Here is a 114258-nt window from a genome sequence, read left to right as displayed (position 1 = left end):
AACATCAGGAGTTCGAGCTGTTTGCGCGTGAGCATTGTTTGGTCCCCGCTGGTCGGCCGGCGCGCCGGTTGCGCCATTGCGCGATTCGGTACAAATCACGAACAGAGTTAACATGTTCCGTGTGTGTTCCGCAATGGGGGATTGCCGGATGCGGTTTTGGAGCATGTATTGAATGGCGCCAATAGATCTACCCGGCAGTAACCGCGCTGGACGACCAAGCCCTGGCCGAATAGTCTGGTCTCGAAAGCCTTCGATATGTCGAGCGGTCCGGACTGCCGAGAACCGGCGATTGCAGGTCCGCTCCGTGCACCTTGCGGGAAAGAGGTGACCAACTGCGCATTCTTCTGGTGGAAGACGACCATATCCTGGGGCCGTCACTCAAACGGGCGCTTGAGAAGCATGCCTATGGCGTCGATTGGTTCAGCGACGGAGAGTCCGGCCTATCGGCATGCGAGGATAATGACTACGCGGTGGCCGTCCTGGATGTGAACCTTCCGAAGATGAGCGGCTTCGACATCGTGCGTGCGCTCCGCAGCAAGGCCAATCATACGCCGGTCCTGTTCCTGACGGCGCTCGACAGCGTCAGACACCGCGTCGAAGGACTTGACGGTGGCGGGGACGATTACCTGGTCAAGCCGTTCGATCTCGAGGAACTCCTGGCGCGCATTCGCGCTCTGACGCGACGGCGTGAGGGACGCGCGGCGACACTATTGGTCTCCGGCGAAGTTGAACTTGATCCGGCGGCACTGGTTGCCCGCCGCGCCGGAGAGCCGCTGCATTTGCCGGCCAAGGAGTTTCATCTCCTGCGGCTCCTGATGGAGCGCGCGGGCCGTTATGTCACCAAGACCGATATCGAATACGCGCTCTACGACGCGGAATCGACGACCGAAAGCAACACGATCGAGGTTGCCGTCTACAACCTCAGACGCAAGCTCGGCTCGACCTTTATCAAGTCGATCCGTGGCGTGGGCTATATGGTCGAACGGTGATGTCATGACGCTCAGCCAGCGCCTGCTCTGGCGCATCCTCCCAACATTGATGGCTACCATCCTCATCGTCGGCGCGCTCGCCTATCGCAGTGCCACGCGGGAGATCGAGAACATCTACGACGCTGAGCTGATCAACGACGCCAACACTCTCTGGATCTTGCTGAAAGGCCATCTGCAACGCAATGACTTCACGGCGCCGGTGGAGGTTCCGGACATCGATTTTTCCATGGGCAACCAGTTGGCGCTCAATGAGGACGCGGACGATTACGCTGACGCGCACGCTTTCCGGTCCTGGAAAGGACACGCGCTGGCAATGGTCAGCAGCAATGCCTTCCCTGCCAGCGTGCCGCAGTTCAGAAGCGGATTTGCCGACTACACTTCCGCAAACGAAAAGTGGCGGGTTTATTCGCTGGCGGTTGCCAAGACGGACCTTGTTATCGAAGTGGCTGAGAAAGTAGCGCTGCGGCGAGGTCTGGTCGGCAAGATCCTTCTCGACATCGCTTTGCCGTTGTTGGTTCTGGTACCGGCGATCGCCTTCCTTACTTGGCTCGTGATCTACAATGGTCTCAGTCATATTCGCGCGTTGGTAAGGCAGATTCGGTCGCGAACCCCTGACGACCTGTCGATGCTGGCCACAAATGATTTGCCGAGCGATCTGATGCCGCTCGTTCGCTCTCTCAATCAATTCATGCAGAAGCTGGATACATCGCTGACGCTGGAGCGCCGGTTCGCTGATCTCGCCGCCCATCAGCTACGGACGCCTCAGGCCGGCATCAAGCTCTTGTTGCAGATGCTGGACAAGGCGACCGACGAGGATGAGCGGCGGCAACTGATGGCGGATCTGGTGGCTAGCAACGAGCGTGCAATGCACCTGATTGCCCAGCTCCTGCATCTGGCCCGGGTCAGTCATCAGCCGCTGCGTCTGGAGACGATCAATCTCTACGAGGTCGCTGCCGCGTCGCTGGCTGACGTCGGAGTTATTCTCGGCGACCGTGGCTTCGATGCGGAGCTTATCGGCAATCAGGTCGCCTATGTGAAAGCCGACCGGCTTCTTTTGCGCCTGCTGATCGACAACCTCGTCGACAATGCCGTCAAGTATTCTCCTGATCGGGGAAAGATCCGCATGGAGATCGCGCCGGTCGATGCCGCCTGGCGGCTGACGATCGAAGATCACGGCCCGGGCATTCCTGAAGATCAACGGGAAACAGTGTTCCTCAAATTCCACCAGGCATCGGCCACAGACCAAGGTGGTGCCGGACTTGGGTTGGCCATCGTTGCCGAAATCGCCAAGCGTCTCGGCATTCAGATTAGCCTCTCCACGCCGGCTTGGGGACATGGTCTCCAAGTGGAACTGACCATGCCGGCGGTTGCCGCATAGCGGCGGCGGCGTTCAGTTTGGCTTCATCTTCCCCTCAGGCAGGCCTCATCGAGGGGGCGTAGACGGGGTCCCAGATAAGTCTGGGACCACGATATGCTAGCCTACTGTGACTTTGACGGCACCATTGCGACCGACGACGTTACCGATCTGGTTCTCGATCGCTTTGCCCTGCCGGAGTGGCGGGATATCGAGGCGCGCTGGGAAGCGGGCCTGATCAATTCAGCAGAATGCATGCAGGCGCAGATCCGCCTGATCCACGCCGGACAAGGCGAAATCGACGAGCTTCTTGAGCAGGTTGAAATCGATCCGGGCTTTGCCGATTTCAAAAGGTTCTGCGACCGCAACGACATCGAAATCGTGATCGTCAGTGATGGTGTCGATCACTTTATCCGCCGCGTGCTCGCCTGCAGTGGCATTTCCGGCATCAGGATCGTCGCCAACCGTCTCATCGTGACGAAGGCTGGGTTCGATCTCGGTTTCCCGCATGCTCGTTCGGACTGTCGCTCTGCTGCCGGCGTATGCAAATGCGCGGCTCTCAAAGGGAACGGTTCGCACATCTACATCGGGGATGGGCGCTCGGATTTCTGTGCGGCCCGCAGCGCAGCCATGGTGTTCGCCAAGGATAAGCTCGCCGCGTACTGTCGGCGGGAAGCAATTCCGCATGTCGTTTATGGCGACTTCTTCGATGTGCTCGACGTAACCGTCTCCATGACCGGTTCGTCGCATCCATCGTTCCACCCGTCTTGTCTTTCCCAACAGCTTTGATTGGAAAAACCGTGCTGAACTCACTCCAGACGAACGAATCCGAAGCCGCTCCAAACGAAGACGACCTGCGAGCCCTCGAAAACCTTTATTGCTCCTATGGCGACACGGTCCACTACACCGAATATCCGAAATTCTTCGAATCCTGCGAAGGATCTTTCCTGTTCGACCGGGATGAGGTGCCTTATCTCGATTTGCAGATGTGGTACTCAGCGGTCAATTTCGGTTACCGGAACGAGCGTCTCAATGCCGCCGCCCATCGGCAGCTCGACAGGTTGCCGCAGGTCGCCTCGCAATATCTTCATCGGGAAAAGGTCGAGCTGGCCGCTCTCATCGCCCAGGATGCGGAGCGCAAGTTCGGTCATAAGGGACGCGTTCACTTCAACGTCGGTGGTTCGCAGGCGATCGAAGATTCACTGAAGCTCGTGCGCAACCACTGCCGCGGCAAGAGCCTGATGTTCGCCTTCGAGGGCGGCTACCACGGGCGTACGCTGGGCGCTTCGGCGATCACCTCAAGCTATCGCTATCGCCGCCGCTACGGCCACTTCGGCGACAGGGCGCAGTTCATCGAGTTCCCCTATCATTTCCGCGGCCCTCGCGGCATGTCCAAGGAAGAATACGGTCACCTCTGCGTCCAGAAGTTCGCTCGCCTGTTCGAAAGCGAATACAATGGCGTCTGGGATCCCAAGACCAACCAGTCCGAGTATGCAGCCTTCTATGTCGAACCGATCCAGGGCACGGGCGGTTACGTGATCCCGCCGCTGAACTTCTTCAGCGAACTCAAGAAGGTGCTCGACGATCACGGCATCCTCATGGTGGTCGACGAAATCCAGATGGGCGTCTACCGCACCGGCAAGCTGTGGTCGATCGAGCATTTCGGGGTTTCGCCCGACGTTCTGGTGTTCGGCAAGGCGATTACCAACGGCCTCAATCCGCTATCGGGCATCTGGGCGCGCGAGGAGATGATCAACCCGACTGTGTTCCCGCCTGGATCGACGCATTCCACCTTCGCCTCCAATCCGATGGGGACGGCGGTGGCGCTCGAGACCTTCCGCATGATCGGTGAGGAAGATTTCGGTGCCGCCGTTACCGCTCGCGGTAAGCGCTTCCTGGATGGTCTCGAAGTGCTGAAGAGCCGCCACGCGATCGTCGGCGATGTCGACGGGTTAGGTCTGGCGTTGCGTATGGAGATCTGTGGACCGGATGGCTTTACGCCTGACAAGGCGACGCTCGACTGGATGGTCGACGAGGGCATGAAGGGCGACATGATGGTCGACGGTCGGAGTTATGGCCTCGTCCTCGATGTGGGTGGCTACCATAAAAACGTCATTACGCTGGCTCCGAACCTCTTGATATCGGACAGCGAAATCGACCTGTCGCTCGACTTACTCGACCAGCTGCTGGATCGCGCCGAGCGGAGGTGAGCCGATGCAGCTCTACCTTCTTCACCTCGATGAAGCGCTGGAGGCGCAGTCTGAGTTCGTCCGAACCTGCCTGATGGCCGGCTGCAGGGAGATTGATGTGCGCGATCCGGGGCGGAAGTTCCGCCTCTGGGCACGGCAGGCGGTGGTGGATGATCTCCACCGCTCCCTTCGCGTCGGCCTCGGAAAGGCAAATGGCGAGCCGAGGCTTTGTTTCCTCGGCTCGGGAGACTTTCACCACGTTTCCAGTCTGCTGATCGATTTGGCACTCGATGAGGCACCCGAGCCAGTCACCGTCATCCATATCGATAATCACCCCGACTGGGTGCATTTTTCGGGCGGCTTGCACTGCGGATCGTGGATAAACCGTGTCGCCGATCATCCCTCGGTCGATCGGGTGATCACCGTCGGGGTCTGCAGCGACGACCTGGCATCACCAGAGCGAAAGGGCGCCAACCTTGGGCTTTTGGCGAGCGGGCGTCTGGAACTCTATCCCTTTCACCACTCGCCGAGCCGGGTGAAAATGCGGCTCGGAGGCGGCACCAGCTTCGAACAAAGGTCGGGTTACCTGCATTGGCGAACCATCGGTGATCTCGGCTTCGAGCGGTTTCTTGAACTCTTGATGGAACGCATCGAGACCGAGGCAGTCTACGTCAGCCTCGACAAGGATGTTCTGTGCTCTTGCGATGCCGTCACCAATTGGGACCAAGGGCAAATGAAGCTTGCCGAGGTTCTTCGTCTCTTGAACGAGATTGGCAACTCCCACCGCATCATCGGTGCTGATGTCACTGGCGATTACTCGCGGCCTCGCTACGGCGGTGGTGCCTGGACCCGGCTGATGAAGCTTGGCGAGGGGCTCATCGATCAGCCGCGCAATGCGCAGCCCGACGCGGAAATCATCAACATCAACAGCGCCGCCAATTACGCGCTTCTCGATGTCTTCGGAGCGATGATGCCATGATTGGCGGACTGACGACTGCGCAAATCGGTGTCATCGGCTTCTGCATTCTGACCGAGACTGGCCGCGAGGTCTGTTTCAAGCTCGCCGCCCGGAAATACGCATTTGGTTTCAAGGTATTTCTCAACCCAATCACAGCGTTGGGCGTCATCTTCTGGTTCGTTGAACTTGTCGCCTGGTGCTGGGTGCTCGGTCAGGCACCCCTCTCGATCGCTTTTCCTTTGATGTCAGTAAGTTACGCGGCCATCGCGCTGGCAGGTGCGGCTCTCTTTGGGGAGCGCATCAACCGTCGCCACGCACTTGGCGTCGCCATGGTGATCCTTGGTGTCGCCACCGTCGGTTCGGCGGGTATTTAGAAAATCCGGATGTGAGCCATGAAGACAAAAGCTGGAGATTCCCTTTCCTATTTCATGCCGGGCAGCAGCGGCAACGGCGTTGTTCTCGTGCATGGGCTCACGGGCGCCCCGTCGGAAATGCGGCTCGTCGCCCGCCAACTCCAGCGTCGCGGCTACAGCGTCTATGCGCCGCTTCTGGCCGGGCACGGCAAGGATGCGGCAACGCTGCGTCGAACGAACTGGCGCGACTGGCTCGATAGTCTTGGTGAGGCCATCGCCGATTTTGTGCCGGAAGTCGACGGGCTCTACGCCGCCGGTATATGTGTTGGCGGCCAGTTGGCTCTGATGGCCTCTGGCGAACAGCCCAATTCCGTTCGCGCCGTTGGCCTCTACTCGCCGTGTTTCAATTACGACGGCTGGGCCATTCCCAGGCTCAACGCCTTTATTTCTCGTCAGGCGTCCTGGGTCTCCAGGGTACCATTTGTTGGATTGCTCGAGTTTGGCGAGCCTCCCTCGCTCGGGATCAAGGACGAACGTGCTAGGCGGCTGGTCGCCGGAGCCGCTGGGGAAGGGATTCTTGAGCGTTTCCCGGCCAGTAGTCTCGCGGAAATGCACCGTCTCGGCCAGGAGATGCGGCGACGCCTCCCGTTCATTCGCACGCCGACGCTGATCGTCCATTCGCGTGAGGATGATCTCGCCAGCACCGATCATGCGCGGTACATCCATGCGCATCTCGGTGGTCCGAGTGAGCTGCATCTTATCGACGACAGCTATCACATGATCCACGTCGACCGTCAGTATCGCGACGTTGCCGACCAAACTGCCAACTTCTTCGAGACCTGCCATGCCGCCTGATGCGCTATTGCGCCCTGTTACCTGGGCGGAAGAAGCCGAGTTCGACGTCTGCTCTGATCTTGGCAGCATCGATCGGCAACAGTGGAACGCCTGCTTTCCGGGCGAGGTTGAGGGGTATGACTATCTGCTCGCCGTCGAACGCGCAGGTATTCCCGGCTTTGAGTTTCGCTACGTTATTGGGCGGGCAGGGGGGAAGATCGTTGCCGCCATGCCGGCCTTCCTGACCCGTTACGGGCTTGAGACGACGCTGGACAGCCGTCACCTTCGTGACGTGGTGATGCGCTTGCGTGGTGTATGGTCCAACTTCCTCATGCTTCCACTTGCCTGCCTCGGCTCGCCCTGTACCGAGATCGGATATCCCGGCTTTGATCCCGATATCCCGGCTGTGTGCCGGGCCGATCTGTTTCAGGGGCTGGTCGAGACGTTCGAATCCCATGCTCGCACTGCTGGCTGTGTGCTCCTGGCGCTCAAGGATATTCCGAAGCCGCTTCCCGACAGGCTGATGGATGTCATTGCCGGGCGAGGCTACGCGGAACTGGCTGGCCTGCCGACCGCTGTGCTCGACATCGATTTCCCCGATCTCGACGGCTATTTTGCTCGTCTGTCCGCGGCAACGCGCAAGGATTTGCGCCGGAAGCTCAAGGCGCGGCAGAACGTTCGGATCGAACGCCGATCCGATCTCGGTCCCTATCGAGATCGAGCGATGGAACTCTATCGCCAGACACGCGAGCGTAGCGACTGGCAGTTCGAGGATCTTACGCTCGCCTACTTTGAAGGAATGCTGGCGAGAATGCCGGGGCAATCGTTCGTGACGATGTATTTCGTCGGCGACGAGCTGCTGGCTACCAATTTTCTGATCCGGAACGAGCGGACACTGATCGACAAGTTCTTCTGCATGGATGCCGAGAAAGGGCGGTTGTTCAACCTCTATTATCTGAGCTGGATCGATAACGTCGAATACTGCCTCAAGGAGGGACTGTCGCGCTATCAGAGCGGTCAAGCCTACTATGAGAACAAGGTCCGTCTCGGCAGTCGGCTCGGCGCCAACAGCATGTTCTTCAGACATACCAATGCGTTGACCCAGCGAGCGTTACGTTTTGCGGCGCCTTATCTCGCCATTGCCACGCCCGGCGAAGAGCGCTCGGAGGCAGGCTGAATGCGCAGATGGCTTTGGATGACCTGGCTCGCCATTCCCGCTTTGAACACACTGCAGCAGTTGTTCCTCAAGCTTGGCGCATCTGATGCCGGATCATCCGTTGCGGGTTCCGATTGGCTGGGCAATCTTCTTGTTTCGCCCTGGTTTGCTGCCGCGGTCGCCGCAGAGATCGTCTGCTTCGTCATATGGATGACAGTTCTGGCGGAACTGGATCTTAGCCTGGCGTTCCCGCTTTCGGCGGCGAGCTATGTCTTCATCATGTTGATGGCGTGGCTCGCCTTTGGCGAGCGCCTGGACAGACGAGAGCTTGTCGGCAGCCTCTTCATTCTCGCTGGGATATGGTGCCTGGTGACCGCAAAGTCGGCCAGCAAAGACTAGTCTCGTCTTGCCCGCCGCCGAGCTCAGGCGAGGACCTTTTTGACAGCTTCGAGGACTTCGGTCGCGTAGAGCTTGCATATGCCGCGCTTGCCGACCGGCTCAATCTTCAGTGCCTCGATGGCTTTCTTCACCTTGGTGTCGGATACGCCGATTTCCTTGGCGATGACGCCAACGGTGACGGTTGTCTGCTCGGTCAAGATGGGTTCTCCAGCTGCAAATGCTTGCTTGGTAAAGGCTAGGCAGTCGCTTTCGTCGGGTCAACGTTGGTGAGCGCGAGAACCTTCCGGACAAATGCTTAGGTTGGCGCTGTGGCCGTCGCTGCTTCCCTCTATCCGACGCCGCCGTCTGCTCGTTTGCGAGGCCTATCCGCCAAAGGTAGAAACGTCGGTCGCCTTAAGAGTTTCGTCCATGGAATTCATGGATGCAGCCATTCCCGCGAGGACATCCGCCACCTAGGCTGTTTTTCGTTGCACACGATCGTCCCTGCCTGCAGGGCGAGCGGTGTGGCGCGACCGGTCCGGCCGGCGGTGGGATGGCCGCTGGAGGGATGCGTAGCAGCTGAAAAGACGACAGGGCGGGAGTAGGGCGGTATCTGGAGGAGGCTTTGGGCTGGTTCGTCCGGGATCGTCGGGCGCATCCGGCCTGGATCTTTGCCCAGTCCATCTTCGTTCCCAAAGGCGCATCATCGCCACACGCCCTGCCGGCATGGAGAAGCCCAGCTATCCTGCGAAGGCAGGGGCACGGAATCGTCCATGGCGGATGTCGGCCGTTCCGCCGGAGGGGTCGCCCGGATAGCGAAAGGCGCGCCGTGTTGGCGAGCGATCGTTGAAGAGAAAATGGAGGAAACGCCATGCTTCGTATTCTGAAAAGCTTCGCTGCCGTCGGCATTGCCGTCGGTGCGCTGACAGCGGCGGCCCATGCGGCCGATATCAAGATCGGCTTCGTCGTCAAGCAGCCGGAGGAACCCTGGTTCCAGGACGAGTGGAAGTTCGCCGACATCGCCGCCAAGGAAAAGGGCTTTACGCTGGTGAAGATCGGCGCCGAGGACGGCGAAAAGGTTCAGTCGGCCATCGATAACCTCGGCGCCCAGGGTGCACAGGGCTTCATCGTCTGCACACCGGACGTCAAGCTCGGCCCCGGCATCGTCGCCAAGGCGGAAGCCAACGGCCTCAAGCTGATGACCGTCGACGATCGCCTCGTCAATGCCGACGGCACCCCGATCGAGAGCGTGCCGCACATGGGCATCTCGGCGCTGAAAATCGGCGAGGCGGTGGGCACAGCCATTGCCGACGAGATCAAGAAGCGCGGCTGGGACATGGCGAGCGTTGGCGCCATCCGCGTTTCCTATGACCAGCTTCCGACTGCTGTCGATCGCGTCCAGGGCGCCATCACCTCGCTGAAGGCGGCCGGCTTCCCTGAAGCTAACATCTTCGACGCGCCGCAGGCCAAGACCGACACCGAGGCCGCCCTCAACGCCGCCACCGTCGTGCTCAACAAGCATGCCGACGTGAAGCACTGGGTGGCCTTCGGCCTCAACGACGAGGCGGTGCTTGGCGCCGTCCGCGCCTCCGAGACCGTCGGCATTGCGCCGGAGAACTTCATCGGCGTCGGCATCGGCGGTGCGGACTCGGCGATCAATGAGTTCAAGAAACCCGCTGCCACCGGCTTCTTCGGCACTGTGATCATCTCCCCGAAGCGCCATGGCTACGAGACTGCGCTCAACATGTACGACTGGGTCGCCAACGGCAAAGAGCCGCCGGCCCTGACGCTGACGTCAGGCGAGCTGGCGCTGCGCGACACCTATGTTCAGGTTCGCAAGAGCCTCGGCATCGAATGAGACCGCTTGGCTGCTAGTATGACATGGAGCTGGCGACCTTGGTTGCCGGCTCCCCAGCAAGGCGCGAGGACATGGCCGATTTTCTGAGCTTCTCCCACATTTCCAAGACCTATCCGGGTGTCAAGGCGCTGTCGGACGTCTCATTCGGAGTGGCGAAAGGCTCCGTTCATGGACTGATCGGCGAAAATGGCGCCGGCAAATCGACGCTGATCCGTATTCTTTCCGGCGACACCGCTGCCGATAGCGGCGAGATCGCCATCGACGGCGGCGCCCAGAATTTCTCTTCGACCCGCGATGCCTTTGCCGCCGGTGTGGTGGTGGTTCATCAGGAGCTGCAGCTGGTTCCGGAACTCACCGTGGCGGAAAACCTCCGCCTCGGCCGCTTTCCCAACCGCGCCGGTATCATCGATTTCCGGTCGTTGAAGGAAGAGGTGAACCGCCGCCTCAGGGATATCGGCCTGACCGTCGATGCCGACACCAAGGTGGCGAAGCTGTCGCTCGGCGAGCGGCAGATGATCGAGATCGCCAAGGCGATCATGCTGGACGCCCGCGTGATCGCCCTGGACGAGCCGACCTCGTCGTTGTCCTCGCAGGAAAGCGAGGTTCTGTTCCGCATCATCGGCGAGCTGCGTGCCGCCGGCAAAGTCATCATCTACATTTCGCACCGCCTCGATGAGATCTTCCGCCTTTGCGACGGCTGCACCGTGCTGCGCGATGGCAAGCTCGCCGCGCACCATCCGTCGATGGCCGAGGTGACGCGCGACAGCCTGGTCGCCGAGATGGTCGGCCGCGAGATTTCCGACATCTGGGGTTGGCGTGGCCGCTCGGTCGGCGAGGTCCGGCTGAAGGTCGAGGGCATAACAGGGTCGAAGCTGCCGCGGCCGATCGAATTCGAAGCGCGGGCCGGCGAGATCGTCGGCTTCTTCGGACTGGTCGGCTCGGGCCGATCCGAGCTGATGCGCCTCGTCTACGGTGCCGATGCGCGCCATTCGGGAAAGGTTATGATCGACGGCGCCGACAGTTCGGGCTCGAGCCCGCGCCGTTCCATCCGGGAAGGCCTGGTGCTCTGTTCCGAAGACCGCAAGTTCGACGGCATCATCCAGGGCCTCTCCGTGGGCGAGAACATTGTTGTCTCCGCGCGCCGCCATTTTTCGCCTTTCGGCGTTTTGAGCCCGAAGCGTGAGGCGGATACCGCCGCCGAGTTCATCAAGCAGCTCAGAATCCGCACGCCGTCGGCCAAGCAGGAGATCGTCAATCTCTCCGGCGGCAACCAGCAGAAAGTGCTGCTCGCCCGCTGGCTGGCCGAGACCGACGTCAAGGTGCTGATCGTCGACGAGCCGACGCGTGGCATCGACGTCGGCGCCAAGGCGGAGATCTACGAGCTGCTTTACAGCCTGGCCGAGAAGGGGCTGGCCATTGTGGTCGTCTCCAGCGAACTGCCGGAGGTCATGGGTATTTCCGACCGCGTCGTCGTCATGTGCGAGGGGCGGATCGCCGCCCGCTACAACCGCGCCGAATTCAATGAACACGCCATTCTCGCCTCGGCCCTGCCGGACCGGACGGCTGGCGAGCCGAATAAGAAAGCATCGTGATGGCCTTCCTGAAACGTCTCCTGCTCGGCGAGCAGGGTCTCCTCGTCATTTTCGTCATCGCCTTCGCGGCCGTTTCGATCTTCGTGCCGAGCTTCATTACCGAGCGCAACATGCTCGGCCTGTTCCAGTCGGTGGTGACCATTGGCATTGTCGCCTGCACGATGATGTTCTGCCTGGCGTCACGCGATTTCGACCTGTCGGTCGGCTCCATCGTCGCCTTCACCGGCATGGTCGCGGTGATGGCGTCCAACGCCTCGGGTTCGATCATCGTCGGTCTGATCGCCGCGCTCGCCTGCGGAACCTTCGTCGGCTTCGTCAATGGCGTGATCATCGCCAAGCTGAAGATCAACGCGCTGATCACCACGCTTGCCACCATGCAGATCGTGCGCGGCCTGGCTCTGATTTCGTCGGACGGCCGTGCGGTGGGCATCAACGATCCCGGCTTCTACCAGCTGGCGCTGTCGCGCTTCCTCGGTATTCCGACACCGATCTGGATCATGGTCATCCTGTTCTGCGTTTTCGGCTTCGTGCTGAACCGTTCGGTGTTTGGCCGCAACACGCTGGCCATCGGCGGCAATCCCGAGGCGTCGCGTCTCGCCGGCGTCAACGTCGACGGTATGCGCATCTGGATCTTCACCATCCAGGGTCTCGTCTGTGCGGTGGCCGGCATTCTCCTGGCGTCTCGCATCACCTCCGGTCAGCCCAATGCGGCGACGGGCCTTGAACTCTCGGCCATCTCGGCCTGCGTGCTCGGCGGCGTATCCTTGGCTGGCGGACGGGCGGCGATGGTTGGTGTCATCGTCGGCGTGCTGATCCTCGGCATCGCCGAGAACGCCATGAATCTCCTCAACATCCAGGCCTTCTACCAGTATCTGGTGCGCGGCCTGATCCTGCTGCTCGCCGTGTTGCTCGACAATGTCCGCAGCACCGGCCTCGGCCGGAAGTAAGCCACATCGGTCATTCAATGCCTGTTTACGAGCAATCGACGCCCAGACGGTTCACCTTTTGGACGTCGATATTTTGAGTGTCGGGATTTGTTCTCCGCGACGCCGGCCGATCTCAGGGGTACCAGGACAAGTAAACGCATCTGCAGCCAGGGTTTACTTTTCGAGCTTTTTGAGACTAGATGCGGCCATGAGCTCGCTGCCCGCACATATGGTCAACAATAACGGCCCCTCCGGGGTCGTGGATGCTGTGCGCGCTTAACAGAGCTAGCTCATGGATCACCACAGCCCCGCCGGTTTCGGACGGGCTTGGTGTCTTGGCTTCTCCGATCCGGTTTCCGTTTCAGGAGAGAGTCATGTCATTTCAAGCAGAATTGCCGCGAGCCTTTGTTTCCGAGTTGCCCTCCCTTATCGGGCGGCGGGTGAAGCTTTGCGGCTTCATGGAGTCCATTCGCGACCAGAAGCGAATGCGCTTTCTCATCCTTCGCGACCCGAGCGGCACGGTCCAGCTCGTTCAGAGCAAGGATGATGGCAGTCTGGGCCGGAGCCTCGACATCCTCACGCTCGAAAGCGCGGTGCGAGTGATCGGGGTGGTGGTCGCCGCCCCGAGCGTCAAGCTCGGCGGTCTGGAAATCAGCCTCGACGGCGTGGAGATTTGTGGTCTCGCCCAGTCTCCTTTGCCGATCACCGAGGAATCCGGGCTTGAGAAGTGGATCGATCATCGGCAGGTCAGCCTACGCTATCCGGCGCAACAACTCGTATTCGCAGTCCAAACCACGCTAGAGCAAGCGATGCGTTCGTTCTGGCGGGATCATGGGTTCTGCGAAATCCATTCGCCCAAGCTGATGGGGACCTTCAGCGAATCCGGTGCCGAAGTCTTTGCCGTGAAGTACTTCGGAGCCACCGCCTTTCTCGCCCAGTCTCCCCAATTCTACAAACAGATGGCCATCGCCGGGGGATTGGACAGGGTGTTTGAAGTCGGCCCTGCCTTCCGCGCCGAACCGTCCTTTACGGCGCGGCACGAGACGGAGTTCACCTCCCTCGATATGGAGGTCGGCTGGATCGAGGATCATTACGAACTCATGGCGATCGAGGAGAGATGGCTTGCTCACGCCATCTCGGCCGTCGTTGAGGCCCATGGCGAAGACATTCAACGGCTCTTTGGCGTCGAGGTCCTGCCGCCGATCCTGCCTTTCCCCAAGGTCACCTTCGACGAAGCACGTGAGCGTTTGCGAAAGCTCGGTCATGTTTTTCCCAAGGACGACGATCTCGACAGCGACGGCGAGCGGCTCCTCGCCGGACACATGGCGAGCGAGACGGGGCACGAATTCCTGTTCATCACAGATTATCCTGCCAGCAGCCGCGCTTTTTATCATATGCGCCGGGAAGACCAGCCTCACCTTACCAAGGGATTCGATCTCTTGTGGCGCGGCCTGGAAGTGACGACAGGAGCTCAGAGAGAGCATCGATACGAGCGGCTGTTGGCGCAGGCGACTGAACGAGGGTATCAGCTGGACGCACTCTCCGATTACCTCGATTTCTTCCGCTTCGGCTGCCCTCCACATGGAGGAATGGGCGTCGGTCTCGCACGCCTGCTCATGCGTCTGCTCGGGGCAACCAGTATTCGTGAAGTGACCCTTCTCAGTCGAACACCCAAACGCTTGCGTCCCTAGATCAGGCGAGGTGACGCATGAAGAACGGCCGTGGTGTCGATCGTTGACACCACGGCCGCCGCGTTAGTCCGATTTGGAGTCGATGCTACTTCATGAACTTGGCGACGTTTTCCTTGGTGATCAGGGCGTGCGGCACGGTGATCACCGGCTCAATCTTCTCGCCGTTGGCGAGCTTGACCAGAGCTTCCATGCCCATGAGACCCTGCTCGATGGTGTTCTGAGACACCGTGGCGTCCATGGTCCCGTTCTTGACGGCGGCGAGAGCGTTCGGAGCGGCATCGAGGCCGGCAATCTTGATCTTGCCGATCAGTTGGGCGTCCTTGGCGGCCTTGACGGCACCAAGCGCCATATCGTCATTGTTGGAGACGACGGCGGCGAGTTCGGTCCCGGTCTGCAGCCAGTTTTCCGTCAGCTTGAGAGCTTGGTCGGTGCGCCAGTTGGCGGTCTGCTTGTAGACGACCTTGATGTCCGGATAGTTCTTCAGGACGTTCTCATAGCCCTGCGTGCGACCGATCTGCGCATCCGAGCCGAGCGGCCCAAGCAGGAAGGCGACATTGCCCTTGCCGCCGATCGCCTTGGCGATGAACTCCATCTCGATCTGGCCGCCCTCGACGGGGTTGGCGCCGACATAGGAGTCGATCACCGAGGTGTCGGAGACCTTCTGATTGAGGTTGATGACGCCGATGCCGGCCTTCTTGGCGGCGCCGAGAGCCGGCCCAAGCCCGTCCACGGCGACCGGCTCGATCAGGATGCCGGTGTAACCCTGGGTGACGGCCGTCTCAACCTGGCTGATCTGCTTGGCGATTTCGTTGCGCGCATCGAATACCGTCAGCTTGGCGTCGAGCTCCTTGGCCTTGTCCTTGACGGCGCCGGACAGCTGGATGGTGAACTCGTTGTCCATATGGCTCATCAGCAGGGCATATTTCTGCTCCGGCTTGGCCTTGAGTTCGGCTGACAATACGGACGGCGCCCAGGACAGGGTGGCACCGAGCGTCATGGCGGCTAGGCAGACAAGCGTTTTCTTCATTGTTTCCTCCTTGTGACCTTCGTTCGGTCCATGCGCTGTCCCGACGTTCCTCCCCGGGACACGCCTTCTCAACGCCCGGCTTTGCCTTTGATGTCGGCAAGCACGGCGAAGTAGATGATCAAGCCCTGAATGACGAGCTGGTAGTAGGATGACACGTTGAGGATATCGAGCCCGTTGCCGATCACGGCAATCAGCAGCGCACCGATGACCGGACCGTACCAACGGCCGACACCACCGGTCATGCTGACGCCACCGATGATCACGGCAGCGATGGCGTTGAGCTCATAGCCCTCGCCGGCGGTGGGGCTGCCCGAAACGGTACGCGAGGCGAGGAGCAGGCCGGCAAGACCGGCCAAGGCGCCGGAGATCATGTAGACGCCGGTCAGCGTTGCCTTGACATTGATGCCCGACACGGCGGCGGCCGTTGCATTGCCGCCGATGGCATAGACCCGGCGACCGAATACGGTTGCCTTCAGCACGAAAGCGCTGAGGCCGGCCACGACGATGAAATAGATCGGCAGGTAGGGCAGGTAACCGGCCACGAAACCGCCGGCGATCTCCTCGAAGGCGTCGGAAACGCCGAACACCGGCGAACCATCGGAGGTAATCAGCGCGGCGCCGCGGAAAACGATCATCGATGCCAGCGTGACGATGAACGACGGGATGCCGCCATAGGCGACCGAGGCGCCGTTGACGGCGCCGATCAAGGCGCCCAGTAGCATCGGCGCGACAATCGCCAGAGCGAGGGGGTACTCGTCGGGATGAGCGAAGCTGGCGGCAACGACGCCTGTGAAAGCAACGATGGAGCCGACGGACAAATCGATGCCGCCGGAGATGATGACAAACGTCATGCCCATGGCCAGCACGCCGTTGATCGAGGCCTGCTTGATGATGCCGATCAGATTGGCAGGGCGCGCGAAGGCATCCGGCGACAGCACCACCAATACGCCCACGACGGCAAGAAAGATCAGGATCAGTCCGAAATCCTGGAAAAACTGACCGCGACCGTATGTTCCCCGGCGCCGCTCAGACATGACGAACCTCGTTGGTGGGCGTAGCAAATTCCATGATCCGTTCCTGGGTAAAGGTGTCGCGGCCGAGCTCGCCGGTTATCTGTCCTTCGGCCATGACCAGGATGCGATCGGCCAATCCCATGATCTCGATGAGCTCCGATGAAATGACGATCACCGCCTTGCCCTGGCTAGCCAGTTCACCGATCAGCAGATAGATGTCGCGCTTGGCACCGACGTCGATGCCGCGCGTCGGCTCATCGAGAATGATGACGTCGGGTTGCGTGACCAGCCATTTGGCCAGCACCACCTTCTGCTGGTTGCCACCGGAAAGAGACGAGACCAGAGCGTCGCGCGACCAGGTTTTGATGCGTAGCCGGGCGATGTTGTCCTCGGCTAGCGCGTGTTCCTGCCCCTTCCGGATCACGCCGTAACGGGCAAGCCGACCGATCGCGGCGAGTGAGATGTTTTCCTCGACCGTGCCGAGCAGGTTGAGCCCGGTCATCTTGCGGTCTTCGGTGACCAATGCCAGCCCGTGCGCGATGGCGGCGCCTGGACTGTGAATGGGCTGGGGTCGGCCGCGGATGAGGATCTCACCGGAGGTCGCGGGCCGGATGCCGAAGAGCGTCTCCACCGTTTCGCTACGTCCTGCGCCAACCAGTCCGGCAATGCCGAGGATCTCACCGGCGCGAACCGAAAACGAGACATCGCGCACGCGCTGGCCCCAGGAAAGATGACGCACCTCGAGCACCACGTCGCCGATCGGCACCGTTTCCTTCGGGATGTAATTGGTGATCTCGCGACCGACCATGTGGCGAATGACGGTCTTGCGATCGAAGGCCGAGGTGGCGTCGGAGGCCACAAGCACGCCGTCGCGCATTACGGAGATGCGGTCGGCGATCTGGAAGATCTCATCGAGTTTATGGGAGATATAGATGATCGACACGCCGTGGGCGCGCAGGGCATCGATCTGCCGGAAAAGGATCGCCACTTCGCGTTCGGTGATGGCCGAGGTCGGCTCGTCCATGATGACGACCTTCGACGACAGCGAGATGGCCTTGACGATCTCGACCAACTGCATCTGGGCTACCGACAGATCGCGCATGCGGGCCGATGGACTCAAGGGTATGGCGAAACGGTCGAACAGCTCCTGGCAGCCCTGGCGCATGGCGCCGAGGTTGACCACACCAAAAGGGCCACGTCCGAAACGGCGGATCTCGCGGCCGAGGAAGACATTCTCGGCCACTTCCATATCGAGTACCGGGTTCAGCTCCTGATGAATCATGGCAAGGCCATGGTTCATCGCATCGCGCGGATTGTGCGGACTGAATAGTTGCCCTTCGAGCCGGATCTCACCGGCATCTGCCGGGAGCATGCCCATGAGGATCTTCATCAGCGTCGATTTGCCGGCACCGTTCTCGCCCATCAGAGCATGCACTTCGCCGCGGCCGACCGTCAGGTTCACATTGTCCAGCACGGGATTCCGGTTGAAGCTTTTGGCGATGCCTCGCATCTCGAGCAGGGGAGGCATCATGGCCTGTCTCCTTTGGCGCTATCTGGACCAATGACGGCTGACTGCCACCAGGGTCTAGGCGCAGGAAGCGCGCCCCGATACCTGCCGCCTTTCGCTATACCAATGTCGAATACTACGCTCATGACGCGCCGCTGCGCTTTCAACTGAAGATCTAGGTGTCAGTAGGAAAAATTACTTTGTTTGGCTCGTCTCAATTGCGTTGTAATCGCAAAACCTGCTTCAGGAAGTCAGTCGATTTGCGCTCGAACCACATGGAGGATACCCTCTGTGAATCGTTTTTTACAACTTCAGCATATAGACTATGTATTCCAAAAATTTGTGTCAACGATCCATATATTGCTTCATATGAGCCAATCGTAGTATTGAAATATGGGAAATCCGGGCGTCACGCGGATTGCTATACGTGTATGAATATCTACGGTTTGGATTAATTGTTCCGAAATTGTAGGTAGTGGGCCAGATCGACAATGGTCCCCCGTTTGAGGGTAAATCGTCTACCGTCCGAAGTCGAAATGATGCTCAGGTTGCGAGCTTTGCGCCGCGCCGCCCGAAGATAGCCAGGAAGAGCGCCCCGAGCACGCCAGATATGAGTGAGCCGATGAGGATGCCGATCTTGACGTGATCTTGGACGGCTGGATCGTTGAAAGCGAGCAATCCGATGAACAGCGACATTGTAAAGCCGATGCCACACAACAATGCCGTTCCGATCATCTGGCCCCAACTGGCCTTTGCCGGAAGGTGGGCCAGGCCAAGCTTGACCATGAGGGCGACGGTTCCGACGACGCCGACCAGTTTCCCCAGCATCAGACCCGTCGCGATGCCCATGGTTAGCGGCTCGGTAAACAGGTCCATTGAAACGCCGGCAAGCGAAACGCCCGCGTTAGCGAAACCGAATATCGGAACGATCACGAAGGCGACCGGCTTGTGGAGGGCGTTCTCAAGCCGATGAAGCGGCGACTCCGCATGCTGCGCTTCCGGCGCACCGGGCGTTGGTTTCAGCGGAATCGTCAGGGCAAGCATGACGCCAGCCAGTGTGGCATGGATGCCGGAAGCAAACACCAGCACCCAGAGCACCAGCCCCAACGCCAGATATGGCCATAGCGCCGTTATCTTGGCGCGGTTCAGCCCGTAAAGCGCAGCAAGAACGACAGCGGCACCACCGAGCGCCATCAAGTTGAGCCCGCCGGTGTAAAACAGCGCGATGACGATGACGGCGCCAAGGTCGTCGATGATGGCTAGCGCCGCGAGAAAGATCTTGAGCGAGCTCGGAACGCGGGAGCCGAACAGCGAGATCACGCCGAGAGCGAAGGCAATGTCGGTTGCCGTCGGTATCGCCCAACCTCTCAGTGCTTCCGGATGGTTCAGGTTCAGCCCGACGTAGATCAGGGCGGGAAACAACATTCCGCCCGCCGCGGCAGCGCCGGGCAGAATGCGCCGGCTCCAGCTCGAAAGCTGGCCGTCCAGCATCTCCCGCTTGATCTCCAAACCGACAAGCAGAAAGAACAGGGCCATCAGGGCGTCATTGACCCAGTGTTGGACGCTGAGGGGGCCAATGTAGACATGAAGGCCGTGGAAGTAGGCTTCTGCCAAGGGCGAGTTGGCCGTCAATATGGCCAGCGCGGCGACAGCCATCAAAACCAGGCCGCCTGACGCCTCGTTATCGAGGAAACGGCGAAGCGTCGACTGGATGCGCCCTGGGTTGATCGGCAAAGACATGGATTCCCGCTCCCATAGTTGGAAGGTTGATCGAAGTCTCCGTCGATTTCGGGCTCCCCGTAGCGCACGCAGCACACGCTATTTTCAAGTGAAGCTAATGCATCGCTCGAGATTTTTCCAGATTAGGCAGAGAGATTCTCGGTGGACGCTTTGATGTTTATGCCGCCCGAGAGGCCCTGATCACGCTAGGGCAAGTGTGGCGGCTCCGAACTCTGCCTGGCCCTCGGCTGTGTCGTCGCTAAAACTGGCCACGGTAATCGGCTGCGCGCGGTCCGGAAAATGATAGACGGCATTGGTGCTGAACGGGCCACCTCCCGAGTGGCCGATGGCTCGTCCGGAAGCACCCATGCTGCCAATCATGAGGCCAAGGCCGTAGCCGCAATCCGTCCACGGGCGTCCTTCCAAGGCTCCGCCGAGAGGAATGCGTTGCAGCATGTCCTCCAACGATTTGGCATCCAGCAGTTTGCCGCTGAGGAGGCCGTGCAGAATCCGAGCAGCATCCTCGGCAGTTCCTACCAAACAGCCGTGATAAACCCATCCGGGATGATAGCTCCGGGCGCCGCGCCAGTGAACGTGTTGGAATTGCTCGCGAGTTACTGCAAGCTCAACGCTCTTCAGCCCGAGGGGACGGCAGACGATGTCCTGAACTAGCTCGGCAAGGCCCTGTCCCGAGGCGGTCTCGATCCATTCTCGCGCCAGCAGGTAGCCGACATTGGAGTAGGACCAGCCTTCCCCGGGAGCGAACAACTCGCCCTGCGCCAATGCCTCGCTGAGCAATTTACCGGGTGACCAAGGCTCTTCATCGGCCGCGACAGCCTTGGAGTAGCTCGCAAGGGCGGAATAGTCCGGCAAACCGGCCGTATGGTTCAGGAGCTGTCGAAGCGTGTAGCGCTCGCCATCGAGATGGGCGTCGAGTTCGACCTTGCCGCGCTCATAGAGTTTCAGCGCGCAGATTGCGATGATGGCCTTGGTGAAGCTCCAATAGGGGAACAGCAGCGAAGCGTCGCCACGTGCGCCCTCATCTCCGCCGGTCGAGACCCAGAAGGAATGTATGCTCGTCGCCTGCATGCCGATTTTCTACCGTTCGTCCAAGGCAGGATAACACAGCGCAGCTGACCAGCCCGACGGCTAACGGACCACGGCTTCAAGCTGGATACGGCCCGTGAGGCACTCGCCGGGAGCAAGGGGCACCAAGCCACCCATGCCCGCCATCCTGAAGCCGTCGACCGTGTGTGTCATCGGCTCGAAGCAGAACCAATCGTCGGCGTAGGTTGTATCGCGGGCGGTATCAGGCCGATAGACGACGTAGCGGGAAAAGATCGGATCGGCGTCGATGGTTAGCGTCAGGCCACGCTCCGGCCAATCGATGCGGGCGCAACCGTTCCAGCCCTCGAAGCCGTTGTTGACCCACCCGTCGGGTAGTGGCGCGACCTTTCGGAAATCGAGGTCGGCGGTGACAGGCACTTCCTCGGTGGGAAGATAATTGGCCCCTTCAAGCCAGATGGAAGAGGCGGGCGCCGTCAACCGCGTGCGCGGGGTCATCGGGAAATAAGGGTGCCAGCCGAGACCGAAGGGCAGGGCAATCGCGCCCGTGTTCTCGACCGACAGGGTCAGCGCCAAGCTGCGTCCGTGGAGCGCGATCGTCTGTCGGGCGACATAATCCCACGGAGCGACCGCTTCGGCTTTGTGACGCAGGACGAGGGTCGCGCTGCTTTCGGTTCCCGCTTCAATGCTCCAATCGGACAGCCAGCCGTCACCATGCAGGCGGTATCGATCACCAGCGTTGGGTGTCAGTTGATAGACACGGCCTTCAAAGTTGAAGGCATTGCCGCCGACGCGGTTGCCGAAGGGCACCAACGGAAAAGCCGAGGTCTCATCGGGAGCGCCGTCACCGCCATGACGCGCCGGACGCAAGAGAGGCCGGCGACCGACGCTCATGTCGATCTCCCAGCCAAGGACGGCTGCGCCTCGTGTCGAGAGTTTCAGCTCGGCAACATCCGTTCTGAGGCGCAGCACGTCCATGTCAGTCCTCCTCAGCCATTGGGAAGATCGCTGAGGAGGTCGGCAGCGAGCGCGTGGTTGGGGTCCAGCTTCAGAACTTCCTGAAGGTGCTCGCGGCCGGTTGATGTGTCGCCGAGGCCAATGGCCGCTTCGGCGAGCATGACATGAGCGGAGACGCGCCGACGGAGCTGAAGGTCGTCGTCAAACAGCAGCATGGTCGGCAGTGAGGTGGCGAAATAATCGATCTTCGCCGGGCTCGCCATCGTCTCTTCGGCATAGGTACGGAGTTCGCCAAGCAGCTTCTCGGCCTCCGCTTTGCGGCCAAGTGCGAGAAGCGACAGGGCCGAGAAGAAGGTCTTCTCCGAGTAGGCGCGCACTTCCATCCCGAGGAAGTCGCCGGCGAACTCGGCAGCGAGCGTCAGCCAGCGGTGTGCCTCCTCGGTGCGGCCGGCGGCGGCAAGTGCCTTGCCGAGCCAGTAATGCACATCGCTCTGGTTGGCGAGGAGATGGCGCGCCTCGCCTAGCGAGTGCGGCGGGTTGAGTGCCGCCTCGAATTCGGTCACCGCCAGCCCGGCATTGCCGGCGGCGAGCGCCTTGCGGCCGAGGCCGAGGTGCCCACGCACCCACTGATCGAGCGCGAGGCCTTCGCCCCCTTCCCAGGGCTGGAACAGACGGCCGGCGATCAAGGGGGCCGATTTTTCGGGGTGGCCGAGCTGGTTGTAGAGAGCCGACAGCTCGACGCTGAGGTCGTCGCGGCTTGCGACGAGATCGAGCCGGCTCTCCAGTTCGGCCAGACGCTCGGCTGGCGAGCGACCGATGCGCTTCCAGAGCTGATCGCGCTCGTAGACGAGGCGGGCATCGTGTGGAGCGGCGGCAAGCGCCTTGTCATAGGCGGCAATGGCCTTTTCTTCGGAGCCTTCGATGTTGAAATAGCCGATGCCAAGGTTGCGCCAGGGGATCGACCATGAAGGGTCGATCGCCACGGATTTCTCCCAGAGGGCGATCGCGTCGGCGTGACGACGGCGGTCGTAAAGAAGGTTGCCGAGGTAGTAGGGCGCGCGGTTGTCGGCCGGGTTGGCGGCCGTCGCCGCCTGCAGCACGGCGATGTCTTCGAGCCGCGCCGGGAAGCAGTAATTGGACGACGCCTTGGCGGCAGCGGCGAGGTGAGGTTGCGAGGATTTGCCGAGACGACGACAAAAATCGGCCGCGTGATAGTGCAGAAGCGGTGATGCGGCACTGCCGACAGCGGCGATGCGGTCTTCGAGCAGCCTCAAGGCATCGGCTATGAAGCCTCCACGTGCCGCCTCGATGGCTATGTCGAGGTAGAGCTGATCGTCACCGTTGATCGTCAGGCCCTTCAAGGCGCGCGCACGGGCGTCGAGCGGGTCACGAGCCAAGGTCTCGGTGAGGAGCGCGTCGGCGTCCGCCGCTCGGTCGAGCTTGAGGAGCAAGGCTGCTCTGACATTGCGCGCCACAGAGTTTTCGACGTCGTGGCGAAGGGCTTCCTCGACATGGGCAAGAGCGTCGCCAAGGGCGCCGCGCGTGCCGTCGATCTCGGCTAGCGCCAGATGCGCCGGGCCGCGCCAGGCGGCGTTCCAGGTTGCCTTATAGAGCGCGTCATAGGCCGCTTCAGGCTTGTCCATGTAGCGAAGCGCGAGGCCGAGGTGATAATGCGCCTCGCCGGTCGGCGGGTTGGGGTTGCGGCGCGTCAGCCGCTCGATCGCCTTGCGGAAACAGGCTTCGGCGGCGGTGAACTCGCCGCGCCGAAGGTGCCAGATGCCGAGGGCCGTGTTGCACCGGCTATCTCCCGGATCGCGGCGGAGCGCCTCGCGCCAGTAGATGTCGGCCGGCCGCGTCGCATGGCGGTATTGGTCGAGATGAACGCCGGTCATCCAGAGCTCGTCGGCGCTCTCGATCTCCTCAGGTGGCGGCGGCTCGGTGGCCGGTGGCGGGATGGTCACCTCGCTCCGGTCGACGGGGCGACGCTCGACCAGCAAGGCACCATCCTTCTCGATGACAACACGCACGTCGTCGCGATCCGTGCCCTCGGGGAGGTCGACGGTGAGAAGAAGCGGCTTGATCGGATCGAGATTCGTCACCCTGCTGGCCAAAACGCCATTGGCCGCTGAGATGGTGATCCGGGCATCCGCCATGGTCTCGGTCGACTGAACACCGACCGCCAGCTTGGTTCCATCGAGCTTCAGTCCGATGGCGGCCTTGAGGGTCGCTGCGGCGGCGGCGCCGATCTCACGGATCGGGTACCAGTACTGCGAGAAGGTCTTGGTCTCGCCAGGGGCCAGGAAGGAGAAGTCCGGCTGGTTGTCGGTATAGACGCCGGCCATGATTTCGATATACGGCCAGGAGACGCCATTCTCGTCCGGCTCGGTCAGGTTCCTGTCCCAGGCGTAGCCGAAATCGTGGTTGCCCCAAGTCCACTGCTTCTTGCCGGGGGAAATGTGGTGGTTGGCGACATGGACGATTCCCGCATCGACGGCGTGATCATAGCCGCCGAAGAAATCGTCGCGCGATCCGAGGCACATGTAGCTGGTGGGGACAGGGATATTGGCATACCAGCGGAGATCATTGGGCGCGTAGCCGCGCTTCGGTACGAACTGCGCCGGTGTTTCCTCCGGGGGGACGCCATGCTTGGCGCGACCGGCGTAATCGACACCGTAATAGCGCCCCTCACAACCAGGAAAGGCGGACGTGGCGCGCTTGGCGTGGTCGGCGATGAAATGAACGTCCTCCGGAAAGAAGCTCTGGTAGTCCTCATGCACCTCGGTAGCGACGTTCGCCCACCACAGGAAACTCTGCGTCAGCTCCGTGCGATTGTGCAGACGCACGGCGAGTTCCAGGCAGGCTTTGCCAGGGCTGAGGCGTACGCCATGCATGCCCTTCATGCGGTTCATCGGCTCATGTTCGCTGAGCCATATGACACGCGAGCCGTCGGCTTCCTCGACGATTTCCCAAGAAGCCGGCATGTAGGTGCTGGGACGATGATGTTGCGGCCAGTTGAACTCGATGCCGCCGGACAGCCACGGGCCAGCGAGGCCGACCAGAGCCGGCTTGATGACGCGGTTGCGGTAGACGAGGTCGTAGCCGTTGATCTTGTCGACGACGGCGTAGATGCGGCCACCGAGCTCCGGCAGCACGGTGACGCGCAGATACTCATTCTCGATATGCAGCGCGGTCCAGCTTTTCTCACGCAGCTCGGATCCGATACGGTCAAAGAATGGGAGCGGGTAGACGCGACCGCTCGACCCCTGGAAGACACGCTTTTCGAGGAACATCGGATTGCGGTCGGCCGGGGCTGGCTCGTAGGTGGGAATGACAAGCGGTGCGGACCACGCCTTGACCGGCCCGGTAAGCGCTGTGGGCGCTACGGGGAGTTCGACTTGTTTCATGGCGCGTTCCTTCCCATCCCGAAAGCGGGGGATTTGTCGTTGTCGAAACGCTAGGCGCCGGCCTCCTTGCCGTGAATAGCGGGAACGATGGACATCATGGAGGATCCTCTGATAGCCTGAGCGTATGACTGGGGATGGCGAACAGCGGATCAAGGAAGGCTTTCCGGGGCAGCGATCGGTCGTGCTGCCGCGTCCGGTGGTGTCCGGCTGGCTGGAAGGGCAGCCGCTGATCGAACTCTTGCCGAGCGACGTTGGCCATTACCCACACGCCCAATGGCACTTCGTTGAGCGGCCTGACGGCATTTCGCAGTCCGTGCTGATCTATTGTACCGACGGCAGTGGCTGGGCGCGGCTAGGCGATGTGGCCCTACGGATCCGCCCTGGCCAAGCCTTGGTGGCGCCGGCCGGCGCGCCGCATGCCTATGGCGCGGATTCCGATGATCCATGGACGATCTACTGGGTGCACCTTGATGGTGCCAAGGTTGCCCTGTTGCCCGAATTGCTCGAGCTCGATCCGGAGGAGCCGCTGCTGCACCCTGGACGCGACCCAGCCATCCCGACGCTGTTCGAAAAGATGCTGTCCATCCTCGGCCGCGGCTACACGCCGGACAACCTCCTATCGGCGTCGATGGCACTTGGGCAGCTCGTTACACATCTGGTGGTGCTCCGCCATCGCTCGCCCAACCGCGACGACAACCTCGACCAGCGCATCCGCCGGGTGATCGACGTCATGCAGGGCAACCTCAGTCGATCGCTGAAGGTCGATGACTTGGCACGCGAGGCCAATCTCTCATCGTCGCATCTGGCGGCCGTGTTCAAGAAGCGCACCGGCTTTACGGTGCTCGACTTCTTCATTCGCCTGAAGATCCAGCGTGCCTGTTTCCTGCTCGACACCACCGACCAGTCGGTGAAGGCGATCGCCGCCGATCTCGGTTTCGACGATCCCCTGTATTTCTCGCGCTGCTTTCGGCGGGTGCACGACAGTTCGCCAACGCAGTATCGGGCCCTGCGCAAGGGCTGATGGCGAAGGACGTGGCGCCGTTATGCCGGGAAACGCTGCCTCAGATAGTCGGATAGCTCACCGACGAACAGCGACAGCAGGCGGGATTGGGATCGGCTGACGGGATGGATGGCATAGAAGGATGCCGGGTCCGGCTCGAAGGCGTCGAGCACGGTGACGAGGCGGCCGTCCTCAAGGTGATCTTGAACCTCCCAAAGAGACTTCTGCGTCAGGCCCATGCCGGCCGCTGCCCAGACCACCGGCAGTTCTGAACTGGAGGTGGCCAGCCGTGCCGACACCCGTACTATCCTTGCAGCCTCACCACGGCCGAACCGCCAGTCGGCATGGAAGTGCCCGCCGCCATTGAATACCAGACAGGCGTGCGCAGAGAGATCCTCGGGACGCATTGGCGTTCCGTGCTGGGCGAGGTAGGCCGGGCTTGCGACCACCACCCGCCGGGTGGAGACCAGAAAGCGGCCGGAGAATTCCGATTCCACGGCGGGACCGCCACGGATGGCGAGGTCAAATCCTTCGCCGACGATATCGACATAGCGGTCCTCCAGCAGAAGCTGCAGGCGAACATCCGGGTAACGCGCGGCGAACTCGGCCACGAACGGCGCGATCCAGCGGCGGCCGATCGGCAGCGGCGCGGAAATTCGCAGCGTGCCTTGTGGCACGGATGATAGGTCGCGGACACGCGTTTCCACGGCCTCAATGGCTGCGAGTATCGGCTCCATTTCGCTAAGGTAGAGCTTGCCGGCTTCGGTCAGTGATTGGCGGCGGGTCGTGCGCGCGATCAGTCGGACACCGAGCCGCCGCTCGAGCCCAGCCAGGCGATCGGCCACCACCGAGACCGACAGGCCAAGCTGCCGGGCGGCGGCCGACAGGCTGCCGTGCCGCACGATGGCCGAGATGATCGCCGCTTCCTGATCGGTTCGCATATATCTTCCGTTCATTCCGAAAGGTCCTTCCGAAACCATATGTTTTTCGAGGGCGGAATCAAATCTAGGCTGCGACCGATTTTCAAAGACACGCTATTGCGTGGATATGATCGGAGCGCCATGACCGACGCCGTAAAGTCCTTTCCTTTCAGTGCTGCCACCATTGCCGAGTTTGCGCTGGCCATCGGCAGCTTTGCGATCGGTACAGGCGAATTCGCCGCCATGGGCTTTCTGCCCGACGTAGCCAATTCATGGCAGGTCACCATGCCAGAGGCAGGCCGGATCATCAGCGCCTACGCTCTCGGCGTCGTGGTCGGTGCGCCGTTGATCGCCGTTGTCGGCGCGCGGTTGTCGCGGCGCTGGCTATTGCTGGTTCTGATGGGGCTTTTTGCGGCGGGAAATCTTGCCAGTGCGTTGGCGCCGAGCTTTGCCGGTCTGGTGATCCTGCGGTTCATCACCGCTCTACCGCACGGCGCGTACTTCGGTGTCGCGGCGTTGGTCGCCGCCGGCATGGCGCCGCCGGACGGGCGCGCGCGCGCCATCGGTCGGGTCATGTTGGGTCTGACCGTGGCAACGCTGGTCGGGACGCCGGTCGCCACGTGGGCGGGGCAAGCGCTCGGCTGGCGGACCGCCTTCGGCGTGGTCGGCGCGCTGGGCTTGTTGACCGTGGCGCTCGTTATGCTCTGCGTTCCCCGCGACCAGCCGAAACCCGGTGCCAGCCCACTCAGGGAACTGGGCGCCTTGCGCCAGCCGCAGGTCTGGCTGACGCTGGCTATTGGAGCCACCGGCTTCGGCGGCATGTTTGCCGTGTTCAGCTATATTACGCCGACTTTGATCGAGGTGTCGGGTATTCCGGAAAGCGGAGTTCCCTTCGTTCTCTGCGTCTTCGGCGCTGGCATGATCGCGGGCAATATCGTCGGTCCTAAGCTGGCCGACCGGGCTCTGCTGCCGACAATCGCCGGCTTGCTCGCCTGGAACATCCTGGTGCTGGCGCTCTTTACCGTGGCCGTGAAACATCCGGTGACGGCGGTCGCTGCCATCTTCCTCATCGGCACCGGTTTTGCGGTGGTGCCGGCCCTGCAAACGCGCTTGATGGATGTCGGCAAGGAGGCACAGACGCTGGCCGCCGCCCTCAATCATTCTGCTTTCAACATCGCCAATGCGCTTGGCGCTTGGCTGGGCGGCGTGGCGATCGCTGCTGGCTTTGGCTGGGCATCCACCGGCTGGGTTGGCGTGCTGCTCGGGCTTGTCGGCTCAGCCGTGTTCGTGCTGTCGATGCTGATCGAACGGAAAACAGGTGATGCCGGGGTACGGCTTGGCCACTGAAGCTGCCTCAACCGGCCCGTTCATTCGCCAGCGGCTTGAGCATTCCAGCGTAAACGCTGCCATCCGAGCCAGGGATAGGAATGGCGCCGACGGCCCGGGCGTAGAAGTCGACAGGCCCAGCCCAGCCAATGGCAGCGTAGCCGTAGCCACGTTCGCGCATGGCAAGAAGCGTCTTCAACAGCAAGGCTCGGCCAATGCCGAGGCCACGCGCTGCTTCGTCAACGCCGGTGGGGCCGAAGAAGCCGAGGGCGATCGCGTCATAGCAGGCAAAGCCCAGGAGCTTGCCGTCCTGGACGGCGATCAGACAGGCGTTGGGATCGCGTGAAAAGGCGACCTGCGCCTCGCTCACCCAGCCGGCACTGAAGCGGGGCGCGATCCAGGCACGGATAGTGTCGAGTTCAGGCGCCAGTGCCCGACGGATGACGATGCCGTTTTCGGCAAGCTTTCGCTCGAGGCCGAGATCGGCGACGACATCGTAGAGCTTCACCAGGAGATCCATGGTTGCATCCTTGCCACGGGAAGGTTTTGCCGGCTGGGCATCAGGTTGTCCGGTCACGGGATGTACCAGCGTGGGTCGCGGGACGTCCAGCGCTATCGCGCACAAAGATACTGATCTTGCCGCGAGCTGCGGCTGCTACCTTGCTCAGCCGCGCAGGAAGGTGCGCGGCGGCTCGCCGAATTCCTCGCGGAAACTCGCCGTGAAAGCGCTCGGTGACGAGTAGCCGAGCGACATGGCCACCGCGGTGGTGCTGTCGCCCCGTTCCAGCCGCTCGATGGCGGCGAGGAGGCGCAGCCGGGCCCGCCAGCGGCGGTAGGTGAGGCCGGTTTCCTCGGCGAATAAGCGCTCCAGCGTCCGTATGCTGGCCCCGACAAAACTGGCAAGCTCGGCGAGCGGCCGGCGGTCATCGGGATGTTCGCCAAGGTGGCGGGTGAGACGGACGAGTCGCGGGTCGCGGCCGCCGGGTAGGTGCAGCGGCGCTTCTTCGAGCCGGTCGAGCTCGTCGATCATCACGTCGCAGAAGCGCAGGCGGCGCGTTTCGTCGGGTTCCTCGGCGAGGATCGCTTCCAGCCGAAGCGTGAGCTCGCGCATCAAGGCCGTCACGGCGAGGACGGCGCAACGGTCGAGGCGCGGAGCTCCGGCTCGCACGGTACGTGACGGATCGACGAAGACGTGCCGCACCTCGGCCCGTGTCTCGCTCGCCACCTGATGGCGAGTACCGCCGGGAATCCATACGGCATGCGTCGGAGGGACGATCCAGACGCTGTGGTCGCTGATGATGCGCAGCACGCCTTTTCTTGCCCAGGCATACTGGCCACGAGGATGGGTGTGCGGCCGTACGATGCGGTTGGCGACCAGCGTTTGGCTGCGGATCAGCAGCGGTCGGTCCGGATCGATGATGTAGGACACCGGCGATGGTTCGAAGAATGGCGTGTCGGCGACATTTTTTGGCATGATGGCAATCTAACGCCACCACCGGCTTTCCGGTAGTGTGCCGGCTCGAATTCATGTTTCACGGTTCCAGGGACTCGATCATGGTCACGCTCAGCCAATTGACGCTCCGCCATTTCATTTTGGCTGCGGTACTCCTGATCGCGGCGGCCGTTGCCATCGTCTCGCCGGCGGCCCTTGGTCCATCGGGTGGCGTGACGCTCGCCATCGTCCTTGTCACGCTCGGGCTTTGGGCGACGGCGCTGGTGCCGGGCTATTTCGCCAGCCTTCTGCTCTTCGTGTCGGTGTTGATTGCCGGCTTGCAGCCAGCGCCGCTGGTGTTCTCGGGTTTTGCCTCGGCGGCGGTATGGCTGATCATATCCGGCTTCGTGATCGGAGCGGCCATCAACGCCACCGGCCTTGACGGTCGCCTTGCCGCCGTCATCGCGCCGCTCCTGACGCAAAGCTATCCGCGTCTGATCGGCGGGCTGATGCTCGCCTCGATGATCCTCGGCTTCCTGATGCCGTCATCGGTGGGGCGTGCCGTGGTGATGGTGCCGATCGGCATGGCGATCGCCGATCGCTGTGGTTTCGCCAAAGGCTCCAACGGACGCATCGGCATTGCCGCTATTCTCGCCATTGGTTGCAACATGCCAAGCTTCGCGATCTTGCCGGCGAATATTCCGAACATGGTTCTTGCGGGTTCGGCAGAAACCATCCTCGGTATCCATTTCTCTTACACAGCCTATCTTCTGCTTCACTACCCCGTGCTGGGAATCGTGAAATCGATCGTCACCGTGGGCGTGGTGCTTGCGCTCTTTCCGGCCAAGGTCGGTGAGCCGCTCGGCACGACCGCGACAGCCGCTCAGAACGGCAAGGCGGGGCAGGGCAAGGTGATCGTCATCCTGCTCGTTACCTTGCTGTTCTGGATGACCGACAGCTTGCATGGCATCAACTCCGCCTGGGTCGGCCTTGCCGCTGCGGTGCTGTTGCTGGCGCCGCGTGTCGGTGTGGTAAGCCCGCCGGCTTTCCGGCAGTCGATTGATTTCGGCCTCTTGTTGTTCGTCGCTGGAGCACTGGCGCTTGGCGCCGTGGTCAATGCCTCCGGTCTTGGCAGCAAGCTCGGTGCCTTTCTGACCTCCATGTTGCCGCTGGCACCAGGGCATGACGCAGCCAACTTTTTCTCGCTGACCTTCCTGTCCTTCGTCACCGGCATGTTCACGACGGTGCCGAGCGCACCGGCGGTGTTGACGCCAATGACCGGTGATCTCGCGACCCTCACCGGCTACAGCGCCATGACGGTGCTGATGACACAGGTGGTCGGTTTCTCGACGGTGCTGTTTCCCTATCAGGTCGGCCCGCTCGTTGTGGCGATGCAGCTGTCCGGCGAAAAGCTCGACCATCTCGTCAAGGTGACGGTGCCGCTTGCGCTGATCACGCTCGTGGCGCTGGTGCCGATCGACTTCCTGTGGTGGAAGGCGCTCGGCTGGTTGTGACCGTGCGCCTCTTGAGAATGGGGTGCGGCTTCCCAAATCTCCCTGAGATGTCGGCTCCGCCGGCACAGCCAGGGAGACGCCGACATGCCTGCCGCTCTTCGAGGGATTCTGCTCGCTACAGCGACCATCGTCAGCCTGACGGCCATACCGGCGAGTGCCGCGCCGGATAACGCCGGCCCCAATAAAGTGACGACCAAGGTACCGTTCCAGACCCAAACAGTGGCGCGCTTCGATCTGCCGTGGGCAATCGCCATGATCGACGCCGACCGACTGATCGTCACCACCAAGCCGGGCAAGATGTTCCTGGTCGATCACCGAGGCGGCGACCCGGTCGAGGTTGCGGGCGTGCCGAAGGTTGAGCATGCCGGACAGAACGGTTTGCTCGACGTGGCACTCGCCCCGGATTTTGCCCAGAGCCACCGCATCTATTTCACCTATGTCGAGCCGGGCGATGGTGGAAGTTCGCTGGCGCTCGCCCGTGCGGAGCTGAAGGAACAGAAGGGTTCTGCGCGGCTCGACGGCATGGAGGTCATCTGGCGGCAGATGCCGAAGGGCAAGGGTGGTCAGCCAGGCGGCATCATCGCCTTTGCGCCCGACGGCAAATCGCTATTCCTAACCTCCGGCGATCGTATGCGCCCGGAAACGGCGCAGAACCCCGATCTGGCGCTCGGCAAGGTATTGCACCTGACGCTCGACGGCAAACCGGCGCCGGGCAATCCGGACGCAAAGGCGGGCGGTGTCCGCGCCGAGACGTGGACCACCGGCCATCGCAATCCCTATGGTTTGGCCTTTGCCCCCGATGGTCGTCTCTGGCTGGATGAGATGGGGCCGAAGGGCGGCGACGAACTCAATCTGATCGAGCCAGGCGTCAACTACGGCTGGCCGGAGGTGTCCTACGGCGACAACTACAACGGAACGCCGATCCCCAAGCCGCCGACCCGACCGGAGTTCCGCGAACCGGCGCTTTATTGGAATCCGGTGATCGCGCCGGCTGGTCTTGCCTTCTACGAGGGTGATCTTTTCCCTGCCTGGAAGGGCTCGGCTTTGATCGGTGGGCTCAAGACGCAATCGCTGTCGAGGGTGACCATCAAGGGCGATACCGCCCATGAAGATGAACGCTTTGCCATGGAAGGGCGCATCCGCGATGTGGCGGTGGCCCCCGATGGTGCGGTCTGGGTGATTGAGGATGCTAATCCCGGGCGTCTTCTCCGGCTCAGTCCCCGTTAAAGCACTCCGGCTTTAAAGGTGTCGCTCGATCCAATCGGCGGCGAGCGTCGGCCAGCTCGCTTCGCTGCCGGTGGTTGACCGCAAGGCGAAGCCGTGAGGTGCCAGACCGAAGATGTGCGCGTCGACGTCAAGTTTCTGCGCGGCCGCCGTCTCGATGAAGCTTAGCGCGTGCTGGATCGGTACCGATGCGTCGGCCAGGGCATAGGCAAGAAACACTGGCATTTTCGGGATGGCGTGCGGGTGACCCGAAAGGCCGATCGGCCAGTCGTCGTAGAAGTCCTGCTTTTCGACCGGCGGATAGTCCGGCTTGCCTTCGGGATACTTGTGCCGCCGATGGTTGGCGTTGAGAGGGGCATAGGCAATGATGGCGCCGCGCACATCGGTGCCGGTCGTCTGGCAGGCCATGACGCCGGCCATATGTCCGCCTGAAGAGAGACCGACGTGGAACAGTGGCAGGGTCGTAGGCAGATGGCGGAGCGCAGCGAGGCTATCCACCAGCGCGATGTCCTTGGGCTGAACGCCGCCCTTGCCATCCGGCTGGCCAGGCAGGCGGTGAACCAGTACATGGGCATCGATGCCGAGACTGTTCAGCCAGAGCGCCACCTCGACACCCTCCTTGTCGATGAACAGGGAGGTGTAGCCGCCGCCGGCATAGATCAGCGCCTGGGCGCGTGGAGCAGTTGCCGTGTAACTCCACAATTCGGCACGCGACACTAAGGTAAGGCGCCGGTCCGGCCACTCACCTTCAATGATGTTCGTGGCACCACTGGACAGAGCGGTGCTGACGGGCATGTTGGCCATGGTGACGGACGTTTCGATTTGGGTTGTCCATATATATGTCGGATCGAGATGTCAGTTGATCCGCTTGCCAGTCTCTCCGTCGAAAATATGCAGCGCTTCGACGTCGAGCGACAGCGTTACATCGCTGCCGACGGGCGCGCGGGTCCGCGGCGGCAGGGTAGCAACGAGACGCTGGCTGCCAACGCTGCCTGAGAGGATCAGCTCGGGACCGGTGAGCTCGGTCACGTCGCAGCGAAGCGTCAGCGGTAGGCCGCCGGCCTCGGCCCGGAAAGACTCTGGCCGGATACCAAGTTTGAGGCTGCCGCCGGTCGGCAGGCCGGCCAGGAGCGAGGGGGGAACGGGGATCACCGTGTCGCTGCCGGCAACCAGCAGGCCGTTATTTGTGGCAACCACGTCAAGAATATTCATCGGCGGTGCGCCGACGAAGGTGGCGACGTAGAGCGTGGCCGGCCGGTTATAGATCTCCTCAGGCGTACCGAGCTGTTCGATCTGGCCGTTACGCATCACGGCGATGCGGGTCGCCAGCGTCATCGCCTCGATCTGGTCGTGGGTGACGTAGACGACGGTGGTCTTCATCATCTGATGCAGGCGCTTGAGTTCGGTGCGCATCTCCATGCGGAGCTTGGCATCGAGGTTCGAAAGCGGCTCGTCGAACAGGAAGAGCTTGGGATTGCGGACCAGCGCACGGCCGATGGCGACGCGCTGGCGCTGGCCACCGGAAAGCTGGCTCGGCCGGCGGTCGAGCAGTGGCTCGATCTGCAGAAGGCGCGCCGCCTCAGCGACCGCCTTCTCACGTTCGGCAACCGGAACCTTCCGCATTTCCAGGCCGAAGCCGATGTTCCGGCGTACCGAGAGGTTGGGATAGAGTGCGTAGGACTGAAACACCATGGCGATGTCGCGGTCCTTGGGATGCACGCCGATCAGCGAACGGTCGTTGAGGCGGATGTCGCCGCCCGTCGGCTCGGCGAGCCCGGCAATGATATTCAGCAGGGTCGACTTGCCGCAGCCAGAGGCCCCGAGCAGCACGAGGAACTCGCCGCTTTCCAGGGAGATATCGATGCCTTTCAGTGTCTCAACCTCACCGAAGGACTTGCGGATGTTATCGACGACAAGGGCGCTCATGAACGGGACTCCGGCGGGGCGTAACGGCGCGGATAGGTGGAGACAGCAAGCGAGGCGGTCGCGGCACCCGCTTTGAGGCTTTCTTCGAGCGACTTGCCAGCGGCCAATGCCGCCAGGAAGCCGGCATTGAACACGTCGCCGGCTCCGATGGTGTCGATCACTTTCACCTTCGGCGCAGGCACTTCAACAATGCCGGCACTGGAGGCTGCCAAGGCACCGTGAGGGCCGCGCTTGACGACGGCGACGGCGTTCTCCGGCATCAGGTCCAGCATGGCACGAGCGGCGTCACGCACGTCGTCCTGGCCGGTGATCGAGGTCGTCTCGACCTCGTTGAAGAGGGCGATGGCCGAACGGGCGAGCCAGCCCTTGGCTGCCGCTATGATTTCTGGCGTCCAGCCGGCCGGAGGCCAGCCGGTGTCGAGGGCAACGCGGATGCCGAACTTGTCGGCCCAGTCGTAGAGCTGGCCATATTCCTGCGACAGCTTGGGCATCAGGAACGGACCGGCGAACAGAGCCAGGCCACCGCGATGAGCTTCGCCATCGAGAACCGCGAGCACGTCGGCGGCCCCATAATGCGGCAGGTGGCCCAGCGTGGTGAAGAAGGTACGCTCACCATCGGGATGGGTGATGCCGACGGAGATGGTGGTGTTCTCTTCGTGAACGCGCCAATGCTTCGACTGTTCGCCAAACTCGCTCGCCAGCCATGTGCCGAATCGATCGTTGCCGATGCTGGCCGCCAGCGCGAAAGGTATGCCGAGCGCTTTCAGGACCAGCGCCGAGTTGCCGGCGCAGCCACCGACCCTGAGTTCGTCATGATCGACGATGATCTCGGTGCCTGGCTGCGGCCAGGGCGCGGCGGGACCGAGGATCAGATCGACGTTGACGTTTCCAATGACAGCGATCGGCTTCACTTATTCGCTCCGGGTAATCTTGTTCGAGCGGACGGGCGTACCAGCATTCTCGACACGCTCGGCAGCGAAGGCGACCATCAGCGTCTGCGCAGCCGGCAGCAGGGCGAAGACGGCGGCTATTCCGCTGGCAGGCTTGACGGCAACAGTCACCGCGCCGGCGACTGGCGGCTCACCGGAAGCATCGAAAATCACCACCGGAGCGCCTGCGGCCAGGATTTCGCCAGCCATGCCGGCGATGAGCGGCGACGTCGGGTCCTTGGCCCGGAACAGCACCGCGCCAATTTCCGGCGACAGCATCTCCATCGGTCCGTGCCGGAGCTGGCCTCCCTCATGCGAGAAGCAGGGCCGCCGCGACAGTTCGGTGAACCCAAGGGCAATGGCTTCGGCAACGCCCTGCAGGCTGCGGCCGGAGGTGACGATGTTGCGCACCTTCTTCAAGGCGGCCAGCGCGGCCGACAGGTCGGGCGCCTCTGGCGCCTTCAACACGGCGAGTGCCGGTTGGGCGTCGGCGCCGAGCGCAGCGAGAATGGCAAGATGGAGCGCGAACGTCAGGGTCAGGCTGCGTGTCGCGGCGAAGGCCAGTTCCGAACCACCGGCGGCGACCAGGGCCGGGGCGGCCTTGCCGAGGAAGGAGCCGCCCTCGAGCGTCAGGGCGAAGGTGTCGGCGGTACCGCCGGTTTCCTTGAACCAGCGAACCACCTCGACGCTTTCGCCGGACTGCGAGGTGACGAAGATCGTGCGCCCCGCCAGCGGCAGCGGCGCGGCGAGCTGCTCGGATACCGGCAACGACACGGCATCGATGCCGAGAGCGCGATAGTAGGGCTCCACGGCGCGGGCGACGGCGTGCGAGCCGCCCATGCCGAGCATCAACAGGCGACCGGTCTTCTTGAGCGAGGCGGCGGCGCGGGCGGCCACCTCGCGGTTGGTCTCGAAGGAGGCGAGGGCGTCGGCGTGCTGGCGTGCCATTTCGCGGTCGATGGCGAGAAGGCTTTCGGGACGGGAGGCAGTCATGATGTTGTCCTTAAGGTTCAGCCTTTGACGCCGCCGGAGGTAAGGCCGGAAATCAGCGCCCGCTGCATGACGAGGCCGACGACCACTGGCGGCAGCGCGGCGAGCACGCCGGCCGTGGCGATCAGGCCGTAGTCGGAGACGCGCCCGCCGGCGAGGTCGGCGATGGCGACGGTGAGCGTCTTGGCCCGCTGGTCGGAGGTGAACAGCAGGGCATAGAAGAACTCGTCCCAACCCAGCAGGAAAGCGAACAGCGCTGAAGTGGCCACCACCGGCATGGCGAGCGGCAAGGTAATGATGCGGAGCGTCTGCCACAGGCTCGCGCCATCGATGACCGCGGCCTGCTCGATTTCACGCGGAATACCGTCGAAGCCCGACTTCATCAGCCAGGTGGTGAAGGGGGCGAGAATGGTGAGATAGACGAGTGCCAGGCCGAACACGCTGTTGAGCAGGCCGAAATTGGAAAGCGCCATGTAAAGCGGCACGGCGAGCGCTACCGGCGGCAGCATGTAGGTGGCGATCACCACCGAGAGCGACCAGCCGACCGAGGGAGTGCGCGAAACGGCCCAACCGGCCGGAACGGCAAGCGCTATGGCGGCCAGGGTGGCCATGCCGGCCACTATCAGGGAATTCCTAAGGCTGGCCATGAAGGCGGCGCCGGCGCTGTTCTCGGTGGTGGATAGGAGGGTGGCGTAGCGCGAGAAATCCATGGCGGCGGGCCACCACTTGAGCGGCTTGGCGGCGAGATCGGCGGCCGGCGAAATGCTCATCACGAACAGCCAGACGAGCGGCGTCAGGATAACCGCCGCCAACAGCAACGCCGCCACGTGCAGAAACAAGCGGAAGAGGGGGCTCTGGCGTTCCATCAGGTGGCGCTCCCGGCAACTTTCTTCACAGCGGTGCCATAGGCAATGGCCAGCACGGTGATGATCAGCGTAACGATCAGGGCCAGCGAGGCGCCCGAGCCTGCCCGTTGAAAGGAAAAGGCTTCCTGATAGACGAGGATCGACATGGTGCGCGTCGAGTTGGCAGGCCCGCCGCGCGTCATCACCCAGACGATGTCGAATACTTTGAAGGCTTCGATGGTGCGCAGCACCAACGCTACCATCAGCGGGCCCGCAAGATAGGGCAGCGTGACGAAGCGAAAGCGGGAAAAGGCGCTGGCGCCATCGACATAGGAAGCGGCGATGACATCGCGCGGCACGGCCTGCAGCGCCGCCAGCGCGATCATGGCAACAAGGGGAAAGTTCTTCCAGCAGTCGGCGACGATCAGTGCCGTCAGGGCAGTGCCGGGCTCGCCAAGCCAGGAGCGATAGCTGTCGAGGATGCCGAGCTGGGTCAGTGCCGCGTTGAGGGCACCGTATTCGGGATTGTAGATCAGCCGCCACAGGGTGGCGTTGACGACGGTCGGCAACGCCCAGGGAAGGATCAGCAGGGCGCGAAGCAGCGTGCGGCCATAAAATTGCTGGTTCAGCAACAGGGCGGCGAGCACGCCGAACACCATTTCCGTCGTCACCACCACCACGGCAAAGAAGGTGGTCGTGAAGAGGGTGCGACCAAATGCGTTGCCGGAAACGAGGCGGACGTAGTTATCGAAGCCGACATAGCTGCCGGACGTGCCCACCAGCTTGGCGTCGGTGAAGGAAAGCTGCACGGTGTCGGCCAACGGCCAGCCGATGACGGCCACCATGACGATGAGGAGCGGCAGCATAAGTAGCCACGCCCGGGTGGTGATCCAGGTGCCGGACATCCGGTGTCCTCGTCGAAAAATCACAATCGGGGAACCGGGCGCCAGGGGCGCCCGGTATGATCAGATGCTCAGAGGCCGCTGTTGTCGGCGGCGGTCTTCAGCGCGTCTTCGGGGCTCGACTGACCAAGCAGGGCTTCCTGGATCGCCTGCTGCAAGGCAACCGAGATCTCCTGATACTTCGGCGTGGTCGGCCGCGGATACATGGCGGCAAGACCGACCTTGGCGGCGGCAATCAGCTCTTCCTGGCCCTTGGTGACGGCCGGATCCGCATAGGACGACGCCCAGATCGGCAGGCTCAGCTTGGCATAGGCGTTCTGAGTCTGCTGCGAGGTCATGTACACGATGTACTTCCACGCCTCGTCCTGATGCTTGCTGGCCGTGGTGACGCCCAGACCCATCGAACCGTTGACCGCCGAGGCCTCGCTCTTGCCGGCAACACCCGGCGCCGGTACGACCCCGACCTTGCCCGCGACCTTGGAGTCCTTCGGGTCGTTGGCCATGTTGTACATGTAGGTCCAGTTGAGGGCGAAGGCGGCATCGCCGTTCTCGAACACCTTGCGGACGTCCTCTTCCAGGAATTCCTTGGAGTTCGGGTTGGTGACGCCGGACTTATAGGTGTTGACCATGTACTTCAGCGCATCGAGACCGCCGCCCTGTTGGAAGGCCGGCTTGCCGTCCTTCAGGAAGTCGCCGCCGAAGGCGCTCACCAGCGTGGTGTAGTCGCAGATGGCGGCTTCCGCCTGTGCCCAGCTCCAGGCGATCGGTGTGGCGAGGATACCCTTATCCTTGATGATCTTGGCATCGGCGGCCAGTTCGTCCCACGTCTTGGGAGGGTTGGCAATGCCGGCCTTGGAGAGGATTTCCTTGTTATAATAGAGATACTTGGTGTCGAGGATCCACGGCATGCCGTAGAACTTATCGTTGTATTTGACGGTCGTCCAGGCACCGGGCAGCACGCCCTTCTTCATCTCGTCGGTGATTTTCGAGGAGACGTCGACCAGCACATTGTTGGCCGCGAATTCGGCCGGCCAGATCACGTCGAACAGCACGACGTCATAGGCATTGCCGGCGCCCTGGGCGAGCACGGTCTTGTCGTGCAGGCCTTCGTAGGGAACGAATTCGAGATTGACCTTGATGTCGGGATTGGCCTTGGTGAAGGCCTCGGTCATGGCGCGAACATCGGCCTCGCTATAGGCGGCCTGGGCCATGAACAGCGCGTTGATCTGCGTTTCGGCGAAAGCCGGAACGGAAAGCGGTGCCGTCAGCAGCGTCGCTGAGAGAAGTGTCCTGCCGAAAAACCTGTTCATTGTGGGCTCCCTTTGGTCGGTGACTACGCGGAAGGGATCGCGGCGGCAATCTACCGCCACGATCGGTCATTTGATGGCCCGAGAAGGGCCGCTGGATGGAGCGTCGTCACACCTTTGGGGCGGACTAGCGTTCCCCGGAACTCTGTGGTTCCTTATTAAGTCAAATCGCTTGACTTATTCGTGGGCGAAATATCAACTGCTGTCAAGATGGATTTGGGCATGAACGAACAGCGGTCGATCCGCGCCAAGAGTGGCGCCAATCAGGAGGGCACCGGTGCCCACAACCGGCGCGTTATCATCGACGCGCTCCGGGTAAACGGGGCGTTGTCGCGCGCCGATCTCGCCCGCGCCACCGGCCTCACCAAGCAGGCCGTTTCCAACCTCGTCGAAACGCTGGAGAACGAGGGCCTCGTCGCCTCCGAGGAACTGGTCCGCAAGGGCAGGGGGCAGCCATCCACGCCCTATCGGCTCGTGGCGGAGGGCGCCTATTCCATCGGTCTGCAAATCGACCGTCACGTCAGCCGCGTCATCGTCGTCGATCTCGTCGGCAACATCCTGGCGCGTGCCACCGCCAAGGTGCCGCCGCGGTCGCCTGAGGAAGGCGCCGAGGTCGTGCTCGATCTTCTCGCCGGCGTGAGGACGGAATTCGCGGCCGGACGTCCGGATGCCGAGGCACGCATTGCCGGCATCGGTGTCGCCATGCCCGGCCCCTTCGGAGTCGAGATCGCCGATGACAGTCTGTGGCTGATGCAGGCTTGGCAAAGTTTTCCACTGCTGGATCGGCTCGCCGCCGGCACCGGCCTTGCCGTCAGCCTGCAGAACGATGCTGCCGCCTGTGCCACCGCCGAGCGCATGTTGGGGGCCGCCCACGGCCTCGATCACGCCGTCTGCATCTATATCGGTTACGGCATTGGCGCCGGGCTTATTCTGGGAGGCGAGCTCTACAGCGGCGCCCATGGGAACGCCGGCGAAATCGGCATGGTCCTGTTCGGCGGGCCTGACAGGCTGACCCCGCTGGAACACCGCGCGTCCATCGCCTCGCTCTATGGTGTGCTCGGTATCGACCCGGCCGACCCAGGACAATTCGACAAGCTCGACGCGCTCGTTCTGGGTGGTGATCGGCGCGTCGGCGAATGGATCGCGCGTGCGGCTCATGACCTGAGGCTCGCGGTTCACACTGCGGAGACGCTGTTCGACCCGCAGACGGTGATCTTGTCGAGCGGCGTACCGGGCTCGCTGATGCCCAGGCTGATCGCGGCTATCGAGCCGCTACGCCCTTCGCTGTCTCCGACGGCCAGCCGCACCATTCCCCGCCTCCGGCTTGGCATGACCGACCCCTGGGCGGTGGCGATCGGCGCTGCTGCCGATCCCATCCGTCGCGCTTTCGACCCGAGCTTTTCGGCGATCCTGAAGCGCCAGGGAGAATGATGGGGCGCCAATCCAACAAATTTCCTGACAGAGAATTGTCATCTCCTGCTGTTTGCCGTTAATCTTTCAACGTCACGGGCAAATAAAAAACAGCCTATCGCGCTTCCAGGGGAACAAGCACCATGACCAACCGCATTATCCGCGGCTTCGCCGCCGCTGCGTTCTTTGCTGCTTCGATCGTCACCCTTCACGCCGAGGAGACGTTGAAGATCGGCACTGAGGGCGCCTATCCGCCCTTCAACTATGTGGATACCGACGGTTCCATCAAAGGCTTCGATGTCGAGATCGGCTTGGCCCTCTGCGCCAAGATGAAGGCAAAGTGCGAGGTGGTGGCCCAGGATTGGGACGGCATCATCCCGGCGCTGCTCGCCAAGAAATACGACATGATCATCGCTTCGATGTTCATCACCGAGGAGCGCAAGAAGGTCGTCGACTTCACCAAGCCCTACTACAAGGCGGCGATGACCCACGTGGTGCCGAAAGACAGCGGCCTCACCGAGTTCTCCGATGCGGCGCTTTCCGGCAAGATCATCGGCGCGCAGGCCGGCACGACGCAGGCCGAGTACATCGAGAAGACCTACCCCAGCGCCACGCTGAAGACCTACCCGACGCAGGACGAGGCCAACCTCGACCTCGCTGCCGGCCGCCTCGATCTGCAGGTTGGTGACTTCCTGCCGATGTTCGACTGGGTGGGGAAAGAAGCTGGTGCCTGCTGCAAGCTGGCCGGTGAGCCGATTACCGATCCCGCCTTCGTGGGCGAGGGCGTCGGCATCGCCGTCCGCAAGGAGGACGGTGCGCTCAAGGAAGCCATCAACAAGGCGATCGACGAGGTGGTGGCCGATGGAACCTACAAGACGATCAACGACAAGTACTTCAAGATCAACCTCTACTCGCTGAAGTGACCCAGGGCAGGGGCTCCGCCCTTGCCGACCGATCCCGGCGGGCCGGAAGTGTTTTCCGGCCTGCATCCGTCTTCTCACGAAGGACAATGCCCCTTCCGGTTGTTGCACCTTGACGGACGGTTCGTCTATGACAGCGCTTTCCATCAAGGTGTCCGAATGGCCAGCTCTCTTCCCGTCTATCGCTTCGATTCCTTTATTGTCCGCACGCCGTCGTCCTCGGTGGTCAACGGTCTTCGCGCCGATGATCGTGGCAATCCCACCCACGCGGGCGTTCTCGCCGAGCATGCCGCCTATATCCACGCGGTAAGCCAAGCCGGGGTAGAAGTGACGGTGCTGCCGCCGCTCGAAGCTTTTCCCGATTCCATTTTCGTCGAGGACCCGGCGCTGGTGTTCCCGGAAGGCGCCATCCTGCTGCGTCCGGGTGCGGCGACCCGCGCCGGTGAGACGGCCGAGATTGCGCCGGTGCTGAAGCGTCTGTTCAAGACCGTGCTCGACCTGCCGCGCGGCTTTGCTGACGGCGGCGACGTGCTGACGACGCAAAAGAGCGTGATGATTGGCCTGTCCGCCCGCACCAACCGCGAGGGTGCCGAAGCGCTGATCGAGTGCCTCGCCAAACTCGGCCGCAAGGGCGAGATCGTCGAGACGCCTAAAGATGTCCTGCACTTCAAGACCGACTGCTCGCTTCTTGACGAGGAAACCGTGCTGACCACCGAGCGTCTTGAGCGGTCGGGCGTGTTCAAGGGCTTCAAGACGCTGCTGGTGCCGGCTGGCGAAGAGGCGGCCGCCAACGCGCTGCGCGTCAATGATGTGGTTTTCGTCGGTTCCGATTATCCGCGCACGGCCGAGCTTCTGCGGACCAATGGCTACACCGTCGTGCCGCTCAAGACGACGGAGATCGGCAAGATCGACGCAGGCCTCTCCTGCATGTCGCTGCGCTGGCGTCGCGGCTGAGTTCTTTGTTTGTGCATCGGGTTCTCCGAAAACCGGGGTTCCACTTTTCGGTCCGATGCTCCAGCACTTGATGTCAAGGAAAAGGGGAACGTCCCAAATGTCGAATATCGTTGTGAAAGCGGCGTTGGCGGTTGCCATCGCCTCGTCGGTTGCCTTGCCGGCACTGGCGGAAGATGTGATCCGGATCGGCATGACGCCGGAGCCCTATCTGCCCTACGGCCAGGTCAATGCCGCCGGCCAGTGGGAAGGTATCGAGGCCGACATCACCCATGCGCTCTGCGAGCGCATGAAGGTGAAGTGCGAGATCTCGGCCATGGCCTTCGACGGCTTGCTGCCGGCACTGAAGGAAAACAAGCTCGACGTGGCGGTCGGCGCCTTCTCGATCACCGACGAGCGTCGTCAGACGGTGGACTTCAGCGCCTCCTACTATACCGAGGGAACGTCGCTGGTCGGTCCGAAGTCGGAGCAGGTGACGATCGGAACGGTCGACGCACCCGACGGCGCCAAGATCCTCGACCCCAAAGCCTTTGATGGCAAGGTTGTTGGCGTGCAGGCGTCGACCGTCCAGCACCAGTACATGACCAAGTACTATCCGAACGTCGAGGTGAAGGCTTACGACACCGCGGACAACTCGATGGCGGACCTCGCTGCCGGCCGTATCGACTTCGTGCTGTCGCCGGATCTCTATCTCCACACCTTCCTCGCGACCCCGCAGGGTGCAGACTTCGACATCAAGGCCGCTGCGCCCACCAACAAAGCGCTGGGCGAGGGCGTTGGCTATGTGGTCAAGAAAGGCGATGCAGCGACCCTGAAGAAGGTCGACGATGCGCTCGCCTCGATCAAGGCCGATGGCACACTCGACAAGAGCATCGCCCATTGGATCGACGGCAAGTAAGCCGTGACTTCCAACCGCCGCCGATCCCCGATGGAGCCGGCGGCGGTTTGCTTTTTCGGATAGCGCGATGGATGGCACTCTCTCATTGCTCGCTTGGGGCGATACGGGCTGGAGCGACGACCTCTTCTGGGGCATCGTCACCACACTCAAGGTGTCGGTGTCGGCCTATCTGATCGCTCTGGTCTTCGGCGCGATCTGTGCCGCCGGCAAGCAATCGTCCTGGCGCGCCGTTCGGTTCATTGCCGGCGTCTACACCACGGTGGTGCGGGCGCTGCCCGAGCTTCTCGTTATCCTGCTGCTCTATTTCTCCATCGCCTCGGGCATCGAGCGGCTGGTCAAGGGCCTTGGCCTTGCCGGCGATAACTTCCAGGTCAGTCCGTTCTGGGCGGCCGTGGTGGCTCTTGCCTTTGTTTCCGGCGCCTTCTTGGCCGAGGTTCTGCGCGCGGCCTATCTTGCCGTGCCGCTTGGCCAGATCGAGGCGGGATTGGCGCTCGGCATGCATCGATGGCTCATTCTCGCCCGCATCGTCGCGCCGCAGATGATCCGTCATGCCATTCCCGGCATGGGCAACCTCTGGCTGGAAATGACCAAGGAGAGCGCCATCATCTCGGTGCTCGGTGCGTTCAACGATCTGCTCTACGTCGGTTACCGGGCGGCGGCCGGCACGCGGCAATATATTTTCTTCTATGGCCTCACTGCCGTTCTGTTTCTGATGATCACGGCGGTGTCCGTCTGGGCGATCTCCCGCATCGAACGGCGCTTCTCGCGGGGCTTCCGCTGATGGAAGCGCTCACTCACGTCTTAACTTTCCTGCCGTCGCTTGTGGCGGCCATGCCGCTGACCCTGTTCCTGACGGTGACGGGTGTTGTCTTCGGCCTGTTGATGGGTACGGCCACGGCCGTCGCCATGGTCTACGGCACGCGGATCTCGGCTTGGCCGGCCAAGGCCTTCACCTTCGCCTTCCGCGGCACGCCGCTCCTGGTTCAGCTCTACCTGATCTATTACGGGCTCGGGCAAGTCCTGCCCGGCACGTTCATCCGCCATTCCTTCCTGTGGCCTTATCTGCGAGACGGTCTCTGGTATGCCGTCTTCGCGCTGTCGCTCAATCAAGCCGCCTACAATGCCGAGGTGATCCGTGGTGCCATCCTTGCGGTGCCCAAGGGCCAGACCGAGGCGGCAATGGCAGTGGGCATGCGGCCTTTCACCATTCTGAGGCGCATCACGCTGCCGCAGGCACTGAGGCTCTGCCTGCCGGTGCTGACCTCCGACGTCATCATTCTCCTGAAGTCGACTTCGCTGGCTTCCATGATCACCATCATGGAAATGATGGGCACAGCGCGCATGCTGCAGCGCCAGTCGCTGTTGATCTTCGAGCCGCTGATCGCTGCCGGTCTTCTCTATTTTGCCGTGGTCGTGGTGCTGACGCGCGTCATGACCGAGGTCGAGCGTCGCCTGACGCTCTATCGCCAGCCGGCGCGGCCGCAGCAGGGATAGATCATGAGTGAGATCGCCTTTCGGTCCTTCCTGCCGGAGCTGGTCGCCATTCGTCGTCGTCTGCATCAGATGCCGGAGACCGGCTATGAGGAGCGGCAGACGTCGGCCTTCGTTGCCGATCTGTTGTCCGGCTGGGGCCTTGAGGTGACGCGCGACATCGCTGCCACCGGCCTTGTGGCGACGCTCGACCGGGGCGGTGACGGAAGAGCCCTCGGCCTTCGGGCGGACATGGACGGCTTGCCGGTCACCGAGGAGACCGGTGCGGTTTACGCCAGTCGCACGCCGGGCATGATGCACGCCTGCGGCCATGACGGCCACACGACCATGCTGATCGGTGCCGCCTTTCGTCTCCTCCAGGACGATGACTTTCGCGGCAAGGTGCATTTCATCTTTCAGCCAGCCGAGGAGACTGCCGGCGGTGCCGCCCGGATGATCGAGGAGGGGCTGTTCGAACGCTTTCCTTGCGATGCCGTTTTTGCGCTGCACAACTATCCGGGCCTGACCTCTGGTCGTTTTTCGGCCAAGCCCGGAGCGATGATGGCGGCCATCGACGCAGCGACGCTGACGGTGCGCGGTGCGGGCGGCCATGGCGCCCGGCCTGAGGATACGGTCGATCCGGTGGTGGCGGCATCGAGCGTCGTCATGGCCTTGCAGACGGCCGTGTCGCGCAACGTGCCGCCGCAGGAAGCCGGCGTGATCACCATCGGCGCCTTCCATGCTGGTTCGGCCTGCAACGTCATTCCCGACGAGGCGGTGCTGGAGGTCAGTCTGCGCGCCACCGATCCGGCTGTTCGCACCCGATTGTGCCGACGGTTCGAAGAGATCGCCCAGGCGCAAGCGACAAGCTTCGGCGCCGAAGCGCGCATCGACTGGCAAGTCGGCTATCCGGTTACCATGAACGATGCGGCCTCGGTGGATCTGGCGGCGGCGGCGGTGCGTGACGCCTTCGGCGAAGACGCCTTCGAGCCGCTCGACCGGCCGATGATGGGCAGTGAGGATTTCGCCTTCATGCTGGAAAAGGTGAAAGGGGCCTATCTCTTCCTCGGTAACGGGGACAGTGCGGGGCTGCATAGCAGCCGCTACGACTTCAACGATGCGCTCCTCGAACGTGGTCCCATCTTCTTCCACGCGCTGGCGAAGCGTTTTTTTGCCTGACCTTACTTGAGGAGGGCGATCAGCTCGTCGGTGGTGCCGGTCTCGGCGATCCACGGAAAGATTAGCTCGATGCTGCGCCGATGCGCCTCCAGGTTGGAATCGGCCATGGCGTCGACGGGTAGGGCGACATTGTAGCCGAGCTCGTGGGCGAAACGGGCTGTCGATTCAACGCCTCGGCTGGTGGAAATGCCGCAGACAACCACTCCGGTGACACCAAGATCGTGCAGGCGCTTGTCGAGATCGGTGCCGGTAAAGGCGCCCCAGGTTTTCTTGCTGATACGGACATCATCGGGCGCGTGACCAAGCTCGGGAAGCAGCTCGGCCCAGTCGGCCGGACGTTCACCGCCAGCTGGCTTCTTATCGGTACGGCCCGGTGCGCCACCAAGCACATTGACCAGCACGACCGGCCGCCTATTGGCCCGGAAGCTCTCGATGAGTTTGACGGCATTGGCTATTGCCGGTCGCGCCACTTCCTGTGGTGGCAAGGCGGCAATGCCTTTCTGAAGATCAATGACAATGAGGGCGGTGCGGTCGTCTATTGTCGTAAATGGCATGGTTGGAAATCCCTTCGTAATCGATTGAGGACGAAAAACGTAGTGTATCAGCAATTACGGCGTGTCGATGACGGCGTTTCCAGCGGAAGATGATGCTGGCTTAAGACGAAAAGCGTAGACCGGGCGCCGGGGCTGCTATCGTTTCTCTACGGACTAGAAACTTTTCGCGAATATTCTAGTTATGCTGCACTGAGTCGCATCTCGAGCATTCGCCATCGGATCATTATGGGTAAAGCTACTGCAAACGGGAAGGTCCAGCATCAGGTCGCCGCGCTGCCGTTTCGGCGGAGCGCGAACGGCGAGGTGTCGGTGCTGCTCGTTTCCTCGCGCGAGACCCATCGGCCACTGATCCCCAAGGGATGGCGCATGAAGGGCAAGAGCGACCGCAAGGCTGCCGCCATCGAGGCGATGGAAGAGGCGGGCGTGCTCGGCACGCCGTCAAAGACTCCGATCGGTCGCTATCGCTATTGGAAGCGCCTTGAAGATTGTTTCACGCTGGTCGACGTCGATGTCTACAGCCTTGAGGTCAAGGAAAATCTCTCCGATTGGCCGGAACGAACCCAACGGCAGCGGCAATGGATGAGCTGCAAAGACGCCGCCGTGGTGGTGGACGAACCGGGACTTGCTTCCATCCTGCAGTCGTTTCGGATCCCAGCATAACGAACCGACGCCGCTAGCCCTTTTCAGCCACGACCACGACGAATTGACTGTCTTCGCGCAGGGCGGTCAGCTCCATCGCCGATTCCGGAAGAAGTCCGTCTATGCGGCGATTTTTCAAGCGGTAGACGATCTGACCTCTCGTTGAGACGATGCGGCGGTTCAGCGGTCTGAGCAGGTCTTCAATCTGACCAAGTGTAAAATGCCGGACGTGATACCGGAAAAGATCGGCGTTCGCGCTGAAGTTCAGTGTGTCCTCCAGCGGGAAGGAAACAATCAAGGGGCCGTTTGTCGCTTGGTCGATCGTCCGGATGAAACGCTCGTAGTCCTCGACATGCTCAATGGACTCAAAGCAGACGGCGAAGTCCACGCTGCCTGGAGCGATATCGAAAGGAAAGTAGGCTTGCCGGAAGACCGTACGCGCCCCGGCGAAGGCTTGTTCTGCCAAGGCCACGGCCTCGTCTGAACCATCGATGCCAACCATTCGGCACCCGGCAATTTCCGAGAGCATGCGCGAGCCGTAGCCGTTTCCGCAAAACAGATCGATGCCCGTGGAGTTGCAGGCGGCGGCGATATTGCTGCTGATCCACCGAGCTGCAAATTCATATCGGCTGCGGTGATCCTCTCTGATTTTGGCGACATCCGAGGCTGTTTGCCGCTCGCCGCTTGCCAGGCTGAAGTTCCTGATGACAGGCGGCGGTTGCTGTCCGCTCACGAACATGTCGGCAAGCGCCAGACGCGTTCCCGGCGAGGCCGGATTGATGGCCAGCGCTTTCCATAGGTCATGTACGGCGCGTTTCGGCGATCCCGACGACGCGTAAGCGATAGCCCGCAGAAGCCGACCGTCGACGTTGAGCGGCTGTTCGGAAAGACCTGCGTCGAGCAGCTCGATGGCCGCCACGAAATCACTTCTTTCCAAACAGTCGAGAACAGGCTGCCAGTTTCTCATGCCACGACCTTATCAATTGCAGAAAAGCCCCAGTCGGCATTCAGCGACCGCCGCAATCGGTTGGGAACAAGGGGAATCCGGCAGTCTGCGGATAGTTCGGCATCGAGGCGGATAGCCTCCCAGAATGCCGGGCTGCACCACGCTCCATCCTGCGGCACGGCACCGCCATATTCGTTCCCATCGGGACTATCGGTACCGAAGCGATAGCACGGCGGGGCGAGCCAGATGGCTTCCTTGCCAAACAGCTCGGCCTCCACAAGCCCACTGGAATTGAGGGCGCAAACCGTCTCCAACTCGTTTTGGGCGAGAAGCAGATAATAGTTGGCGTCCGTCAAGCGGACCGACTGCAGCTGCTTGATGAAGGACAGCGATTTGGAGTGGGAGAGTTGATAGGGATGGGGGCGGAACAGCGTGCTTGAGGACCGGACGATGAGGTCAAGAAGCAGCTCGGCATGATCGGCAAGGCTTCTCAGCGTGCCGGTGGCCGTATCGACGGCGGCCCTGTCAGTGTCGACCTGCCCAAGCACCAACGATGTGCCCGGCGACAGGGAAAGAGGCGGCCTCATCCAGGCGGCCTTGGCTTTGATGAAGCCGGCCTGTTGCACCATCTCACCTCTCGGGATCTCGTGGCGCAACAGGCGGGCGTGGATCTCTGGTCGGTTCGTTCGAAGCGCGAACAGAATGTCCTCCATGAACCGCAAGGGATGGAGAACCACATCGATGACAGGAATGCCAGCCTCGGCAAGCAACCGGAGCAGATGCTCGGGCATCTCATAGCCAACCACCAGATCGGCATTCAGCAGCGACAACAGGTAGCTTTCGATCGTCGCCGGCAGAGCCGGCTGGCTGATCAGCCGACACCATCCCTCGATGGTCAAGGGGAGTTTCATCGCGTCATAAATGGCTCTGACGTCAACGTCCTGATGATCTCGCGTCAAGGCCGGGTCCCAGGAGACCGTTGAGACTTCCCACCCTCCCAGGCTTGCTGCAGTCCCTACAATTCCATTGAGCCAACGGACATTCTTCCAGGTCGCACTTTCCCATCGGTTGTTGACGGGGAATGGCCTGAAGATGTCGCCCGTCAGGATGAGCTTCGACTTGGGCACAGAAGGATCCCTTTATCTGCGAGTGCCGAGTGATGGCAGCGCGACGGGTGCATGATCGGGGTTGTCTTCGGCGAGCGACATTGGCCGCCCGACGGCAAGGGGGGTGATCAGTACGGAAATGATTGCGTATGCCGCATCGAGCGGCGGCGGCATGATGATGAGCTTGCCATCGGGTTCTGCGACGAACAGGTCGTCCTCAAACCTGATGCCGACGGCGTGCAGACGCTCCGCGGCAACACGCTCGACCTCCGCCGCGTTATGGTGATGCAGGAGTTTGTCGTGCTGCTGGAGCGTGATCCCACGCAATAACCCGCGCGAAGCGATCTGTCCCAGAGGAATGGCCACCGCCTCAATGCCCTGCTGGCGAGATAGCGGAATATGAAGGCGTAGATCGTTGTTGCCCGTCCTCCGGCACCTGATCTTGGCGAGTCTTGCGACGGTTTTGTCCACCAGCGTCACGTCAATCTGACCGCAGGGGATGTCATCGTGGATTTCGCGGGGCAACAGTCCGCATCCGCTCAGGATGTAGGAAAATCCGTCAATGGGAGAGACCGCGCTGAAGCTGCCGGCCGGCCACATGGGCGGCGCCGGCATGCTGACGGCTTCCGAAAAAGTCCATGCGGTCATCCAGTCGGTCGCCTTGGTCTGGTCTGCGAGGGGCACCGTGGCCTTGGTGCCGAGGTTGATGTCATGACGGGCGCTGCCCAGCAGCAATAGCTCGTCGTCGGTCGGCATCAGTAACAGGCGGACCAGAAGGGTGGCGGCCCATGCTGCCCTCGTTTCCCTGTTGGCGAAGGGATAGAGACCTCCCGCGGTAAAAGCATCAAGCTGCTCGGCGAAGTGGATGGCGCCGGCTTGCACTTGTCGGCTGAGTTCGAGCTGCTCGGCGTTCCGGACGTCCGGCTCACGAACTGGTTCGCCGTTTCGATAGCTGCGTACGCTGCCGACTGGGGCCGAGCAGAGCTGTTCGAGCACGGCGATGTTGGTGAGCATGGCCAGCTTGGTCTGTGGCGATACGGTGAGATCGTCGATAAACCCGCGGGCTGTGTCACCATCGTCGGCTTCGAGGCTGTCATCCTTGGTCAGGAGATAAAGTCCGTGCAGCCGTGTCTGAAGCCCCGCCGCCTTCATGGCCTGCCGCAATCCCTTCTGCACGGAACCGCGATAACCCAGATCGACCAGTACCAGGTCGGTTGCAGTCTCGAAGCCGGGAATGGTCAGCCGCATGTGCTCGAGAAGGCCGGCTCGCATTGAACGCGCCAGCTTTCCGACCGCCTCCTTGCCGAGCAACGTCGGTAGCTTCAGGCAAAGCGCTTCGCCATCGGTGAAACCGCCCGGTTGACGGGCAAAGAACGCGCGAAGACCCGGACTGTCGGTACCCAAGATCTCGATCGTTGCCGCGTGGTCGATCTGTTGAATACCGGCGAAAAGCGACGTGAAGCCTGCTGGGGCGTCCGCGGCGGCCAACGCGGCGGCGCGTCTGTTGATTTCGGTATAGCCTACGGGCTGATGGTCGTGGGCCATCCAGATGCGATGAGATAAAAAGCCATCGCGGGCGAGAAAGGCAACTGCCACCTGCCGGCCATCATTGGACAGCTTGGCAACCTCCTCGGAAACGAAGCGATCGAAGGCAGCCATCATTGGCCCTATGACGGTGGCCCCCAGCGCAAAGGCATCAGCTTCCGCCGGCAGGCGGTTGGCGACGCAGCGGCGCAGGGATCTGAGCCCATCATCGAGCCGCTGACCATAGGCGACGGCGGGGGAAATAAGGGGGAAGATCGATCCTTCTCGCTGCAACAGGCCGGCAAAATAGGTGGATGCCTGACGGCAATGATGAGTTTCGATCCCAAGTCGCGTGGGGGCCTCGATGTCGGCACCGGGATTGTCTCCGACATGAAGCATGCGCCGGCCGCGCGGATTCTCGCGCGCGAGCACTTTGCGGAACAGGCTTTCGCTTTTGGAAGAGCCGTGGTCGCAGGAGGCGTATAGAAAGTCCCAGGCGAGGTCCGACACTGCCGCCGTCAGCAACCGAGCCAGTCGTTCACCATTCCAGTAAGTGTCCGATATGAAGCCGACATGCAGTCCGGCTCCCCGCGCCGAGCGATAAAAGGGGAGAATGTCGGGGTTGGCGACACAGAGGGCGAGCTCGGCTTGGAATTCAGCTTCCGCCAAATCCTCCGGTGAAAGCCGGTCTAGTCCGAACAGGTAGCGAGGAAAGCGAGCGTAGATATCTTCAATGGTCACTTCGCCGCTACCCGTGGCCAAGAGAGCAGCCTTTCTCGCCTTGGCTTCGGCAAGGCTGCGATGCTGCGTGAAGCTTTCGACCAAGCCGGGCCGGTTTGCGTCACAGCCGGCAAACCGGCACGCCATCTCGAATGCCCCTGAAGGTGTCGTGCATCGGCGTAGCAGCATGGTATCGAATACGTCGAAGCTGACAATTTCGAGCGGTGTGTGATCGGCCGTCACATGGGCCATTCGGTCGGTTTCGATGAACATGTCGGCTCCCTGCCAGTCTCAAAAGTAAAACGGCCGAGGCGCTGCATTCAGGCGCGGCTTTGATGTGTTGGCCGAGAATTCCTGGCGTTGTCAGAGGCCGGCTCCAGTAATCCTCCCCTGTATGTTTCTGCCGGATACATTTCGCCGTCGACGTGCGTATCGCCGGGCGATGCTGAGAAGGGCGCGCCCAGGGAAACCGGCACTTTTTTCGTAACGGCCGACGGCATTTTTTTCCGCCTGTTTCGGCGATTTGCAACTGCCATCTACGGTTTTGTTTCTGCTGTGAAAACAGAAAAATAGCATGCCATTTGCAGCTCCTAGACCGTGAACACTGGGATCAATTTTGCCCAGGGACCGTTGTGGGGCTGAAATTATGGAAAAAGGGCGGAATTCCGGGGTATTGGCTTGGCTGGGGTGGGCAATACACGTTAGGCAGATTTTGCCGACAGGTAAAACTTTCCACCTGTCCCAGGAATTATTTGCCTATACTTATATTATTCTTATTGGCGGTCGATTTTCTGCGCCTGGTTTGTCGAGTTGCTTCGTTTCAGTGTCGTAAGGGGCGTTCTGGTCGGTTGACGACGACGCATTGAGGTGTGTGATGATGGTTGCTGCTGCGAGCTCGTTCCGTGTCGATGCATCTGCCTCCCTCGTTTCGTCTGCGGACGGGGGTGTGGCGATCGGGCATGCGAGAGACGAGGACGACAAGCTTCTCGAGCGGATTGCCAACGATGATCGGGAGGCCTTCGCTCGGCTCGTCGAACGGCATGCCGACAGGGGCTTTGCCTTGGCGCTTCGTATTTTGAAGAACGCTGACGATGCCGACGATGTCGTTCAGGACAGCTTCCTGAAGCTCTGGACCCATCGCAAGCGTATGGAGATCGGGCGGGCAAAGTTCTCGACCTGGCTTTATCGTGTCATCACCAATCGCTGCATCGATCTTCGTCGCAAACCGATCATGGATGATCTCGATGTGGCGCCTGAGGTGGCGGATGGTCGTGAAGACGCTCCGACGCAGATGCACCGTGCCTCGATGAATAGCCTGCTGGAAGCAGCGATGGCCAAGCTGCCCGACCAGCAGCGGATCGCGGTGATCCTCAGCTACCACGAAGCCATGTCGAACGCCGAAATTGCCGAAGTCATGGAGACCACGGTAATGGCCGTGGAGTCGCTGCTCAAGCGCGGGCGGCAGCATTTGCGCCGGCATTTGGCGCAGGCAGAAGACGATATCCGTCAGTCGTTTACCCAGGATTAACCAAAAAAACGTGGTGCGGCGAACGAAATTCGCCCGGTTGGCTGTTGCTCATCCGTTGAAGGGGTGAAGCGAGGGGCGATGACGCCTCGAGCTGACGTCTTCCCGGTAGACGGGTGACGTTGTTCATCGATTGGGAGTGTTCCAGAATGCCCGTCATCGCAACCAACACCGCCGCCAACTCCGCTGTCCGCTACCTCAACAAGAATGCTGACTCGCAGTCCTCGTCGCTTTCCAAGCTGGCATCGGGCTCCCGCATCAGCCAGGCGTCGGACGACGCCGCCGGCCTTGCCATCTCGACCCGCCTGTCGTCGGACGTGGCTACGCTCAACCAGGCGTCCACCAACTCCACGAACGCCATTGCCGTGCTACAGACGGCCGACGGTGGTGCATCCAATATTTCCGACATCCTCCAGCGCATGAAGGTGCTGGCCACCGAGTCGGCCTCCGGTACTGTGACCGATACCGAACGCAGCTATATCGATGAGGAATTCCAGGCTCTGACCAGCCAGATCGATACGATCGCTTCCGGCACTCGCTTCAACTCGCAGAGCCTCTTGACCAGCAACAACATGTTCTCGGGCGGCGTCAGCGTGATGGTCGGTTCGTCGAGCTCCGACACCATCAAGATTACGCTGTCTGCCCTCGATTCAACGACCCTTGGCGTCGGCAGCCTCGACGTCACGAGCCAAACCGACGCCAACACCGCGCTGACGAAACTCGATACCGCGATCGACAAGGTTTCCAATGCGCGTGCCAGCATTGGCGCCCAGGAAAGCCAGTTCCAGTTCAGCTCGGACTCGATCTCCACGCAGGTTGAAAACCTTGAATCCGCCAAGTCGTCCATCTCCGATGTCGACGTCGCATCTGAAGAGGCGAAGCTCGCCTCGTCTCAGGTGATGGTGCAGGCCGCCGTGGCGGCGGCATCGTCGGCAAATAGTCTGACGCAGAACCTCCTGAAGTTGATGCAGTAATTCCGAACGGCGCCGGCGGGGAGAGCCCCGCCGGCGTGCCTCCGCCGGCAGAGTTGAGGGTAGGGATATGACAACCACTTCAAGTACGTCCTCAACCAGCAGCTCCTCGACGACGTCGAGTTCCACCTCTGCGTCGGACTATGCATCGTCCGACGTCACAAACATTGATTGGGACGGGCTTATCGAAGAGCTCTACCAGGCCAAGCTCAAAACCGCGGATAGCTACGAGACCAAGATCTCTACCAACGAGTCCAAAATCTCTGCCTACAACGATGCATCGGATTTGCTCACAACCTTGCAGACCGCGTCGAATAAGCTCAGATCGGGTACCGATTCCTCCTCGAGCGACGTTGATGTTTTTGATGAACGCAAAGCTTATTTGACCGGGTCGGGCGGAGTTACTGCGAGCGAGGTTCTTACCGTTTCGGCCGCGTCCGGTACCGATACTGGTACCCATACCGTCACGATTAGTCAGCTTGCCGCAGAGCAAAAGGTGGCGAGCAGCACTTACGATTCTTCATCGTCGGAACTGTCGTTATCGGGAAGCTTTACAATTGGAACCGAGGGGGGGAGCAGCGTTTCAATCGATGTGACATCGGACATGTCATTGTCGGATATTGCGAGCTCCATCAATGACCAGAGCTCCACCAGCGGCGTCAAGGCGACCGTGCTGAAAGTGTCGGATTCGTCATACGAGCTTATTCTGACGACTGTGGATACCGGCCAGACCATCTCGGTGAGCGATACCGACGGCATTCTCAAGAGTATGGGCATTATCAACGATAACGGCGCCTTTGCCGATGAGTTGCAAGCTTCCCAGAAAGCGAAATTTACCGTTGATGGTGTTAGCGTTACTCGCTCATCTAACGAAATAGACGACGTAATCGACGGTTTGACTTTCTACCTTACCGGGACGACTGGCGATGGGGAGTCCGTTACCGTCGAGGTAGATCAGAATCTTTCCGACATCAAAAGCGCAGTAAGTGACTTTGTTGACGCTTATAATGCCTATCGAGAATGGGCTTTATCCCAGCAAGAAACCTCGTCGAGCGGTGGCGCTTCCAGCGACTCGATTTTGTTCGGCGATAGCACCATTCGGAGCATCAATCAGCAGGTTGCTTCAGCACTGACTTTCTCTCTCGACGATGTGTCCATGTCGACGATTGGGCTCAGCCTCGATGAAAATAACGAGCTGGTATTGGACGAAGATACGCTGAACGATGTCCTGAACAGCGATCCCAGTACCATCCAGAAGTTATTCTCATATACTTACGAAAGCTCTTCGAGTGAGCTCGGTATCCTCTATCGTGGTACGAATGCACCGTCGACTTTCACGCTGGACATCACCGTGGATGATAGTGGCAACCTTACCGGGGCCACCGTCAATGGCCAAAGTGGGCTGTTTACGGTCACGAGTACCGGCCACGGCCTCAAGGGTGTCGAGGGAACTGCCTACGAAGGCTATACCTTCGTCTACAACGGCACTACTAGCCAGTCGATCACCGTTACGCAAGCGTCTGGTATGGCTGAGCAGCTGTATAACATTACTGAGGCGGCCATCGACGAAAGTGACGGTTCGATCACGACGGTGGTTACGAGCCTTCAAGACAAGGACGATGACTACCAGGATCAGATCGATACGATCACGGATCGAGCAGACACTTACAAGCAGAACCTAAAGACACGCTATGCCAATATTCAGGCTAAGATCAGCTCGGCTCAGTCGACGCTCGATTATCTAACGGCTTTGCTCGATTCCCAGAACAGCAGCAGTTCCTAAAAGTAGAGGAGGGACCCGCCTATGAACTCCCCCATGGGCCACGCGGCTGCCGCCTATCGTCAGGCCGCCGCGTCCGTGCACCCGACCGTGGCCGTTGTGAAGCTCTATGACGCCATATTGCTGGCTATCCTTCAGGCGATCAGGGCTCGCGAACAAAAACAGGTGGAAGAATGCTTCACGAAGGTGATGCGAGCAGCCACCATTTTGCGCGGGCTCGATCAGGCGCTTGATTACGACAAGGGTGGGGCAGTGGCCGAGCAACTGCACCGAGTTTATAGGAGCTACACCATTTCGCTTCACCTGAGCTTCGGCAAGCCGGACGTGGTGAGGCGGTATCGCAAGCTCTACGATAGCCTGATTGGCCTCCGTAACGCCTGGGCAAAAATCGCCGGAATGGACGTTTACCAGGACTCCTCGAAAGACACCCAGGCCGCGCCTGTCGTCGACGCGCAGCCCCCGGCCCCCCTCGTAACGTCGTCCGCCGTTGGCTTTGATAGCAGCATGTTTCTGGGCCTTATGTCCGAGCAGTCGGTAACCACCGCATCCGGGCGGGCCCGGGCTACGCCACCTGTCCGCAAAGTCCGGCGTTTGGTGCATCAACAGCCAACAGTCGGCTAGAGCTTTTCCGGTGAACTCAGGTTCACCCAAAAGCTCTATCTCCTTGTTAAGGCGCAGTTCCGGACGCAAAACCGGTTCCCACTTTTGCTGGAACTGCTCTAAATCGCCTCTCCTTTCTGTCCTGCTATCCCGCCCCGAAGGCTTCCCGCCTTCGGGGCGTTCTATCGAGTTCAACCCTACATGCCATAATGTTAGCTTTTTTATCTGTTGCTTGTATTTGCGTGTCGGGGGATACCTTAAGATACATAGTCGGTAGAGCGGATTGCCCAGAATGGACGAAGCGCAGTTTCAGGATCTCGTCGATCGCCAAGGCGAGGACTTGACGCGTTGGCCGGAAGCGCTTCGTGTCGAAGCGGAGCTGTTGCTCGCGGTCTCGGAACCGGCTCGACGTATTCTTGGTAACGCGGTGACTCTCAGGGCTGCATTTGCCTCGGCTCGCCCGATCCGCGCTCCTCGCGATTTGGCTGCGCGCATCCTTGCGCTCACTCCGGACGACGATAGCGCCTCCTCTTCATAAACCATTTTTGCTCCCTGCTCTCGCAAAATGCAAAAGCTGCCGTTTCGGCGGCTTTTGTCGTTGATGGTCGCCAGGAAGAGGAAAGCGTCGGATAGGCGGCACTCTCCCAGCTCCTTCGCTGCGATGACTATCTCCATTTCGGGCGCGGATCTTATTGTATTTCCAAATATTAACAGGCGTTAACAAATAGAATCCGACGTTTTTGTTAAGTTTTTGCGCCTGATTTCCCTCGCCCGCCCGTTTCAATATCGAAGCCAAAAAGACGGCAGTCAAAGTTCATTCAGTCCAGCTCTTGGAGACAAGGGCTGGGGGCGCGTGAGGTTTATCATGACCACAACGACTTCCGTGTCGTCTTCGTCAAGTACTGCGACGACAAGTACATCGTCTTCTTCCTCTTCTTCTTCATCGACAATTGATACGTCGCAGTTTCTCCAACTGCTTGTCGAGGAAATCCAGAACCAGAACCCGCTCGACCCGACCGATACCACCGATTTCATGAACCAGATGATGTCCTACGCGAGCTACTCGCAGCTTAGCGACATGAACTCGACGCTGCTGTCGCTTCAGGAGTCGGTCGACACGATCACCTCCTCCCTGTCCACCACGTCTGCCTGAAGGGTGCTGCCATGTCTCTGACGGGTGCGATGAATTCTGCCGTGTCGGCCATGCAGGCCCAGTCGTCGGCATTATCGATCATCTCCAATAACCTCGCCAATGTCTCGACCACTGGCTATAAGGCGAGCACGACAAGCTTTGCTTCGTTGCTCACATCCAGTTCGACGACCAGCTCTAGCGGTGGTGTGAAGGCGACCAAGTCGCAGAACATTCTCGATAGGGGAACACTCGTTTCATCCTCGGTCAGCACAAACATTGCTATCGACGGAGATGGCTTTTTTGCCGTGACAAGCGGCGATGGTACTGAAATAGATTATACCAGAAACGGCCAATTTACTGTAGACGACGATACAGGCTACCTTACCAATGACGGTTATTCTTTGCTGGGCTGGCCCACCGACTCCGACGGTAACGTCGTCGGGGGTACCACCGACAGCAATCTGGAGCCGGTCGATACCGATAAACTGACCGGCTATGCCGTCGCGACCTCAAGCGTGGATCTCAAGGGCATTCTGCCTGCCGATGCGACAACCAATTATACGAGCCAGATCTCGCTCTATGACAGTCTTGGGACTGCCTATACGGTTGATGTGACATGGGCCAAAAGCACTACACCGGCCAATACATGGACGATGTCGTTTAGCAATCTGGAGAACAGCAGCGGAACAGCTGTTACCGGGACGATAACCGGCTCCGAGACCATCACATTCAACTCGGATGGTACGCTGCAATCCCCGACGACGACCACGCTCAAGATTTCAGGTCTTACCGATGGTGCCGACGATATAACGGCCACCCTCAATCTTGGCACGGCTGGGAGTTCCGACGGTTTGAGACAGGGTACGACTGCGAGTGGTACCAACTCTACTGCGGTCGACATCTCAAGCGATGGTAATGGCTGTGCCTACGGAACGCTCACGGGCATTACAATTGACGAAGATGGTACGGTCTACGGTGACTATAGTAACGACAAGTCGATCGCCATCTACAAAATACCTCTCGCTACTTTCTCTAATGCCAACGGTCTGACCGAAAAGGGCAACTCGGTGTATTCGACCTCCAGCACGTCATCCGGCGCCACCTATCACTTTGCCGATTCCGACGGTGTCGGTTCGATCAAGTCTTCCGAACTCGAGGAGTCGACGACCGATACCAACACCGAATTCTCGAGCATGATTGCCGCTCAGCAGGCGTATTCGTCGGCCTCGCAGGTCATCTCTACGGCCAAAGCTATGTTCGAGACTCTTCTGCAAGCGGTGCGCTGAAATGAAGAAGAGAACCGAAAGGGACGAGATTCAGGAAGCTATCGAGCTTCTGACCAGGCGCCTCGAACGCATCCGTCGCGACATAGAACAACGAGAAGAAGGAAGCGATCCCCGTATCATCGGCCTGTTGAAGGGCGAAGTATCCGAGGTGATCGCGGATTTCGAGCGTTATCGCGCCGCGACGGCGGCGGCACTTGCGAGCGCCAATACCGGCTACGCGGCCAGTAGAGCCTATCTCGTGGTTGGCAAGTTGGGCGCGTCGGCTGAATCCGCCGAAATCCTCCCCTTTGACAAGAACAGGAATGAAAATCATGCGCGCCGAAGCAATCATTGAGCGCCTGCCATCGGATAATCCGAAGATCGTCGAGCTCGACGCGCTCATCGAAGAGTTGATTGCCGTCATGGATAATGAGAATGCGTTGCTCGCCAGCGGGATGCCCGCCTCGCTCGCCGCCACGACCGGCAGAAAGAGTAATCTAGCCTCCAGTATCGAGATTTCGCTCAAAGCGATCGGTGCGGCGGGGCCGGTTACCGACGCTGAACGCGCTTATCTCGACCAACGGGTCGGGTTTGTTCAGCGCTTGGCCCAGGAGAACCTCTCGCGGCTCGCCGGTGCCATTGGGGCGTCCCGGCGGCGCATTGCTGCGGTGGTTGCCGCCGTTCGCGAAGAGGGGGCGTCGACCGCTCCGGTTTATGGGCGGACAGGCTCCCGCACGTCGGGTGGCTCAACATCCCACGCATCCCTTCTCCCCGACCGCCTCGCTTGAGGCTCGTTTCGGTAGCGCTTCACAAGGAGGCGGCTCATGTCTGTGTCGGTCGCCAGTTCCATCGCGTTGTCGGCGTTGAGGGCGGCGCAAGTCGGCATCAACGTCACCTCGTCCAATATCGCGAACGCAGACGTCGACGGCTATACCGTCAAAACGGCCAATCAGGTATCGACGGTGTCCGGCTCGAAGGGGTCAGGCACGGCTATCTCTTCGATTACCGGCGGTGTGGACAAGTATGTTTTCGCGTCGTTGATTTCGGCCAATGCAGACCTTGGGGCAGCCTCAATCACGACGTCCTACACCGATCAGCTTCAGTCGCTCATGGGGTCGACCACCGGCAGTGATGACGGCGGTACGTCAATTACCACGCAGATGTCGTCCCTAGAGACGGCGGTAACCCAACTGGCTTCTTCGCCAGACGATAACTCGACGCAGAGCAGTCTGATATCCGCTGCCGATACGCTTGCGAGCCAGCTCAGAGATATTTCGACGTCGATATCGACGCTCGAGAGCAATGCGAACCAGCAGATTTCCGACGACGTCGATACCGTCAATGCGAACCTGCAGAAGATTGCCGACTACAACGACCAGATCACCGTGGCCAAACAAAAAGGGGAGTCGACGGCCGATCTAGAGGATAAGCGCAACTCGGCGGTCGAGGCGATTTCCAGCCTGCTGGATATTTCCACGACGACGACGTCGTCCGGCGCTCTCTACGTCAGAACCACCGGCGGCACCTCACTTGTTTCCAACACCGTTCATGAGCTTTCAGTCGACGCCAACGGGTCGATTTTGGTCAACGGTAACAAGGATATTACAAATTCGATCACCAACGGCGAAATCGGCGGCCTCCTGACCCTGCGCGACGAGACTTTGCCTGCCGCGCAGTCGGAACTGGACACGCTGGCAAGCAAGCTGATCTCTACCGTCAATTCGGCTGTTGCCGATGGATCGTCGGTGCCGGCACCCGACAGCCTCACCGGAACGACGGATGTTTCCGGCGTTTCCAGCCTTTCGACGTCGGGGACTGTTCGTATCGCTCTCGTCGACTCGGATGGCAAACTGACCTCGTACGAGGATCTGGATCTCTCCGGCTACAGTACGGTCAACGATCTTGTATCCGCGCTTGATGCAACTGACGGGATCAGCGCTTCGATCGATTCGAGCGGCAAGTTGACCATCAGTTCCGACACCGACGGTTCCGGCGTGGCGATTGGCGCTCAGGACAGCTCGATCAACGGTCAGAGCTTCTCTAGCTTCTTTGGACTGAATTCCATTTTTACCGGCAGTTCCGCGTCCGATATCCAGGTTTCGTCAGGTCTCCTCAAGGATAGCGGAACCCTCGCCGTCGGTATGCTGTCAACCGACGTGACCACGACTGGAAAGACCGTTCTGACCGGCGGATCCACGACAGTCGCCGATGCTTTGAACTCGGCGTTGACGACCTCCTATAGCTATAGCGCGGTCGGCGATATCGGCTCGATGAGTGGGACACTCACCGATTATGCCTCTCGGGTGGTGTCCGCTTTCGCGAGCCGCGCATCGACGGCTGAGGACGCCGAAACGACTGCCGAGACGTTGCAGTCGTCGCTCTCGGATACCATCACTTCGCAATCGGGCGTCAATGTCGATGAGGAGACATCCAAGCTCGAAGATTATCAGACGCTGTATTCCGCTGCGGCGCAGGTGATTCAGATCGCCAAGCAAATGTTTGAGTCGTTGCTTTCGGCCGTGAGCTGATCGTATCGAGTGGGGGTATGAAGCATGGCCATGCGCGTCGCCACCTTTGCATCGTCGCAGAGCTTGCTCCAGGCAGCGATGAGGATTCAGGTCAAGGAGGCGGAAGCCACGACGCAGCAGGCGTCTGGTCAAGTGTCCGACGATTACGGTGGGCTCGGCTCCAAGGCCGGAGCCGTTGTGTCGTTGCAGGCGTCGGTGACGCGCTCCAAGGCTTACGAGGAGGCGGCCAATACAGCGAGCAATCGCGTCGAGACGATGTACAATGCCGTCGGATCGATCCTGGACGACCTCAGCGATTTGAAGGCAACGCTTGCCTCGTCCACAGCAAGCTCCAATACGTTGCAGGAGAGCGCCAAGTCCACGCTGGAAAGCGTCGTCTCGCTATTGAACACCCAACTTGACGGCCGCTATCTCTTTGGCGGGAGTGCAGTCGACGCCAAGCCCGTCGACATTGACAGCATTGAAGGATCGACCGCAACATCGCAGGACCAACTTGATTATTATCAAGGCGACGACCAATCGACTTCGGTGCGAGTTTCATCCAGCCGCGTCATATCCTATGGCGTGACAGCCAACGATGACAGTTTCCGGCAAGCGCTCTGGGCCATCTCAACGGTCGCCAACGGCTCGACAGATAGCGCTTCGGTGACCAATGCCATTGACCTTTTAACAAGCTCGATCAGTGATATAGCAGGCGTTCAGACCAAGCTGTCGCTTGACGCTTCGGATCTTAATTCCGCCGTCAGTTCCCAGGAAGATTACCAGAGCGATGCCGCTGATATGATCTCCAACCTCAGTGAGGTCGACATCACAACGGTGGCGGCCAACATGTCTAACTACCAAGCGCAGTTGGAAGCAGCCTACGCCGCTATCGGCAAGATCGCTAAACTGTCGCTGGCGAGCTATTTGTCCTGATAGGTTTACCGGCCATTCATGCCGTTTTGCCGCAACCAGAGATTTTTTGTCATACTTTTCTCCGCTGCCTTGCCTTTGCCCCAAAATCGTTTCATTCAAAGGTCGGCGACCAAGCCAACCTGAGCCGGCCTCGCCAACCTGCTGGCTCTCTTTTCGGGCAGATCAAGGTGACTTCCCAGACCATGTCTCCGGCGGGTGACGTCGCGCTGCCGCGCGTCGACGAGCGGGTTCTACTCGCTATTGCCCTGATCTTTGCATCGACTTTCCTATTTGCGGCTTGCGACGTCGGAGCCAAGTTCATCCAGCACGAGGCAAGTGCCGAGAAGATCGCTTGGTGGCGCAACCTCACCTATGTGCTTGTGGCCGTGCCATTTGCCCTGCGTCGTGAGGGCAGGGCGGTGTTCCGCCCTCTACATCCCTGGCTGAACATCTTGCGAGGGCTGACGGCGATCTGCGGAACCATTCTGTTTTTGCTCGGGCTGCAACATCAGGACATTCCCGATGCGACGGCGATCGCCTTCGTGGCGCCGGTGTTCGTCATGGCTTTGTCGATCGTCTTTCTTGGCGAGGTTGTTGGCGCTCGTCGCTGGCTTGCCGCTCTGGTCGGGTTCAGCGGTGTGCTGATCATTGTCCAGCCGGGTACGTCGAGCTTCCACTATGCCTCGATCTTCACGCTGCTTGCTGCTTTCGTTGGGGCGTTTTCAACGATCCTGACCCGCAAGGCCGTGCGCGACACGGCCGAGACCATGATGGTGTGGACCTCGCTCGTTGGTCTCACCGTATCGACATTTCTGGTCTGGCGGGAAATCGGTCAGACGTCATGGCACGAGGCCGTCTTTGGTTTGGCCGGAGGTGTTTTCTTCGCAGTTGGGCAGATCTGTTGCGTATTTGCCTATCGCATGGCACCGGCGTCGCTCCTCGCGCCCTTCAGCTACGTCCAGATGATTTCGGCTACCGTCGTCTCCTTCCTGATCTGGGGTATCGTACCCGGACTGGCGACGACGGTCGGTGCTTCGCTGATCGTGGCGAGCGGACTTTATTCGTTGCATCGCGAGCGCCTGCGTGCCCGGCAGCGTTTGACGAAGCCCGAAGTGTGAATAAGGAACAGGCATTTGCTGGTTGCTTGCGGCACGCTCCCCGGCCAAAATGGTCGCCGCCGACCGGTCGCCTCGACGGCCGTCAACGGGAGACGCCAGGATGGACATGTCGACGCCCGCCGCTCGGCCGGTTGCTCCCCAAGGGGAGCATGTGCCGGCGGAATTCGGTGCTGTCTGGCACGATGGTCTCGTCAGATTCCGCCTATGGGCGCCCGAGCAATCGACCATCCTTCTAGCTATCGACGGCCGTGAGCCGCTTCCAATGACGAGCGAGCCGGGGGGCTGGTTTTCGCTGACGACAGCCGCTCCGGCGGGTATCCGCTATCGTTTTCTGTTGTCGGATGGGAGTGCTGTGCCCGACCCGGCCAGCCGCTTCCAGCCGGAGGACGTGCATGGGCCGAGCGAGGTCATTGCATCAGGCGCTTTCCGCTGGACCGATGCCGCCTGGCGTGGGCTGCCCTGGCACCAAGCGGTGATCTACGAGCTACATATCGGAACATTCACCCCCGAGGGTACATTCTCCGCCGCGGCTGCGCGGCTTCCCTATCTGAAATCGCTTGGCATCACGGTGGTCGAGGTGATGCCGGTCGGTGATTTTCCCGGCCGCTGGAGTTGGGGTTACGACGGTGTGCTGTTATTTGCGCCGGACAGTCGATATGGCCGGCCGGACGACTTTCGAGCCTTCATCGACGGCGCGCACGCGCTGGGCATCGCCGTACTTCTGGATGTCGTCTACAACCACTTCGGTCCGGAAGGGAACTACCTGCCGCTCCTGGCCCCGGCCCACACCGATCTTTATACGACGCCTTGGGGCGAAGCCGTCGACTACGGCCGTCGCGACGTTACCTCGATGCGCGACCTCGTGATCGCCAACGTCCGCATGTGGATCGGCGAATATCATCTCGATGGCCTGCGCATTGACGCCGCCCATGAAATTCGCGACTTGGAACCGGATCACGTTCTCGCGGCGATTGCCGAGGCGGCACGAGCCGCAAGCAATGGCCGGACAATCCATCTCGTCCTTGAGAGCGCCCGGCTGGAAGCCGATCGGGTATCGACGGCCGGTGGATTTGACGGCCAATGGAACGACGATCTCCACCATACTCTGCACGCCGCCATCACCGGCGAGAGTGACAAGGATTATGCCGAGTGTGCCGGACGGCCGGAAGTCCTGGCGCGGGCGCTGGCCGAAGGTTTCCAAGCCGACGCCGGCGAGGGCGGGGCGGTAGCGATGCTGCCGCCAACCGCCTTAGTTTCTTTCCTGCAAAACCACGACCAGATTGGCAACCGAGCGCGTGGTGAGCGCATCGGCATGCTCGCCTCGCCGGCAGCCTGTCGGGCGGCGGCGGCCGTCTATTTGCTGGCGCCACAAATTCCCATGCTTTTTCAAGGTGAGGAATGGGCGGCAAGGTCACCCTTTCCGTTTTTTACCGACCTTGGACCAGCCTTCGTTTCAGCCGTGCGGGACGGGCGGATCGCTACCTTCGCGGTTGACCCGGACAATCTACTGGACCCGTTCGATCTTGCCACCTTTGCCGCCGCCCGGCTCGATTGGGATGAACGTCACCTGCCGCACCATGCCAGCATGCTCGACTGGTATCGCGCCATCCTGCGCGTCCGCCGGCAGGCCGTCGCGCCGCTTTGCTCCGGCATCCGGAAGAGCGGCACCTGGAGCGTTGATGACGGCGTGATCCGCATCACGTGGGAGGGGGAAGCCAAGGATCTGATGCTGACGCTCAACCTTGCCCCGCGTCCTGCACCGCTGCCGGCGCCGCTGCGTGGCAAGTTGATTTGGCAGCAGGGGCGGATCGTCGATGGCCGCTGTCCGCCCTGGTTTGTTGCCTGGTCGGTGCGGCGACGGGAGAGGTGACAACTCCCGCCGCCTGAATGTCACCGCGCGAGACGCAGGATGTCGGCGACGGCGCGGCTGTCGAGCTTGACGAAGTTGCCAAGCGTACGGTCGTCGTTGTTCGTGCCTTTGCGTGCCATCTCGTCGATGCGATCGTCATGGATGCCGAGCGAGGCGAGCGTCGTGCCGAGGCCGATCTTGTGGAAGAAGGCCTCAAGTCGGGCGATGCCCTCGCGGGCCGTCGCTTCCTTGTCAAACACATCGAGTTCGACATTCCAGACGCGTACCGCCCACTGCACGAAGCGGTCGACGTCGTGGTGAAGCACATATTTCATCCAAGCCGGGAAGACGACGGCGAGGCCGGCGCCGTGGGCGACGTCATAGATGCCCGACACTTCATGCTCGATGTCGTGGGAGGCCCAATCGCCGATCCGGCCGGTGTTGAGGAGATTGTTGTGGGCGATGGTGCCGGCCCACATCAGCTCCGACCACGCGTCGTAATCGTCCTGGTTGGCCAGCACCTTGGGCGCCTGCGCGGCGACGGTTTTCATGGTCGCCTCGATCAATCGATCGGTGAAGGCGACGTGCGTCACGTTGGTAAAGTAACGCTCCATCAGGTGCGCCATGATGTCGGCCGCGCCACAGGCCACCTGGAAGGGTGGCAAGGTGGAGCAGAGGGCGGGGTTCAAAATCGAAAAGCGCGGGTAGAGGAACGGGCCGCCGACTGCTCGCTTCAGCCAGCCCTCTTCGTTGGTGATCACCGTACCGTCGCTCGATTCCGATCCGGCTGCGGGGATGGTGAGCACGGTACCGATGGGCAGCGCGTCCGTAGGAGTGCCCCGGCCGATGTAGAAGTCCCAGACATCGCCCTCGATGACGGCCCCCATGGCGATGGCCTTGGCTGAATCGATGGCGCTGCCACCGCCGACCGCCAGAATGAAGCCGAGGCTGTGCTCTTTGCACAGGCGGACGCCTTCGTGAACGAGAGAAAGGCGTGGATTGGGTTTGACACCGCTGAGCTCGACCCACTCAACGCCAGCCGCCTTGAGCGAGGCGCAGACCCGGTCATAAAGGCCGGATGCCTTGATGGAACCGCCACCGTAGTGGAGCAGGATCTTGCGGCTGAAGCGTGCGGTCTCCGTTCCAACCGACGTTTCGGTATCCCGGCCGAAGATGATCTTCGTCGGGTTGAGGAAGGTGAAGTTCTCCATTGCGTCTCTCCCGGCTCTACCAGCGGTCCTTATTGATGGACGGCACGGCCCTGGGCGCAAACTATGCGCCCGCGATGCGTGACACAACGGGAGAGAGAGGGTCCCCACAGCTTGGGGCCGCCAGCTTCAGAAGACGGCGCGATCCCGAACGTTCAGCTCGTGCGAACCGAGTCCAGACTATCGACGATCCGATTGTAGACCTGGATCGGCGCCGGACGGCCGATGATGTAGCCTTGGATTTCCGGACAATGCTCCTGTGCGAGGAAGCTTCGCTGCTCCTCGGTCTCGACGCCTTCTGCGATGACCGGAATACCCAGGCCCCGGCAGAGGCCGATGACGGCGCGGATGATGGTCGTTGCCTGTTCGGTTCGGCCGATCGCCTGCACGAAGCTCTTGTCGATCTTGATTTTGTCGAAGGGGAAGGCCTGCAAATAGGACAACGACGAATAGCCGGTGCCGAAGTCATCCATGGCAATGCGAACGCCCATCGCCTTGATCCGCCTCAGCATGCTGACGATATGCGCGAAATCGCCCAGCAGAATACCTTCAGTGATCTCCAGCTCAAGACGAGATGGCGGAAGGCCAGTATCGATGAGCGTCTGCTGGATGAGCCGCGGCAGCTCACCCTGCTGAAACTGGATGGGTGACAGATTGACGGCAACGGTGAGCGGATGTGTCCAGCTGGCGGCGGTGCGACAAGCCTCGGCCAAAACCCAGGCCGACATGTCCAGAATGAGGTTGGATTCTTCTGCCAGAGGGATGAAGTCGTCCGGCGCGATGGGGCCGCGTGTGGGGTGTGTCCAACGCATCAGGGCCTCAAAACCAAAGATACGGCCATTTATTTCGGCCTGAGGCTGGTAGTGCAGCGAGAATTCCCCGTTGCGTAACGCATGGCCGAGGTCGGCCTGCAATGCCCAGCGGTCTCGGATGAGATGGTCGGTCTTTGACTCGTAGACCCGGACGTAACCACGCGCTTCGGATTTGACGTGGTAGAGCGCCGCGCCCGCATTGGCGAGCAACAAGGACCCGGTTTCGCCGTCGACCGGATAGGTGGCGACACCAATGCTGATCCCGACCCGAATGGCTTTACCGTCGATGACGATGTCGTCTGAGAAAACGCTCTGAGCCAGCGCTGCCAGCCGCCTCGAGGCGTTGGGCTGGTCGGGATCGTTGGAAATGGCAACAAACTCGTCGCCGCTCGGCCGGAAGACCAAGCCTTCGCCGGCAATATCGACGAGGCGTCTTGCCGCTTCCTTCAGCACCCGGTCAGCAACCGCGTGACCATAGAGATCGTTGAGCGTCTTGAACCGGTCGATGTCGATGCTGAGAAGGCCGAAGCGGGCCTGAGTCGCGGCGGCGGCAAAGATACCGTCGGCAAGGCGGACCATCATCGCTTCCCGGTTGGGAAGGCCGGTCAAAGCATCATGCTGCGACAGATAGGCGATCTGTTCTTCGGCGCGCCTCTTTTCTGTAACGTCCATGGTTACGCCGACGATGAAACGTGGCGTGCCGTCGGCATTGCGGACCACCATGCGGGTCACCGTAACAAGCCGGATGCCGTTAGGGGTCGAAATCGTTTCCGAGTTGGTCAGCTGCGGCACGACGCCCGACAGAAGTTCGTCCTCGTCTATCTCGGCGGCGGCAGCCACACGCTCGCCAAACATCTCTCGGGCATTCTTGCCGACGAACGTGGCGCGCGAACAACCGAAGAGCAGCTCACCTGCCTGGTTCAGCAGGATGTATTTCCGGCTGATCGGATCCTTTGCGAATATCGCCGCCGGTACGTTCTCGACGATGGTGTCGAGGAATTCCCGCGTCGCTTCCAGTTCATCGGCGGCGCGTTTGCTTTCGGTAACGTCGATGGCCGTCACTAGAACGGCCTGCCGGCCGTTGTGGATCTGTTGCCGGGTGAACACCTCGACGTCGATCTCCGTGCCGTCGGCCTTAAGGTGCTTGAACAGTCGGTTGCCGCTTTGCGTATCGACCCAGTTCCGAATGGAGTCCAGCGCCTCTGCCCGATAGCGCTCCGGACGCATGTCCAGGACACTCATGTTCATGAACTGATGAAGCGTATAGCCGTAACGGGCAACAGCGGCCCGATTGACAGCGAGAAACCGAAGGGTCTCAAAGTCAAAAAGGTACATGGGAACTGGGCTGTCCTCGAACAGCAGCCTGGAGGCAGCCTCTCGGCGCTTGAACTCGCTGATATCGACGCGAATTCCAACCCAGCCGCCTGCTATCCGGTTCTCCTCGACCCGGATCCAGCGTCCATCGGCACGATGCTGTTCTTCGGTGCTATTGGATAGAGCGTGCCGTTCGAGGCGAGCTTTAAGCCACTCCTCCTCCCGGCCAAGGGCGTCGATATAGGCGCCTCGTTCGAGCCCCCGGCGCAATAACGCGTCAAAGCTACAGCCTTCAGCCAGAAAATCCTCAAGTTCAGGATAGAGCTCCAGGTAACGATGGTTCCAGAGAACGACCTTGTCGTCCTCGTCAAACACGACGATACCTTCTGACGCTGCATTGAGCGCAGCGCTCAGATGGGGGCTTCCGGTGGCCAAGCCAGCGCGCATCGCACCGGTTGCGTCGGGCGCTGCCTGGAGGGCAGTCTCCAACCTTTCGTAGGTCGATGCGACTGCTTTCAGCAGCGCTTTCAAATCGATCCCGCCGTCGGGACGCGTCGCCTCGGCAAGCTGACGGGCTAGCAACTTATTTGTCTGGTCGGTTCCACCCAATGAGTTGAGTTCGGCATCGGAGCCACGGGGGGCATTGGTCTCCCACTCAGGTGTCAAGATTGAGCGCTCCATCAGGAACAATAGATTTACCAGGCGAGCCTCTCGACTTCGGCAGTAAACAGGTGCTGGCAGGTGGGGCCCGAATCCAGCATCTCCCAAATCACGAGGTCATTGAGCGAGTGTGCCGAGGCTGCTGCTTTTCGTCGAGCGAAACAACGTCAACCAAGACGATTTACTGTCCGTTGGGGGTGAACCTGCGACGATGGTGTTGCAGCCATAATTCGTAAGCAAGAACTTCAAGTCGGTCTAGTATAATAGATCCAACATTTTTTACGCTTATGCAAGCTGGTAAGTGGATGATGTGATGTAAATTTTAGAAAGCATTTCGCGTGGCGCATATATTAACGCTTGAAAGATTTTCTACGTCCAATTTCTACAGCAATATTTTTCAAGATAAACCAACAAAACTTAAGCCTGACCAAACTACTCCTATCGGCCGCCGGCGGTTGTCGTCGGGCCACCTCCAGGACCGGCGCATGCAATCCATAGGGGAGGGCCGAGCGCCGTGTTTCAGCCTTCGTTTGCAACACGCCCGATCCCCAGTGGCTTTGGAAAGACACTCCCGCAATCGGCCTGTCCTGAGATAGAAATTGCCCTTCTTGGCGACGCAAAGAAATTCCAGAACTGTCATCTCTGCTCCTCGCATGGTGAAATGTGTTTCGGCAGCAGGGCAGGAGGCGGAAAAATCGTTCTCTGAGCTGTCCAAGGGCGCCCGAGGCGAGCGCCGGAATCGAGCTGGGAGACATTTCATGAGCAGATCGCTACATCCCGAGACGCTGGCGCTGCACGGCGGCAGTTTCCGCGCCGATCCGAGCACGGGTTCCGTTGCCGTGCCAATCCATCAGACGACGTCCTATCAATTTCAGGACGCCGGCCATGCGGCGCGTCTGTTTGGGCTTCAGGAGCTCGGCTACATCTACACCCGTCTCGGCAATCCGACACAGGATGCTTTGGAGACGCGTATTGCCGAAATCGAGGGCGGCTCCGCGGCCGTAGCCGTCGCTTCAGGGCAGGCTGCCACCACGTTTGCCATCCTCAACCTTGCCTCCGCCGGCGACAACATCGTCTCCTCGACTGATCTTTACGGTGGGACCTGGGCGCTGCTCGCCGATACGCTGAGCCAGTTCGGCATCGAGGTTCGCTTTGTTGATCCAACCGATCCCGAGAATTTCCGCAAGGCAACCGACGACCGCACCCGTGCCTATTACGCCGAGCTCCTGCCCAACCCGAAACTCAACGTTTTCCCTGTGAAGGAAGTCGCCGACATCGGTCGGCCGCTCGGTATTCCGCTAATCATTGACAATACGGCGGCGCCGCTTCTGTCCAAGCCGTTCAAGCATGGCGCGGCAGTGGTGGTCTATTCGGCCACCAAGTACATCGGCGGCCACGGCACCTCGATCGGTGGCTTGATCATCGATGGCGGCAACTTCGACTGGGAAGCCTTCCCCGAACGCCAGCCGCTGTTCAACACGCCCGACCCGGCCTACCACGGCGCCGTCTGGTCGCAGGCGGTCAAGCCGCTCGGTCCGATCGCCTTCGCCATTCGGGCGCGCGTCAAGCTGCTGCGCGACATTGGTGCGGCGCTGTCGCCTTTCAATGCCTTCCAATTAATCCAAGGGCTTGAGACGCTGCCGCTCCGCATCCGCCAGCACGTGGCCAACGCTGAGAAGGTGGCCGACTATCTGACGAAACATCCGAACGTGACGCGCGTCATTTATCCCAAGCTGCAGTCGGGCGAGTCCCGCCGCCGGGCGGATACCTATCTCGAAGGTGGCTACGGTGCGCTGCTGGGCTTCGAACTGAAGGGCGGCGTCGAAGCCGGCAAGAAGTTCATCGACGCGCTCAAGCTGCTTTATCACGTCGCCAACATCGGCGATGCACGGTCGCTGGCGATCCACCCGGCCTCGACAACGCACTCGCAACTCACGGCCGAAGAGCAGCTGAAGACTGGCGTCACGCCGGGCTACGTTCGCCTCTCGATTGGTATCGAACATCCAGACGATATCATCGCCGATCTTGATCAGGCGCTCGCTGCCGCGTCGGCGCCGGTTGCCGCCGCCGCCGAATGACGCGGATATTGTGATAGAAAAGGCCGGCGCTGGCGATCAGTGTCGGCCTTCCTTTATTGCTACACGAAATAGTGGCTTTTCATTCCAGCCGTCTCATTCGACAATGCCTCCCAATTGCAGCGCAAACGCGTCGCTGGGAGGGTCGTCCATGACCGTTTATCGTCCGCCCGTCATTCCTGCGTCGGAAATTACACCGCGTTCGGTCTACCTCCGCCGCCGCGAGTTCATGGGGATCATGGCTGGGGCAGGGCTGGCGCTTGGCGTCGGTGAAGCCCGTGCCGAGGCGCCGGCGACGGTACCGCTCAAGACTGTCCCAAGCCGCTACAAAGTGGACGAGCCCGTTACATCGCGGGAGGACATCACCACCTACAACAACTTCTATGAGTTTGGCACTGACAAGCCCGACCCATCGCGCCATTCCGGGGACTTCAAGCCGCGGCCATGGACGATCACCGTCGACGGCTTGGTCGGCAAGCCTCAGACTTTCGATGTCGATAAGCTCATCGCAGAGCTGCCGATCGAAGAGCGCATCTATCGCATGCGCTGCGTCGAGGCGTGGTCGATGGTAATCCCTTGGGACGGTTTCCCGCTGAAAGCGCTGCTCGATAAGGTGGAGCCGCTTGGGTCGGCCAAGTATGTCGCTTTCGAAACGGTGGTCCGTCCCAAGGAAATGCCGGGCCAATCGGGCTATTTCCAGCCGATGCCCTGGCCCTATGTGGAGGGCCTGCGTCTCGATGAGGCGATGCATCCGCTCGCCATTCTCGCCGTCGGTCTTTATGGCCAGACGCTGCCCAACCAGAACGGCGCCCCTCTTCGCCTTGTCGTGCCCTGGAAATACGGCTTCAAGGGCATCAAGTCGATCGTCCGTATCTCGCTCGTGGAAAAGCAGCCGCCCAACTCGTGGAATTCTCTGCAAGCCAATGAGTATGGCTTCTATGCCAACGTCAATCCCGAGGTCGACCATCCGCGATGGAGCCAGGCAACCGAACGGCGCATCGGCGAGAGTGGTTTCTTCGGCTCGGGGCGGCGACCGACGCTGATGTTCAATGGCTACGCCGATGAGGTGGCGAGCCTTTACGCCGGTATGGACTTGAGGGCCAATTACTGATGGCGTCGACCCGCTCGGCTCTGGTAGACGGTTTGATTGGCTGGGGTACCTACGTCGTCGGCCTCGTTCCGGCGGCGGTGTATTTCTGGCTGGGTGCGACGGGTGGTCTCGGCGCCGATCCGGTGCGCAGCTTCGAGCAGACGCTTGGCCTTTGGGCACTGCGCTTTCTCATTCTGACACTTGCCATTACTCCGCTCCGTCAGCTGGTCCGCATCAATCTTCTACGCTATCGCCGTGCACTCGGTCTCCTCGCCTTTTGGTACGCGGTGATGCATTTCACCGTCTACCTGACGCTTGATCGCGGTCTCATCTGGAGCACGATCATTCCAGATATCGCGCGCCGCCCGTTCATCACGCTCGGCTTTGCCGCCTTGGTGCTGCTCGTGCCACTGGCGATCACGTCCAATCGATGGTCGATCCGGCGGCTGGGGAAGAATTGGCGAATGCTGCATCGATTGGTTTATGTGGCCATATCGCTGGCAGCCATTCACTATCTCCTGGCGACCAAGGTTCTCGACCCGACGCAAGCCCTTCATTTTGCCTTGGTGGTTATGCTTCTTGGATACAGGCTTGCGCGCGGCGTCTTCGTCCGGCGACCCGAGCGGCGGATCGCCTGAACGGGCTCGATACAAGAAGGGCGTCCGGATACAGGATCCGAACGCCCTTATCTCCTCCCGGCCGGCCGCCTAATGGGAGAGTGGCGGCCACGCCCTTTCAGCAGACCGAATGGCCGGCTTCAAGCTCGGAAATCATGTTGACACGGCGGGCATGTCGGCCGCCTTCGAACTCAGCATTGAGGAACTCGTCGACGATCATCAGCGCCAGGTCCTGTCCGACGACGCGGGCGCCGAAGGCCAGCATGTTGGCGTTATTGTGCTGGCGCGACAGCTTGGCGGTGTAAGGCTCGGAGCAGACGACGCAGCGAATGCCCCGGAGCTTGTTGGCGGCCAGCGAGATACCGAAGCCGGTGCCGCAGATGGCAATGCCGAGATCTGCGTTGCCGGCCAGCACAACCCGTGCGGCCTTCTCGCCCCACTTGGGGTAGTCGGTGCTTTCAGGAGACGTCGGACCAACATCCTCGACAGGATAGCCGCGCGCCTCGAGATGGGCGATGACAGCCTTCCTGAGGTCGATGCCGGTGTGGTCGGAGGTGATGACGATCTTGGTCTTGTCGCTCATGGCTGGCGCCCATGCTGTTATCAAACTGCCCGGCGCCGCAACGCCGTAGAAAGCGAGCTTCCCCTAGCACTCGTGTATGATTAATTCCAGCTTTCATGCCGCCGGTAACGCCTTCGTGCCAATACGCACGACGACGATCATGGCATCGGCACGGACATGTCGATCCGGCGGAGACGGACGGCGATAACGGTTTTCGGCTCGTCGGTCTCGATGCCTACCGCATTCTCCTGTCGACACTCGATCAGCTCACCGGTTTCGGCGCGGACTCGAACATCGCCGGTTTTGACGGTAACGCCACCACGCGCCGCAAAGACATAAGTAAGGTCTGCGGAGGGAAGATTTTCTTTCGCCAGTTCGACCTCGGCTGCGATTTTCCCGCGCGCCGTCATGACGTTGAAATCACGAGACGGTCCGTACACGGTGGTGGCCTTGGTCGACCAGTCGCCCGAGAAGGAGAGTGGTTCGAACGGCCGCAGGGACACTGCGAGGTGGGCGCTACCAAAATCGAGGTCGAAGCCTTCGCCCTCGATCAGGGCGATTATCCGATCGATCCCCGGCAAAGGCGAAAACGGACCGGGCTCGACAACATCTGCGACCGACAGGCGCCAGAGCAGGGCGCCGGCCGCATCGTCACGCCGGACAAGTTCCAGCGTTGTGCCGCGACCGTTTGCCCAGGCCAAGCGTCTGAAATCAGCCGCCGTCAGAAGCCGGACGCTCATTTTCCCAGCATCGGCAGGTCGAGTTCCTTTTCCCGGGCACATTCGATCGCGATATCGTAGCCGGCATCGGCGTGGCGCATGACACCGGTCGCCGGATCATTGTGAAGAACACGGGCAATACGGCGATCGGCGTCCTCGCTGCCGTCACAGACGATGACCATGCCGGCGTGCTGGGAGAAGCCCATGCCGACGCCGCCACCGTGGTGAAGCGACACCCAGGTGGCTCCGGAGGCGGTGTTGAGCAGTGCGTTGAGCAGCGGCCAGTCGGAGACGGCGTCCGAACCGTCGCGCATTGCCTCGGTCTCCCGATTGGGTGAGGCGACCGAACCGCTGTCGAGGTGGTCGCGACCGATGACGATGGGCGCCTTGACGATGCCCTGCCGAACCAATTCGTTGAAGGCAAGGCCGAGACGGGCGCGGGCGCCGAGACCCACCCAGCAAATGCGCGCCGGCAGACCCTGGAAGGCGATGCGCTCGGCGGCCATGTCCAGCCAGTTATGGAGATGGGGGTTGTCCGGCAGCAATTCCTTCACCTTGGCGTCGGTCGCTGCGATGTCGGCTGGATCGCCCGACAGCGCCGCCCAGCGGAACGGGCCGATGCCGCGGCAGAACAGCGGGCGAATGTAGGCTGGAACGAAGCCGGGGAAGGCGAAAGCGTTCTGCTCGCCGGCGTCGAAGGCGCGCTGGCGGATATTGTTGCCGTAGTCGAACACCGGAATGCCCAGCTTTTTGAAGTCGAGCATGGCGCGGACATGCTGCCGCATGGATGCCGTGGCGGCGGCGATTACCACCTCCGGCTCCGTCTTAGCGCGTTCGCGATATTCATCCCAGGTCCAGCCGGACGGCAGGTAGCCATTGAGGGGATCGTGAGCAGAAGTCTGGTCGGTGACCAGATCCGGCCGGACGCCGCGCCGCACCAGTTCCGGCAATATGTCGGAGGCATTGCCGAGAAGCGCGATGGAGACGGCCTCGCCATTACCAGTATGCTCGGCGATCAGCCGCAGCGCGTCATCGAGGTCCTTGGCCTGCTTGTCGACATAGCGGGTGCGCAGACGAAAATCGATGCGCGACTGCTGGCACTCGATGTTGAGCGAGGAGGCGCCGGCCATGGCGGCGGCAAGCGGCTGGGCGCCCCCCATGCCGCCGAGGCCGGCCGTCAAGACCCATCGCCCCTTGAGATTGCCGTCATAATGCTGGCGGCCGGCTTCCACGAAGGTTTCGTAGGTGCCTTGCACGATGCCCTGAGCGCCGATGTAGATCCACGAGCCGGCCGTCATCTGGCCGTACATCATCAGCCCCTCGGCATCGAGCTTGTTGAAGTGCTCCCAGTTTGCCCAATGGGGCACCAGGTTGGAATTGGCGATCAGCACACGCGGGGCATCCTTGTGCGTGCGGAATACGCCCACCGGCTTGCCCGACTGGACGAGCAGGGTCTCGTCGTCTTCGAGGCGTTCGAGAGTCCGGACGATCGTGTCGAAGCATTCCCAATCGCGAGCGGCGCGACCGATACCACCATAGACAACCAGTTCCTTGGGGTTCTCGGCGACGTCAGGATCGAGGTTGTTCATCAGCATGCGGAGCGGCGCTTCCGTCTGCCAGCTCTTGGCCCGAAGCGTCGTGCCCCGGGGCGCACGGATTTCAACGTCACGATATCGCGTGTTGCTCGGCATGATGATCCTCTACCTTGTCTATACAAGACAGAAAGCACTGGACGAACGGGGAGTCAACGAAAAAGGACGTTTCTTGGTCCAGTTACGGGGCGCCAACTCTTCTACGTTGCCACAGGATAAGCATGGCGTTCTTTCCGGGACGCTCGATGCGATAGTAGCTAAATGTTGCAATCAGAAGCGATAGAGTCAGTGCCGCAAGGAGCGGAAGGCCACCCTTGTGAGCGTACATAAACAACTGTTGCCATATATAGAGTGAATAGGAGATCGTGCCGAGGAATACCAGAGGTCCGAACTTCAAGAGGCGGACAGTGGGGGAGGTTGAGCGCTCCACGGTGGCGCCGACAAAGGCCAATAGTACGCCATTCAGCGTCATGCTGACCCAAGGTTCCGTCGTGAGGAGCATTAGGAGATTGGCGGCGCTAAAAGCAGTTGGTATCGTCCAGGCTGGTACGTGAACATCTTTCAATAGCAGACGCAGAAAGGCCGCAGCGAAGACGACCGCGGCCCCGACGTCTGGCCGCCAGTAGATCGCGAACGGATTCTGGTGAATGACGTAGGTCCTCACTAAGCCATTGATGAAGCAAAAGGTTGCGCCGGCGACCAAAGCGACAAGACGCCTCCGTCCGGATAGCCCTACGGCAAATAGCACCAACATAACGTAGGTTTGGACTTCCAGGCTGACCGACCACAGGTGATCAAAGGGTGGAAAACGTCCCGTCAAGACAACAACCAGATTCACGGCGAAGACGGGATAACTCCACCAGTCGGCCAGCAGGTCGGCGCGCCCTAGGATCAATGACAATACCAATAGGAAAAAAGAGAAAAAAATCAGGGCAGGATATAGTCTCGCTAGGCGTCGGACGGCAAACTCTCGCCAGCCCATATTGCCGATGAACAGGACGTCGGCCATTAGCCTGCCCGAAAGCGCGAAAAATACTATGACTCCAAACGTTCCGGCGGAATGAAGCCAGTTGGGGCCAAAGTGACCGAGCATCACGTAAGTGATAGCCGCGCCCCTCAAACCGTCCAACGCGGCAATTCGTTGATCTGTCACAATACCAGCTCACCACCACGCTTTTTAAAGAACCCGCTCAACGCAGGTTGCTGATCTAGGCAATGATCGCAATCACTGGTTTAATTTTCGTGCAACAAATGAGAAATAAATGTTGCAGCTCTCATCTGCGGCGTGCGCGCGAAGCGGTTGTGTCGGCAATTGAAGCAGCTCGGTTTGGTTTATGAACTAGCTTCTTGCTGGAGATTTCGACGAATGGCTGCGTGACTCCGCAAATAAATCAGAAGCTTGCGCCCTCGCGGCTCTCGATGCGGCTACGTCCGCCGGGCATCAGGAGGCGGACGGAGGTGACGACGCGTTCGCCAGAGAAGGTGCGGCGCCGGATCAGCAGGCAGGGATCGCTACGGGCAATGGCGAGCAACTTGGCTTCCCAGGAGGCCGGCAGAACGGCTTCGACGGTGTGTTCAACGGTCGTCCACGGCGCAACGGCGCTCAGGTAGCTGTTGGGCGTGCGGGTCGAAAAATCCTGGCTGAGATAGTCTGGCGCCAGGGCCGGATTGACGTAGCGGTCTTCCAACTGAACGGGGATGTCGTTTTCGAGATGGATCACCAGCGAATGGAAGACCGCGGCGCCGAGTTCGATGCCCAGTTCGTCGGCAAGTTCCGGCGTTGCCTTCAGCTCGTCCTTCATCACCGTTTGCGCCGCATGCGCATGACCACGCTCGCGGATCTCGTCGGCGATGTTGCGCACCTTGAAGACCGACGTCTGGCTTTTGCCTTCGGCGACAAAGGTGCCCAGCCCCTGGATACGCAGCAGGACGCCATCTGCCGCCAGTTCGCGCAATGCCCTGTTGATGGTCATGCGGCTGAGACCGAGCGTCGCGACGAGCTCGTTTTCGGAGGGAATGCGGTGACGCGCCGGCCACTCGCCACTGCCGATGCGAGCAAGGATCATCTGCTTGACCATCGCGTAATGCGGGGGAGTCCCGCTGGGACGCTCGGTGACGTCGCTCATTTTCTAGGCACTCCCCAAAATTGGTCAGAGACGAATGAATTCGGCTTGCGAGCTAAGAAATTTCCTCTACAGTGCTTGTATGTACAAGCGTGAGGTTTCGCGAACAAGATGGTAACAGATAACCATCAATTGCTTTTCGCCGAAAGAGCCTTGCTGGCGGATGGTTGGGCCGACGATGTCGTGTTCGCCATTGGCGCCGATGGCCGAATCGCCGCGATTGAGCAGGGGGCGCCGGCGACTGGCGCCAAGCGTCTCGGCGGCCCCGCCGTGCCGGCGATTGCCAACCTCCATTCCCACGCCTTCCAGCGCGCCATGGCGGGCCTGACGGAAGTGGCTGGGCAGGGCGAAGATAGTTTTTGGACCTGGCGTGAGGAGATGTATCGGCTGGTGTCGCTGCTGACCCCCGATGACGTCGTGGCGATTGCCGCCAAGCTGCAGGTCGAGCTGCTGAAGGGCGGTTTCGGACGTGTCGCCGAGTTTCATTATCTGCATCACGGCACGGATGGTCGTTCCTATGAAGAGCCGGCCGAGATGTCGCTGGCCATCCTGCGAGCGGCGGAGATGTCCGGCATCGGTCTGACGTTGCTGCCGGTCTTTTATGCCCACTCGGACTTCGGAGGGGTGGCGCCAACGTCCGGTCAGCGTCGGTTCATCCACGATGTCGATGGCTTCCTGATACTGCTGCACGGCCTTGTCGCGCCTTGCCGTTCAGCGGGGGCACGGCTTGGCCAGGCCTTTCACTCTCTGAGGGCTGTGACCGGCGACGAAATCGCCGCTGTCATGCGGGCGGTGCCGGAGCATGCGCCGATCCACATTCACGTGGCAGAGCAGGAGCGCGAGGTGGCCGCCTCGATCGCTCATTCGGGCCGGCGGCCGGTCGAGCGGCTTTATGACATTGCAGATATCGATGAACGCTGGTGTCTTATCCATGCCACCCACGTCACCGAGGCGGAAGTTGCGATGATCGCACACTCAGGCGCGGTTGCCGGCCTGTGCCCGACGACTGAGGCTGATCTCGGAGATGGCATTTTCCCGGCTTCCGATTTTCTTGCAGCCGAGGGGCGCTTTGGCATTGGAACCGACAGCCACGTCGCCAACTCGGTAGCCGACGAATTGCGACTGCTTGAGTATGGTCAGCGGCTACGCGATCGTCGACGCAACCGAATGGCCGGCCGACCGGGGGCTTCGGTCGGTCGCACGCTGTTCGACCGTGCTCTCGCCGGCGGCGCTCGGGCTGCGGGCCTGAGCGGATCGGGATTTTCCGTGGGCGCGCCGGCGGATATCGTGGTGCTGGACGGCCGCTCGCCCTATCTCGCCTCCCTTGAGGGGGACGCGATTCTCGATCGCTGGATATTCGGCGGCATCGGATCGGCAGTTCGTGACGTGATGGTCGGGGGGCGCTGGCTGATCGAGGATGGTCGTCACGCCAAAGACGAAGAGATCGATCGGGCTTTTGCGGCGACCCTTCAGCGCCTCAAGGCATGATATGTTTTTTTATGAGGCCGCTTGCCACGGCGGGAAGAAGTTAAGAAGAAGCCGGAGCGCTTCGAAAAACCAGAGGAGAACATCATGAATATTCGGAGTCTCGTTGCAGCGTCCGCCTTGTTCGCCGCGCTGGCGGTGCCGGCGTCGGCCAAGGAATGGAAGGAAGTGACCATCGCGCTGGAAGGCGCTTACGCACCATGGAACCTTACGGATGCCAGCGGCAAGATCGTCGGCTTCGAACCGGATCTCACCGAGTACCTTTGTGCCCATGCCAAGCTGAAATGCACGCTGATCTCTCAGGACTGGGACGGAATGATCACCGCCCTCAACGCTGGCAAGTTCGACGTGATCATGGACGCACTGTCGATCACGCCGGAGCGCAAGGAAGTGATCGACTTCACGGTTCCCTACGCGGCAACGCCGGCCGTGTTCGCTGCACCGAAGGATGGCGAGCTTGCCAAGCTCGCCGGCACCGGTTCGGTGATCAAGCTGGCCACGACCAAGGATGGCGCCGATGCCATCGCGCCGCTCAAGAAGGCGCTGACCGGCAAGACCATCGGCATTCAGGCGTCGACCGTCTACGCCGGCTTCATCTACGACAACTTCAAGGATGTCGCCGAGATCAAGGAATACAAGACCTCGGCCGAGCGCGATCTCGATCTGTCGGCCGGCCGTATCGACGCTGGCTTTGATGATGCCACCTATTTTCTCGGCGCGTTTGCCAGTGCCGACAATGCCAATCTCGCCTTTACCGGCCCGGAGATTACCGGTCAGGTCTGGGGCGAGGGCGAAGGCCTCGGCATCCGCAAGTCCGATCCGGAGCTGAAGGCGCTGTTCGATGAGGCGATCAAGGCCGCCGTCGCCGACGGCACCGTGAAGAAGCTCTCGGAGAAGTGGCTCAAGGTCGATGTCACTCCCTGACGCGTGACAGGAAGCTCCCGGACTGGTGATGGCGGAGACGATCCGCTAAACGGTCCGGGAGCGCCGACGGAGAGCCTTGATGTCCTGGATTGACCTGATCGGCTTCGGTGAGCAAGGCCGGGGCGGTATACTCCTGTGGGCGACGTGCATGACGCTGGCCGTCACGGCCGCGTCTCTTGCTGTCGGCGCGGTGCTTGGGGCTGTCATCGCGGCGGCCAAACTGTCGGCTTCGCGACCGGCGCGCTGGCTTGGCGATGCTTACACGACCATATTCCGTGGTGCGCCCGAGCTTCTGGTCATCTACCTCGTTTACTTCGGCGGTTCGCAGGCCGTCACTGCGGTCGGCAAGCTGCTCAACTACGAGGGCTTCCTCGGCTTGCCATCCTTTCTTGCAGGTGCCGTTGCCGTTGGTCTGATCTCCGGGGCCTACCAGGCAGAGGTCTATCGCGGTGCTTATCAGGCCGTCGCCCGCGGCGAGATCGATGCCGCCCGTTCGATCGGCATGGGAACGCTGCTGCGCTTTCGCCGTATCCTTGCGCCGCAGATCTTGCGTTTTTCGCTGCCGGGCCTCGGCAACGTCTGGCAGCTCAGTCTCAAGGACTCGACCTTGATATCGGTGACCGGGCTTGCCGAGTTGATGCGGACATCGCAGATCGCCGCCGGGTCCACGAAGCAGTATTTCCTGTTCTTCGTGGTTGGCGGGGCGCTGTATCTCGTGCTGACGACATTGTCTGATCGCATCTTCAATTTCGCCGAGCGACGGGTGGCGCGAAGCTTCCGCAACAGTCTCGGCCGGCGCTAGGAGGGAGGGCACCATGGGTTTCGATGTCGCCTTCCTTTGGTCGACCTTTGTCAAGCTGGGCAGCGCCGTGCCGATGACGCTGGGCCTGTTTGCCGCTTCGGTCAGCCTCGGCGCGCTGTTCGCGCTCGGCATCACCTATTGCCGGGTATCCGGCGGTCTGCTGCTGTCGGCCTTCGGCCGCGCCTACATCTTCGTGTTCCGCGGTTCGCCGCTGTTGATCCAGATGTTTCTCATCTACTACGGCCTCGGTCAGTTCCCGGCCGTCCGCCATAGCCTGTTCTGGCCTGTGCTGCGCGACCCCTTCTCGTGTGCCGTGCTGGCGCTCGCCTTCTGTACCGCCGGCTATCAGGCGGAGATCATGCGCGGCGGTTTGCAGGCTGTTCCGGCTCGCGAGATCGAGGCGGGCAGGGCGGCCGGCATGTCGGGCTTGCTGCTGTTCCGGCGGATCATTGCGCCGATCGCCATTCGGCAGGCGCTGCCGGCCTATTCGACCGAGATCATCTTGATGGTGAAATCGACGGCACTTGCCAGCCTCGTCACCGTCTGGGAGGTGACCGGCACGGCGCAGCGGCTGATTTCGCAGACCTATCGCACCATGGAGGTGTTCCTGGTCGCGACGCTCATCTATCTTCTCATCAATTTCATCATTGTCCGTCTGATGTCGCTCGTCGAATACCGACTGTCGCCGCACCTCCGGGAGCGGCCGGTTACGGCAAGCAATGGCGGACGCCAGGGAGAGGTTCATGGCTGACGCCCCGGTACCGGCAATTTCGGTCCGCAACATCCACAAGTCCTTCGGCCAGCACGAAGTTCTGCGCGGCATCTCGCTCGATGCCAACGATGGTGACGTGATCTCCATCCTCGGTGCCTCCGGCTCCGGCAAGAGCACCTTCCTGCGCTGCATCAATCTTCTGGAGACGCCGGACGAGGGCGAGATCACCGTTGCCGGTGAAACGATCGCCATGAAGCGCAATCGGGCCGGATCGCTGATGCCGGCCGATCGCAAGCAGGTCGACCGCATCCGCTCCGAGCTCGCCATGGTATTCCAGAGCTTCAATCTCTGGTCCCACATGACGGTGTTGCAGAACCTGATCGAGGGGCCGGTGCACGTCCTGAAGCGTCCGAAGGCCGAGTGCATCGCCGAAGCGGAGGCACTGCTCGAAAAGGTCGGCCTTGCCGAGCGACGCAACTATTATCCCGCCCACCTCTCCGGCGGCCAGCAGCAGCGTGCGGCTATCGCCCGGGCGCTGGCCATGCAGCCGAAGGCGCTGCTATTTGACGAGCCAACTTCGGCGCTCGATCCGGAATTGGTCGGAGAAGTGCTGAAGGTGATGCGGGCGCTTGCCGAGGAAGGGCGGACCATGCTGGTGGTCACCCATGAAATGGCTTTCGCCCGCAATGTGTCTGACAGGGTGATGTTCCTGCACGAAGGCGTCGTCGAGGCCGATGGCGCGCCGGAGGACATCTTCACCAACTCCGACTCCGAGCGCTTCCGCCAGTTCATCGGTAACTTCCAGGCCTGAGGGCGTCATGACTGAGATCGTCGTGGATACCCATCTCGGCTGGCGCGATGTCGCCGCCGTTGCCGACGGGGCGCGTCTTGAGCTTTCTGGCGCAGCCAAGCGGCGCATTACCAACGCCCGCGCCGTTGTCGAAGCGATCGTCGACAAGGGCATTCGCGCCTATGGTGTCAATACCGGTGTCGGTGCGCTGTGCGACGTGGTGGTGGACCGGCCGTTGCAACGACAGCTGTCGCATAACATCCTGATGAGCCACGCCACCGGGATCGGCGCGCCGCTTGGCATCGTCGAGACGCGGGCGATCATGGCAACGGCCGTCAGCAACTACGCGCTTGGCTATTCCGGCGTCAGGTTGGAGGTGGTCGAGGCGTTGGTGAGGTTGCTCAACGCTGGCGTAACGCCGTTGGTGCCGGCCAAGGGGTCGGTTGGCTACCTCAGCCATATGGCGCATATCGCCCTGGTGCTGATCGGCGCCGGTCGGGCGCTGGTTGGCGGCAAAACGGTCACCGGCGCGGAAGCGCTGGCGGCTGCCGGTCTCGCTCCGCTGGAACTGGTGGCCAAGGAGGGGCTGTCGCTGGTCAACGGCATTCCCTGCGCGACCGGGTTGGCGTCACTGGCACTGAAGCGGGCCGAGCGGGTGCTTGATTGGGCCGACGCCATCGCCGCGCTGACCATCGAGGCGCTGATGGGCAATCCGGCGGCCTTCGATCCGGTTGCCTTGTCGCTTAGGGCTCCGTCCTCCCTGCAGGTCGTCGGCGCGACGTTGCGAGATCGACTTGCCGGCAGCGGCATCATTGCAGCCGGTGCGGGGCGAAAGACGCAGGACGCGCTGTCGATGCGCGCCGTGCCGCATGTGCATGGGGCGGCGCGCGATGTCTTCACAGCCGTTGCCGATGTTGTGTCACGCGAGCTCGCGTCTGTGTCGGATAATCCCGCCATCGTCGGCACACCGGACGAGCCGGGCGTTCATTCGGAAGCCCACGCGGTCGGTGCCGCCATGGGCCACGCGCTCGACCAACTGGCCATCGCCGTCGCCGAGGTGGCTGCCATGGCCGAGCGCCGCCTCGACAGGCTGGTCAATCCGCTGGTCAGTGGGCTGCCGGCCTTTCTCGCAGCGGACAGCGGCGTCAGCTCCGGCTTCATGATCGCCCAGTATGCGGCGGTATCGCTGGTCAATGAGAACCGCCGCCTGTCGCTCCCCGCCGGTCTTGACGGTGGGATCACATCGGCGCTGCAGGAGGACCACCTCAGCCATGCAACGCCGGCGTCGCTGAAGGCACTTTCAGTGATCGAAAATGCCGAGGCTATCCTCGGCATTGAGTTGTTGGCTGCGGGCCAAGCGCACGAGTTCCGGCATGAGGGCCGGGCGGCTGGTACGGAATGTCTTTATCGGCAGCTGCGTAGTGTCGTTGCGCCCTATGCTGATGATCGCCCGTTGGCGGATGACATGGCCTCGGCGGCTGATCTTATCCGAACAGCATCACCAGCCTGAACCGTTGACTCTGCGAGGTCGGATAAGGTCACTCTGGAAATTGAAGCGCTACATGAGATCTATGCATTAATATATTGAAATATACAATTATATTGTCTTTGTTAATGTAGTGAATCCGCTATGGGGCGATTGCTAGCTCGCGCAGTGATTCAAGGCTCCTCACAGATCGATTCAAGCTACTTCATGTTGTGAATCATATTGGGTCTATGGCCGTGGTGACGAGTATATTTGCGAGTGACTCGCAAAAACATCGGCGTCGCTATTGACAGGTCGGGCTTAAATGTTGAAAGCAATAGTCAGCTTATTGATCGGCAGGAGACCGGAGTGCTGGCGCCATTTCTCATCATGCTGCGTGAAGGTATCGAAGCCGCGCTGGTGACCGGGATCATTGCAAGCTATCTCAAGCAGACGGGTCGAAGCGCCTTTCTGCCGGTCATCTGGGTGGGCGTGTTGCTTGCCGTGGCGTTGTCGCTATTTGCCGGCGCGGTGCTCCAACTGATGGCTGCCGAATTTCCCCAGAAGGCGCAAGAGCTGTTCGAAGCGATCATCGGCTTTGTCGCGGTGATCGTTCTGGTCAGCATGGTGTTCTGGATGCGTCGGGCCGCCCGCTCGATCAAGGGCGAGCTGCACGGAGCCATCGACGCGGCCATGCGGGCGCCGAAGGGCGCTACCTGGGCTCTGATCGGCATGACCTTCTTCGCCGTGGGCCGCGAGGGGCTCGAATCCGTGTTCTTCCTGCTTGCGGTATTCCAGCAGAGCCCGGGCGCTGCGGCGCCGGTCGGTGCTCTCCTTGGTTTGCTGGTCGCGGTCGCTCTGGGGTATGCGCTTTATTGCGGCGGCATCCGCCTCGATCTCAGGCGCTTCTTCCGTTGGACGGGCATCTTCATTCTTGTTGTCGCGGCGGGGCTCGCCGCTGCCAGTCTGCGCAGCCTGCATGAGGCAGGTCTCTGGAACCTCCTCCAGGCGCGCGTCTACGATCTGTCCGACACGCTGCCGGTGTCGAGCGTCCTCGGCACGGTTCTGTCCGGCGTGTTCAACTATCAGGAAGCGCCGACCGTCGGCGAGGCGGGGCTTTATGTCGCCTTCCTCGTCGTCACACTGACGCTGTTTTTGAAACCCGTGCGGCCGACCTTTATGAGGCCGGCGATCAGCGGGACCGAAAAGAGGTAACAATGTCTTCGCCCGATCCGCAACGCGCCGGCGTCCCGTCGTCGCGATTGACGACTATTGCCCTCGCCGGGGCGGCCGTGCTGGTACTTGCCGGTGGCGGCGCCTTCTATCTCGCGTCGCAGAAAGCAGCCAAGCCGGTTGAAGCTGGCTCCATAGCCGTTCGCGTCGGGGAAAAGACATGCGAGCCGATGGACCTGACGGTGCCGGCTGGCCGCAGCGTCTTCGACATCGAGAATGCCTCGAACCGGCCGATCGAGTGGGAAATTCTCGACGGTGTCATGGTGATCGAGGAGCGCGAGAATATCGCCCCCGGTTTCCGGTCGCAGCTCACGGCGCGCCTCAAGCCCGGCGTCTACGACATCACCTGCGGCCTATTGTCTAATCCGCGCGGCAAACTGACGGTGACGGCCTCCGCTCACTCGGACGCGGAGAAGGCGAAACCGCCGCTCAAGGCCTTCATTGGCCCGCTGTCGGAATACAAGGTCTACCTCGCCCTGCAGTCGGGCCAGATGGTCCAGGCAACAACTGCGCTTGCGACGGCAGTGGACGCAGGCGATCTTGCCGCGGCGCGTACCGCCTATGCTGCCGGCCGGACCGCCTACCGGCACGTCGAAGCGGTGAGTGGCCGCATTGCCGATCTCGAGAATGCCATCGATCCGGTGGCTGCCTATCTTGCGGGGCGCGAGCAAGACCCCGCCTTCACGGGCTTCCACCGCGTGGAGTTCGGCTTGTGGCGGCAGAACGCAACAGCCGATCTCAAGCCCGTTGTCGACAAACTGGCTTCCGATACGACCGTTCTGCGCGACCGCCTCAAGGTCATGAAGTTCGAGCCGGCCGATCTCGCCGGCAACGCGGCGCGCGAAGCACGTCGGCTTGCCGAGGGACCGGTGATCTCCGGCGACAGCCTCTATGCGGGAGACGATCTCACTGAGTTTGCCGCTGCCGTCGATGGACTTGAGAAGCCGGTGTCGTTGCTGTTGCCGCTCGTTGCCGAAGCTTCTCCTGATATGGCCAAAGCCGTGACCGATGCGTTTGTGGCGACGAGAGGCGATATCGGCAAGCTTGCGGGAGCGACTGCCGTTCCCCCTGCGTACGCCGCCGTATCGCCAGAGGCGCGCAAGGCGCTGGCCACCAGCTTTGCAACACTTGCAGACGCCATCGACCGGATTAATCCGGCCCTGGGCCTGGAGTAACCATCATGCTCGATCCGAAGGACCTTCGCCGCTCCTCCCATGCCCTCGATCGTCGTCGATTGTTGAAGGGCCTCGGCGCCACAGCGCTTGGCGGCTCGCTGGCTGGCGTCGCACATGCCGAAACCGTACATCACTCGGTCGCCGATGCGCCGGTTGCCAACGCAGCAAGCCAGCTCGACCACGTTTCCTATCTCGGCGTCCATCAGGCCGGCATTGTCAACGCGCGCCCGGCCAATGGCATGGTGGCGAGCTTCGACGTATTGGCCAAGGACACAGGTGAGCTCGAGACGCTGTTCCGCACGCTGACGGCGCGTATCGCCTTTCTCACCGTTGGCGGTCCGGTGCCTGTGCTCGATGCCAAACTGCCGCCGCCCGACTCCGGTCTGCTGGGACCGACGGTGCGGCCCGACAACCTGACGATCACCGTTTCCGTTGGCGCATCGCTGTTCGATGGACGGCCGTGGCTCGCCCCCCTGAAGCCAAAACACCTCACGCGGATGACTCGTTTCCCCAATGATGCGCTCGATGCCGAACTCTGCCATGGCGACCTGACGGTTCAGATCTGCGCCAATACGCAGGACACGACGATCCACGCGCTCCGGGACATCATCAAGGCGTCGAGCCGCCAGATGATCCTGAAATGGAAGCAGGAGGGCAACGTGCCGGTGATCACGCCCGGGCCGGGCGGTCGGGTCGAGAGCGCCCGCAATTTTCTCGGCTTCCGCGACGGTACCGCCAATCCGAACTCTTCGGACTCCACCGAGATGGATCGCGTGGTCTGGGTCGGACCGGAGGATGGTGAGCCCGCCTGGGCGATGGGTGGCAGCTATCAGGTGGTCCGCATCATCCGCAATTTCGTCGAGCGCTGGGATCGCACGCCATTCGGCGAGCAGGAGCGCATCATCGGCCGTACCAAGATGAGTGGAGCGCCACTCGATCGTCGGGATGGCCATGAGTTCGACCTGCCCAATTTCACCGCCGATCCCGAGGGCAAGGCAACGCCCCTCGATGCCCACATCCGCCTCGCCAACGCCCGTGATGAGGCGTCCAAGGCGCATACCATTCTTCGCCGGCCGTTCAATTACTCCAACGGCGTCACCCGTTCCGGTCAGCTCGATCAAGGACTGCTGTTCATCTGCTATCAGGCGAACCTTGAGCGGGGCTTCATCACCGTCCAGCGTAAGCTCAACGGCGAGCCGCTCGAGGAATACATCAAACCCGTCGGCGGCGGCTTCTTCTATACGCTTCCCGGAATTCGCGACGCTGCTGACTATCTCGGCAGTTCGCTGATCGCTGCTGCGCGCGGCGTCTGATCGCAAATCCATTTTTACGAAGGGAGACCGAAACATGCGTATTTCCGGCCTCGTCGGTGCCTCGGCGCTGGCGCTCATTGTCTCGTCCGGCGCCTTTGCCCAGCAAGCCAGCCTCGATCTTGTCGAGCCGATCGCCGAGTACAAGATCTACGTGACCGAGAAGGTGGCCAAGCTCGTCGAGGATACGACAGCCTTCACCGCTGCGGTAAAGGCCGGTGAGGTCGACAAGGCCAAGGCACTGTTTGCACCGACGCGTGTCTCCTATGAGGCGATCGAGCCGATCGCTGAACTGTTCTCCGACCTCGACGTTTCCATCGACTCGCGCGCCGACGATTACGAGAAGGCCGAGGCGGATCCTGAATTCCCGGGCTTCCATCGCATCGAATATGGCCTGTGGGAGAAGAACTCGACCGATGGCCTGGCACCGGTGGCCGACAAGCTGCTGGTCGACGTCAAGGCGCTCGAAGGCCGCATCGCCTCGCTGACCTTCCCGCCCGAGAAGGTGGTGGGTGGCGCGGCCGTGTTGATGGAAGAAGTGGCGGCCACCAAGATTTCCGGCGAGGAAGACCGCTACAGCCACACCGACCTCTGGGATTTCCGTGGCAACTTCGACGGGGCGCGCAAGATCGTCGAGCTGGTACGGCCACTGATTGCCGCCAAGGAAGCCGATTTCCTGAAGACGGTGGATGCCAACTTCGACACCGTCGACAAGACGCTTTCCAAATACAAGGACGGCGATGGCTACGTCACATATGACAAGCTCACCGAAGATGATCGCAAGGTGCTGGCGGCATCCGTCAATACGCTGGCCGAGGATCTTTCGACCTTGCGCGGTAAGCTCGGTCTCGATTGAAAGCCTGCTGAACGAAACGATGAAGGCGGCGGTCCGGAAGGGCCGCCGTCTTCATTATGGACATCAGGCCGCCTTGATCTTCTCCAGCGTCGCCAGCGCTTCGACGCAGGCGGCGGCTGCTTCGCGGCCCTTGTTGGCAGCGTCATCGCGGCTGCGGACCAAGGCTTGCTCGTCGGTATAGGTGGTCAGGATGCCGAAGGTGATCGGCACGCCGGTGGCGAGCGTCGCCTGCATCAGTCCGGTGGCGGCACCGAGGCTGATGAACTCGAAATGCGCCGTATCGCCCTTGATAACGCAGCCGAGACAGATGACGCCGGCGTAGCGGCCGCTTTGGGCCAGGGTCTGCGCCAGAAGCGGGATCTCGAAAGCGCCGGGCGCCGAGAAGACATCGGCATCGTGCAGCGGCACACCGCGTTCTTTAAGTTCGTGGCGCGTGCCGGCGAGCAGGCCGCCGGTCACCTCCGGATTGAACTGACTGACGACGACGGCAAGGCGTGGTGGGGTGGGGGAAGCTGTCATTGGTTCCTCAGGAGTCATGCTGGCAGAGGCTGTGGCCGAAGCGCTGGCCCTTGGTGGCGAGGTAGCGGCGGTTGAACGGATTGGGCGGGATGATGAGCGGCACTTGCCCGACAACATCGATGCCATAACCGGTGAGCGCGTCGGCCTTGGCCGGGTTGTTGGAGAGCAGGCGCAGTCGATCGATGCCGAGCGATTTCAGGATCTGCGCTGCGATCCCATAATGGCGGGCATCGGCCGGCAGCCCGAGGGCCGTGTTGGCGTCGAGCGTGTCGAGGCCGCCGTCCTGTAGCGCGTAGGCGCGGATCTTGTTGGCAAGGCCGATGCCGCGTCCTTCCTGGCCGCGCAGGTAGACCACCACGCCACCCTCCGGGTCCTCGGAAATCAGTCGCTGCGCCTCGTGCAGTTGCGGACCGCAGTCGCAGCGGAGCGAACCGAGCGCATCGCCAGTCAGGCATTCGGAGTGAACGCGGACGAGCGGTGTCTTGCCCAGGGGACGACGCACGATGGCAAGGTGTTCAACGCCGTCGACAAGGCTGCGGAAGGCATGGACCCGCAGCACCCCATCGGCATAAGCCGTCGGAAGGTCGGCGCTCGCCACTTCCTCGACCAGAGGCTCGGTTGCCCAGCGGTATTCCACCAGCTCGGCGATGGTGAGCACGGGGATGTCGTGCTCCCTAGCGAACTGGTCGAGTTCAGGCCGTTGGGCCATGTGGCCGCTTTCGCCCATCACCTCGCAGATGACGGCGGCGGGCGACAGTCCAGCCAGGCGGACGAGATCGATCGCGCCCTCGGTATGGCCGTTACGAGCAAGTACACCGCCCTCGGCCGCCCGAAGCGGGAAGACGTGGCCCGGAGAGACGATGGCGCCAGGCGCCACGGCCGGATCGGCGGCGACGCGGATGGTATGCGCCCGGTCAAAGGCCGATATGCCGGTGGTAATGCCTTCGCGTGCCTCGATGGAGACGGTGAAGGCGGTGGAGCGGCGGGCACGGTTCATCGCCACCATGGGATTGAGGCCGAGCCGGTCGATCTGTTCACCGGTGAGCGCCAGGCAGATCAGGCCGCAGGCCTTCTTGGCCATGAAGGCAATGGCCTCGGGGGTGGCAAACTCGGCGGCGACTACGAGGTCGCCCTCGTTCTCCCGGTCCTCGTCATCGACGAGCAGGACCATGCCACCGCTCTTCAGACGGTTCAGTGCGCGAGATAGGGCTTGCATAGGGCCTCCACATATTTGGCGATGACGTCGACCTCGACGTTGATCTCGTCGCCGAGGGTCAGCGCCGACAGGTTGGTGTTGTCCCAGGTGTGCGGGATGATGGTAATGCCGATGCGGGCGCCATCCGGACCTGGTTCGATGGTGTTGATGGTGAGGCTGATGCCGTTGAGCGAGATCGATCCCTTCTCGACGCAGTAACGGGCAAGCGCGGTGGGTAGATCAAACTCGAGGCGACGGGCATCGCTGTCGGGCGTCACCGCGACGAGCGTTGCCTTGCCGTCGACGTGGCCCTGCACCATGTGGCCGGACAGACGATCGGCGAGCGCTACCGAGCGCTCGAGGTTGACGACCGAACCGGTAGCGAGGCGGCCGAGGTTGGAGCGGGCCAGCGTTTCCGGCGACAGGAAGAAGCGCGCCGTGCCGGCCTCATCCATCTCTGTCACGGTGAGGCAGACGCCGTTGACGGCAATGCTCTCGCCGAGTTCGAGATCGGACCAGCTGGTGGGAATGATGGCGATCAGCGAGCCACCGGTGGCTTCGGCCGTCCGGACAGCGACGGTTCGGGCAATGATGCCGGAAAACATGGGAATTTCAGCCTTTCTTGATGTGGTTTCGGGAAATGGTGATGTGGTCGGGACCGCCGTCGCCGGCCTTCTTGATGGCAACGTGCTCGTCCCAGATGTCGGTGGAGAGGATGGCGGCGGTCAGCGTCGGACCGGCCTCGACCAGCACCTCATGGACGCCTTCGCTGCCGAGACGGGTGAGCGCATCGTCGATGTCGGCAAACAGCATCGGTCGCAAGCCCCGTTGGGCTGCCGCGGTGAGGTAGTCCGCCGGCACTCGCCCTGTACGGTCGAGAATGGCGAGGATGCGGCTCTTGCCCGGGTGGTCCGGGATGCGGCGGACGGTGAACTCCGGATTGTCGGCCAGGATGGTGCCGTTACCGGTGAGGATGGCATCGGCGCGCCGACGCATGCGGTGGGCAAGCGTCAGGGAGGTCTCCGACGTAAAGGTGCGCTGGCCAGCCGGCGGGATCATCGATCCCGTCTCGTCGAGAGCCTGCTTGATGGTGACGAAGGGGAGGCCGGTGGTTACCCATTTTGCGAAGGGTGCAATGACGCGCTCGGCCTCGGAGGCGAGGCGTGCTCTATCCGGATGGTCAAGTTCCGAGAGGAAACGGACAGAGAGACCGGCCGCTGCGAGACGCACAGCACCACCGCCCTCCACACGCGGATTGGGATCAGTCTCGGCGATCCACACTTCGCGGGCCGGTGTTGACAGGATCGCTTCGGCACAGGGCGGCGTGCGGCCGTGGTGGTTGCAGGGCTCCAGTGTGACGACCACGGTGTGAATGCGGTCGATGGTCCCGGCCGCCCGGCAGGCGGCGATGGCGCGCGCCTCGGCGTGGAGATCGCCGGCCTTGCGATGCGCTTCGACGGCGAGACTGTTGCCGGCCGCATCGAGCAGTACGCAGCCAACAGGCGGATTGGGAGACGTGGCGCCGGCATAATCGGTCGCAACGGCAATGGCGCGTGCAAAAGCATCGGCAATGACGCCGTCGGGTAGGGAAGAACTGGTCAGGTCGTTCAAAGCGCCCATGCGGTCCTCGATCCATCGATCGAACGCACTGGGGGCGCAAGCAAACGCGTAAGCACGCGCGCCTCCGCACAGGAGGACACACGTGTGGCGTCAGCCGTTCTCTACCATCCGGACTGTACCGTCGGCCCCGGAATTACACCGGATCTGCTGACCCCACTCCCAAAGGGAACGGGCGCTCGCGGGCTGACGCGCTTTCGCGCGATTACCGCCGGTGGGGAATTTCACCCCGCCCCGAGAACGTTCACCGCCATGAAAGGCGGCACTTGAAAGCATAGGCAGGACGATCCCGTCCTGCAAGATAGGATTGTTTACGAAGCGCGCCGTGCACGCGATCGTGTTCGGCGCGTTTCGTTGTGTTACTTCGCCGAGAAGGCGATCGGCGAAACGAGGTCCTTGCGGATGTCGATCGTCCGATCCTTCGGCAGCATACCGTTATCAACCATGAAGGTCTGGTCGGCTTGAAGATTGGTGACGTCGGCATCGGTCAGCGTCGGCGTGAAGTCGTAGAGCGGCAGTTGCGCCTTGGCGTCTTCGACCGAGATCTTTTGCTCCTCGGCTGCGATCTTCAGGGCATCGTCGGGCTTGGTGGCGAGGAAGTCGAGCGACTTGCGATGGGCAGCGAGATAGGCCTCGACGAGGTCGGGATGGGCGTCGATGAACTTGCCGGATGCGGCGATCACCGTGGTCGGATGGATCAGTCCCTCGCCGGTGGCCAGCGTCTTGCCGCCAGCCTTCTCGACGGCGATGGCATTGTTTCCGGCCAACGTTGCGACGTCGATCTCACCGGAGAGTAAAGCGGCACGGGCCGTCGGCAGATCCATGTTGATGTAATCGACATCGTTGATGGTCAGACCGGTGGAGGCAAGCGCAGCAGCGAGGAGCTGGTGCAGCGTCGTTCCCTTGGGCCCGGCAATCTTCTTGCCCTTGAGATCGGCGAGCGTCGCCGGACCATCGGCACGGGTCATCAGAGCGAAAGCCTTGGGCGAGCGCGAATAGACGGCGATGATCCTGATATCGACACCGTTGGCCTTGGCGAGGATGGCTGAGGCGCCTCCCAACACCGAGGCGACGTCGATGGCACCGGCTGCGATGGCCTCGGTCTGCTTGGCACCGGAGGTGATTTCGGGACGTTCGATCTTGATGCCCTTGGCACCGAAGTCGGTGTCCAGAATGCCCTCGTGCTTCTCGACGATCGACGGCACGTTGAACGGTGCCGTGACATAGGTGACGCGCAGTGTTTGGGGATCGGCAGCGAACGCGGGCGACAAAGTACTGGCGACGCAGGCGGTCGCGAGGGCGAGGCGGATGAACGACTTCATTATTTCCTCCCGGAATGGATTGCTTGAGTGACTGGATCGGTGCCGCCGACGAGGCGGGCAAGAATGCTGCGGCGATGGTCGACCACCGCCGGATCGGTCGCCTCGCGGGGAAACGGCAGGTCGATGGTGACGCGACCGACGACGTGGCCGGCTTCCATCTCGACCACGCTTTCGCCAAGCAACACGGCCTCTTCGACGTCGTGGGTGACGAGGACCACGGTGGGGCGACGGGCGCGCCAGATGTCGATCAGGACGCGTTGCAGGCTGCGGCGGGTGAAGGCATCGAGGGCGGAGAAAGGCTCGTCGAGAAGCAGGATGTCGGGTTGCTGTGCCAGGGCACGGGCGATGGCAACGCGCTGCGCCATGCCGCCGGAAAGCTGGACGGGCAGGGCGCGCCGTACCTCCGTAAGGCTGACCAGTGCCAGCGCCTCATCGACATGGGCGGCCATGTCGGCGTCGCTGAGCCGGCCCTTCAGCGGAAAGGCGACGTTGGCGGCAACGTCAAGCCAGGGCATCAGCCGCGCTTCCTGAAAGACGACGCCGACGCTGTGGGATGGCGCGCGCCGGACCTCGCCCGAACTGGGCTCGGTGAGGCCGGCGAGGAGGCGGAGGAGGGTGGTCTTGCCGCAGCCGGAGCGGCCGACGACGGCGGTGATCGAGCCGGCAGGGAAGAGCTCTCTGACGCCGTCTAGGGCGCGGACGGCACGGCCGGCGACGTCGTAGTGGCGGCTTGCGTCGATCAGTTCAAGCATGGGCAGCCTCCAGGTCGGCGGAAAGCCAGGGGAAGGCGCGGCCGATGGTGAAGCGGAGCACGACGTCCGAAAGAAGGCCGATGGCACCGATGACGAGAATGCCGGCCAGCACGATGTCGGTACGGGCGAGGTTTTCGGCGTCGATGATCATGTATCCGAGGCCGGCCGACGAGGCGATCAGTTCGGCGCCGACCAGCGCCCGCCAGCTGTAACCGAGGCTGATGCGCAGCCCGACGACAAGTTCCGGCAGTGCCGACGGCAGGATGATGCGCGTCAGGATTTCGCGACGGGTGAGGCCAGCAACATGGCCAACCTCGATCAGCTTGGGGTCGACACCAGCGATGCCGCCGCGAAAGCCGAGGAACACTGGGAAAAAGGAGGCGAGGACGATGATGCCAAGCTTCTGTGCCTCACCGATGCCGAGCCAGAGGATCAACAGCGGGATGAGGGCGAGCGGCGGGATCTGGCGGATGAACTCGAGGAGCGGGTCGAGGACACTACGAGCCAGCCGGCTCGCCGATAGTAACACGGCCAGTGGCAGCGCGAGCGCCACCGACAGTGCAAACCCGAGAAGCACACGCTGAAGGCTGATCAGCGTGTGTTTCAGAAGAGCGCCTGAAGCGGCGAGATCGGACAGCGCAGCGATCACGGCCGAGGGGGCGGGCAACAGATAGGCGTTGGTCCATCCGGCTCGACCGGCCAGCCACCAGATCATGGCGACGGAAGCAAAGACGGCGGTGGAAGCGAGGAAGCGACGAGCTGGCATGGCGGCTGTTATACGTCCAAAGTCTAGACTGTCGAGCGTTATGAGGAAATGTTGAGAATGCAAATCATAAATGGTTTCAGATGCTTGTAATAAGCGTTATACCGTACCGACGCTTTATCTTGGGGCACGGATGCTAGATGATCGTCACCGCTTTCGACTGTTCCGATCCGATGGCCGTAGCGGCGCGGTTTCGCCCGCTGAAGGGTTTTGCCTTTCTCGATAGCGCGCTCGCCGGCTCGGCTTTCAGTCGCCACGCCTTCCTCGCCGCCGACCCTTTCGGGACATTCCGCGTTATCGGCGGACGGATGTTCTGGAATGGCGAAGAAATTGTGCCGCAACCTACTGATCCCCGATCGCCGGGCCGTCAGGCGCTGGTCGAGCTTGCGCGCCGTCTGGCGCTTTATCGACAGCAGCCAGTCGCTGGATTGCCGCCGTTTCAGGGCGGCGCCATCGGCCATGTCGCCTACGAGTTCGGTCGCCTGCTCGAACGCCTGCCGTTAACGCCGGCGCCGACGGATGGCATTGCCGAACTGGAGATGCATTTCTACGACGTGGTCGTCGCCTGCGATCTCTTCGATAACAGGGCTCACCTCATCTCCACCGGCTGGCCGGAATCCGAGCCGGACAAGCGGGAGAGGAGGGCACAGCAACGGGCCGAGCGGTTCATCGCGCTGATCGAAGGACCGGTGCCCCCCGAGGTGCCGTTTGCCGGCCTCACTGCTCCTGCGTTCGGGGCCAATCTCGATCGTGCCGATTACGAGGCGGCCGTGGCACGGACCCGAGACTACATTCTCGCCGGCGACATCTTCCAGGCCAACATTACCCGTCGGATCGAAGTTGATCTGCCAGCCGGCTTTGATGCGTGGGGCTTTTATCGGGCGTTGCGGGCTGCCAACCCGGCTCCCTTTGCTGCCTTTCTCGATCATGGAGACATGCAGATCGCCTCCTCCTCGCCGGAGCGGCTGATCGAGGTGCGTGGCCGGCATGTCGAAGCGCGACCGATCAAGGGCACGGCGCCGCGTGCCGCCGATCCGGCCGAGGACGCCGCTCGCGCGGCGGCGCTCGCCGCTTCGGAGAAGGACCGGGCGGAGAACGTGATGATCGTCGATCTTCTGCGCTCCGATCTTTCGGCGGTCTGCAAACCGCATACGGTGAAGGTGCCCAGCCTCTGCGCGGTCGAAACCTATGCTTCCCTGCATCATCTTGTATCGACCGTGACGGGTGAACTCGCTGATGGCAGGACGGCGATGGACGCGCTTGGCGCCGTCTTCCCCGGTGGCTCGATCACCGGCGCGCCAAAGATCCGGGCCATGGAGATCATTGCCGAACTGGAGAAGGTGCCGCGCGACATCTACTGCGGGGCGATCGGCTATCTCGGGTTTGACGGCTCGGCCGATTTCAACATCGCCATTCGCACGGCAACACTTAACGGTAACAGGGCAACGCTCGGCGCCGGAGGCGGCATTACACTGTTGTCCGACCCGGCGGCTGAATTCAACGAGGCCGAGCTGAAGGCGCAGCGATTGCTCGACGCGTTCGGGAGGCCGGCATGATCGTCGTGCTGGACAACTACGACAGCTTCGTCGGCAACGTCGCCCGCTATCTCCTGGAACTTGGCGAGGAGGTGAAGGTGTTGCGCAACGACGCAATCGAGGTGTCAGGCCTTGCAACACTTGGGGCCGAAGCCATGGTCATCAGCCCCGGCCCTTGCGGGCCCGGTGAGGCGGGTGTTTCCACCGAAGCGGTGCGCACGCTGTCAGGCCGCCTGCCGATCCTCGGCATCTGCCTCGGCCACCAATGCATCGGTGCCGCTTTGGGTGCGCGTATCGTTCAGGCGCGGGAACCGATGCATGGGCGATCGTCCAGGATTGTTCATGATGTAGGCGGCCTGTTTGCTGGGCTGCCAAATCCGCTACAGGTTGGCCGCTATCATTCGCTAGCCGTTGAGGTACCGAAAGGTGGGCTGCTCCGTGTCACGGCACGCACCGAGGGCGGCGACATCATGGCCATCGAGCATGTGGCGCATCCGACGTTCGGTGTGCAGTTTCATCCCGAAAGCGTGCTGACTGAAGGCGGCTATCGGCTGTTCGCCAACTTTCTCGCCCGACTGCCGGGCAGGGAAGGGCGGCTCGCGGCCGCCCCGCTCAGTCCATTCTGATACCAACTCGCGAAGATGCTGACGCATCCGCTCGTTGAGGCCATTGCCGATTTCTCATGTGCATCAAGGGTATGAGAAATCAGCAAGCGGAATACCAAGGGGCATTTTCAATGCCCCTTGGTATGATCATTCCATGGTCGGCATGATGAAGTCAGCGCCGGCGCGGATGCCGGTTGGCCAGCGACTCGTCACCGTCTTGAGGCGGGTGTAGAAGCGCACGCCCTCCGAGCCATGCATGTGGTGGTCACCGAACAGCGACGCCTTCCAGCCGCCGAAGGAATGGAAGGCCATCGGCACCGGGATCGGCACATTGACGCCTACCATGCCGGCCAGGATGCGGGTGGTGAACTCGCGCGCGCTATGACCGTCGCGGGTGAAGATGGCGGCGCCGTTGCCGAACTCATGCTCGTTGACGAGGCGGATGGCGGTATCGAAATCATCGACCCGGACGATGCCAAGCACCGGCCCGAAGATCTCTTCGCGATAGATCTTCATCTCGGTGGTCACGTTGTCGAAAAGCGTGGCGCCCATGAAGTAGCCACTCTCGCCGCCGGGGCTGACGAAGCCGCGGCCGTCGAGCACCAGCGTCGCCCCTTCGTCGACACCGGCGTCAACATAGCCGCGCACCTTTTCGAGATGCGGCTTCGACACCAGCGGGCCCATTTCCGACGCCTTGTCGGTGCCTGCACCGATGACGAGCTTCTGCGCCCGCTCCGTCAGCTTTTGCACCAGGGCGTCAGCGGTGGCCTTGCCGATCGGCAGGGCGATGGAGATGGCCATGCAGCGCTCGCCGGCCGAGCCATAGGCGGCACCCATCAGGGCATCGGCCGCCAAGTCGAGGTCGGCGTCGGGCATGATGACCATGTGGTTCTTGGCACCACCCAGTGCCTGGCAGCGCTTGCCGTTCTTCGTCGCCGTCTCGTAGATGTAGCGGGCGACCGGCGTCGAGCCGACAAAGCTGATGGCGGCGACGTCGCGATCGTGAAGCAGAGCGTCGACGGCGACCTTGTCGCCCTGCACCACCTGGAAAACGCCCTTGGGCAGCCCCGCCTCGGTCAGCCAATCGGCGATCAGTAGCGACGCGCTGGGGCAACGCTCCGACGGCTTCAGGATGAAGGCATTGCCGCAGGCGAGCGCCACAGGGAACATCCACATCGGCACCATGGCGGGAAAATTGAACGGCGTGATGCCGGCGACGACACCGAGCGGCTGGCGTAGCGAGTGGCTGTCGACACCCGTGCCGACATTCTCGGAAAAGTCCCCCTTCAGCAGCTCCGGCGCAGCGATGGCAAATTCCACCACCTCGATGCCGCGCTGGATTTCACCACGCGCGTCGCTCAGCACCTTGCCATGTTCGGCGGTGATCACGGCGGCGAGTTCGCCGGCCCGCTGTTCAAGAATGCCGAGGAAACGGTTGAGAACGCGGGCACGGCGCAATGGCGTGGTTGCTCCCCAGCGCGGCTGAGCCGCCTTGGCGGCTTCAACAGCCTTGCGGACTTCCGCCTCGCTGGCCAGCGCCACCCGTGCCGTTTCAGCACCTGTCGCCGGATTGAAAACCGGAGCCGTGCGATCCGAGCTGGGAGATACGCGTTGCCCGTCGATGAAGTGTCGGATGGTTGTCGTCATTTCACTTATTTCCCTCTGGTTGCTGCGGCGCTCGATACGCGCTTGAGATGATGAAACACCAACGCTTGTTGCGCGGCAATATGCTGGCACGGGAAACCATTGTGCATTAATGTGAAGACATGGACTGGGATCACTTCCGCGTATTTCTGGCCGTGGCCCGCGGTGGCCAGCTTTCGGCTGCCGCCCGTCGGCTGGGCGTCAACCACACGACGGTTGCGCGCCGTCTTGATGCATTGGAAGCCGAACTCGGCGCGGCGTTGTTCGAGCGACGGCCATCCGGCTGCGTCCTGACGGAAGCCGGTGAGCGCTTGATTCCATTGGCTGAACGCATCGAGATCGAGACGCGCGCCGCCCTGGCGGCGGTTTCTTCGAAGGACACGGAGATCTCCGGCACCGTTCGCGTTGGCGCGCCCGATGGTCTCGGCAACAGTTTTCTCGCGCGCGAACTGGGGTTGTTCGCAGAACAGCATCCGGGCATCACCGTGGAACTGGTGCCGCTGCCGGTTAAATTCTCGGTGTCGCGACGGGAAGCCGATCTGGTCATCGAGCTGTCGCGCCCGACAACTGGACGCCTCGTTGCCACCCGGCTGGTCGACTATACGCTCGGCGTCTACGCGGCGGAGGGTTACGTCGCCAACCACGGGCAGCCGGCCGGCCTGGACGACCTTGCTGGCCACCGCCTCGTCGCCGGCATCGACGACTACACCTACTCGTCGGCGCTCGATTATTCTGCGACGCTGCAGGCCTATTCCAAACGGCTATACCGCTGCGCCGGTGCGACGAGCCAATTCGAAGCGATTTGCGCCGGAGCCGGTATCGGCGTGCTGCATGACTTCATGGCGCTCGACGCGGCGGGGCTCGTTCGCGTTCTTCCCGAGGTGACGTTTTCTCGCACCTATTGGCTCGTCGGCCACCCCGGCGCGACATCGATCGCGGCCATTGCCGCCTGCCGCCGTTTCCTGATCGAGACGTTCCGCCGGCAACGGCGGCACTTCCAGCCGCTTGGCGCGACCAAGGCATCATCGTCTCCTGAAGTCGCCTAACTTGGGATGGATTTCCAATAAATTCGGAAATTATGGAACGAACTTCCACCGCCTCCCGTCAGCTCACAAGCCTGTGCTTTGGCGATGCTGCGCCTTTCGTATAAAATTCCGCCAGCCGATCAAGTTATCTGTGTGTGGGTGACGGTCATGGACAGGGCGCCGAGACTGCGGGTAGGCGAAGTTGCAAAGGGTCGCTCGGCGGCCATCGATCTTTATTGGCATCGCCTCAGGAGCGAAGCGGAAGCCGCCATGATCCGCGAGCCGGCGCTCACCTCGCTTCTCGCGTCGACCATTCTCGAGCAGCCCGATCTGGCGACGGCGCTCGCCAGTCGCATCGGCCAGCGCTTGGCTGGGGATGAACTGTCCTCCGAAATGATCGCCCGAATAGTCCTGAAGGTGATCGATGCCGAGCCAACCATTCTCGATGCCGTGCATGCCGATCTCAAGGCCGTAGTCGAGCGCGACCCGGCATCGGGCCGGCTGATCGAGCCTTTCCTGTTCTTCAAGGGCTTCTCGTCCATCCAGACGCATCGTGTCGCCCATCACCTTTGGAGGGCCGGCCGGCGTGACATGGCACTCGTCTTGCAAAGTCGCTCTTCGTCGGTGTTCCAGACAGACATTCATCCAGGCGCCACGATCGGGCAGGGCATATTCATCGACCATGCCACTGGCGTTGTGATCGGCGAGACTGCCGAGATCGAGGATGAGGTATCCATTCTGCAGGATGTGACGCTCGGCGGCACCGGCACCCATACCGGCAAGCGCCATCCGACCATCCGCACCGGTGTGATGATCGGCGCCGGTGCGCAAATCTTTGGGCCGGTCGAAATCGGCGCCTATTCCAAGATAGCAGCCGGCTCGTTGGTGACGACGACGGTGCCCGCCCATTCGACGGCAGTTGGTACGCCGGCCCGCATCATCCTCGGCGATGCACCCGACAATCCGGCCCGCAACATGGACCAGATGCTGACTGAGCGCGACTATTCAGCCTTCACCTGGGTAATCTGAGATCTTCCTTCGCTGGAATTGAAAAAGGGCGGCCCGAATTGACGGACCGCCCTTTTTCAATTGTGCCTCTGCTCAGCGGAACAGGTGTGGCAGCCACAGGGACGCGGCGGGCACATAAGTGACGATCATCAGCACCACGAAGGCGGCAAAATAGAACGGCCAGATGGTGCGGACGGCCTGCAGGATCGGGATCTTGGCGATGGCGCAGGTGACGAACAGTACCGACCCCACCGGCGGCGTGCACAGGCCGATGCCGAGGTTGAGGATCAGGATGGCGCCGAACTGAACCGGATCCATGCCGAAGGCGGTGACCACCGGCAGGAAGATCGGGGTGGTGATGATGATCAGCGGCGCCATGTCCATGAAGCAGCCGAGCACCAGCAGGATCAGGTTGAGCAGCAGGAAGATGACGATCGGGTTGTCGGACACGGCGTGCATCGCCGCGACCATGGCCGTCGGCACCTGCATGAGCGCCAGCAGCCAGGCAAACGAGGCGGCCGAACCGATCACCATCAACACCATGGCGGTTGTGCGAACGGCGCCCAGCGTTGCCTCGCGGAAATCCTCCCAGCTCATCGAGCGGTAGACCAGCAGGGTGACGAGCAGCGCGTAGATCAGCGCGATGCAGGAGCTTTCCGTCGCCGTGAAGATGCCCGAACGGACGCCGCCGAAGATGATGGCGATCAGCAGGATGCCGGGAATTGCGTTCAAGACGATGGGGCCGATGTTGCGCCAGCCGGGGAAAACTTCCGCCGGATAGCCGCGGCGTCGAGCCACCCAGTAGGCAGCGACCATCAGCGAAGCGGCCAGCATCAGGCCGGGAATAACGCCGGCGGTGAACAGGTCGGCAATGGAAATGGTGCCGCCGGCCGAGATCGAATAGATGATCATGTTGTGCGACGGCGGGATCAGCAGCGCGATGATGGCGCCGACCGAGGTGATGTTCACCGCATAGTCGACGTCATAGCCGCGCTTTCTCATCTGCGGGATCATCAGGCCGCCGACCGCCGATGCGTCGGCGACCGCCGAGCCGGAAACACCGCCGAACATGGTCGAGGCGACGATGTTGACCTGCCCGAGACCGCCGCGCATGTGGCCGACCATCGAGGCGGCCAGCCGCACCAGCTTCTCCGCGATACCGCCGCGCACCATGACGTCGCCGGCATAGATGAAGAAGGGGATGGCCAGGAGCGCGAAGGCGCTGATGCCGGAGTTGAGACGCTGCACGACGATGACAGGCGGCATGCCCATGTAAAGAATGGTGAATAGCGACGAGATCGCCAGGCAGAAGGCGATCGGTGTGCCAAGCACCAGCAGGCCCACGAAGGAGCCGAACAGGATCCAGAGTTCCATCAGGCAGTATCCTTCGGCAGCGAGGCTTCGATGACGTCGGCCGCGGGCGCGCCGGGCCCGGAGTGCATGTTGACGATCCGCTCGATGGCGAACAGCGTGAACAGCAGCCCCGAACAGGTCAGTGGCAGGAAGTCGGTGGCGCCGGTGATGCCAAGGCCGGGGATCAGCGTGTCCCATGTCCGGACCGCCAACTCGAACCCGTACCAGGAAATGAACAGGCCAAAGATGGCGATCAGCGTCAGCGAGATGGTGTCGAGCAGACGATTGACCGACGGAGGCGCCACGTAGCGCAGCAGATCGAGACCGAGGTGGAAGTTCTCACGAACACCGACGGCGGCACCCAGGAAGATGAACCAGCCCATCAACTGGATGGCCATGGGCTCGGCAAATGTCAGCGAGAAATTGAGAACGTAGCGACTGAACACTTGGGCGCCGACGACCGCCGTCATGAGCACCAGGGCGGTACCGGCCGCCGCCAGAGCCAGTCCGGCCAGCCTGTCGACCAAGCGGGAAAGGAAAGTATGTCGAGTTTTCATGGCACCACCGAGATCTTGACGAGCCGGGCACCGCCCGGCGATGACCGGGCGGCGACTGGGGTGTCGAGCCGGACACTCCGGCCCAGGGTACCGGTTATTCGGTCGCCTGGATGCGGGCGACCAGATCCTTGAGCTTCGGATCGGTGATGAACTTGTCGTAGACGGGCTTCATCGCCTCGATGAATGGCGCCTTGTCGATCTGGGCGACGATCGCGCCGCCTTCCCGTACCTTGGCCTTCGAACTCTTCTCGCGAGCTGCCCACAGCTCGCGCATCTTGGGAACGCTGTCCTTGGCAGCCTGACGGATGACAGCCTGATCTTCGGGCGTCAGCTTGTCGAAGCTCGTCTTGGCCATGACCAGTACTTCCGGCTGCAGCGAATGCTCGGTCAGGGTGTAATACTTGGCGACTTCGAAGTGGCGCGTGGATTCATAGGAAGGCCAGTTATTCTCGGCGCCGTCGATGACGCCGGTCTGCAGGCCCGAGTAGACCTCGCCGAACGGCATCGGCGTCGGGTTGGTGCCCATGGCCTGAGCGGTGGCGACCCACATGTCGGACTGCTGCACGCGCAGTTTCAAGCCCTTGAGATCGGCGATCGAGTTGATGGGTTTCTTGGTGTAGATCGAGCGGGCGCCGGAGTCGTAATAGCAAAGAGCGATCAAGCCCTTGGCTTCGAACGCCTTTAGAATCTCCTCGCCGATCGGGCCGTCGACGACATGGTGCATGTGATCGACCGACTTGAAGACGAAGGGCAGGCCGAGCACTGAGGTCTCGGGCACGACATTGTTAAATTGGGCGGTCGAGACACGGTTGAAATCGATGACGCCGAACTGCGTCTGCTCGATGGTGTCCTTCTCGGAGCCGAGCACGCCGTTGTTGAATTCCTGGACCTTGATGCGCCCGCCGGTCCTCTCCTCCACCAGCTTGCCCATGTAGATCACCGCCTCGACGGTGGGGTAGCCGTCTGGGTGAATGTCGGCGGCCCGGAATGTAACCGTGTCGGCGGCCAGGGCGTTGCCCACGAGCCCGAAGGCTCCGACCACGCCGAGTACATAGCTGAACTCTCGCTTCATGCCTTCCTCCCTTGGCGGCTAGATAGCCACTTTGCCCGCGGTTTCAGCTGGCGGGCCCAGCCCCTCGCACTTGCCTGCCTTGGCTCCTCAACCAGACGGCAGGTTCAGTTCCCAAATGTTGGCGGCCGGTCAGTGACCGGCCGGACTCGCGGCGACAACCTCGATGTCGCAGGCGGCAACGGCGGAAAATTCGATGCGTCCCCGGTCGCCGGGCGACACCCGATGGATTCCGGTGGTCATGCCGGTCAGCACCACGTCGCCGGCCCGCAGATACCGCCCGCGGGTCAATAAATGCTCGGCCAGGAACTGCAGGGCGCCGATGGGGCCGCCCATGACATTGGCGGCCGTGCCTTCGCCGGCAACGTTACCGTTGATCAGCATGCGTGATGTGAGCGCCGCCGGAACAGCCGTGCTCCAGCCAGGAATTTCCGGTCCAACGACGGCTCCGGCATTATTGCCATGGTCGGAGATAACGGCGGTGGGCCCGAGGTCGTTCAAGGTTGCTAGTGGACTTGAGGCTATTTCCGAGCCGGCGTGCAGGCCGGACAGCGCCGCACCGATCATCTCGGCCGTAAACGTACTTTCGACGGGCAAAAGATCGCGAGCGAAGACGGCGACAAACTCGGCTTCCAGCGCTGCAAAACCACCGGCAAATACGGCTGCTCGCGCGGTGCCACCATTTGGCAACCGATGGATGCTGCCAGCCATGATTGGCCCGGCGAGACGATTGGCGCCGAGACGTTCACGCAGATCGGGGCGAATGCCGGCGACCTTCCAGCCGGCGATGGCGCGACCGCCGAGGGTAATGGCTCGCTCCTGCACACGGTAGGCGTCGGCCAGCGTCTCGGGCAGGATGCGCGGAAAGGCATCAAGCACCATGGCGGCCCGGCGTGCCTCGACGAAACGCAAGGCAATGTGTTCGGCGTCGTCTTCGTGCAATTGCATGCCTGCCACTCCCCCTGGCTGCCGGCACACCAGCTTTCCGTAAGACCTGGGCATCCCCCACCCGGGGCCTGACGAAGGATGGCATTTCCACTACCATACTGATGTGGTATGGCAGCTGTCGAGTGAGAAAAGCGGCATGCAGACCTTTTGCTTGCCGCCGCATTGGCGGGTGTCAGCAAATGACGGTCGTTCTCCCGGACAGTTCCGAGGACTCGGCGGCGCGGCGCGTCGAGCGCGAGTTGCGCAAGGCAATCATAACCCTCGAGATTCAGCCGGGAGCCTCGCTGTCGGAGAAGGAACTTGCGGATCGCTACGGCGTGTCGCGGCAGCCGGTGCGCGAAGCACTGATCAATCTGGGCAAGGCCGGTCTGGTGGGGATTCAGCCGCGGCGTGGCACCTTCGTGGTCAAGATCTCGCTCGATCTGATGCGGCAAGCCCGCTTCGTTCGTGAGTCCGTCGAGGTGGCGGTGGTGCGCCGCGCCTGCATTTCATTCCTTCCGGAGGTACGCGAACGAATGGAGGGCATTCTGGCTCGGCAGGTCGATCTTGCCGCCAGCCAATCTCACTACGCGTTCCAGCGGGAGGACGAAGCCTTTCATGCGGCTCTTGCGGAGGGAGCTGGCGTGCCGGCGGCTTGGGCTACGCTCGAGACCATCAAGGCTCACATGGATCGGGTGTGCCATCTGACCCTGCCGCTCCCGGAAACCTTGCCGAAGGTGGTCGACGAACACCGCCGAATTGTCGATGCCATCGACAACCACGACGCGGACAGGGCGGAAGTGGCGCTCAAGGTTCATCTCGACGGAATTCTCAAGGCATTACCCAGAGTTCAGGAGCAATTTGGCTTTCTGTTCGTGTGAAGCCGCTTCTCCGAATGACGCTTCCGTGCGACCGATGATCCGTTCTGCAACAAAATGATACTTTCTGCTTAAAGACGATAGCTTTCGTTGACGGCTGGGCCGTCACGAAACTAGGTTGGCCGCAACGGGTGAGGAGTGCGGTTATGTTGGGCGAGAGCGGGCGGACGCATGTTGCCGCGGTCGATGTCGGTGCCGGTAGCGGTCGCGTCATGCTGGCAACCTTCGGCGGCGATCGCATCGAACTTGCCGAAGCGCACCGCTTCGAAACCCCGCTCGGCGTGGACGTGCCGACCGGACATGACTGCTGGGATAGCGAGGCGATCGTTCGGGAAATCCGCGTCGGCATCGACAAGGCCGAGGCTATGGCGCCGATCGATAGCGTCGGCTGCGACACATGGGGCGTCGATTATGTTTTGCTCGACGAGACATTGCGTCAGGTCGGTCTTTCGGTGGCCTACCGCGACGATCGAACAGCCGGATTGATCGACGAAGTGACGTCCATCATGCCGGCTGCCGAAATCTACCGGCGTACCGGCATTCATTTCCAGCCTTACAATACGCTCTATCAGTTGCGCGCCACGGCAAAGCAGCATCCCGACTGGCTGTCGGCCGCGCGGCATCTGCTGTTCACGCCTGATTATCTGCATTTCCGCCTGTCCGGTGTGATCGCCAACGAGTATTCCATTTCCACGACGTCACAGCTCCTGTCGCTCGAGACGCGCGATTGGGATCCGGATCTTCTGGCGTTGGCCGGCGTTCGGCCGGGGCTGATGAGAAAACCGGTGGAACCGGGCACGGTGCTCGGACCGATGACCGGTCGCGATGGACGACGGCCGGTTCTGGTGATCGCACCGGGTGGCCACGATACCGCGTCAGCCGTGGCAGCGGCGCCTCTCGGTGGACCCGATGAAGCCTTCCTGTCGTCGGGAACCTGGTCGCTGATGGGGCTCGAAAGCGCCGTTCCCTACGTGGGCGATTTGGCGCGCGGGTTCAACATCGGCAACGAGGGTGGGGTCTGCGGCCGCTACCGCGTTTTGAAGAACCTGATGGGGCTCTGGCTGATCCAACGGGTGCGCAAGGAATTTGGCGAACCGGCGTTCAGCGATCTCGTGGCCGCCGCTGCGGCGGCGCCCGCCTGGACGAGCCTCATCAACCCAGACGACCCGCGCTTTCTCAATCCCTCCTCCATGACCGACACCATCCGGACATTGGCCGCCGAGCATGGTGAGTCGGTGCCCGACGGTCTCGGAGCAGTTGCCCGGACGGTGTTCGACAGCCTTGCCCTCGATTACGCACGGGTGAAGGACGAACTGGAAGCGCTGACGGGCCGGCCACTCACCCATGTCCGCATCATCGGCGGTGGATCTCAGAACGGACTGCTCAACCAGTTGACAGCCGATGCCTGCGGCATCCCGGTCAGCGCCGGACCGGTTGAGACCTCCGCACTCGGCAATGCCGCTCTCCAGATGATGGGGCTCGGCGTGATCGGCTCCCTGGAGGAGGCGAGACGCATTGTGCGCCGGTCGTTCGCGGTGAAGGAAGTTGCTCCGGCAGCCACCGTTCCGTCCGGCGTTCGCGACCGCTTTCGGTCGATCGTCAAGGCTACCACCGCGATTCACTGAGGCGATCCGCCGCTGTCGGGCCTTGCCAAAAATGTCGGAAAAGAGCGGGTTCCTTATCCTATTTGCTAAGGGAAACCCCTCGCGTTAACCGTTTCCTTACCTTGTCGCGGCGGGTGGGATACAATAATCCAGTTCTGTTCGCATCGTTACAGTGAAGCGGAAGGCTGCCTTGGGATGAGGCGCTGCCTTGTTCGTTCGATCCGGACTCCTGGGGAGGAGGAGGGACAAGCGAAAAGGCGGCGAACCTGATGGGACCCGGAGCAAAATCGAGCCTTTTGGCGCCCGGCATATCGTGCCGGGACGGTGGTTTTGTTTGCCTGTCGTACCACGTCCCCGGTCATGCTTCCGTCGGGAGGACAAGATGTCAACAGTCGCCAAGATGCCCCGTTCGCCGGGCGAGTGGCTCGTCTGGATACTGATCGCTGCCGTCGGCGCCATCGCCCTCGGCGTTGTGGCTCTCAGCCGTGGCGAGACGATCAACGCACTATGGCTGGTGGTTGCGGCCGTTGCCACCTATCTCGTCGCGTATCGCTTCTATGCGCTTTATATCGTCAGCTGGGTTGTCGGTGCGGATCCCGCGCGGCGGACGCCGGCCGTGCGGCGTAACGACGGCCTCGATTATGTTCCGACCGACAAATACGTGCTGTTCGGTCATCACTTCGCGGCCATCGCTGGCGCAGGTCCGTTGGTCGGGCCGGTGCTTGCCGCGCAGATGGGCTATCTGCCTGGCACCATGTGGCTGATCGCCGGCGTGATCTTCGCCGGTGCGGTTCAGGACCTGCTGATCCTGTTCGCTTCGACCCGCCGCGACGGGCGGTCGCTCGGCGACATGATCAAGACTGAGCTCGGTCCGGTGCCTGGAATCGTCGCCTCGATCGGCATCCTGATGATCATGATCATCCTGCTGGCGGTGCTCGCCCTGATCGTCGTCAAGGCGCTGGCCGGCAGTCCGTGGGGCACCTTCACGGTGTTTGCCACCATTCCGATCGCCGTCCTGATGGGCCTCTACAGCCGCTTCTTCCGGCCCGGCCGCATCGGCGAAATGAGCGCCATCGGCGTGGTGTTGCTGCTGCTCGCCATCATCTTCGGTCGCACGGTGGCCGAGAGCGAAACGCTGGCACCGCTGTTCACCTACAAGGGTGAGGCTCTGGCCCTCATCCTGATCGGCTATGGCTTCGTTGCCTCGGTTCTGCCGGTGTGGTTGCTGCTTGCTCCACGCGATTATCTTTCGACCTTCCTGAAGATCGGCACCATCCTGGCGCTGGCCGTCGGCATCGTCTTCGTGATGCCGGAGATGAAGATGCCGGCGGTGACCAAGTTCATCGACGGTACGGGACCGGTGTTCTCCGGTAACCTGTTCCCGTTCCTGTTCATCACCATCGCCTGCGGCGCCATCTCGGGCTTCCACTCACTGATCGCTTCGGGCACCACGCCCAAGATGATCGAGAACGAGAGCCAGTTCCGCTTCATCGGCTATGGCGCGATGCTGATGGAAAGCTTCGTCGGTATCATGGCGCTGATTGCCGCCTCGGTGATCGAGCCGGGCGTCTATTTCGCCATGAACACGGCGCCGGGCGTCATCGGCACCACCGCCGACCAGGCGGCGCAGGTGATCTCGGCCTGGGACCCGCTGTTCACCGTCACGCCGGACATGCTGACGGAGATGGCTAGGAACGTCGGCGAGGCGACCATCCTGTCGCGCGCTGGCGGTGCCCCGACACTGGCTGTCGGTATGGCGCACATCCTGTCAGGCGCGGTCGGCGGCGTGGCGCTGATGCCTTTCTGGTATCACTTTGCCATCCTGTTCGAGGCGCTGTTCATCCTGACGACGGTTGATGCCGGTACGCGTGTCGCCCGCTTCATGATCCAGGATCTGCTCGGCACGGCTGTCCCGGCCTTCCGCCAGACCCACAGCTGGCCGGCCAACCTCGTGGCAACGGCGATCGCCGTCGCGGCCTGGGGGTACTTCCTCTACCAAGGCGTGGTCGATCCACTCGGCGGCATCAATACGCTGTGGCCCCTGTTCGGTATCGCCAACCAGATGCTGGCAGCCATAGCGCTGGCCTTTGCCACGGTGATGCTGTTCAAGATGAAGCGGCAGGCTTATGCTTGGGTGGCGCTGGTTCCGCTCGCCTGGCTGTCCGTCTGCACGCTGACAGCCGGCTGGCAGAAGCTGTTTGACGGTCGCCCGGCAGTGGGGTTCATCGCCCAGGCCAACCGCTTCTCCAAGGCAATCGCCGACGGCACCGTCCTGGCGCCGGCCAAGACTATCGAGGACATGCAGCGTGTCGTCTTCAACCAGTGGGTCGATGCGGCGCTGACCGCCGTGTTCATGATCATTGTCGTCGGCATGCTGGTGTTCGGTGTGCAGGCGATGCTGCGGGCGCTGCGCGAGCAGAAACCAACCGCGAGCGAGGTGGGCGATGACATGTCAGGTGTGCGGCCTCAGGCTACCTGATCCGCGTGAGCTGGGTCAGAAGTTCGTCCAGACGGCACGCCTGATGGTGGGCGTTCCCGATTACGACACCTACGTCGCTCATCGGACCACCAACCATCCGGACCAGCCGGTGATGACCAAGGAAGAGTTCTTCCGCAACAGCCAGGAGCGCCGCTACGGCGGTGGTTCCAACGGCGGCGTGTTCCGCTGCTGCTAAATGACGATCTACCCAGACAGCGCCGGCTTCTTCTTCACGGAGGGGCCGGTGCCGTTATTTCGCCGACTAGTTTTGCGACGATTCCTACGCCCAAGTTTGCGAAGGGCAGGATAGTGGGGTGAAAGATGCGGTTTGCGGCTCTGGCGTTTCTCGGCAGTCTCGCAACGGCCCTTGTCGGACCTGCTCTGGCGGGCGACGCCTTCAGCTTCGATCAGGTGCGGGCAGGGCTGAATTCCAACCGCATCCATCTCGTCGATGTTCGCGAGGCCGATGAATACGCGGCTGGCCATGTGCCGGGCGCCACCAACCTGCCGCTTTCCGCATTCAAAGCCGAACAGCTGCCGCCGCCCTCGGAAATCCCGGTGGTGCTGATGTGTCGGTCCGGCCGCCGGGCTGGCGAAGCGCTGGCGATCGCTGAAGCGGCCGGCCGCGCCGATGTCGGCATCTACCCCGGCAGCATGACCGAATGGACGGAGAAGAACGGCCCGGTCGTCACCGGGCCGTAAACAGTCGTCGACTCAGTCTCGGTGGCAGCGATGGACGCGCGCCTCCCAACCGGCAAGACGTGAGGTTTCCGATGGTGTGGACAGGTTGCCAAGCAGCAGCTCGCCAACCCTGAGGTTGGGTGGCAGTTCGACCTCGATCGTTTCGCGCGAGAAGTTGAGCAGGATAAGCAAGGTCTCGTCGCCGAGCCTGCGCGTGTAGGCGAAGAGCCGTGGGTGAGCCGGAGCGAGATCGACGAAGTCGCCATAGACGAGGGCAGGGTGCGCCCGGCGCAGGTCGGCCAGCCTCGCATAGTGATGGTAGACCGAACCGGGATCGGCGAGCGCCGCCTCGGCATTGATCTGGGGATAGTTGGGGTTGACGGCGAGCCAGGCTTTGGCGGCGCTTGTGAAGCCGCCGTTCGACGCTGAACTCCACTGCATCGGCGTGCGAGCATGATCGCGGCTGGTGCGCGCCATACCCTCAAGGAAATCGGCGGCCGTCACCTTCCCGCTCAGCACCTCGGCCTTCCAAGCGTTGCGGACGGCGATGTCGTCATACTGCTCGACGGAGGTGAAGGGGTAGTTGGTCATGGCGAGCTCATCGCCCTGGTAGATGAAGGGCGTGCCGTGCAGCGTCATCAGCATGGTGGCCAGAAGCTTGGCTGAGGGGACGCGCCAAGGTTCGGCGTCGTCGCCGAAGCTGCTGACGAGGCGGGCGTTGTCGTGGTTGGAGAGGAAAACGGTGTTCCAGCAATGGGAACCGGTGCTTTCCTCAAGACGATTGTAGACAGCCTTCAGTTCCGGGAGTGTCCAGGGCCTGTAGCGATGCCCCTCGTGGCAAAGGCGGACAGCATCGAAGTTGAAGATCATGTTCAGTTCGCCGCGCCGTTCGTCGACGAGATCGGGCGTCTGCTCGGGCGTGACGCCAAAGGCCTCGCCCACGGTCATCACGTCGTATTTCGAGAGAACCTCGCGGTTCATCTCCTGTAGGAACTCGTGCAGGCGCGGGCCGACGGCGTGGTAATATTCAGTGCGCTCTCGATGCTCCGGCGGGTAGTCGGGGAAGGTCTGTTCCTTGGAGATCATCGGGATGACATCCATGCGGAATCCATCGACGCCCTTGTCGAGCCAGAAGCGCATGAGGTCGTAGACCTCGGCGCGTACCTTGTCGTTCTCCCAGTTGAGGTCGGGCTGCTTGTCGGCAAAGAGATGCAAGTAATATTCGTCGGTTGTCGGATCGAGCGTCCAAGCCGAGCCTGAGAAATAGGACCGCCAGTCGTTGGGTGGGCCATCGCCGCGACCGGGACGCCAGATGTAGTAGTCGCGGTAGGGATTGTCCTTCGACTTGCGGCTCTCGACGAACCAAACGTGTTCGTCCGACGAATGGTTGACGACGAGGTCGACGATCAGGCGCATGCCGCGCGCCTTGAGGCCGGCGAGTAAGGCGTCAAAATCGGCCATGGTGCCGAACTCGGCCATCACCTTTCGATAGTCGCGGATATCGTAACCGTTGTCGGCGTTGGGCGAATCGTAATGCGGGCTCAGCCAGACGACGTCGACGCCAAGCCCCTTGAGATAGTCGAGGCGCGAGATGATGCCGGGTAGGTCGCCGATGCCGTCACCATTGGAGTCCTGGAAGGAGCGCGGATAGATCTGGTAGACGACGGCCTCCTTCCACCAGCGGCGGCGAACAGTCTCTTCTTTTTGCGGCATGACTTTCTCCCTTGAATGCCTCTTCGTGCGCGTGGAACAAAACCTAACAAAAACGATTCATCGTCACGAGGCGAATTGGAGTCGCCCAGCTCGGCCCGGGAACGAAAAGCCGAGAACGTGACATCCAAAGCGCATTGGAAGGCACTTTGTTTCCATGAGTCAGATCAATCTTATCTCGACAATCCATTTGACGGATCAAAGTGGCGGCGATTGACTGCCGGTTCGAGAAGAGACACACCGAAAGTCGCCGATCAGGTCGCCGGCCTTCGCAAGGGAGGAACTCGCCATGCAATACGCCCGATTCGGGAAGTCCGGACTTGAAGTCAGCCGCATCTGTTTCGGCTGCATGTCCTTCGGCAGGGTTATGGAAGAGCGCCCCTGGGTGCTTGGTCTTGAGGACGCACGGCCGCTGTTCCGCAAGGCCTGGGAAGCGGGCATCAATTTCTACGATACCGCTAATGTCTACGCGGCCGGCTCCAGCGAGGAGATCACCGGCGTGGCGCTCAAAGAACTGGCGCCGCGCGAGGAGTATGTGCTGGCCACCAAGGTATTCTTCCCGATGCGGCAGGGGCCAAATGGACGAGGCCTGTCACGCAAGGCTATCCTCGGCGAGATCGATAACAGCCTGAAACGCCTTGGTACCGATTACGTTGATCTGTACCAGATCCACCGCTTCGACCCGTTCACGCCCGTTGAAGAAACGATGGAAGCGCTGCACGACGTGGTGAAGGCCGGCAAGGCGCTCTACATCGGCGCGTCCTCGATGTTCGCTTGGCAGTTCGCCAAGATGCAGCATGCCGCCGAACTCAACGGCTGGACGAAGTTCTCGTCGATGCAGAACCAGGTAAGTCTGGTCTATCGCGAGGAAGAGCGGGAGATGCTGCCGCTCTGCCGCGATCAGGGCGTTGCCGTCATTCCGTGGAGCCCGCTTGGTGGTGGCAAGCTCACTCGCCCCTGGGGCACCGAAACCAAGCGCAACACCACCGATCGCCATAACAAGGGCATGTATGAGCGTACCGAGGGCAACGCGCCTGAAGTGGTCGCTGCCGTTGAGAAGATCGCGAAGGCGCGTGGCGTGCCTATGGCCGAAGTGGCGCTCGCCTGGGTGTTGCAGATCAACGGCGTGACGTCGCCGATCGTTGGCGTCAGCAAGATGGGCCATCTCGACGACGCCATTGCCGCCGTCGATCTGGAACTCACCGCAGACGAGATCGCCGCGCTCGAAGCCCCTTATCAGACCTTCATGGTCAAGGCGCTCTGAGGGTTAGGTCGGGCGGGCATAGCCGGCTTGCTCATGGACAGCGGCGACTGGACGGGCTTTGCTTGTCCGGCTCCGCCGACGCGATCCATTCGGCACTCTCTCGATCAAGGAGGCTCTGATGACGAAGCCGCTCTGCATTCCCGATCTCACCGGTAAGGCCGTGCTCATCACCGGGGCTTCTTCCGGCATCGGTGCGGCCTTGGCGCGCGCCTTTGCCGAGCAGGGGGCGTCGGTGGGCGTTCACTACAACTCTTCCGCCGCCGCGGCCGAAGCGCTCTGCGCCGACATCCGCGCCGCTGGCGGCAAGGCAACGGCGGTACACGGCAACGTCACCAAATCGGCCGAGATCACTCGGGTCGTCGAGGAGACGGCCATGGCCTTCGGCCGGCTCGACGGTCTCATCAACAACGCCGGGGGCATGGTGGCGCGTATGCCCTACGCCGCGTTCGACGAGGCGGTGTTCGAGGAAATTGTCGGTCTCAACGTTCGCTCTGTATTGGTGGCCTCGCACGCCGCGTTGCCCTTCCTCAAGGCACAGCAGGGTTTCGTCATCAACACCACGTCCATCGCCGCCCGTACCGGCGCCAGCCTGGGGGCCGGTCCCTATGGTTCGGCGAAAGCCTTCATCGAAAATGCCACGCGCGGCATGGCCAAGGAGTTCGCGCCCTTCGGCGTCCGCGTCAACGCGGTGGCGCCGGGCATCGTCGAGACGCCGTTCCACGAGCGCTATTCCGACCAGGCCTATCTCGACGCCATGCGCGCCACCATTCCACTGCAACGCCTCGCCAAGCCCGAGGACATGGTCGGTCCCTACCTGTTCCTCGCCTCGGCGGCCCTGTCGGGCTACATGATCGGCCAGGTACTCGAGGCGAACGGCGGACAATTGATGACCTGACGCGCCGTGGCATCGGTCGGCGGCGGACAGTTTGCGGAGAGAAAAATGGGTAGCAAGATCGTCTTCAC

At 61.7% G+C, this 114258-nt stretch carries 106 protein-coding genes and 1 riboswitch (2 of these 107 running past the window's edge); of the genes, 63 read left to right on the top strand and 43 right to left on the bottom strand.

What is annotated here, in order from left to right:
- Positions 1-35: the beginning of a transcriptional repressor LexA gene (gene lexA / locus G522_RS0111970; RefSeq protein ID WP_026791257.1), read on the bottom strand. It extends 676 nt beyond the left edge of the window; the window shows 35 of its 711 coding nt (coding positions 1-35); the start codon lies at positions 33-35; its stop codon lies off the left edge, out of view.
- Positions 36-332: 297 nt separating this feature from the next.
- On the opposite strand from lexA, the gene G522_RS0111965 reads away from it, so the two are divergent.
- The 9 genes from G522_RS0111965 to G522_RS0111925 all read left to right on the top strand — a co-directional run bounded on the left by G522_RS0111965 (position 333) and on the right by G522_RS0111925 (position 8232).
- Positions 333-989 (top strand): response regulator transcription factor, encoded by a 657-nt coding sequence (locus tag G522_RS0111965; RefSeq protein ID WP_026791256.1) that lies wholly within the window; start codon positions 333-335, stop codon positions 987-989.
- A gap of 4 nt (positions 990-993) precedes the next feature.
- Positions 994-2367, top strand: a complete 1374-nt coding sequence (locus G522_RS0111960) for a sensor histidine kinase (protein WP_026791255.1) — start codon at positions 994-996, stop codon at positions 2365-2367.
- A gap of 93 nt (positions 2368-2460) precedes the next feature.
- Positions 2461-3132 carry an MtnX-like HAD-IB family phosphatase gene (locus G522_RS26555; RefSeq protein ID WP_051228565.1) on the top strand — a complete coding sequence of 224 codons (672 nt, stop codon included), beginning with the start codon at positions 2461-2463 and terminating at the stop codon, positions 3130-3132.
- 11 nt (positions 3133-3143) lie between these two features.
- Positions 3144-4553 (top strand): aspartate aminotransferase family protein, encoded by a 1410-nt coding sequence (locus G522_RS0111950; protein ID WP_026791254.1) that lies wholly within the window; start codon positions 3144-3146, stop codon positions 4551-4553.
- Between the two features lie 4 nt (positions 4554-4557).
- Positions 4558-5511, top strand: a complete 954-nt coding sequence (locus tag G522_RS0111945; RefSeq protein ID WP_026791253.1) for an arginase family protein — start codon at positions 4558-4560, stop codon at positions 5509-5511.
- Positions 5508-5864 carry a DMT family transporter gene (locus tag G522_RS0111940; protein WP_026791252.1) on the top strand — a complete coding sequence of 119 codons (357 nt, stop codon included), beginning with the start codon at positions 5508-5510 and terminating at the stop codon, positions 5862-5864. Before G522_RS0111945 ends, G522_RS0111940 begins: the two co-directional genes overlap by 4 nt.
- An 18-nt stretch (positions 5865-5882) precedes the next feature.
- Positions 5883-6698, top strand: coding sequence for an alpha/beta hydrolase (locus tag G522_RS0111935; RefSeq protein WP_051228564.1), 816 nt, complete (start codon positions 5883-5885; stop codon positions 6696-6698).
- Positions 6688-7854, top strand: coding sequence for a peptidogalycan biosysnthesis protein (locus G522_RS0111930; protein ID WP_051228563.1), 1167 nt, complete (start codon positions 6688-6690; stop codon positions 7852-7854). The genes G522_RS0111935 and G522_RS0111930 overlap by 11 nt, the downstream gene beginning before the upstream one ends.
- An 18-nt stretch (positions 7855-7872) precedes the next feature.
- Positions 7873-8232, top strand: a complete 360-nt coding sequence (locus G522_RS0111925) for an EamA family transporter (RefSeq protein WP_051228587.1) — start codon at positions 7873-7875, stop codon at positions 8230-8232.
- A 23-nt stretch (positions 8233-8255) separates the two neighbouring features.
- On the opposite strand, the gene G522_RS30035 is transcribed toward G522_RS0111925, so the two are convergent.
- Entirely contained in the window at positions 8256-8429 is a 174-nt protein-coding gene (locus tag G522_RS30035) for a hypothetical protein (protein ID WP_156886921.1), read from the bottom strand.
- A 653-nt stretch (positions 8430-9082) separates the two neighbouring features.
- Here G522_RS30035 and G522_RS0111915 point away from each other — a divergent pair.
- The 4 genes from G522_RS0111915 to aspS all read left to right on the top strand — a co-directional run bounded on the left by G522_RS0111915 (position 9083) and on the right by aspS (position 14278).
- A complete protein-coding gene (locus tag G522_RS0111915) occupies positions 9083-10069 on the top strand; it encodes an arabinose ABC transporter substrate-binding protein (protein WP_051228562.1) in 987 nt (328 codons plus the stop codon).
- 71 nt (positions 10070-10140) lie between these two features.
- Positions 10141-11661: an L-arabinose ABC transporter ATP-binding protein AraG gene (gene araG, locus G522_RS0111910; RefSeq protein WP_026791247.1), complete on the top strand. Its 1521-nt coding sequence runs from the start codon at positions 10141-10143 to the stop codon at positions 11659-11661.
- Complete coding sequence (araH, locus tag G522_RS0111905; protein ID WP_026791246.1) at positions 11661-12608, top strand: L-arabinose ABC transporter permease AraH; 948 nt, start codon at positions 11661-11663, stop codon at positions 12606-12608. The genes araG and araH overlap by 1 nt, the downstream gene beginning before the upstream one ends.
- A 353-nt stretch (positions 12609-12961) precedes the next feature.
- Positions 12962-14278 carry an aspartate--tRNA(Asn) ligase gene (aspS, locus tag G522_RS0111900; RefSeq protein ID WP_036839030.1) on the top strand — a complete coding sequence of 439 codons (1317 nt, stop codon included), beginning with the start codon at positions 12962-12964 and terminating at the stop codon, positions 14276-14278.
- Between the two features lie 85 nt (positions 14279-14363).
- Here the strand turns inward: aspS and G522_RS0111895 are convergent, their stop codons facing one another.
- The 7 genes from G522_RS0111895 to G522_RS0111865 all read right to left on the bottom strand — a co-directional run bounded on the left by G522_RS0111895 (position 14364) and on the right by G522_RS0111865 (position 24970).
- On the bottom strand, positions 14364-15305 hold the full coding sequence (locus G522_RS0111895) for a substrate-binding domain-containing protein (RefSeq protein ID WP_026791244.1): 942 nt from the start codon (positions 15303-15305) through the stop codon (positions 14364-14366).
- Positions 15306-15373: 68 nt separating this feature from the next.
- Complete coding sequence (locus G522_RS0111890) at positions 15374-16339, bottom strand: ABC transporter permease (protein ID WP_026791243.1); 966 nt, start codon at positions 16337-16339, stop codon at positions 15374-15376.
- Complete coding sequence (locus G522_RS0111885; RefSeq protein ID WP_026791242.1) at positions 16332-17849, bottom strand: sugar ABC transporter ATP-binding protein; 1518 nt, start codon at positions 17847-17849, stop codon at positions 16332-16334. Before G522_RS0111885 ends, G522_RS0111890 begins: the two co-directional genes overlap by 8 nt.
- A 519-nt stretch (positions 17850-18368) precedes the next feature.
- The gene (gene nhaA, locus G522_RS0111880; protein WP_026791241.1) at positions 18369-19565 is read right to left on the bottom strand and encodes a Na+/H+ antiporter NhaA; all 1197 of its coding nucleotides are present in this window, start codon (positions 19563-19565) and stop codon (positions 18369-18371) included.
- 180 nt (positions 19566-19745) lie between these two features.
- Positions 19746-20633 (bottom strand): serine hydrolase domain-containing protein, encoded by an 888-nt coding sequence (locus G522_RS0111875; RefSeq protein ID WP_026791240.1) that lies wholly within the window; start codon positions 20631-20633, stop codon positions 19746-19748.
- A gap of 60 nt (positions 20634-20693) precedes the next feature.
- A complete protein-coding gene (locus G522_RS0111870; protein ID WP_026791239.1) occupies positions 20694-21587 on the bottom strand; it encodes an aldose 1-epimerase in 894 nt (297 codons plus the stop codon).
- Between the two features lie 11 nt (positions 21588-21598).
- A complete protein-coding gene (locus G522_RS0111865; RefSeq protein WP_026791238.1) occupies positions 21599-24970 on the bottom strand; it encodes a DUF5107 domain-containing protein in 3372 nt (1123 codons plus the stop codon).
- 124 nt (positions 24971-25094) lie between these two features.
- On the opposite strand from G522_RS0111865, the gene G522_RS0111860 reads away from it, so the two are divergent.
- Positions 25095-25991 carry a helix-turn-helix domain-containing protein gene (locus G522_RS0111860; RefSeq protein ID WP_026791237.1) on the top strand — a complete coding sequence of 299 codons (897 nt, stop codon included), beginning with the start codon at positions 25095-25097 and terminating at the stop codon, positions 25989-25991.
- Positions 25992-26011: 20 nt separating this feature from the next.
- Here G522_RS0111860 and G522_RS0111855 read toward each other — a convergent pair whose 3' ends face one another.
- Positions 26012-26911, bottom strand: coding sequence for a LysR family transcriptional regulator (locus tag G522_RS0111855; protein WP_026791236.1), 900 nt, complete (start codon positions 26909-26911; stop codon positions 26012-26014).
- Positions 26912-27031: 120 nt separating this feature from the next.
- Between G522_RS0111855 and G522_RS26550 the strand changes: the two genes are divergently transcribed.
- Positions 27032-28237 carry an MFS transporter gene (locus tag G522_RS26550; protein ID WP_051228586.1) on the top strand — a complete coding sequence of 402 codons (1206 nt, stop codon included), beginning with the start codon at positions 27032-27034 and terminating at the stop codon, positions 28235-28237.
- Positions 28238-28244: 7 nt separating this feature from the next.
- On the opposite strand, the gene G522_RS0111845 is transcribed toward G522_RS26550, so the two are convergent.
- Positions 28245-28736, bottom strand: coding sequence for a GNAT family N-acetyltransferase (locus G522_RS0111845; RefSeq protein ID WP_026791235.1), 492 nt, complete (start codon positions 28734-28736; stop codon positions 28245-28247).
- A 144-nt stretch (positions 28737-28880) separates the two neighbouring features.
- The gene (locus G522_RS0111840; protein ID WP_026791234.1) at positions 28881-29690 is read right to left on the bottom strand and encodes an AraC family transcriptional regulator; all 810 of its coding nucleotides are present in this window, start codon (positions 29688-29690) and stop codon (positions 28881-28883) included.
- An 80-nt stretch (positions 29691-29770) separates the two neighbouring features.
- Here G522_RS0111840 and G522_RS0111835 point away from each other — a divergent pair, with 80 nt between their 5' ends.
- Together G522_RS0111835 and G522_RS0111830 are read left to right on the top strand one after the other, a co-directional pair.
- The gene (locus G522_RS0111835) at positions 29771-31162 is read left to right on the top strand and encodes an SLC13 family permease (RefSeq protein ID WP_036839027.1); all 1392 of its coding nucleotides are present in this window, start codon (positions 29771-29773) and stop codon (positions 31160-31162) included.
- Positions 31163-31246: 84 nt separating this feature from the next.
- Positions 31247-32389, top strand: coding sequence for a PQQ-dependent sugar dehydrogenase (locus G522_RS0111830; protein ID WP_036839024.1), 1143 nt, complete (start codon positions 31247-31249; stop codon positions 32387-32389).
- A 12-nt stretch (positions 32390-32401) separates the two neighbouring features.
- On the opposite strand, the gene G522_RS0111825 is transcribed toward G522_RS0111830, so the two are convergent.
- From G522_RS0111825 to G522_RS0111795, 7 genes are all read right to left on the bottom strand, one after another.
- Positions 32402-33190 carry an alpha/beta hydrolase family protein gene (locus G522_RS0111825; protein WP_210162920.1) on the bottom strand — a complete coding sequence of 263 codons (789 nt, stop codon included), beginning with the start codon at positions 33188-33190 and terminating at the stop codon, positions 32402-32404.
- A 51-nt stretch (positions 33191-33241) separates the two neighbouring features.
- The gene (locus G522_RS0111820) at positions 33242-34312 is read right to left on the bottom strand and encodes an ABC transporter ATP-binding protein (RefSeq protein ID WP_026791230.1); all 1071 of its coding nucleotides are present in this window, start codon (positions 34310-34312) and stop codon (positions 33242-33244) included.
- A complete protein-coding gene (locus G522_RS0111815) occupies positions 34309-35223 on the bottom strand; it encodes a carbohydrate kinase family protein (RefSeq protein WP_026791229.1) in 915 nt (304 codons plus the stop codon). Before G522_RS0111815 ends, G522_RS0111820 begins: the two co-directional genes overlap by 4 nt.
- Complete coding sequence (locus G522_RS0111810; RefSeq protein WP_026791228.1) at positions 35224-36234, bottom strand: SIS domain-containing protein; 1011 nt, start codon at positions 36232-36234, stop codon at positions 35224-35226.
- A gap of 17 nt (positions 36235-36251) precedes the next feature.
- Entirely contained in the window at positions 36252-37097 is an 846-nt protein-coding gene (locus G522_RS0111805; RefSeq protein ID WP_026791227.1) for a carbohydrate ABC transporter permease, read from the bottom strand.
- A complete protein-coding gene (locus tag G522_RS0111800) occupies positions 37097-37981 on the bottom strand; it encodes a carbohydrate ABC transporter permease (RefSeq protein ID WP_026791226.1) in 885 nt (294 codons plus the stop codon). The genes G522_RS0111805 and G522_RS0111800 overlap by 1 nt, the downstream gene beginning before the upstream one ends.
- A gap of 68 nt (positions 37982-38049) precedes the next feature.
- Positions 38050-39288, bottom strand: coding sequence for an extracellular solute-binding protein (locus G522_RS0111795; RefSeq protein ID WP_026791225.1), 1239 nt, complete (start codon positions 39286-39288; stop codon positions 38050-38052).
- A gap of 219 nt (positions 39289-39507) precedes the next feature.
- Here G522_RS0111795 and G522_RS0111790 point away from each other — a divergent pair, with 219 nt between their 5' ends.
- The 7 genes from G522_RS0111790 (at position 39508) to G522_RS0111760 (ending at position 46113) form a co-directional block, all read left to right on the top strand.
- Positions 39508-40716, top strand: coding sequence for an ROK family transcriptional regulator (locus G522_RS0111790; protein WP_026791224.1), 1209 nt, complete (start codon positions 39508-39510; stop codon positions 40714-40716).
- Positions 40717-40838: 122 nt separating this feature from the next.
- Positions 40839-41618, top strand: coding sequence for an ABC transporter substrate-binding protein (locus G522_RS0111785; protein ID WP_026791223.1), 780 nt, complete (start codon positions 40839-40841; stop codon positions 41616-41618).
- Between the two features lie 156 nt (positions 41619-41774).
- Positions 41775-42569, top strand: coding sequence for a dimethylarginine dimethylaminohydrolase family protein (locus tag G522_RS0111780; RefSeq protein ID WP_026791222.1), 795 nt, complete (start codon positions 41775-41777; stop codon positions 42567-42569).
- A gap of 97 nt (positions 42570-42666) precedes the next feature.
- Positions 42667-43464, top strand: a complete 798-nt coding sequence (locus G522_RS0111775) for a transporter substrate-binding domain-containing protein (protein WP_026791221.1) — start codon at positions 42667-42669, stop codon at positions 43462-43464.
- Positions 43465-43531: 67 nt separating this feature from the next.
- Positions 43532-44245 (top strand): ABC transporter permease, encoded by a 714-nt coding sequence (locus G522_RS0111770; RefSeq protein ID WP_026791220.1) that lies wholly within the window; start codon positions 43532-43534, stop codon positions 44243-44245.
- Entirely contained in the window at positions 44245-44958 is a 714-nt protein-coding gene (locus tag G522_RS0111765) for an ABC transporter permease (RefSeq protein WP_026791219.1), read from the top strand. The genes G522_RS0111770 and G522_RS0111765 overlap by 1 nt, the downstream gene beginning before the upstream one ends.
- A 3-nt stretch (positions 44959-44961) precedes the next feature.
- Positions 44962-46113 carry a M20 aminoacylase family protein gene (locus G522_RS0111760; protein WP_026791218.1) on the top strand — a complete coding sequence of 384 codons (1152 nt, stop codon included), beginning with the start codon at positions 44962-44964 and terminating at the stop codon, positions 46111-46113.
- Positions 46114-46115: 2 nt separating this feature from the next.
- On the opposite strand, the gene G522_RS0111755 is transcribed toward G522_RS0111760, so the two are convergent.
- The gene (locus G522_RS0111755; RefSeq protein WP_026791217.1) at positions 46116-46667 is read right to left on the bottom strand and encodes an isochorismatase family protein; all 552 of its coding nucleotides are present in this window, start codon (positions 46665-46667) and stop codon (positions 46116-46118) included.
- A 225-nt stretch (positions 46668-46892) separates the two neighbouring features.
- Between G522_RS0111755 and G522_RS0111750 the strand changes: the two genes are divergently transcribed.
- Positions 46893-47327, top strand: coding sequence for an NUDIX hydrolase (locus G522_RS0111750; protein ID WP_036839020.1), 435 nt, complete (start codon positions 46893-46895; stop codon positions 47325-47327).
- Positions 47328-47340: 13 nt separating this feature from the next.
- Here the strand turns inward: G522_RS0111750 and G522_RS0111745 are convergent, their stop codons facing one another.
- The 3 genes from G522_RS0111745 to G522_RS0111735 form a co-directional block, all read right to left on the bottom strand.
- Positions 47341-48225 carry a class I SAM-dependent methyltransferase gene (locus G522_RS0111745; protein WP_245586645.1) on the bottom strand — a complete coding sequence of 295 codons (885 nt, stop codon included), beginning with the start codon at positions 48223-48225 and terminating at the stop codon, positions 47341-47343.
- A gap of 44 nt (positions 48226-48269) precedes the next feature.
- Positions 48270-49163 (bottom strand): hypothetical protein, encoded by an 894-nt coding sequence (locus G522_RS0111740; RefSeq protein WP_210162919.1) that lies wholly within the window; start codon positions 49161-49163, stop codon positions 48270-48272.
- 228 nt (positions 49164-49391) lie between these two features.
- Complete coding sequence (locus G522_RS0111735) at positions 49392-51392, bottom strand: hypothetical protein (RefSeq protein ID WP_169453516.1); 2001 nt, start codon at positions 51390-51392, stop codon at positions 49392-49394.
- Between the two features lie 1156 nt (positions 51393-52548).
- Here G522_RS0111735 and G522_RS0111730 point away from each other — a divergent pair.
- The 13 genes from G522_RS0111730 (at position 52549) to treZ (ending at position 65285) form a co-directional block, all read left to right on the top strand.
- Positions 52549-53130, top strand: a complete 582-nt coding sequence (locus G522_RS0111730; RefSeq protein ID WP_026791212.1) for a sigma-70 family RNA polymerase sigma factor — start codon at positions 52549-52551, stop codon at positions 53128-53130.
- A gap of 146 nt (positions 53131-53276) precedes the next feature.
- Positions 53277-54101, top strand: a complete 825-nt coding sequence (locus G522_RS0111725; RefSeq protein ID WP_026791211.1) for a flagellin — start codon at positions 53277-53279, stop codon at positions 54099-54101.
- A 67-nt stretch (positions 54102-54168) separates the two neighbouring features.
- Complete coding sequence (fliD, locus tag G522_RS0111720; protein ID WP_026791210.1) at positions 54169-55881, top strand: flagellar filament capping protein FliD; 1713 nt, start codon at positions 54169-54171, stop codon at positions 55879-55881.
- Positions 55882-55902: 21 nt separating this feature from the next.
- Entirely contained in the window at positions 55903-56499 is a 597-nt protein-coding gene (locus G522_RS28980; protein WP_051228560.1) for a flagellar export chaperone FliS, read from the top strand.
- 271 nt (positions 56500-56770) lie between these two features.
- Positions 56771-57016, top strand: a complete 246-nt coding sequence (locus G522_RS0111710) for a hypothetical protein (RefSeq protein WP_026791209.1) — start codon at positions 56771-56773, stop codon at positions 57014-57016.
- Positions 57017-57343: 327 nt separating this feature from the next.
- On the top strand, positions 57344-57631 hold the full coding sequence (locus G522_RS29550) for a flagellar hook capping FlgD N-terminal domain-containing protein (protein WP_084633139.1): 288 nt from the start codon (positions 57344-57346) through the stop codon (positions 57629-57631).
- Between the two features lie 11 nt (positions 57632-57642).
- The gene (gene flgE, locus G522_RS0111695) at positions 57643-58896 is read left to right on the top strand and encodes a flagellar hook protein FlgE (RefSeq protein WP_026791208.1); all 1254 of its coding nucleotides are present in this window, start codon (positions 57643-57645) and stop codon (positions 58894-58896) included.
- 1 nt (position 58897) lies between these two features.
- Entirely contained in the window at positions 58898-59230 is a 333-nt protein-coding gene (locus tag G522_RS0111690; protein ID WP_026791207.1) for a hypothetical protein, read from the top strand.
- Positions 59199-59663, top strand: a complete 465-nt coding sequence (locus G522_RS0111685; RefSeq protein ID WP_169453515.1) for a flagellar protein FlgN — start codon at positions 59199-59201, stop codon at positions 59661-59663. Before G522_RS0111690 ends, G522_RS0111685 begins: the two co-directional genes overlap by 32 nt.
- A gap of 36 nt (positions 59664-59699) precedes the next feature.
- Complete coding sequence (gene flgK, locus G522_RS0111680; RefSeq protein WP_026791205.1) at positions 59700-61403, top strand: flagellar hook-associated protein FlgK; 1704 nt, start codon at positions 59700-59702, stop codon at positions 61401-61403.
- 24 nt (positions 61404-61427) lie between these two features.
- Complete coding sequence (locus G522_RS0111675) at positions 61428-62318, top strand: flagellin (protein ID WP_026791204.1); 891 nt, start codon at positions 61428-61430, stop codon at positions 62316-62318.
- Between the two features lie 182 nt (positions 62319-62500).
- A complete protein-coding gene (locus tag G522_RS0111670; protein ID WP_026791203.1) occupies positions 62501-63415 on the top strand; it encodes a DMT family transporter in 915 nt (304 codons plus the stop codon).
- Positions 63416-63515: 100 nt separating this feature from the next.
- Positions 63516-65285 (top strand): malto-oligosyltrehalose trehalohydrolase, encoded by a 1770-nt coding sequence (treZ, locus tag G522_RS0111665; RefSeq protein ID WP_245586644.1) that lies wholly within the window; start codon positions 63516-63518, stop codon positions 65283-65285.
- A 20-nt stretch (positions 65286-65305) separates the two neighbouring features.
- On the opposite strand, the gene G522_RS0111660 is transcribed toward treZ, so the two are convergent.
- On the bottom strand, positions 65306-66475 hold the full coding sequence (locus tag G522_RS0111660) for an iron-containing alcohol dehydrogenase (protein WP_026791201.1): 1170 nt from the start codon (positions 66473-66475) through the stop codon (positions 65306-65308).
- 152 nt (positions 66476-66627) lie between these two features.
- A complete protein-coding gene (locus G522_RS28975; RefSeq protein WP_051228558.1) occupies positions 66628-69279 on the bottom strand; it encodes an EAL domain-containing protein in 2652 nt (883 codons plus the stop codon).
- A gap of 737 nt (positions 69280-70016) precedes the next feature.
- Between G522_RS28975 and G522_RS0111650 the strand changes: the two genes are divergently transcribed.
- The 3 genes from G522_RS0111650 to msrQ all read left to right on the top strand — a co-directional run bounded on the left by G522_RS0111650 (position 70017) and on the right by msrQ (position 73061).
- Positions 70017-71336: an O-acetylhomoserine aminocarboxypropyltransferase/cysteine synthase family protein gene (locus tag G522_RS0111650; RefSeq protein WP_026791200.1), complete on the top strand. Its 1320-nt coding sequence runs from the start codon at positions 70017-70019 to the stop codon at positions 71334-71336.
- A gap of 148 nt (positions 71337-71484) precedes the next feature.
- Entirely contained in the window at positions 71485-72444 is a 960-nt protein-coding gene (gene msrP, locus G522_RS0111645; protein ID WP_026791199.1) for a protein-methionine-sulfoxide reductase catalytic subunit MsrP, read from the top strand.
- The gene (gene msrQ / locus G522_RS0111640; protein ID WP_051228557.1) at positions 72444-73061 is read left to right on the top strand and encodes a protein-methionine-sulfoxide reductase heme-binding subunit MsrQ; all 618 of its coding nucleotides are present in this window, start codon (positions 72444-72446) and stop codon (positions 73059-73061) included. Before msrP ends, msrQ begins: the two co-directional genes overlap by 1 nt.
- 97 nt (positions 73062-73158) lie before the next feature.
- Here the strand turns inward: msrQ and rpiB are convergent, their stop codons facing one another.
- The 5 genes from rpiB to hutC all read right to left on the bottom strand — a co-directional run bounded on the left by rpiB (position 73159) and on the right by hutC (position 78039).
- A complete protein-coding gene (gene rpiB / locus G522_RS0111635; protein WP_026791197.1) occupies positions 73159-73623 on the bottom strand; it encodes a ribose 5-phosphate isomerase B in 465 nt (154 codons plus the stop codon).
- 137 nt (positions 73624-73760) lie between these two features.
- Positions 73761-74342, bottom strand: coding sequence for a HutD/Ves family protein (locus G522_RS28970; protein ID WP_051228556.1), 582 nt, complete (start codon positions 74340-74342; stop codon positions 73761-73763).
- A complete protein-coding gene (gene hutU / locus G522_RS0111625) occupies positions 74339-76012 on the bottom strand; it encodes a urocanate hydratase (protein WP_026791196.1) in 1674 nt (557 codons plus the stop codon). The genes G522_RS28970 and hutU overlap by 4 nt, the downstream gene beginning before the upstream one ends.
- 82 nt (positions 76013-76094) lie before the next feature.
- A complete protein-coding gene (locus tag G522_RS0111620; RefSeq protein ID WP_156886919.1) occupies positions 76095-77066 on the bottom strand; it encodes an acyltransferase family protein in 972 nt (323 codons plus the stop codon).
- Positions 77067-77304: 238 nt separating this feature from the next.
- The gene (gene hutC, locus G522_RS0111615; RefSeq protein ID WP_026791194.1) at positions 77305-78039 is read right to left on the bottom strand and encodes a histidine utilization transcriptional repressor HutC; all 735 of its coding nucleotides are present in this window, start codon (positions 78037-78039) and stop codon (positions 77305-77307) included.
- Between the two features lie 108 nt (positions 78040-78147).
- Between hutC and hutF the strand changes: the two genes are divergently transcribed.
- From hutF to efeO (G522_RS0111565), 10 genes are all read left to right on the top strand, one after another.
- The gene (hutF, locus tag G522_RS0111610; protein ID WP_026791193.1) at positions 78148-79524 is read left to right on the top strand and encodes a formimidoylglutamate deiminase; all 1377 of its coding nucleotides are present in this window, start codon (positions 78148-78150) and stop codon (positions 79522-79524) included.
- A gap of 84 nt (positions 79525-79608) precedes the next feature.
- Positions 79609-80445, top strand: coding sequence for a transporter substrate-binding domain-containing protein (locus G522_RS0111605; RefSeq protein ID WP_026791192.1), 837 nt, complete (start codon positions 79609-79611; stop codon positions 80443-80445).
- 79 nt (positions 80446-80524) lie between these two features.
- Positions 80525-81247, top strand: coding sequence for an ABC transporter permease (locus tag G522_RS0111600; RefSeq protein WP_026791191.1), 723 nt, complete (start codon positions 80525-80527; stop codon positions 81245-81247).
- Positions 81248-81260: 13 nt separating this feature from the next.
- Entirely contained in the window at positions 81261-81998 is a 738-nt protein-coding gene (locus tag G522_RS0111595) for an ABC transporter permease (RefSeq protein ID WP_026791190.1), read from the top strand.
- On the top strand, positions 81991-82770 hold the full coding sequence (locus G522_RS0111590; protein WP_026791189.1) for an ABC transporter ATP-binding protein: 780 nt from the start codon (positions 81991-81993) through the stop codon (positions 82768-82770). The genes G522_RS0111595 and G522_RS0111590 overlap by 8 nt, the downstream gene beginning before the upstream one ends.
- 7 nt (positions 82771-82777) lie before the next feature.
- Entirely contained in the window at positions 82778-84259 is a 1482-nt protein-coding gene (locus G522_RS26530) for an HAL/PAL/TAL family ammonia-lyase (RefSeq protein ID WP_051228555.1), read from the top strand.
- Positions 84260-84583: 324 nt separating this feature from the next.
- Positions 84584-85429, top strand: a complete 846-nt coding sequence (efeU, locus tag G522_RS0111580) for an iron uptake transporter permease EfeU (protein WP_026791188.1) — start codon at positions 84584-84586, stop codon at positions 85427-85429.
- 2 nt (positions 85430-85431) lie between these two features.
- A complete protein-coding gene (gene efeO / locus G522_RS0111575) occupies positions 85432-86622 on the top strand; it encodes an iron uptake system protein EfeO (protein ID WP_026791187.1) in 1191 nt (396 codons plus the stop codon).
- 5 nt (positions 86623-86627) lie between these two features.
- Positions 86628-87935: an iron uptake transporter deferrochelatase/peroxidase subunit gene (efeB, locus tag G522_RS0111570; RefSeq protein ID WP_026791186.1), complete on the top strand. Its 1308-nt coding sequence runs from the start codon at positions 86628-86630 to the stop codon at positions 87933-87935.
- Between the two features lie 34 nt (positions 87936-87969).
- The gene (gene efeO / locus G522_RS0111565) at positions 87970-88788 is read left to right on the top strand and encodes an iron uptake system protein EfeO (RefSeq protein ID WP_026791185.1); all 819 of its coding nucleotides are present in this window, start codon (positions 87970-87972) and stop codon (positions 88786-88788) included.
- Positions 88789-88851: 63 nt separating this feature from the next.
- On the opposite strand, the gene ribH is transcribed toward efeO (G522_RS0111565), so the two are convergent.
- The 7 genes from ribH to G522_RS0111530 form a co-directional block, all read right to left on the bottom strand.
- Positions 88852-89307 (bottom strand): 6,7-dimethyl-8-ribityllumazine synthase, encoded by a 456-nt coding sequence (gene ribH / locus G522_RS0111560; protein WP_026791184.1) that lies wholly within the window; start codon positions 89305-89307, stop codon positions 88852-88854.
- 7 nt (positions 89308-89314) lie between these two features.
- Complete coding sequence (locus G522_RS0111555; RefSeq protein ID WP_026791183.1) at positions 89315-90523, bottom strand: bifunctional 3,4-dihydroxy-2-butanone-4-phosphate synthase/GTP cyclohydrolase II; 1209 nt, start codon at positions 90521-90523, stop codon at positions 89315-89317.
- Entirely contained in the window at positions 90499-91107 is a 609-nt protein-coding gene (locus tag G522_RS0111550; RefSeq protein WP_026791182.1) for a riboflavin synthase, read from the bottom strand. Before G522_RS0111550 ends, G522_RS0111555 begins: the two co-directional genes overlap by 25 nt.
- 7 nt (positions 91108-91114) lie before the next feature.
- On the bottom strand, positions 91115-92122 hold the full coding sequence (gene ribD, locus G522_RS0111545; protein ID WP_051228554.1) for a bifunctional diaminohydroxyphosphoribosylaminopyrimidine deaminase/5-amino-6-(5-phosphoribosylamino)uracil reductase RibD: 1008 nt from the start codon (positions 92120-92122) through the stop codon (positions 91115-91117).
- A 92-nt stretch (positions 92123-92214) separates the two neighbouring features.
- Positions 92215-92365, bottom strand: a riboswitch (FMN riboswitch).
- 113 nt (positions 92366-92478) lie between these two features.
- Positions 92479-93441 (bottom strand): ABC transporter substrate-binding protein, encoded by a 963-nt coding sequence (locus G522_RS0111540; RefSeq protein WP_026791180.1) that lies wholly within the window; start codon positions 93439-93441, stop codon positions 92479-92481.
- A complete protein-coding gene (locus G522_RS0111535) occupies positions 93441-94193 on the bottom strand; it encodes an ABC transporter ATP-binding protein (protein ID WP_026791179.1) in 753 nt (250 codons plus the stop codon). Before G522_RS0111535 ends, G522_RS0111540 begins: the two co-directional genes overlap by 1 nt.
- The gene (locus G522_RS0111530; protein WP_036839010.1) at positions 94186-94959 is read right to left on the bottom strand and encodes an ABC transporter permease; all 774 of its coding nucleotides are present in this window, start codon (positions 94957-94959) and stop codon (positions 94186-94188) included. The genes G522_RS0111535 and G522_RS0111530 overlap by 8 nt, the downstream gene beginning before the upstream one ends.
- A gap of 137 nt (positions 94960-95096) precedes the next feature.
- On the opposite strand from G522_RS0111530, the gene pabB reads away from it, so the two are divergent.
- The gene (gene pabB / locus G522_RS0111525) at positions 95097-96512 is read left to right on the top strand and encodes an aminodeoxychorismate synthase component I (protein ID WP_026791177.1); all 1416 of its coding nucleotides are present in this window, start codon (positions 95097-95099) and stop codon (positions 96510-96512) included.
- Positions 96509-97117, top strand: a complete 609-nt coding sequence (locus G522_RS0111520; RefSeq protein WP_026791176.1) for an anthranilate synthase component II — start codon at positions 96509-96511, stop codon at positions 97115-97117. The genes pabB and G522_RS0111520 overlap by 4 nt, the downstream gene beginning before the upstream one ends.
- Positions 97118-97243: 126 nt before the next feature.
- On the opposite strand, the gene G522_RS0111515 is transcribed toward G522_RS0111520, so the two are convergent.
- Positions 97244-98743 (bottom strand): CoA-acylating methylmalonate-semialdehyde dehydrogenase, encoded by a 1500-nt coding sequence (locus G522_RS0111515; protein WP_026791175.1) that lies wholly within the window; start codon positions 98741-98743, stop codon positions 97244-97246.
- A 119-nt stretch (positions 98744-98862) separates the two neighbouring features.
- Here G522_RS0111515 and G522_RS26525 point away from each other — a divergent pair, with 119 nt between their 5' ends.
- Entirely contained in the window at positions 98863-99786 is a 924-nt protein-coding gene (locus G522_RS26525) for a LysR family transcriptional regulator (RefSeq protein ID WP_051228553.1), read from the top strand.
- 147 nt (positions 99787-99933) lie between these two features.
- Entirely contained in the window at positions 99934-100794 is an 861-nt protein-coding gene (gene cysE, locus G522_RS0111505; RefSeq protein ID WP_026791174.1) for a serine O-acetyltransferase, read from the top strand.
- A 72-nt stretch (positions 100795-100866) separates the two neighbouring features.
- Here cysE and G522_RS0111500 read toward each other — a convergent pair whose 3' ends face one another.
- The 4 genes from G522_RS0111500 to G522_RS26515 form a co-directional block, all read right to left on the bottom strand.
- On the bottom strand, positions 100867-102147 hold the full coding sequence (locus tag G522_RS0111500; RefSeq protein ID WP_026791173.1) for a TRAP transporter large permease: 1281 nt from the start codon (positions 102145-102147) through the stop codon (positions 100867-100869).
- Positions 102147-102683 carry a TRAP transporter small permease gene (locus tag G522_RS26520; RefSeq protein ID WP_036839007.1) on the bottom strand — a complete coding sequence of 179 codons (537 nt, stop codon included), beginning with the start codon at positions 102681-102683 and terminating at the stop codon, positions 102147-102149. Before G522_RS26520 ends, G522_RS0111500 begins: the two co-directional genes overlap by 1 nt.
- A 94-nt stretch (positions 102684-102777) precedes the next feature.
- Entirely contained in the window at positions 102778-103755 is a 978-nt protein-coding gene (locus G522_RS0111490; RefSeq protein ID WP_026791172.1) for a TRAP transporter substrate-binding protein, read from the bottom strand.
- A gap of 129 nt (positions 103756-103884) precedes the next feature.
- Positions 103885-104700, bottom strand: a complete 816-nt coding sequence (locus tag G522_RS26515; RefSeq protein WP_036839004.1) for a 2-keto-4-pentenoate hydratase — start codon at positions 104698-104700, stop codon at positions 103885-103887.
- Positions 104701-104879: 179 nt separating this feature from the next.
- Between G522_RS26515 and G522_RS0111480 the strand changes: the two genes are divergently transcribed.
- The 5 genes from G522_RS0111480 to G522_RS0111460 all read left to right on the top strand — a co-directional run bounded on the left by G522_RS0111480 (position 104880) and on the right by G522_RS0111460 (position 110342).
- Positions 104880-105560: a GntR family transcriptional regulator gene (locus tag G522_RS0111480; RefSeq protein WP_026791171.1), complete on the top strand. Its 681-nt coding sequence runs from the start codon at positions 104880-104882 to the stop codon at positions 105558-105560.
- Positions 105561-105703: 143 nt separating this feature from the next.
- Positions 105704-107182: a rhamnulokinase gene (rhaB, locus tag G522_RS26510; protein WP_051228552.1), complete on the top strand. Its 1479-nt coding sequence runs from the start codon at positions 105704-105706 to the stop codon at positions 107180-107182.
- A 361-nt stretch (positions 107183-107543) separates the two neighbouring features.
- Entirely contained in the window at positions 107544-109640 is a 2097-nt protein-coding gene (locus tag G522_RS0111470) for a carbon starvation CstA family protein (protein WP_051228551.1), read from the top strand.
- Positions 109606-109836, top strand: a complete 231-nt coding sequence (locus tag G522_RS0111465; protein ID WP_051228550.1) for a YbdD/YjiX family protein — start codon at positions 109606-109608, stop codon at positions 109834-109836. The genes G522_RS0111470 and G522_RS0111465 overlap by 35 nt, the downstream gene beginning before the upstream one ends.
- 125 nt (positions 109837-109961) lie before the next feature.
- On the top strand, positions 109962-110342 hold the full coding sequence (locus tag G522_RS0111460) for a rhodanese-like domain-containing protein (RefSeq protein ID WP_051228549.1): 381 nt from the start codon (positions 109962-109964) through the stop codon (positions 110340-110342).
- Positions 110343-110354: 12 nt separating this feature from the next.
- Here G522_RS0111460 and G522_RS0111455 read toward each other — a convergent pair whose 3' ends face one another.
- Entirely contained in the window at positions 110355-112034 is a 1680-nt protein-coding gene (locus G522_RS0111455) for a glycoside hydrolase family 13 protein (RefSeq protein WP_026791167.1), read from the bottom strand.
- A 286-nt stretch (positions 112035-112320) separates the two neighbouring features.
- Here G522_RS0111455 and G522_RS0111450 point away from each other — a divergent pair, with 286 nt between their 5' ends.
- The 3 genes from G522_RS0111450 to G522_RS0111440 all read left to right on the top strand — a co-directional run.
- Positions 112321-113295 (top strand): aldo/keto reductase, encoded by a 975-nt coding sequence (locus G522_RS0111450; RefSeq protein ID WP_026791166.1) that lies wholly within the window; start codon positions 112321-112323, stop codon positions 113293-113295.
- Between the two features lie 118 nt (positions 113296-113413).
- Complete coding sequence (locus tag G522_RS0111445) at positions 113414-114190, top strand: SDR family NAD(P)-dependent oxidoreductase (protein ID WP_026791165.1); 777 nt, start codon at positions 113414-113416, stop codon at positions 114188-114190.
- A gap of 45 nt (positions 114191-114235) precedes the next feature.
- Positions 114236-114258, top strand: the beginning of a protein-coding gene (locus G522_RS0111440) for an NAD-dependent epimerase/dehydratase family protein (RefSeq protein ID WP_026791164.1). Its footprint extends 868 nt past the window's final position; the window shows 23 of its 891 coding nt (coding positions 1-23); its start codon is at positions 114236-114238; its stop codon lies off the right edge, out of view.

Origin of the sequence: Pleomorphomonas oryzae DSM 16300, assembly GCF_000422965.1 — a bacterium.
Classification (GTDB): domain Bacteria; phylum Pseudomonadota; class Alphaproteobacteria; order Rhizobiales; family Pleomorphomonadaceae; genus Pleomorphomonas; species Pleomorphomonas oryzae.
This window is presented reverse-complemented; position numbering and strand designations above follow the sequence as displayed.

Coding starts and splice junctions, on each gene's coding strand:
- G522_RS26520 (WP_036839007.1), bottom strand. CDS start 102,683: ATGAAAACTCGACATACTTTCCTTTCCCGCTTGGTCGACAGGCTGGCC.
- G522_RS0111770 (WP_026791220.1), top strand. CDS start 43,532: ATGGATGGCACTCTCTCATTGCTCGCTTGGGGCGATACGGGCTGGAGC.
- G522_RS0111820 (WP_026791230.1), bottom strand. CDS start 34,312: ATGAGCGCCCTTGTCGTCGATAACATCCGCAAGTCCTTCGGTGAGGTT.
- G522_RS0111725 (WP_026791211.1), top strand. CDS start 53,277: ATGCCCGTCATCGCAACCAACACCGCCGCCAACTCCGCTGTCCGCTAC.
- G522_RS0111930 (WP_051228563.1), top strand. CDS start 6,688: ATGCCGCCTGATGCGCTATTGCGCCCTGTTACCTGGGCGGAAGAAGCC.
- G522_RS0111865 (WP_026791238.1), bottom strand. CDS start 24,970: ATGAAACAAGTCGAACTCCCCGTAGCGCCCACAGCGCTTACCGGGCCG.
- G522_RS0111775 (WP_026791221.1), top strand. CDS start 42,667: ATGTCGAATATCGTTGTGAAAGCGGCGTTGGCGGTTGCCATCGCCTCG.
- G522_RS0111935 (WP_051228564.1), top strand. CDS start 5,883: ATGAAGACAAAAGCTGGAGATTCCCTTTCCTATTTCATGCCGGGCAGC.
- efeO (WP_026791187.1), top strand. CDS start 85,432: ATGTCTTCGCCCGATCCGCAACGCGCCGGCGTCCCGTCGTCGCGATTG.
- G522_RS0111515 (WP_026791175.1), bottom strand. CDS start 98,743: ATGACGACAACCATCCGACACTTCATCGACGGGCAACGCGTATCTCCC.
- rpiB (WP_026791197.1), bottom strand. CDS start 73,623: ATGAGCGACAAGACCAAGATCGTCATCACCTCCGACCACACCGGCATC.
- aspS (WP_036839030.1), top strand. CDS start 12,962: ATGTCATTTCAAGCAGAATTGCCGCGAGCCTTTGTTTCCGAGTTGCCC.
- G522_RS0111790 (WP_026791224.1), top strand. CDS start 39,508: ATGAACGAACAGCGGTCGATCCGCGCCAAGAGTGGCGCCAATCAGGAG.
- G522_RS26550 (WP_051228586.1), top strand. CDS start 27,032: ATGACCGACGCCGTAAAGTCCTTTCCTTTCAGTGCTGCCACCATTGCC.
- nhaA (WP_026791241.1), bottom strand. CDS start 19,565: ATGTCTTTGCCGATCAACCCAGGGCGCATCCAGTCGACGCTTCGCCGT.
- G522_RS0111795 (WP_026791225.1), bottom strand. CDS start 39,288: ATGAACAGGTTTTTCGGCAGGACACTTCTCTCAGCGACGCTGCTGACG.
- G522_RS0111750 (WP_036839020.1), top strand. CDS start 46,893: ATGGGTAAAGCTACTGCAAACGGGAAGGTCCAGCATCAGGTCGCCGCG.
- G522_RS0111710 (WP_026791209.1), top strand. CDS start 56,771: ATGGACGAAGCGCAGTTTCAGGATCTCGTCGATCGCCAAGGCGAGGAC.
- G522_RS0111460 (WP_051228549.1), top strand. CDS start 109,962: ATGCGGTTTGCGGCTCTGGCGTTTCTCGGCAGTCTCGCAACGGCCCTT.
- G522_RS0111555 (WP_026791183.1), bottom strand. CDS start 90,523: ATGCAAGCCCTATCTCGCGCACTGAACCGTCTGAAGAGCGGTGGCATG.
- G522_RS0111895 (WP_026791244.1), bottom strand. CDS start 15,305: ATGAAGAAAACGCTTGTCTGCCTAGCCGCCATGACGCTCGGTGCCACC.
- flgE (WP_026791208.1), top strand. CDS start 57,643: ATGTCTCTGACGGGTGCGATGAATTCTGCCGTGTCGGCCATGCAGGCC.
- G522_RS0111600 (WP_026791191.1), top strand. CDS start 80,525: ATGTCCTGGATTGACCTGATCGGCTTCGGTGAGCAAGGCCGGGGCGGT.
- G522_RS0111785 (WP_026791223.1), top strand. CDS start 40,839: ATGACCAACCGCATTATCCGCGGCTTCGCCGCCGCTGCGTTCTTTGCT.
- G522_RS0111915 (WP_051228562.1), top strand. CDS start 9,083: ATGCTTCGTATTCTGAAAAGCTTCGCTGCCGTCGGCATTGCCGTCGGT.
- G522_RS0111450 (WP_026791166.1), top strand. CDS start 112,321: ATGCAATACGCCCGATTCGGGAAGTCCGGACTTGAAGTCAGCCGCATC.
- G522_RS0111550 (WP_026791182.1), bottom strand. CDS start 91,107: ATGTTTTCCGGCATCATTGCCCGAACCGTCGCTGTCCGGACGGCCGAA.
- G522_RS0111685 (WP_169453515.1), top strand. CDS start 59,199: ATGAAAATCATGCGCGCCGAAGCAATCATTGAGCGCCTGCCATCGGAT.
- G522_RS0111470 (WP_051228551.1), top strand. CDS start 107,544: ATGTCAACAGTCGCCAAGATGCCCCGTTCGCCGGGCGAGTGGCTCGTC.
- G522_RS0111855 (WP_026791236.1), bottom strand. CDS start 26,911: ATGCGAACCGATCAGGAAGCGGCGATCATCTCGGCCATCGTGCGGCAC.
- G522_RS0111760 (WP_026791218.1), top strand. CDS start 44,962: ATGAGTGAGATCGCCTTTCGGTCCTTCCTGCCGGAGCTGGTCGCCATT.
- G522_RS0111835 (WP_036839027.1), top strand. CDS start 29,771: ATGGTCACGCTCAGCCAATTGACGCTCCGCCATTTCATTTTGGCTGCG.
- efeO (WP_026791185.1), top strand. CDS start 87,970: ATGCGTATTTCCGGCCTCGTCGGTGCCTCGGCGCTGGCGCTCATTGTC.
- G522_RS0111885 (WP_026791242.1), bottom strand. CDS start 17,849: ATGATGCCTCCCCTGCTCGAGATGCGAGGCATCGCCAAAAGCTTCAAC.
- G522_RS0111875 (WP_026791240.1), bottom strand. CDS start 20,633: ATGCAGGCGACGAGCATACATTCCTTCTGGGTCTCGACCGGCGGAGAT.
- G522_RS0111960 (WP_026791255.1), top strand. CDS start 994: ATGACGCTCAGCCAGCGCCTGCTCTGGCGCATCCTCCCAACATTGATG.
- G522_RS0111670 (WP_026791203.1), top strand. CDS start 62,501: ATGTCTCCGGCGGGTGACGTCGCGCTGCCGCGCGTCGACGAGCGGGTT.
- G522_RS26555 (WP_051228565.1), top strand. CDS start 2,461: ATGCTAGCCTACTGTGACTTTGACGGCACCATTGCGACCGACGACGTT.
- G522_RS0111690 (WP_026791207.1), top strand. CDS start 58,898: ATGAAGAAGAGAACCGAAAGGGACGAGATTCAGGAAGCTATCGAGCTT.
- araH (WP_026791246.1), top strand. CDS start 11,661: ATGGCCTTCCTGAAACGTCTCCTGCTCGGCGAGCAGGGTCTCCTCGTC.
- G522_RS26530 (WP_051228555.1), top strand. CDS start 82,778: ATGACTGAGATCGTCGTGGATACCCATCTCGGCTGGCGCGATGTCGCC.
- G522_RS0111500 (WP_026791173.1), bottom strand. CDS start 102,147: ATGGAACTCTGGATCCTGTTCGGCTCCTTCGTGGGCCTGCTGGTGCTT.
- fliD (WP_026791210.1), top strand. CDS start 54,169: ATGACAACCACTTCAAGTACGTCCTCAACCAGCAGCTCCTCGACGACG.
- G522_RS0111535 (WP_026791179.1), bottom strand. CDS start 94,193: ATGCTTGAACTGATCGACGCAAGCCGCCACTACGACGTCGCCGGCCGT.
- G522_RS0111675 (WP_026791204.1), top strand. CDS start 61,428: ATGGCCATGCGCGTCGCCACCTTTGCATCGTCGCAGAGCTTGCTCCAG.
- G522_RS0111765 (WP_026791219.1), top strand. CDS start 44,245: ATGGAAGCGCTCACTCACGTCTTAACTTTCCTGCCGTCGCTTGTGGCG.
- G522_RS0111755 (WP_026791217.1), bottom strand. CDS start 46,667: ATGCCATTTACGACAATAGACGACCGCACCGCCCTCATTGTCATTGAT.
- G522_RS0111800 (WP_026791226.1), bottom strand. CDS start 37,981: ATGTCCGGCACCTGGATCACCACCCGGGCGTGGCTACTTATGCTGCCG.
- G522_RS0111780 (WP_026791222.1), top strand. CDS start 41,775: ATGGCCAGCTCTCTTCCCGTCTATCGCTTCGATTCCTTTATTGTCCGC.
- msrQ (WP_051228557.1), top strand. CDS start 72,444: ATGGCGTCGACCCGCTCGGCTCTGGTAGACGGTTTGATTGGCTGGGGT.
- G522_RS29550 (WP_084633139.1), top strand. CDS start 57,344: ATGACCACAACGACTTCCGTGTCGTCTTCGTCAAGTACTGCGACGACA.
- G522_RS0111805 (WP_026791227.1), bottom strand. CDS start 37,097: ATGGAACGCCAGAGCCCCCTCTTCCGCTTGTTTCTGCACGTGGCGGCG.
- G522_RS0111825 (WP_210162920.1), bottom strand. CDS start 33,190: ATGGCCAACATGCCCGTCAGCACCGCTCTGTCCAGTGGTGCCACGAAC.
- pabB (WP_026791177.1), top strand. CDS start 95,097: ATGATCGTCACCGCTTTCGACTGTTCCGATCCGATGGCCGTAGCGGCG.
- G522_RS0111605 (WP_026791192.1), top strand. CDS start 79,609: ATGAATATTCGGAGTCTCGTTGCAGCGTCCGCCTTGTTCGCCGCGCTG.
- G522_RS0111520 (WP_026791176.1), top strand. CDS start 96,509: ATGATCGTCGTGCTGGACAACTACGACAGCTTCGTCGGCAACGTCGCC.
- G522_RS28970 (WP_051228556.1), bottom strand. CDS start 74,342: ATGAGCGTCCGGCTTCTGACGGCGGCTGATTTCAGACGCTTGGCCTGG.
- G522_RS0111660 (WP_026791201.1), bottom strand. CDS start 66,475: ATGGAGAACTTCACCTTCCTCAACCCGACGAAGATCATCTTCGGCCGG.
- G522_RS0111590 (WP_026791189.1), top strand. CDS start 81,991: ATGGCTGACGCCCCGGTACCGGCAATTTCGGTCCGCAACATCCACAAG.
- G522_RS0111945 (WP_026791253.1), top strand. CDS start 4,558: ATGCAGCTCTACCTTCTTCACCTCGATGAAGCGCTGGAGGCGCAGTCT.
- G522_RS0111845 (WP_026791235.1), bottom strand. CDS start 28,736: ATGGATCTCCTGGTGAAGCTCTACGATGTCGTCGCCGATCTCGGCCTC.
- araG (WP_026791247.1), top strand. CDS start 10,141: ATGGCCGATTTTCTGAGCTTCTCCCACATTTCCAAGACCTATCCGGGT.
- cysE (WP_026791174.1), top strand. CDS start 99,934: ATGGACAGGGCGCCGAGACTGCGGGTAGGCGAAGTTGCAAAGGGTCGC.
- msrP (WP_026791199.1), top strand. CDS start 71,485: ATGACCGTTTATCGTCCGCCCGTCATTCCTGCGTCGGAAATTACACCG.
- G522_RS0111940 (WP_026791252.1), top strand. CDS start 5,508: ATGATTGGCGGACTGACGACTGCGCAAATCGGTGTCATCGGCTTCTGC.
- G522_RS0111840 (WP_026791234.1), bottom strand. CDS start 29,690: ATGCCAAAAAATGTCGCCGACACGCCATTCTTCGAACCATCGCCGGTG.
- G522_RS0111480 (WP_026791171.1), top strand. CDS start 104,880: ATGACGGTCGTTCTCCCGGACAGTTCCGAGGACTCGGCGGCGCGGCGC.
- G522_RS0111540 (WP_026791180.1), bottom strand. CDS start 93,441: ATGAAGTCGTTCATCCGCCTCGCCCTCGCGACCGCCTGCGTCGCCAGT.
- G522_RS0111740 (WP_210162919.1), bottom strand. CDS start 49,163: ATGAAACTCCCCTTGACCATCGAGGGATGGTGTCGGCTGATCAGCCAG.
- efeB (WP_026791186.1), top strand. CDS start 86,628: ATGCTCGATCCGAAGGACCTTCGCCGCTCCTCCCATGCCCTCGATCGT.
- ribH (WP_026791184.1), bottom strand. CDS start 89,307: ATGACAGCTTCCCCCACCCCACCACGCCTTGCCGTCGTCGTCAGTCAG.
- hutC (WP_026791194.1), bottom strand. CDS start 78,039: ATGAGCGACGTCACCGAGCGTCCCAGCGGGACTCCCCCGCATTACGCG.
- G522_RS0111455 (WP_026791167.1), bottom strand. CDS start 112,034: ATGCCGCAAAAAGAAGAGACTGTTCGCCGCCGCTGGTGGAAGGAGGCC.
- ribD (WP_051228554.1), bottom strand. CDS start 92,122: ATGGGCGCTTTGAACGACCTGACCAGTTCTTCCCTACCCGACGGCGTC.
- G522_RS0111890 (WP_026791243.1), bottom strand. CDS start 16,339: ATGTCTGAGCGGCGCCGGGGAACATACGGTCGCGGTCAGTTTTTCCAG.
- G522_RS0111650 (WP_026791200.1), top strand. CDS start 70,017: ATGAGCAGATCGCTACATCCCGAGACGCTGGCGCTGCACGGCGGCAGT.
- G522_RS28975 (WP_051228558.1), bottom strand. CDS start 69,279: ATGGAGCGCTCAATCTTGACACCTGAGTGGGAGACCAATGCCCCCCGT.
- G522_RS0111465 (WP_051228550.1), top strand. CDS start 109,606: ATGACATGTCAGGTGTGCGGCCTCAGGCTACCTGATCCGCGTGAGCTG.
- G522_RS0111530 (WP_036839010.1), bottom strand. CDS start 94,959: ATGCCAGCTCGTCGCTTCCTCGCTTCCACCGCCGTCTTTGCTTCCGTC.
- G522_RS0111810 (WP_026791228.1), bottom strand. CDS start 36,234: ATGACTGCCTCCCGTCCCGAAAGCCTTCTCGCCATCGACCGCGAAATG.
- hutF (WP_026791193.1), top strand. CDS start 78,148: ATGGTAACAGATAACCATCAATTGCTTTTCGCCGAAAGAGCCTTGCTG.
- G522_RS26515 (WP_036839004.1), bottom strand. CDS start 104,700: ATGCAATTGCACGAAGACGACGCCGAACACATTGCCTTGCGTTTCGTC.
- G522_RS0111925 (WP_051228587.1), top strand. CDS start 7,873: ATGACCTGGCTCGCCATTCCCGCTTTGAACACACTGCAGCAGTTGTTC.
- G522_RS0111860 (WP_026791237.1), top strand. CDS start 25,095: ATGACTGGGGATGGCGAACAGCGGATCAAGGAAGGCTTTCCGGGGCAG.
- G522_RS26525 (WP_051228553.1), top strand. CDS start 98,863: ATGGACTGGGATCACTTCCGCGTATTTCTGGCCGTGGCCCGCGGTGGC.
- G522_RS0111870 (WP_026791239.1), bottom strand. CDS start 21,587: ATGGACGTGCTGCGCCTCAGAACGGATGTTGCCGAGCTGAAACTCTCG.
- G522_RS0111490 (WP_026791172.1), bottom strand. CDS start 103,755: ATGAAGCGAGAGTTCAGCTATGTACTCGGCGTGGTCGGAGCCTTCGGG.
- hutU (WP_026791196.1), bottom strand. CDS start 76,012: ATGCCGAGCAACACGCGATATCGTGACGTTGAAATCCGTGCGCCCCGG.
- G522_RS28980 (WP_051228560.1), top strand. CDS start 55,903: ATGAACTCCCCCATGGGCCACGCGGCTGCCGCCTATCGTCAGGCCGCC.
- G522_RS0111445 (WP_026791165.1), top strand. CDS start 113,414: ATGACGAAGCCGCTCTGCATTCCCGATCTCACCGGTAAGGCCGTGCTC.
- G522_RS0111830 (WP_036839024.1), top strand. CDS start 31,247: ATGCCTGCCGCTCTTCGAGGGATTCTGCTCGCTACAGCGACCATCGTC.
- rhaB (WP_051228552.1), top strand. CDS start 105,704: ATGTTGGGCGAGAGCGGGCGGACGCATGTTGCCGCGGTCGATGTCGGT.
- treZ (WP_245586644.1), top strand. CDS start 63,516: ATGGACATGTCGACGCCCGCCGCTCGGCCGGTTGCTCCCCAAGGGGAG.
- G522_RS0111595 (WP_026791190.1), top strand. CDS start 81,261: ATGGGTTTCGATGTCGCCTTCCTTTGGTCGACCTTTGTCAAGCTGGGC.
- flgK (WP_026791205.1), top strand. CDS start 59,700: ATGTCTGTGTCGGTCGCCAGTTCCATCGCGTTGTCGGCGTTGAGGGCG.